Annotated in this window: 103 protein-coding genes and 2 tRNA genes (1 of these 105 cut by a window edge); 56 read left to right on the forward strand and 49 right to left on the reverse strand. The window is 62.9% G+C overall.

Translation table 11 applies throughout. From position 1 onward, the window contains the following. Both DK261_RS20695 and DK261_RS20700 read right to left on the reverse strand, forming a co-directional pair. On the reverse strand, positions 1-516 hold a 516-nt coding region (locus DK261_RS20695), incomplete at its 3' end, for a YgcG family protein (protein ID WP_110176954.1). A gap of 73 nt (positions 517-589) precedes the next feature. Beyond that, positions 590-1198: a LemA family protein gene (locus DK261_RS20700; RefSeq protein WP_009047432.1), complete on the reverse strand. Its 609-nt coding sequence runs from the start codon at positions 1196-1198 to the stop codon at positions 590-592. 253 nt (positions 1199-1451) lie between these two features. Between DK261_RS20700 and bglX the strand changes: the two genes are divergently transcribed. Continuing rightward, the gene (gene bglX / locus DK261_RS20705; protein WP_009047431.1) at positions 1452-3773 is read left to right on the forward strand and encodes a beta-glucosidase BglX; all 2322 of its coding nucleotides are present in this window, start codon (positions 1452-1454) and stop codon (positions 3771-3773) included. A gap of 355 nt (positions 3774-4128) precedes the next feature. On the opposite strand, the gene DK261_RS20710 is transcribed toward bglX, so the two are convergent. The 9 genes from DK261_RS20710 to DK261_RS20750 all read right to left on the reverse strand — a co-directional run bounded on the left by DK261_RS20710 (position 4129) and on the right by DK261_RS20750 (position 13709). Next, on the reverse strand, positions 4129-5286 hold the full coding sequence (locus DK261_RS20710; RefSeq protein ID WP_028681787.1) for a phosphatidylserine/phosphatidylglycerophosphate/cardiolipin synthase family protein: 1158 nt from the start codon (positions 5284-5286) through the stop codon (positions 4129-4131). Position 5287: 1 nt separating this feature from the next. Beyond that, on the reverse strand, positions 5288-5878 hold the full coding sequence (locus DK261_RS20715) for a YceI family protein (RefSeq protein WP_009047429.1): 591 nt from the start codon (positions 5876-5878) through the stop codon (positions 5288-5290). A gap of 225 nt (positions 5879-6103) precedes the next feature. Then, positions 6104-6874 carry an IclR family transcriptional regulator gene (locus DK261_RS20720; RefSeq protein WP_053268393.1) on the reverse strand — a complete coding sequence of 257 codons (771 nt, stop codon included), beginning with the start codon at positions 6872-6874 and terminating at the stop codon, positions 6104-6106. An 86-nt stretch (positions 6875-6960) separates the two neighbouring features. Continuing rightward, positions 6961-8418 carry an amidase gene (locus DK261_RS20725; RefSeq protein ID WP_110176251.1) on the reverse strand — a complete coding sequence of 486 codons (1458 nt, stop codon included), beginning with the start codon at positions 8416-8418 and terminating at the stop codon, positions 6961-6963. Then, complete coding sequence (locus DK261_RS20730) at positions 8418-9728, reverse strand: citrate-proton symporter (RefSeq protein ID WP_110176252.1); 1311 nt, start codon at positions 9726-9728, stop codon at positions 8418-8420. The genes DK261_RS20725 and DK261_RS20730 overlap by 1 nt, the downstream gene beginning before the upstream one ends. Positions 9729-9836: 108 nt before the next feature. Then, positions 9837-11012: a M20 aminoacylase family protein gene (locus tag DK261_RS20735; protein ID WP_041988798.1), complete on the reverse strand. Its 1176-nt coding sequence runs from the start codon at positions 11010-11012 to the stop codon at positions 9837-9839. A 213-nt stretch (positions 11013-11225) separates the two neighbouring features. Next, positions 11226-11555: a hypothetical protein gene (locus DK261_RS20740; protein ID WP_016702078.1), complete on the reverse strand. Its 330-nt coding sequence runs from the start codon at positions 11553-11555 to the stop codon at positions 11226-11228. After that, positions 11552-12649 (reverse strand): serine hydrolase, encoded by a 1098-nt coding sequence (locus tag DK261_RS20745; protein ID WP_016702077.1) that lies wholly within the window; start codon positions 12647-12649, stop codon positions 11552-11554. Before DK261_RS20745 ends, DK261_RS20740 begins: the two co-directional genes overlap by 4 nt. Positions 12650-12818: 169 nt before the next feature. Beyond that, complete coding sequence (locus DK261_RS20750; RefSeq protein ID WP_009047422.1) at positions 12819-13709, reverse strand: acyl-CoA dehydrogenase family protein; 891 nt, start codon at positions 13707-13709, stop codon at positions 12819-12821. Between the two features lie 140 nt (positions 13710-13849). On the opposite strand from DK261_RS20750, the gene olsB reads away from it, so the two are divergent. Beyond that, positions 13850-14605 carry an L-ornithine N(alpha)-acyltransferase gene (olsB, locus tag DK261_RS20755; RefSeq protein WP_009047421.1) on the forward strand — a complete coding sequence of 252 codons (756 nt, stop codon included), beginning with the start codon at positions 13850-13852 and terminating at the stop codon, positions 14603-14605. Continuing rightward, positions 14605-15399 (forward strand): lysophospholipid acyltransferase family protein, encoded by a 795-nt coding sequence (locus DK261_RS20760; RefSeq protein ID WP_009047420.1) that lies wholly within the window; start codon positions 14605-14607, stop codon positions 15397-15399. Before olsB ends, DK261_RS20760 begins: the two co-directional genes overlap by 1 nt. Positions 15400-15486: 87 nt before the next feature. Here DK261_RS20760 and DK261_RS20765 read toward each other — a convergent pair whose 3' ends face one another. After that, positions 15487-16068, reverse strand: coding sequence for an ACP phosphodiesterase (locus DK261_RS20765; RefSeq protein ID WP_028681791.1), 582 nt, complete (start codon positions 16066-16068; stop codon positions 15487-15489). Between the two features lie 153 nt (positions 16069-16221). On the opposite strand from DK261_RS20765, the gene DK261_RS20770 reads away from it, so the two are divergent. Genes DK261_RS20770 through DK261_RS20780 form a run of 3 tightly spaced genes read left to right on the forward strand, consistent with a single transcriptional unit; the run spans position 16222 to position 18794 of the window. Then, complete coding sequence (locus DK261_RS20770; RefSeq protein ID WP_009047418.1) at positions 16222-16536, forward strand: helix-turn-helix transcriptional regulator; 315 nt, start codon at positions 16222-16224, stop codon at positions 16534-16536. Between the two features lie 13 nt (positions 16537-16549). Next, positions 16550-17716: an MFS transporter gene (locus tag DK261_RS20775; protein ID WP_028681792.1), complete on the forward strand. Its 1167-nt coding sequence runs from the start codon at positions 16550-16552 to the stop codon at positions 17714-17716. A gap of 28 nt (positions 17717-17744) precedes the next feature. Next, positions 17745-18794 (forward strand): alkene reductase, encoded by a 1050-nt coding sequence (locus DK261_RS20780; RefSeq protein WP_028681793.1) that lies wholly within the window; start codon positions 17745-17747, stop codon positions 18792-18794. Between the two features lie 177 nt (positions 18795-18971). Here the strand turns inward: DK261_RS20780 and DK261_RS20785 are convergent, their stop codons facing one another. Both DK261_RS20785 and emhR read right to left on the reverse strand, forming a co-directional pair. Beyond that, positions 18972-19859 carry a DMT family transporter gene (locus DK261_RS20785; protein WP_110176253.1) on the reverse strand — a complete coding sequence of 296 codons (888 nt, stop codon included), beginning with the start codon at positions 19857-19859 and terminating at the stop codon, positions 18972-18974. Positions 19860-20021: 162 nt separating this feature from the next. Next, a complete protein-coding gene (gene emhR / locus DK261_RS20790; protein WP_009047414.1) occupies positions 20022-20654 on the reverse strand; it encodes an efflux system transcriptional repressor EmhR in 633 nt (210 codons plus the stop codon). A 264-nt stretch (positions 20655-20918) separates the two neighbouring features. Here emhR and emhA point away from each other — a divergent pair, with 264 nt between their 5' ends. The 4 genes from emhA (at position 20919) to DK261_RS20810 (ending at position 28248) form a co-directional block, all read left to right on the forward strand. Next, positions 20919-22076 carry an efflux RND transporter periplasmic adaptor subunit EmhA gene (gene emhA / locus DK261_RS20795; protein ID WP_009047413.1) on the forward strand — a complete coding sequence of 386 codons (1158 nt, stop codon included), beginning with the start codon at positions 20919-20921 and terminating at the stop codon, positions 22074-22076. Between the two features lie 3 nt (positions 22077-22079). Continuing rightward, a complete protein-coding gene (emhB, locus tag DK261_RS20800) occupies positions 22080-25226 on the forward strand; it encodes an efflux RND transporter permease subunit EmhB (RefSeq protein ID WP_028681795.1) in 3147 nt (1048 codons plus the stop codon). After that, a complete protein-coding gene (adeC, locus tag DK261_RS20805; RefSeq protein WP_009047411.1) occupies positions 25223-26683 on the forward strand; it encodes an AdeC/AdeK/OprM family multidrug efflux complex outer membrane factor in 1461 nt (486 codons plus the stop codon). The genes emhB and adeC overlap by 4 nt, the downstream gene beginning before the upstream one ends. Positions 26684-26982: 299 nt before the next feature. Continuing rightward, complete coding sequence (locus tag DK261_RS20810) at positions 26983-28248, forward strand: OprD family porin (RefSeq protein ID WP_110176254.1); 1266 nt, start codon at positions 26983-26985, stop codon at positions 28246-28248. Positions 28249-28472: 224 nt separating this feature from the next. Here DK261_RS20810 and pcaC read toward each other — a convergent pair whose 3' ends face one another. The 12 genes from pcaC to DK261_RS20870 form a co-directional block, all read right to left on the reverse strand. After that, entirely contained in the window at positions 28473-28865 is a 393-nt protein-coding gene (pcaC, locus tag DK261_RS20815) for a 4-carboxymuconolactone decarboxylase (protein ID WP_009042505.1), read from the reverse strand. Positions 28866-28876: 11 nt separating this feature from the next. Continuing rightward, positions 28877-29677, reverse strand: a complete 801-nt coding sequence (gene pcaD / locus DK261_RS20820) for a 3-oxoadipate enol-lactonase (RefSeq protein WP_110176255.1) — start codon at positions 29675-29677, stop codon at positions 28877-28879. A gap of 11 nt (positions 29678-29688) precedes the next feature. Continuing rightward, positions 29689-31053, reverse strand: a complete 1365-nt coding sequence (locus DK261_RS20825) for a 3-carboxy-cis,cis-muconate cycloisomerase (RefSeq protein ID WP_038630787.1) — start codon at positions 31051-31053, stop codon at positions 29689-29691. 47 nt (positions 31054-31100) lie between these two features. Beyond that, positions 31101-32396, reverse strand: coding sequence for an MFS family transporter (locus DK261_RS20830; RefSeq protein ID WP_009047405.1), 1296 nt, complete (start codon positions 32394-32396; stop codon positions 31101-31103). 199 nt (positions 32397-32595) lie between these two features. Beyond that, complete coding sequence (pcaG, locus tag DK261_RS20835) at positions 32596-33162, reverse strand: protocatechuate 3,4-dioxygenase subunit alpha (RefSeq protein ID WP_016702067.1); 567 nt, start codon at positions 33160-33162, stop codon at positions 32596-32598. Position 33163: 1 nt separating this feature from the next. Beyond that, on the reverse strand, positions 33164-33868 hold the full coding sequence (gene pcaH / locus DK261_RS20840; protein WP_009042500.1) for a protocatechuate 3,4-dioxygenase subunit beta: 705 nt from the start codon (positions 33866-33868) through the stop codon (positions 33164-33166). A gap of 29 nt (positions 33869-33897) precedes the next feature. Continuing rightward, positions 33898-35103 (reverse strand): 3-oxoadipyl-CoA thiolase, encoded by a 1206-nt coding sequence (gene pcaF, locus DK261_RS20845; RefSeq protein ID WP_174248214.1) that lies wholly within the window; start codon positions 35101-35103, stop codon positions 33898-33900. Further along, on the reverse strand, positions 35100-35882 hold the full coding sequence (locus DK261_RS20850; protein WP_174248213.1) for a CoA-transferase subunit beta: 783 nt from the start codon (positions 35880-35882) through the stop codon (positions 35100-35102). Before DK261_RS20850 ends, pcaF begins: the two co-directional genes overlap by 4 nt. After that, positions 35879-36736: a CoA transferase subunit A gene (locus DK261_RS20855; RefSeq protein WP_009047400.1), complete on the reverse strand. Its 858-nt coding sequence runs from the start codon at positions 36734-36736 to the stop codon at positions 35879-35881. Before DK261_RS20855 ends, DK261_RS20850 begins: the two co-directional genes overlap by 4 nt. Positions 36737-37048: 312 nt before the next feature. Then, complete coding sequence (locus DK261_RS20860) at positions 37049-38395, reverse strand: MFS transporter (RefSeq protein WP_028681800.1); 1347 nt, start codon at positions 38393-38395, stop codon at positions 37049-37051. A gap of 311 nt (positions 38396-38706) precedes the next feature. After that, a complete protein-coding gene (pcaR, locus tag DK261_RS20865; protein WP_009047398.1) occupies positions 38707-39549 on the reverse strand; it encodes a pca regulon transcriptional regulator PcaR in 843 nt (280 codons plus the stop codon). A gap of 201 nt (positions 39550-39750) precedes the next feature. Beyond that, positions 39751-40095: a hypothetical protein gene (locus DK261_RS20870; RefSeq protein ID WP_124298652.1), complete on the reverse strand. Its 345-nt coding sequence runs from the start codon at positions 40093-40095 to the stop codon at positions 39751-39753. Positions 40096-40193: 98 nt separating this feature from the next. Between DK261_RS20870 and DK261_RS20875 the strand changes: the two genes are divergently transcribed. Beyond that, entirely contained in the window at positions 40194-40394 is a 201-nt protein-coding gene (locus DK261_RS20875; protein ID WP_009047397.1) for a hypothetical protein, read from the forward strand. Positions 40395-40746: 352 nt separating this feature from the next. Beyond that, complete coding sequence (locus tag DK261_RS20880) at positions 40747-42222, forward strand: inorganic phosphate transporter (RefSeq protein WP_009047396.1); 1476 nt, start codon at positions 40747-40749, stop codon at positions 42220-42222. A 152-nt stretch (positions 42223-42374) separates the two neighbouring features. Here the strand turns inward: DK261_RS20880 and ccoM are convergent, their stop codons facing one another. The 3 genes from ccoM to DK261_RS20885 all read right to left on the reverse strand — a co-directional run bounded on the left by ccoM (position 42375) and on the right by DK261_RS20885 (position 43367). Continuing rightward, entirely contained in the window at positions 42375-42491 is a 117-nt protein-coding gene (gene ccoM / locus DK261_RS33770; protein WP_007926603.1) for a cytochrome c oxidase subunit CcoM, read from the reverse strand. A gap of 145 nt (positions 42492-42636) precedes the next feature. Beyond that, positions 42637-42795 carry a hypothetical protein gene (locus DK261_RS33220; RefSeq protein WP_177411725.1) on the reverse strand — a complete coding sequence of 53 codons (159 nt, stop codon included), beginning with the start codon at positions 42793-42795 and terminating at the stop codon, positions 42637-42639. A 230-nt stretch (positions 42796-43025) separates the two neighbouring features. After that, complete coding sequence (locus DK261_RS20885; protein WP_009047394.1) at positions 43026-43367, reverse strand: hypothetical protein; 342 nt, start codon at positions 43365-43367, stop codon at positions 43026-43028. Between the two features lie 219 nt (positions 43368-43586). On the opposite strand from DK261_RS20885, the gene rapA reads away from it, so the two are divergent. Then, entirely contained in the window at positions 43587-46433 is a 2847-nt protein-coding gene (rapA, locus tag DK261_RS20890) for an RNA polymerase-associated protein RapA (RefSeq protein ID WP_110176257.1), read from the forward strand. 161 nt (positions 46434-46594) lie between these two features. Here rapA and DK261_RS20895 read toward each other — a convergent pair whose 3' ends face one another. After that, complete coding sequence (locus DK261_RS20895) at positions 46595-47941, reverse strand: MFS transporter (RefSeq protein ID WP_110176258.1); 1347 nt, start codon at positions 47939-47941, stop codon at positions 46595-46597. Positions 47942-48280: 339 nt separating this feature from the next. Between DK261_RS20895 and DK261_RS20900 the strand changes: the two genes are divergently transcribed. Then, a complete protein-coding gene (locus tag DK261_RS20900) occupies positions 48281-48640 on the forward strand; it encodes a YkgJ family cysteine cluster protein (RefSeq protein WP_016702058.1) in 360 nt (119 codons plus the stop codon). Positions 48641-48784: 144 nt separating this feature from the next. Continuing rightward, positions 48785-51073, forward strand: coding sequence for a bifunctional diguanylate cyclase/phosphodiesterase (locus DK261_RS20905; RefSeq protein WP_110176259.1), 2289 nt, complete (start codon positions 48785-48787; stop codon positions 51071-51073). Here DK261_RS20905 and DK261_RS20910 read toward each other — a convergent pair. Further along, a complete protein-coding gene (locus tag DK261_RS20910) occupies positions 50964-51860 on the reverse strand; it encodes an NAD(P)-dependent oxidoreductase (RefSeq protein ID WP_053268380.1) in 897 nt (298 codons plus the stop codon). The genes DK261_RS20905 and DK261_RS20910 overlap by 110 nt on opposite strands. A gap of 192 nt (positions 51861-52052) precedes the next feature. On the opposite strand from DK261_RS20910, the gene DK261_RS20915 reads away from it, so the two are divergent. Beyond that, complete coding sequence (locus DK261_RS20915) at positions 52053-54236, forward strand: hypothetical protein (protein ID WP_009047389.1); 2184 nt, start codon at positions 52053-52055, stop codon at positions 54234-54236. A gap of 331 nt (positions 54237-54567) precedes the next feature. Here DK261_RS20915 and DK261_RS20920 read toward each other — a convergent pair whose 3' ends face one another. After that, complete coding sequence (locus DK261_RS20920) at positions 54568-54879, reverse strand: DUF2288 domain-containing protein (protein ID WP_110176956.1); 312 nt, start codon at positions 54877-54879, stop codon at positions 54568-54570. Between the two features lie 339 nt (positions 54880-55218). On the opposite strand from DK261_RS20920, the gene DK261_RS20925 reads away from it, so the two are divergent. The 9 genes from DK261_RS20925 to DK261_RS20965 all read left to right on the forward strand — a co-directional run bounded on the left by DK261_RS20925 (position 55219) and on the right by DK261_RS20965 (position 63035). Continuing rightward, positions 55219-56346 (forward strand): branched-chain amino acid ABC transporter substrate-binding protein, encoded by a 1128-nt coding sequence (locus DK261_RS20925; RefSeq protein WP_028681803.1) that lies wholly within the window; start codon positions 55219-55221, stop codon positions 56344-56346. 231 nt (positions 56347-56577) lie between these two features. Then, complete coding sequence (gene livH / locus DK261_RS20930) at positions 56578-57501, forward strand: high-affinity branched-chain amino acid ABC transporter permease LivH (RefSeq protein ID WP_007926616.1); 924 nt, start codon at positions 56578-56580, stop codon at positions 57499-57501. Then, on the forward strand, positions 57498-58766 hold the full coding sequence (locus DK261_RS20935) for a high-affinity branched-chain amino acid ABC transporter permease LivM (RefSeq protein WP_009047386.1): 1269 nt from the start codon (positions 57498-57500) through the stop codon (positions 58764-58766). Before livH ends, DK261_RS20935 begins: the two co-directional genes overlap by 4 nt. Continuing rightward, positions 58763-59530, forward strand: a complete 768-nt coding sequence (gene livG / locus DK261_RS20940; protein WP_009047385.1) for a high-affinity branched-chain amino acid ABC transporter ATP-binding protein LivG — start codon at positions 58763-58765, stop codon at positions 59528-59530. Before DK261_RS20935 ends, livG begins: the two co-directional genes overlap by 4 nt. Then, a complete protein-coding gene (locus tag DK261_RS20945; protein ID WP_007926621.1) occupies positions 59531-60232 on the forward strand; it encodes an ABC transporter ATP-binding protein in 702 nt (233 codons plus the stop codon). 302 nt (positions 60233-60534) lie between these two features. Continuing rightward, positions 60535-60840 carry a DUF2282 domain-containing protein gene (locus DK261_RS20950; protein ID WP_009047384.1) on the forward strand — a complete coding sequence of 102 codons (306 nt, stop codon included), beginning with the start codon at positions 60535-60537 and terminating at the stop codon, positions 60838-60840. 31 nt (positions 60841-60871) lie between these two features. Then, positions 60872-61756, forward strand: coding sequence for a DUF692 domain-containing protein (locus DK261_RS20955; protein WP_256597591.1), 885 nt, complete (start codon positions 60872-60874; stop codon positions 61754-61756). Next, on the forward strand, positions 61753-62523 hold the full coding sequence (locus tag DK261_RS20960; protein WP_110176958.1) for a DUF2063 domain-containing protein: 771 nt from the start codon (positions 61753-61755) through the stop codon (positions 62521-62523). The genes DK261_RS20955 and DK261_RS20960 overlap by 4 nt, the downstream gene beginning before the upstream one ends. Positions 62524-62525: 2 nt before the next feature. Next, positions 62526-63035 (forward strand): DoxX family protein, encoded by a 510-nt coding sequence (locus DK261_RS20965; RefSeq protein ID WP_016702052.1) that lies wholly within the window; start codon positions 62526-62528, stop codon positions 63033-63035. A 246-nt stretch (positions 63036-63281) separates the two neighbouring features. Here the strand turns inward: DK261_RS20965 and DK261_RS20970 are convergent, their stop codons facing one another. Then, positions 63282-64190: a LysR family transcriptional regulator gene (locus DK261_RS20970; RefSeq protein WP_028681807.1), complete on the reverse strand. Its 909-nt coding sequence runs from the start codon at positions 64188-64190 to the stop codon at positions 63282-63284. Positions 64191-64296: 106 nt separating this feature from the next. Between DK261_RS20970 and DK261_RS20975 the strand changes: the two genes are divergently transcribed. The 3 genes from DK261_RS20975 to DK261_RS20985 all read left to right on the forward strand — a co-directional run bounded on the left by DK261_RS20975 (position 64297) and on the right by DK261_RS20985 (position 67488). Further along, complete coding sequence (locus DK261_RS20975; protein ID WP_110176261.1) at positions 64297-64896, forward strand: short chain dehydrogenase; 600 nt, start codon at positions 64297-64299, stop codon at positions 64894-64896. A 184-nt stretch (positions 64897-65080) separates the two neighbouring features. Then, the gene (locus DK261_RS20980; RefSeq protein WP_009047378.1) at positions 65081-65764 is read left to right on the forward strand and encodes a COG3650 family protein; all 684 of its coding nucleotides are present in this window, start codon (positions 65081-65083) and stop codon (positions 65762-65764) included. Positions 65765-65874: 110 nt separating this feature from the next. Then, a complete protein-coding gene (locus tag DK261_RS20985; RefSeq protein ID WP_016702048.1) occupies positions 65875-67488 on the forward strand; it encodes an NAD(P)/FAD-dependent oxidoreductase in 1614 nt (537 codons plus the stop codon). A 148-nt stretch (positions 67489-67636) separates the two neighbouring features. Here DK261_RS20985 and DK261_RS20995 read toward each other — a convergent pair whose 3' ends face one another. Next, positions 67637-68731: a PLP-dependent cysteine synthase family protein gene (locus DK261_RS20995; protein WP_009047376.1), complete on the reverse strand. Its 1095-nt coding sequence runs from the start codon at positions 68729-68731 to the stop codon at positions 67637-67639. Positions 68732-69055: 324 nt separating this feature from the next. Between DK261_RS20995 and nhaA the strand changes: the two genes are divergently transcribed. Continuing rightward, on the forward strand, positions 69056-70243 hold the full coding sequence (gene nhaA / locus DK261_RS21000; protein ID WP_009047375.1) for a Na+/H+ antiporter NhaA: 1188 nt from the start codon (positions 69056-69058) through the stop codon (positions 70241-70243). A 79-nt stretch (positions 70244-70322) separates the two neighbouring features. Here the strand turns inward: nhaA and DK261_RS21005 are convergent, their stop codons facing one another. Beyond that, on the reverse strand, positions 70323-70787 hold the full coding sequence (locus tag DK261_RS21005; RefSeq protein ID WP_007923357.1) for a glycine zipper 2TM domain-containing protein: 465 nt from the start codon (positions 70785-70787) through the stop codon (positions 70323-70325). 173 nt (positions 70788-70960) lie between these two features. Between DK261_RS21005 and DK261_RS21010 the strand changes: the two genes are divergently transcribed. Next, on the forward strand, positions 70961-71197 hold the full coding sequence (locus tag DK261_RS21010) for a hypothetical protein (protein ID WP_110176262.1): 237 nt from the start codon (positions 70961-70963) through the stop codon (positions 71195-71197). Positions 71198-71209: 12 nt separating this feature from the next. Here DK261_RS21010 and pdxH read toward each other — a convergent pair whose 3' ends face one another. The 5 genes from pdxH to dinG form a co-directional block, all read right to left on the reverse strand. After that, entirely contained in the window at positions 71210-71857 is a 648-nt protein-coding gene (pdxH, locus tag DK261_RS21015) for a pyridoxamine 5'-phosphate oxidase (protein ID WP_038630777.1), read from the reverse strand. Between the two features lie 31 nt (positions 71858-71888). Beyond that, positions 71889-73061 carry an OmpA family protein gene (locus DK261_RS21020; RefSeq protein ID WP_016702045.1) on the reverse strand — a complete coding sequence of 391 codons (1173 nt, stop codon included), beginning with the start codon at positions 73059-73061 and terminating at the stop codon, positions 71889-71891. 140 nt (positions 73062-73201) lie between these two features. Beyond that, positions 73202-74347: an EstA family serine hydrolase gene (locus DK261_RS21025; RefSeq protein WP_028681810.1), complete on the reverse strand. Its 1146-nt coding sequence runs from the start codon at positions 74345-74347 to the stop codon at positions 73202-73204. A 217-nt stretch (positions 74348-74564) separates the two neighbouring features. Continuing rightward, entirely contained in the window at positions 74565-76991 is a 2427-nt protein-coding gene (locus tag DK261_RS21030) for a beta-galactosidase (protein ID WP_053268373.1), read from the reverse strand. Positions 76992-77084: 93 nt separating this feature from the next. Beyond that, complete coding sequence (dinG, locus tag DK261_RS21035) at positions 77085-79229, reverse strand: ATP-dependent DNA helicase DinG (RefSeq protein ID WP_016702043.1); 2145 nt, start codon at positions 79227-79229, stop codon at positions 77085-77087. A 99-nt stretch (positions 79230-79328) separates the two neighbouring features. Here dinG and DK261_RS21040 point away from each other — a divergent pair, with 99 nt between their 5' ends. Then, on the forward strand, positions 79329-79793 hold the full coding sequence (locus DK261_RS21040; RefSeq protein WP_009047368.1) for a CopD family protein: 465 nt from the start codon (positions 79329-79331) through the stop codon (positions 79791-79793). A 132-nt stretch (positions 79794-79925) separates the two neighbouring features. Here DK261_RS21040 and DK261_RS21045 read toward each other — a convergent pair whose 3' ends face one another. The 4 genes from DK261_RS21045 to DK261_RS21060 all read right to left on the reverse strand — a co-directional run bounded on the left by DK261_RS21045 (position 79926) and on the right by DK261_RS21060 (position 82588). Beyond that, positions 79926-80684: a collagen-like protein gene (locus DK261_RS21045; RefSeq protein WP_110176263.1), complete on the reverse strand. Its 759-nt coding sequence runs from the start codon at positions 80682-80684 to the stop codon at positions 79926-79928. Further along, positions 80677-80955: a DUF1145 domain-containing protein gene (locus DK261_RS21050; RefSeq protein ID WP_009047366.1), complete on the reverse strand. Its 279-nt coding sequence runs from the start codon at positions 80953-80955 to the stop codon at positions 80677-80679. The genes DK261_RS21045 and DK261_RS21050 overlap by 8 nt, the downstream gene beginning before the upstream one ends. A 118-nt stretch (positions 80956-81073) precedes the next feature. Next, entirely contained in the window at positions 81074-81793 is a 720-nt protein-coding gene (locus DK261_RS21055) for an OmpA family protein (protein ID WP_009047365.1), read from the reverse strand. A gap of 102 nt (positions 81794-81895) precedes the next feature. After that, complete coding sequence (locus DK261_RS21060; RefSeq protein WP_028681813.1) at positions 81896-82588, reverse strand: OmpA family protein; 693 nt, start codon at positions 82586-82588, stop codon at positions 81896-81898. A 195-nt stretch (positions 82589-82783) separates the two neighbouring features. Between DK261_RS21060 and DK261_RS21065 the strand changes: the two genes are divergently transcribed. The 4 genes from DK261_RS21065 (at position 82784) to DK261_RS21080 (ending at position 84526) form a co-directional block, all read left to right on the forward strand. After that, positions 82784-83281, forward strand: a complete 498-nt coding sequence (locus DK261_RS21065) for a DUF6231 family protein (protein WP_028681814.1) — start codon at positions 82784-82786, stop codon at positions 83279-83281. A 4-nt stretch (positions 83282-83285) separates the two neighbouring features. Beyond that, on the forward strand, positions 83286-83762 hold the full coding sequence (locus DK261_RS21070) for a YchJ family protein (protein ID WP_028681815.1): 477 nt from the start codon (positions 83286-83288) through the stop codon (positions 83760-83762). Positions 83763-83834: 72 nt separating this feature from the next. After that, positions 83835-84329, forward strand: a complete 495-nt coding sequence (locus DK261_RS21075) for an LEA type 2 family protein (RefSeq protein WP_009047361.1) — start codon at positions 83835-83837, stop codon at positions 84327-84329. Beyond that, on the forward strand, positions 84326-84526 hold the full coding sequence (locus DK261_RS21080; RefSeq protein WP_007923047.1) for an SEC-C metal-binding domain-containing protein: 201 nt from the start codon (positions 84326-84328) through the stop codon (positions 84524-84526). The genes DK261_RS21075 and DK261_RS21080 overlap by 4 nt, the downstream gene beginning before the upstream one ends. Before the next feature lie 119 nt (positions 84527-84645). On the opposite strand, the gene DK261_RS21085 is transcribed toward DK261_RS21080, so the two are convergent. Continuing rightward, positions 84646-85206 (reverse strand): cysteine hydrolase family protein, encoded by a 561-nt coding sequence (locus DK261_RS21085; protein WP_028681816.1) that lies wholly within the window; start codon positions 85204-85206, stop codon positions 84646-84648. 147 nt (positions 85207-85353) lie between these two features. Here DK261_RS21085 and DK261_RS21090 point away from each other — a divergent pair, with 147 nt between their 5' ends. The 7 genes from DK261_RS21090 to DK261_RS21120 all read left to right on the forward strand — a co-directional run bounded on the left by DK261_RS21090 (position 85354) and on the right by DK261_RS21120 (position 93118). Next, positions 85354-85998, forward strand: coding sequence for a glutathione binding-like protein (locus tag DK261_RS21090; RefSeq protein ID WP_110176264.1), 645 nt, complete (start codon positions 85354-85356; stop codon positions 85996-85998). Positions 85999-86183: 185 nt separating this feature from the next. Next, positions 86184-88607 carry a penicillin acylase family protein gene (locus DK261_RS21095; protein WP_110176265.1) on the forward strand — a complete coding sequence of 808 codons (2424 nt, stop codon included), beginning with the start codon at positions 86184-86186 and terminating at the stop codon, positions 88605-88607. Between the two features lie 319 nt (positions 88608-88926). Continuing rightward, positions 88927-89709, forward strand: coding sequence for a transporter substrate-binding domain-containing protein (locus DK261_RS21100; RefSeq protein WP_009047357.1), 783 nt, complete (start codon positions 88927-88929; stop codon positions 89707-89709). 56 nt (positions 89710-89765) lie between these two features. Next, on the forward strand, positions 89766-90494 hold the full coding sequence (locus tag DK261_RS21105; RefSeq protein WP_009047356.1) for an ABC transporter permease: 729 nt from the start codon (positions 89766-89768) through the stop codon (positions 90492-90494). After that, a complete protein-coding gene (locus tag DK261_RS21110) occupies positions 90491-91201 on the forward strand; it encodes an ABC transporter permease (RefSeq protein WP_009047355.1) in 711 nt (236 codons plus the stop codon). Before DK261_RS21105 ends, DK261_RS21110 begins: the two co-directional genes overlap by 4 nt. 20 nt (positions 91202-91221) lie before the next feature. Then, positions 91222-92340 (forward strand): succinylglutamate desuccinylase/aspartoacylase family protein, encoded by a 1119-nt coding sequence (locus tag DK261_RS21115; RefSeq protein WP_038630774.1) that lies wholly within the window; start codon positions 91222-91224, stop codon positions 92338-92340. A gap of 13 nt (positions 92341-92353) precedes the next feature. After that, positions 92354-93118, forward strand: a complete 765-nt coding sequence (locus DK261_RS21120) for an ABC transporter ATP-binding protein (RefSeq protein ID WP_110176266.1) — start codon at positions 92354-92356, stop codon at positions 93116-93118. A gap of 85 nt (positions 93119-93203) precedes the next feature. On the opposite strand, the gene DK261_RS21125 is transcribed toward DK261_RS21120, so the two are convergent. Together DK261_RS21125 and dcd are read right to left on the reverse strand one after the other, a co-directional pair. Continuing rightward, positions 93204-93410 carry a hypothetical protein gene (locus DK261_RS21125; protein ID WP_038630772.1) on the reverse strand — a complete coding sequence of 69 codons (207 nt, stop codon included), beginning with the start codon at positions 93408-93410 and terminating at the stop codon, positions 93204-93206. 106 nt (positions 93411-93516) lie between these two features. Further along, on the reverse strand, positions 93517-94083 hold the full coding sequence (gene dcd / locus DK261_RS21130; RefSeq protein WP_009047351.1) for a dCTP deaminase: 567 nt from the start codon (positions 94081-94083) through the stop codon (positions 93517-93519). A 352-nt stretch (positions 94084-94435) separates the two neighbouring features. Between dcd and DK261_RS21135 the strand changes: the two genes are divergently transcribed. Beyond that, positions 94436-94645, forward strand: coding sequence for a cold-shock protein (locus DK261_RS21135; protein WP_002554837.1), 210 nt, complete (start codon positions 94436-94438; stop codon positions 94643-94645). A gap of 85 nt (positions 94646-94730) precedes the next feature. Further along, the gene (locus DK261_RS21140) at positions 94731-96188 is read left to right on the forward strand and encodes a toxin-antitoxin system YwqK family antitoxin (protein WP_256597592.1); all 1458 of its coding nucleotides are present in this window, start codon (positions 94731-94733) and stop codon (positions 96186-96188) included. 102 nt (positions 96189-96290) lie between these two features. Here the strand turns inward: DK261_RS21140 and DK261_RS21145 are convergent, their stop codons facing one another. Beyond that, positions 96291-97298: a DUF481 domain-containing protein gene (locus DK261_RS21145; RefSeq protein ID WP_110176268.1), complete on the reverse strand. Its 1008-nt coding sequence runs from the start codon at positions 97296-97298 to the stop codon at positions 96291-96293. Positions 97299-97462: 164 nt separating this feature from the next. Between DK261_RS21145 and DK261_RS21150 the strand changes: the two genes are divergently transcribed. The 4 genes from DK261_RS21150 (at position 97463) to DK261_RS21165 (ending at position 102254) form a co-directional block, all read left to right on the forward strand. After that, positions 97463-97816 (forward strand): MGMT family protein, encoded by a 354-nt coding sequence (locus DK261_RS21150; protein ID WP_009047348.1) that lies wholly within the window; start codon positions 97463-97465, stop codon positions 97814-97816. 44 nt (positions 97817-97860) lie between these two features. After that, on the forward strand, positions 97861-99438 hold the full coding sequence (locus tag DK261_RS21155) for an AmpG family muropeptide MFS transporter (protein ID WP_028681821.1): 1578 nt from the start codon (positions 97861-97863) through the stop codon (positions 99436-99438). Positions 99439-99567: 129 nt separating this feature from the next. Then, positions 99568-101283: a proline--tRNA ligase gene (locus DK261_RS21160; protein ID WP_053268366.1), complete on the forward strand. Its 1716-nt coding sequence runs from the start codon at positions 99568-99570 to the stop codon at positions 101281-101283. Between the two features lie 17 nt (positions 101284-101300). Then, on the forward strand, positions 101301-102254 hold the full coding sequence (locus DK261_RS21165; protein WP_016702030.1) for a hypothetical protein: 954 nt from the start codon (positions 101301-101303) through the stop codon (positions 102252-102254). A gap of 29 nt (positions 102255-102283) precedes the next feature. Here the strand turns inward: DK261_RS21165 and dinB are convergent, their stop codons facing one another. After that, the gene (dinB, locus tag DK261_RS21170; protein ID WP_009047344.1) at positions 102284-103348 is read right to left on the reverse strand and encodes a DNA polymerase IV; all 1065 of its coding nucleotides are present in this window, start codon (positions 103346-103348) and stop codon (positions 102284-102286) included. A 299-nt stretch (positions 103349-103647) separates the two neighbouring features. Here dinB and DK261_RS21175 point away from each other — a divergent pair. The 8 genes from DK261_RS21175 to DK261_RS21210 form a co-directional block, all read left to right on the forward strand. Further along, positions 103648-103724: transfer RNA gene (locus DK261_RS21175), tRNA-Met, on the forward strand. Between the two features lie 206 nt (positions 103725-103930). Beyond that, positions 103931-104007 (forward strand) — tRNA-Met (locus tag DK261_RS21180). Between the two features lie 279 nt (positions 104008-104286). Beyond that, the gene (gene mprF, locus DK261_RS21185) at positions 104287-106935 is read left to right on the forward strand and encodes a bifunctional lysylphosphatidylglycerol flippase/synthetase MprF (protein WP_009047343.1); all 2649 of its coding nucleotides are present in this window, start codon (positions 104287-104289) and stop codon (positions 106933-106935) included. Continuing rightward, complete coding sequence (locus DK261_RS21190; protein WP_110176269.1) at positions 106935-108230, forward strand: virulence factor family protein; 1296 nt, start codon at positions 106935-106937, stop codon at positions 108228-108230. Before mprF ends, DK261_RS21190 begins: the two co-directional genes overlap by 1 nt. Positions 108231-108539: 309 nt before the next feature. Continuing rightward, a complete protein-coding gene (hsdR, locus tag DK261_RS21195; RefSeq protein WP_110176270.1) occupies positions 108540-112025 on the forward strand; it encodes a type I restriction-modification system endonuclease in 3486 nt (1161 codons plus the stop codon). Between the two features lie 70 nt (positions 112026-112095). Further along, positions 112096-112740, forward strand: coding sequence for a hypothetical protein (locus DK261_RS21200; protein WP_110176271.1), 645 nt, complete (start codon positions 112096-112098; stop codon positions 112738-112740). Then, positions 112737-113441 carry a hypothetical protein gene (locus tag DK261_RS21205; protein ID WP_110176272.1) on the forward strand — a complete coding sequence of 235 codons (705 nt, stop codon included), beginning with the start codon at positions 112737-112739 and terminating at the stop codon, positions 113439-113441. The genes DK261_RS21200 and DK261_RS21205 overlap by 4 nt, the downstream gene beginning before the upstream one ends. Beyond that, positions 113442-113821: the 5' portion of a protein phosphatase 2C domain-containing protein gene (locus tag DK261_RS21210; protein WP_110176275.1), read on the forward strand. The gene runs 304 nt beyond the window's last position; 380 of the gene's 684 nt are visible here — the first part of the coding sequence; the start codon lies at positions 113442-113444; its stop codon lies off the right edge, out of view.

Here is a 113821-nt window from a genome sequence, read left to right on the forward strand (position 1 = left end):
GCCACCGTCATAGGCGGCGCTCGGCTCGTCCAGCGGATTGCCGCCCAGCACCAGCAACATGGCCGACACGCCGTCACTGATGCCCTTGCTGAAATTGCCGGCCTTGAAGGCCGGGGTGATGACCTGATGGATGATCACCGAGCTTTGCGCGTCGGTCAGGCGGTCTTCCAGGCCGTAACCGACTTCGATGCGCAGCTTGCGATCATCGCGGGCGACGATCAACAAGGCGCCGTTGTTCTTGTCCTTCTGGCCGATGCCCCAGTAGCGCCCCAGCTGATAGCCGAAATCCTCGATGCTGGTGCCTTGCAGGTCCGGCAGGGTCACGACCACCACCTGCTCGCCGGTGGACTGCTCGTGGGAGGCCAGCTCCTGGGTCAGTTGCTGGCGCACCGCCGGCTCGATCATCTGGGCGTTGTCCACCACCCGCCCGCTCAGCGCCGGGAACTTCAGCTCGGCCTGGGCCGTTATCGCAAACACCCAGAGCAACAGCACCAGGCCAACTCTCAACACGCGCATTGGAACCTCATCCGTGGTAACGCCGGGCCGGATCCCGCGGCCGCTCGTGCGATCCGCGGGCAGCCGCTGCTGATCAGAACTTCACTTCTGGCGCTTTGTCGGCGTCGGGGCTGGTGGCCTCGAAGGTCTCGCGCACCGGCAGGTCGCTGTACATCACGCTGTGCCACAGGCGGCCGGGGAAGGTGCGGATCTCGGTGTTGTACTTCTGCACCGCGAGGATGAAATCGCGACGGGCCACGGCGATGCGGTTCTCGGTGCCTTCGAGCTGCGACTGCAGGGCCAGGAAGTTCTGGTTGGCCTTGAGGTCCGGATAACGCTCGGACACCACCATCAGGCGGCTCAAGGCACCGGTCAGCTGGTCCTGGGCCTGCTGGTACTGCTTGAGTCTTTCCGGGTTGTCCAGGGTGCTGGCATCGACCTGGATCGAGGTGGCCTTGGCCCGCGCCTCGATCACCGCGGTCAGGGTCTCCTGTTCGTGCCTGGCGTAGCCCTTGACCGTTTCCACCAGGTTGGGGATCAGGTCGGCGCGACGCTGGTACTGGTTCTGTACCTGGCCCCAGGCCGCCTTGGCCTGTTCGTCGAGGGTCGGGATGTTGTTGATCCCGCAGCCACTGAGCAGGCTGCCGAGCAGCAGCAATGCCATCATCGGCCAGCTTGAGCACAGGCTCTGTCGTACGTTCATGGTGGTGACGCTCCTTGCAACCTAGGGGATGGAACCTGTAACCCTTTGAATCGAGTGCATCGACATAATCTGCCGCCACCACTGGATTGCATCGGGCCAATCGGCTAAAAGATGCCCAGCGCGAAAAAGAGTTCAGAAGTGTGCTGCATTTATCCGAACAACAATAGTCGTTCCTTTATTAGCCGCTCTCCCAATTTTCGGCCGCTCGACGCGTACTGATCGCGTCTGTTTTAGGCCCTAGAGAACAATATTCATGAAGAAGCTGTGTTTGCTGGGCTTGCTGGTCAGCCTGGCCAGTCACCCTGCCCTGGCCGCCACCACGCCGGTAGCGGCCCAGGAAAAACCCTTTTCCGATGCGGTCCTGCAGAACAAGGACGCCTTCATCGACAACCTGCTCAAGCAGATGACCCTGGATGAAAAGATCGGCCAGTTGCGCCTGATCAGCATCGGCCCGGAAATGCCCCGCGAGATGATCCGCAAGGAAATCGCAGCCGGCCGCATCGGCGGCACCTTCAACTCCATCTCCCGCCCGGAAAACCGGCCAATGCAGGACGCGGCCATGCGCAGCCGGCTGAAGATCCCGATGTTCTTCGCCTATGACGTGATCCACGGCCACCGCACGATCTTCCCGATCCCCCTGGCCCTGGCGTCGAGCTGGGACATGGACGCCATCGGCCGCTCCGGGCGCATCGCCGCCCAGGAAGCCAGCGCCGACAGCCTGGACATCACCTTCGCGCCGATGGTCGACATCTCCCGCGACCCACGCTGGGGCCGCACCTCCGAAGGCTTCGGCGAAGACACCTACCTGGTCTCGCGCATTGCCAAGGTCATGGTCAAGGCCTACCAGGGCGACAGCCCGAAGAACGCCGACAGCATCATGGCCAGCGTCAAGCACTTCGCCCTGTACGGCGCGGTCGAAGGCGGTCGTGACTACAACGTCGTCGACATGAGCCCGGTGAAGATGTACCAGGACTACCTGCCGCCCTACCGCGCCGCGATCGACGCCGGTGCCGGCGGGGTGATGGTGGCGTTGAACTCGATCAACGGCGTGCCGGCCACCTCCAACACCTGGCTGATGAACGACCTGCTGCGCAAGGAGTGGGGCTTCAAGGGCCTGGCGGTGAGCGACCACGGCGCCATCGTCGAGCTGATGCGCCACGGTGTCGCCAAGGACGGCCGCGAAGCCGCCAAGCTGGCGATCAAGGCCGGCATCGACATGAGCATGAACGACTCGCTGTACGCCAAGGAACTGCCGGGGCTGATCAAGTCCGGCGAGGTCAGTCAGCGCGACCTGGACAATGCTGTGCGCGAAGTGCTGGCCGCCAAGTACGACATGGGCCTGTTCGCCAACCCCTACCTGCGCATCGGCAAGGCCGAGCAAGACCCGGCCGACACCAACGCCGAAAGCCGCCTGCACCGCAGCGACGCCCGCGATGTGGCGCGCCGCAGCCTGGTGCTGCTGAAGAACGCCAACGACACCCTGCCGCTGAAAAAGGCCGGCAAGATCGCCCTGGTCGGCCCGCTGGCCAAGGCGCCGATCGACATGATGGGCAGTTGGGCCGCCGCCGGCGTGCCGGCGCAATCGGTCACCCTGTTCGACGGCATGAGCAACGCCCTGGGCGACAAGGCACAACTGATCTACGCCCGTGGCTCGAACATCACCGCCGACAAGGCCGTGGTCGACTACCTGAACTTCCTCAACTTCGATGCCCCGGAAGTGGTGGACGATCCACGCCCGGCCCAGCAGTTGATCGACGAAGCGGTGAAGGCCGCGCAGCAGGCTGATGTGGTGGTGGCGGCGGTGGGCGAATCGCGGGGCATGTCCCACGAATCCTCGAGCCGTACCGACCTGCACATCCCGGCCAGCCAGCGCGAGCTGATCAAGGCCCTCAAGGCCACCGGCAAGCCACTGGTGCTGGTGTTGATGAACGGCCGGCCGCTGGCGCTGCTCGACGAGAACCAACAGGCCGACGCGATCCTGGAAACCTGGTTCAGCGGCACCGAAGGCGGCAACGCCATCGCCGACGTGCTGTTCGGCGACTACAACCCGTCCGGCAAGCTGCCGATCACCTTCCCGCGTTCGGTGGGGCAGATCCCGACCTACTACAACCACCTGACCATCGGCCGGCCGTTCACCCCGGGCAAGCCGGGCAACTACACCTCGCAGTATTTCGACGACACTACAGGTCCCCTGTTTCCGTTCGGTTATGGCCTGAGCTACACCACGTTCAGCCTGTCGGACATGGCCCTGTCGTCGACCACCCTGAACAAGAGCGGCAAGCTCGACGCCAGCGTGACCCTGAAAAACACCGGCAAGCGCGACGGCGAAACCGTGGTGCAGCTGTATATCCAGGACGTCGCCGGCTCCATCATCCGCCCGATCAAGGAGCTGAAGGGCTTCCAGAAAGTGCAGCTCAAGGCCGGCGAACAGAAGGTGATCCACTTCAGCATCAGCGAAGACGACCTGAAGTTCTACAACGCCCAGCTCAAGTACGCCGCGGAACCGGGCGAGTTCAAGGTCGAGATCGGCCTGGACTCCCGAGACGTCAAGCAACAGAGCTTCGAACTGCTGTAACACTCCCCCCGGCCTCGCTCCTATGTAGGAGCGAGGCTTGCCCGCGATAGCGATTTCCCTGACACACCGCGTTGCCCGCATCGCCAGCAAGCTTGGCTCCTACAGAAGCCAAAGCCGCGTCGCTTCTGTAGGAGCGGCCGGTCGACGCTCGATTGCCCGCGATAGCGATTCTCCTGACACACCGCGTTGCCCATATCGCCAGCAAGCTTGGCTCCTACAGAAGCACAAGCCGCGCCAGGTCGGTGTAGGAGCGAGGCTTGCCCGCGATAGCGATTTCCCTGACACGCCGCGTTGCCCGCATCGCCAGCAAGCTTGGCTCCTACAGAAGCAGAAGCCGTACCAAGCCAGGGCGGGGTCAGTCGCGGCGATTGAGCAGGTTCACCACCAGCCGGTCCACCCAGCCCCAGATCCGCTGCTTGATCCGCCGCCACAGCGGGCGGTTCTTCCAGGCTTCGAGGCTGACTTCCTGGCTCTGATCGAAGTCGGCGAGGAAGCTTGCAAGCACCGCATCGGTCAGTGGCATGTCGAGGGCTTCGAGGTTGGCCTCGAGGTTGAAACGCAGGTTCCAGTGATCGAAGTTGCACGAGCCGATGCTCACCCAATCGTCGATCAGCACCATCTTCAGGTGCAGGAAACGTGGCTGGTATTCGAAGATTTTCACCCCGGCCCGCAGCAGGCGCGGGTAATAACGATGCCCGGCATAACGCACCGACGGGTGATCGGTGCGCGGCCCGGTCAGCAGCAGGCGCACATCCACCCCGCGTCCGGCCGCGCGGCGCAGGGAGCGGCGAACCTTCCAGGTCGGCAGGAAATACGGGGTCGCCAGCCAGATCCGCCGGTGCCCGCTGTTCAGCGCGCGCACCAGCGATTGCAGAATGTCCCGGTGTTGCCGGGCGTCGGCATAGGCCACCCGGCCCATGCCCTCACCCTGGGCCGGCACGCGCGGCAGGCGTGGCAGACCGAAGTTCGACGCCGGCTTCCAGGCGGTGCGATAGCGGTTGGCGATCCACTGCCGGTCGAACAGCATCTGCCAGTCGAGCACCAGCGGGCCGCTGATTTCCACCATGACCTCATGCCAGTCGCAGCTGTCCTGCAGCGGGTTCCAGAATTCATCGGTCACGCCGGTGCCGCCGACCACCGCCAGCTCCTGATCCACCAGCAGCAACTTGCGGTGGTCGCGATACAGGTTGCGCACCCCGCGGCGCCAGCTCAGGCGATTGTAGAAACGCAGCTCGACCCCGGCGCCGGTCAAGCGCTGGCGCAGGCCCATGGTGAAGGCCAGGCTGCCGTAGTCATCGAACAGGCAACGCACCCGCACCCCGCGCTCGGCGGCCTGGGTCAGGGCCTGGACCATGGCCTCGGCGCAGGCGCCCGCCTCCACCAGGTACAGCTCCAGTTCCACCTGCTCACGGGCCCGGGCAATCGCCACCAGCATCCGCGGGAAAAAACTCGGACCGTCGATCAGCAGCTCGAAACGATTGCCTTCACGCCAGGGAAAGACCGCGCCCGCCATATCAACGCGCCGTGAAGATCAGCACCGCACCCACCGGCACCGACAGGCTGATCGCCGACAGGCCGGCCGCCTTGCGCAGGGTTTCGAGCCCCGGCACCAGGTCGAAATCGGCAGCGTTGAGCACCAGCGGCTCCAGGGTCACCACCTGGAAGCGTCGATCGTCCAGGCGCGTGGCCAGCAGTTCGGCGGTGTATTCGTGCTGTTTGCCGTGCAGGGTGACATTGACCGGCAGGCGCAGTTCGATCTGCGCGCCGGGCGCCAGGTCGTTGATCGGCCGCAGGTTGATTTGCGCGTTGATCAGGGCATCCGGATGCCGCTCGATCTCGAACAGCTCCTTGCGCATGCGCTCGTCGCGCAGCGGAATCCCGCTGTTGATCGAGTCCAGCTCGACTTCCAACTGCGCCATGCCCTTGGCGTCGACCTTGCCGTGCAGGACCAGGAAACGCTGGACTTCGGAAACATTGGCATTTTTGGTGGTGACGAAAGACAGGCGCGAGGACTCGTTGTCCAGGTACCAGTTGGCCTGGGCCGGCCAGGCCGCGCAGGCCAACAGCAAAGCGGCCAGGGCCTTGGGGAAAGAGGCATTGAACATGGAAGACTCATGGGGGTCGAGAAATCTGAGCCGAACCTTAACCGGCCCGCGTGCGCTTGCAAACAGCGACAGGGCCGTGAACGGCGAATACTCGGAGTGCATAAAGACGAAAAAGATCCCCGGTCCCCTGTAGCCGCTGCCGTAGGCCACGATGGCCTTGCAGCGGCCCCGAACAGGGCAGCCGGTGGTCCGGATACGCCGCAATGCCAGGCCGAGCGGCTGAGTCTAGATCAAGCTGCGCTCGACATCGTGGACAGTCGCCTCGAGGCTCGCCAGGTGCAAACTCAGCACCCGCTCCACCGGCGCCTGGTCCATCGGCCAGTGCAGGGCCATGCTGCCCACCAGCCGGCCCTGGTCACGAATCGGCAAGGCCACGGCGCGGATCAGGAACGGCAGCCGCACCGGGTACTCCCAATAACCCTCGGTGCGCTGGCCGAAACCCTGATGCTGGGATTGTTCGCAGGCGCGGTACTGGTCCTCCTGGGGCACCCGCTCGCGGACGGCCAGGCGCTGGACTTGCTCGTGATCCAGTTCGGCCAGGCAGGCCTTGCCCATCGCCGAATGGAACAGGCTCGAATAGTGGCCGACGATCTGGCAGTTATGCGGGTAACGCTTGCGCAGCACTGCCGGGATCGAACTTTCCATGACCTCCAGGCGCTCGCCGTCGAAACACGACAGGTCGACCACCAGCCCGGTGCGCTCGCTCAACGCCTGCAACCAGGGCGCGGCACGCTCCACCAGCTGCCGCTTGAAGCGTTGCTGCTGGTCGCCGAACAGCCGCCTGGCGCACAGCCGATAGCGCCGGTCGCTCAGGCCGCGATAGATCCAGCCCTGCTCCTGCAACGTCATGAGCATGCGCGACACCGTGGCCTTGGGCAGCGCCGTCAGGTAGTGCAGTTCCTCCAGGCCCAGGGCCTGGTGTTGGCCCAGCAGTTCGACGATCGCCAAGGCCCGTTCGACCGAACGCACACTGCCGGTTTCTACCTTGCTGGCCATATGCCGACCTCCCTGATAAGCGGATGGATGAGCGTTTTACGCAGCAAGATGCGGGCCCGATAAACCCGCACACCCCGGTTCGAGGGTTACAACGGATGACCAGGCGGCCGGCGCCTGACCCACTGCGTCAGTTGTTCGTGGGCATGACCGAGCTGCAACACCGCCCGGTCGGCCTGGGCCGGGCCGATGATCTGCATGCCCATGGGCAAGCCCGCCGCATTGAAGCCGACCGGCACGCTGAGGCTCGGCAGGCCGGCCAGGGTCGGGCCGATCACCACTTCCATCCAGCGATGGTAGGTGTCCATCTCCCGCCCTCCGACAAAGCGTGGCCATGGCACCCCTGCATCGAAAGGGAACACCTGGGCGCTGGGCAGCAGCAGGAAATCGTAACGTTCGAACAGGCGCTCCAGGGCCCGGTACCAATCGCTGCGAACCTGCGAGGCGCGGTAGACCTCCGCCGCGCTCAGGCCCAGCCCGCCCTCGACTTCCCACTGCGCCTCGGGCTTGAGCAGGTGGCGCTTCTGCGGGTCGGCATACAGCGGCCCCAGGTTGCCCTGGACCAGCCAATGCCGGTGCACCAGCCAGCACTGCCACAGCGCCGCCATGGAAAACGCCGGCTGGCAGGCTTCGACCTCGCAGCCCAGTTGGCGAAAGTCCCCCAGCGCCGCTTCGCACAGCGCCAGCACGCCGTCGTCCATGGCCAGGTAGCCGTCAAAGTCCCCCAGCCAGCCCAGGCGCGCGCCGCGAAAATCCCGTTGCAAGGGCTCGTTGAAGATCGCCGGGTCGTCCTTGAGCGACAAGGGCACCCGCGGGTCGTACCCGGCCTGGGTGCCCAGCAAGCGCGCGATATCGGCCACGCTGCGGCCCATCGGCCCCTCGGTGGCCAGTTGCTGGACGAACAGCTCCGGTGCCGGGCCGTGAGGCACCCGGCCCTGGGACGGGCGCAGGCCAAAGACATTGTTGAAGGCCGCCGGGTTGCGCAACGAGCCCATCATGTCGCTGCCATCGGCCACCGGCAGCATGCGCAGCGCCAGGGCCACTGCCGCCCCGCCACTGCTGCCGCCGGCATTCAGCCTCGGGTCGTAGGCGTTGCCGGTGGTGCCGAACACCTTGTTGTAGGTTTGCGAGCCCAGGCCGAACTCCGGCACGTTGCTCTTGCCGACGATGATCGCCCCGCTGGCCCGGACCCGCGCCACGCAGATGGCGTCGTGGGCCGGTATCTGTTCGGCGAACAGCGGCGAGCCCAGGGTGGTGCGCAGCCCGGCGGTGGCCGCCAGGTCCTTGATCGCCTGGGGCATGCCGTGCATCCAGCCCATGGACTGGCCCCGGTCCAGCTGGCGGTCGCGCTCCTCGGCCTCGGCCAGCAACACCTGGCGCTCGCGCAGGGACACCAGGGCATTGACCCGGGGGTTGCAGCGCTCGATCCGGTCCAGGTAGGCCAACATCACTTCGCGACAGGAAAACCTGCGGGCGTGGATCGCCCGGGACAGTTCGACGGCGCCCAGCTCAACGATGGGCCCAAAGTCTTGTGCTGCGATATCCATCAAGGTTTCACCCCGAAATTCAGTGCGCTCGGTTTCTTCTTTTTGGGTGCCTCATGCAGGCAATAAGTGCCCAGCAGCGTCAACACGCAGGCAAACAATACATAAAACGCCGGGGCCACCGGGGTGCCCAGCACCTTGCTGAGCCAGGTCACGATCAGCGGGGCAAAGCCGCCGAAGACCATGACCGCCACGTTGTAGGCCACCGACACCCCGGTGGAACGCACCTGCACCGGGAACTGTTCGGCCAGCGCGGTCGGCGCCGGGCCGAAGAAGCCGCCGATGGCGCTGCACAGCAGCACCTGCATCACCAGCAGCCGCTCGATCGACGGCGCCGCGGCCACCCAGACGTACAGCGGATACACCATGACAAAAAACGCCAGGGTAAAGGCCAGCAACACCGGGCGCCGCCCCAGCCGGTCCGACAGGGCGCCGGACAGCGGAATCACTACGGTCATCAGCGCCACCGCGAACATCTGCACCAGCAACACCTGGTCCAGCGGCAAGCCGAGGTTCTTGTGGGCGAAGGTCGGCATGTTCACCAGCACCACGTAGAACGACACCGTCGCGCCACAGGCCAGGCCCATGGACACCAGGATGCTGCGCCGATGCTCACGTATGACCTGCATCAGGCCCGGGCCGTTGCCGCGCACCTGCTTGCGGGCCTCGACGAAGGCTTCCGGCTCTTCCATGTACTTGCGGATCCACAGGCCCACCGGACCGATCAGCAGGCCGATCACGAACGGCAGGCGCCAGCCCCACAGATCGAGGTCCTCGGGCGAAAACAGATGGGTGACCAGCGCCACCATCGCCGCCCCGGAGAACACCGCCAGGCATTGCCCGACCAGTTGCCAGGAGCCGTACAGGCCCTTGCGATGGGCCGGCGCGCTTTCCACCAGGAAAGCCGTGGCGCTGGCGTATTCGCCGCCGGTGGCGAAGCCCTGCAGCATCCGTGCGACGACGATCATCAGCGGCGCGCCCATGCCAATGGCCGCGTAGTTGGGGGCAAAGGCGATCAGGGCGATGGACACCGTCATCAGGCGGATGATCAGCTGCATGGCGGCCTTGCGGCCTTTGCGGTCCGAATACATGCCCAGCAGAACGCCGCCCACCGGCCGCATGAAGAAGCCCACGCCGAAGGTGGCCAGGGCCATCAGCAGCGAGGCGTACTCGTCGTCGGAGGGGAAAAACTGCCGGGCGATGATGCTGGCCAGAAAGCCGTAGACGATGAAGTCGTACCACTCCAAGGCGTTGCCGATCACCGCGGCGACCACTTGCCGGGTACGCGAAACACTGGATCTCGAGGCGTGCATGAGCGCTGTCCTTCTATTCTTGTCGGGCCTCTCGGGTAACGAGTCGGGCCCTTATGGGAAGTGCCGGGCGCCACGGCGCCCGATTCAGCGGCAGAAGAAAGGGAAAACTCAGGCCGGCTCGAGCCAGCTCTCGGCCAGCGCGGCCCAATAGGCGGCGCCGGTCAGCAGGATGTCGTCGTTGAAGTCGTAGCCGGGGTTGTGGACCATCGGCCGGGACAGGCCGTTGCCGATGAACAGGTAGCTGCCGGGGCAGCGTTGCAGCATCCAGGCGAAGTCTTCGCTGCCCATCAGCTTGCGCGTGTTGCCGTCGACCGCCTGCTCGCCCAGCAGCGCCACCCCCACCTGGCGGGCGAATTCGGTCTGCTCCGGGCTGTTGACCAGTACCGGATAGGCCGGACGGTGTTCGATGCTGGCCGAGCATCCAAAGCTCTGGGCCTGGGTGTGGATGATCGCCTTGACCCGTTCGAGCATCTGCTCGCGCACTGGCGCGTTCAGCGCCCGCAGGCTCAGGCGCAGCAACGCCTGTTGCGGAATGACGTTGGCCGCCTCGCCGGCCTGCAGCGCACCGACCGTCACCACCGCCGCCTCCTGGGCATCGATGTTGCGCGCCACCACGGTTTGCAAGGCCATCACCACACTGGCCGCGGCCACCAGCGGATCGACCGTCAGGTGCGGCATCGAACCATGCCCGCCCACGCCTTCCAGGGTCACGGTGAGCAGGTCCTGGGAGGCCATCATCGGCCCTTCGCGAAAGCCCAGGTGACCGGCCGGCAGCCCCGGCATGTTGTGCATGCCGAACAGCGCATCGCAGGGAAAACGCTCCAGCAGGCCATCGGCGAGCATCGCTTCGGCACCGCCCTGGCCTTCTTCGGCCGGCTGGAAAATCAGGGTCAGGGTGCCGTCGAACTGGCGCGTGGCCGCCAGGTAGCGCGCCGCGCCAAGGAGCATGGCGGTGTGGCCATCGTGCCCGCAGGCATGCATGCACCCGCTGTGGCAGCTACTGTAGGCCACGCCGCTGTTCTCGATGATCGGCAAGGCGTCCATATCGGCACGCAGGCCCAGCCGGCGCGGGCTGCTGCCATTGCGCAGCACACCGACCACACCGGTCTTGCCGATACCGCTATGCACTTGGTAGCCCCATTCCTCCAGGGAACGGGCAACCAGCGCCGCGGTGCGGTTCTCCTCGAAGCCGAGTTCGGGGTGGGCGTGGATATCCTGGCGCACGGCGCGCAGGTCGCTGGCGACGTCGTCGAGCCAGGCAAAGATATGCGGGAAACGGGTCATGACGTATCTCCTTGGCCGGGTGTAATCCCGTTCTTTTTTTCGGAGCGTCTCACGGTGCAGCAAGGCGTGATCGCGGCGTGCCCTCAGATAACCGCGAGCCGTCGCCTGCGACAATCAAATGTGGTTCCACAGGGTGGAACCTTGTGCGGGGAGCCAGTCAGCACGGGGGCTGGCAGCCCCGGGAAAGGATTACCGATCGTTGCGTGGCGCCGTTCAGGGCTCCAGTCGACAGCCCTGGCGTTCGCTCAGCCAGACAGCGCTGTGGCTGCGTCCCAGGCCGCTGGCGCTCACCCGCTTGTGCTCGGCATCGTCGTGCAGACTTTTGAGCGGCAGGTACTGCTGCACATAACCTTCGCAGTACTCGGCAGCGTTGTGCATCACGTAGCGGCAGGAGCAGTACTCCTTGGCGCTGTAGGCGCTGAGGATGTCCGGGAAGGCCCGCAGCGCGACCCGCTCGTGCCAGCCCCAGCCGAGCAAGGCCAGCAGCGCCAGCAACAGCAGGCTGGCGAAGGGATGGCGCACAACCCACGGACGCCGGCTCATGGCTGTACCTGCCGGGCGAAAGCCGCCTGGGCCAGTTTGAGCAGCTCGTTGTGGCTATAGCTGCCGTCGCGGTCGTCGGCATAACGCACAATCACCAACCCGGCGCTGGGGATCACGTACAACGCCTGCCCCCAATGGCCCAGCGCCGCGAAGGTATCGGCCGGCGCGTCTGGCCAGGGCGATGGGGCACCACCGACGGCGCGATTGAGCCACCAGTGGCCACCGGGCACCAGCTCGTCCTGGTTCGCCTGATAACCGGCGAACGGCGTGCGACTGAATTCGACCCAGTCCCTGGGCAACAACTGACGCTCGCCCCAACGCCCGTCGCGCAGCATCAACAGGCCGACCCGCGCCAGGTCGCGGGCAGTGAGGTAGGCATAGGAGGAACCGACAAAGGTGCCGGTGGCGTCGCTTTCCCACACGGCGTGGGTAATGCCCAGGGGCTCGAACAGCGCCTGCCAGGGATAGTCGGCATAACGCTGGGCTCCCAGCATGCCTTTCAGGGCCGCCGACAGCAGGTTGCTGTCGCCGCTGGAGTAACGAAACACCTGCCCCGGCGGGCTGAAGGCCGGGTGCTCGGCGGTAAAGGTCGCCATATCGCCGTGGCCGCGGGTGTAGAGCATGGCCACCACCGAGGACTTGAGTGGCGCGTACTCGTAATCCTCCTGCCAATCCAGGCCCGAGGCCCAGTGCAGCAGGTCGGCCAGGCTGATGTCCGGATGCTGGCGCAACGCCGGAAGGAAGCGGACGGCCTTGTCCTGCAACTGGAAACGCCCTTCGCCATAGGCCACGCCCAGCACCGCGGCCAACAGGCTTTTGCTGATGGACCAGGTCAGGTGCGGGGTGTCGGCACTGGTCGGGCCGGCGTAACGCTCATAGATCAACTGGCCATCGCGGATCACCAGCAAGGCATCGCTGCGGATGCCCAGGCGGGTCGCCTCGTTGCGGGGTGCGAAGGCGTAGGCCTCCAGCGCCTCGAGGGCCGGGCCGCTGGCTGCGGGGCCCGTGCTCCATTGCGCGCCGGGCCAGTTTTCGGCCCAGGCCGGTGGGAGCATGAATAGCAGCGCGAGCAGCAGGGTCGAGCCTTTGAGCATGGCGGGAACTCGGGCAAGGGAACCCGCTGAGGGTAGACCAGGGAGATGACAGTTTTTTGCCACCCGCGGCCCTTCGGGCCTATCGCGAGCAAGCTCGCTCCTACATGAGCAGCGTCGCTTTTCTGTAGGAGCGAGCTTGCTCGCGATGGGCCGCGCAGCGGCCCCTCCTTTATAAGGCCAGCGCCTTGGCCAGGCGTTTGCTCCGCGCCCCCGCCGCCAGGTCCAGCACTGCCCGATCGCGCTTCCACAATTCAGCCCACTCCGGCGGGCCATCGGCAAAGGCTTGCTCAAGGGCCGGCTTGAGCCCGTCGAACTGGGCGAACAGCCCACCCAGCAACACATGCCCACTGCCCAGCGACGGGTTCTGCCGGCTGACTTCCGCGCAACCGGCGAGCAAGGCCAGCAATTGCAGGAGCAGGGTCTGCGGCCAGTCGTTGTCCTGGCCGACGCCATACAGCCAGGCCGTCATGGCGCTGAGTACATAGATGTCTTCCAGGGTGCGGAAGGGTTTGACGTAGGCATCCCAACCGTCGCCCGCCAGCAGTTCGCACAGGGCGTTATCCAGTTGCAGGCGGCCGTGGCTGATGTCCGGCATCAGCGGGATCGCCGGCAGCTTGTCGACCTTGACCCCAGGCTCGCCAGCGTAGACCACCGCCAGGCTCAGGCGCGGCGACTCACCTTGGGCCTCGCAGCGGGCGGCGATCAGCAGCCAGTCGGCGGCATCGCCCGCGGTGACGAAGTCCTTGCGCCCGCTCAGGTGCAGGTCCCGCAGCCGAGTCTGCATGTCAGCCGGGCGCAGGCTGCGCTGCTCGGTGGCACACAGCGCGCCCAGGCTCAGCGGCGCGCTGGGCCAGAGCATGCGCAAGGCCGCCTGGTAACCCACCAGGAAGGCCAGCCCCGGAGTGGCCATCAGCCGTCCGCCGCGCACCGCCAGCTCGAAGGGCGTCACCGGTCCCGACGCCTGTAACAACAGCTCCTGTAACAACGCGGCATAACCTTCGGCCAGGTCCGGGTGGGCGGGCAGTCGGCGACGGCTGTGCAGCAGGGCTTGCCAGGGCATAAGCGGGTCCTCAGGGGCTGTCATATAAGCATCACCAAAGCTTCATGGCGATGACACCGGGGCTACATAGCCTGACTTTGCACAACAAAGTCGATCGGCTGCAACCCAAGGCGGGTCAGTGGCCCGCACGGAGATTCACAATGACTCAGATCGCCCGCATCAGCGACACCGGCAATGAACGCCGCCTGCAAGCCGAGCGCCTGGTGGGCGCCGCGGCCCTGCAAGAAGCCCAGGCCCTGCGCTTCAACGTCTTCAGCGGCGAGTTCAACGCCAAACTGAAAGGCGCGGAGCTGGGTCTGGACATGGATGACTATGATGTCCACTGCAGCCACATCGGCGTGCGTGACTTGAGCAGCGGCCGCCTGGTCGCCACCACCCGCCTGCTCGACCACCAGGCCGCCAGCAGCCTGGGGCGTTTCTACAGCGAAGAAGAATTCAGCCTGCACGGCCTGGTCCAGCTCAAGGGCCCGATCCTGGAGATCGGCCGCACCTGCGTCGACCCGGCCTACCGCAACGGCGGCACCATCGCCGTGCTCTGGGGCGAGCTGGCCGAAGTGCTCAACCAGGGCGGCTACAGCTACCTGATGGGTTGCGCCAGCATCCCGATGCAGGACGGCGGCGTGCAGGCCCACGCGATCATGCAGCGCCTGCGCGAACGCTACCTGTGCACCGAACACCTGCGCGCCGAACCGAAGAACCCGCTGCCGAACCTCGACCTTCCGTCCAACGTCATCGCCGAGATGCCGCCGCTGCTCAAGGCCTACATGCGCCTGGGCGCGAAGATCTGCGGCGAGCCGTGCTGGGACCAGGACTTCCAGGTGGCCGACGTGTTCATCCTGCTCAAGCGCGACGAGCTGTGCCCGCGCTACGCCCGCCACTTCAAGGCGGCCGTGTGATGCGCCGGCTACGGGTCTACGGGCGCATCGCCCGCGTGCTGCTGGTGGTGGCGCTGGGCCTGAGCATGGCCTGCGTGTTCGGCGTGTTCGAGCGCCTGGGCATCGCCAATTCCATGGTCCGCCGCCAGCGCTGGTCGCGCTTTTTCATGGCGCGCCTGAGCAATGCCTTGCCCTTCGGCGTGACGGTGCACGGCGAGTTGCCCAAGCAGCCGATGCTCTGGGTCAGCAATCACGTGTCCTGGACCGACATCCCGTTGCTCGGCGCGCTGACGCCGCTGTCGTTCCTGTCCAAGGCCGAAGTGCGCACCTGGCCAGTCGCCGGCTGGCTGGCCGCCAAGGCTGGCAGCCTGTTTATCCGCCGCGGCTCGGGCGACAGCCAGTTGATCCGCAAGCAGATGACCCGCCATTTGCAGCAGACCCACCCGCTGCTGATGTTCCCCGAAGGCACCACCACCGACGGCCGCAGCCTGCGCACCTTCCACGGGCGCCTGCTGGCCAGTGCCATCGAGGCCGATGTGGCCTTGCAGCCGGTGGCCATTCGTTACCTGCGCGATGGCGATATCGATCCGCTGGCGCCCTTCGTTGGCGATGATGATTTGCTGTCGCACCTGATGCGCCTGTTCGCCAACGATCAGGGTCGGGTGGAAATCCATCTGCTCAAGCCGATTGCCTGCCAGGGCCAGGAGCGCGCCGCGTTGGCGTTCCAGGCGCAACAGGCGGTGCAGAAGGTCCTGTTTGGCGATATCGCCCAGCCAGCCGAACCACGGCGTGCCGGCGAACTGATTGCTGCCTGAACCCAGTACCTGTAGGAGCGAGCTTGCTCGCGAAAAAACCTGAGCCTTGAACCGTATTCAAGGGCCTCATCGCGAGCAAGCTCGCTCCTACACGGGATGGATGTGTTGCGCGGCGAATGCCTGCAACTGCGGGTAGAACGCCCGGAAATCCTCGCTCAACGGCTGATACAGCCGCTCCAGCTCGCCCATCGCCGCCGCCAGCTCTTCCGGGCGTGACAGGCGCCGGGCAATCCCACGCAACACCTGCTCCAGCACCTCGAACTCGCGGTAGGAACCCAGCCAGTCATGGGCGGCCATGTGCGGCGCGATCTGCGCCAGGCGCCCGGGCAATCGGGGTTCGGCCGCCAGCACCCGGTACACGTCCGAAGTGAACAGTTCCAACGGCCGGTCGGCATAGAACGCCCAGTCCCGCGCCAGGCAGTGGTCGAAAAACACGTCCAGCACAATGCCGGCGTAACGCCGGCGGGTCAGGGAAAAACGCGACAGCGATTCGCCCACCAGCGGATGGCGGTCGGTAAAGATGTCGATGCTGCGATGCAGCTGGATGGCCGCCTCGATCTCCGGGTCGAACTGGCCCTGCAGGCGCCCTTTGACGAAGTCGCCATACAAACTGCCGAGTAATTGACCGGGGCGCTGGCCGCCGAGGTGCAGATGTGCGAGATAATTCATTCGCGCAGCTTAGCACTGCGCCTCACATATCGTTATAACCCGATATACCGATTAACGCTGATCTCAGATCAAAATCATATTGGTATATCGCGAAATAGCGATTTAAAGTTCGCCTCATCGCGATATAACGTTTTACGGAAAACGAGCACCGCCATGTCCATCGACCTCGACGAAATAATAAAAGCCCTGGCGCACCCAGTACGACGAGACATCCTTATCTGGCTCAAGGACCCGAAGGTCCAGTTCCCCGATCAGACCCACAACCACGAGTACGGCATCTGCGCCGGACAGATCGACCAACGCTGCGGCCTGTCGCAGTCGACCGTCTCCGCGCACCTGGCGACCTTGCAGCGGGCGGGCCTGATCAGCAGCCAGAAAGCCGGCCAATGGCACTTTTTCAAACGCAACGAGGATGTGATCCAAGCCTTCCTCGAAGCGCTCACCCAAGAACTCAGCAGCAGACGCTGACAAGGACCCGACAATGCCCCTCTCGCTCCTCATCCTGGCCTTGAGCGCCTTCGCCATCGGCACCACCGAGTTCGTCATCATGGGCCTGCTGCCCGATGTGGCGAACGACCTGGGTGTGTCGATCCCCGGCGCCGGCTGGCTGGTGACCGGCTACGCCCTGGGCGTGGCCATCGGCGCGCCCTTCATGGCCCTGGCCACCGCCAGGCTGCCGCGCAAGGCCGCCCTGGTAGCGTTGATGGGGATTTTCATCGTCGGCAACCTGCTGTGTGCGCTGGCCAGTGACTACAACGTGCTGATGTTCGCCCGTGTGGTCACCGCCCTGTGCCATGGCGCCTTCTTTGGTATCGGTTCGGTGGTCGCGGCAGGCCTGGTGCCCGCCAACAAGCGTGCCTCCGCCGTGGCCCTGATGTTCACCGGCCTGACCCTGGCCAACGTGCTCGGCGTACCGCTGGGCACTGCCCTGGGCCAGCAGGCCGGCTGGCGTTCGACCTTCTGGGCGGTGACCGTGATCGGCGTGATTGCCCTGATCGGCCTGATCCGCTTCCTGCCGGCCAAGCGCGACGAAGAGAAGCTCGACATGCGTTCGGAACTGGTCGCCCTCAAGGGCGCCGGGATCTGGCTGTCGCTGAGCATGACCGCACTGTTCTCCGCCTCGGTATTCACCCTGTTCACCTATGTCGCCCCGCTGCTGGGCGAGGTGACCGGCGTCTCGCCCCAGGGCGTGACCTGGACCCTGGTGCTGATCGGCCTGGGCCTGACCCTGGGCAACATCGTCGGCGGCAAGATGGCCGACAAAAGCCTGTCGGGCACCCTGGTCGGCGTGCTGATCGCCATGGCCGTGACCAGCTCCGTGCTGACCTGGACCAGCGTCGCGCTGATCCCCACCGAAGTCACCCTGTTCCTCTGGGCCACCGCCTGCTTCGCCGCGGTGCCAGCCCTGCAGGTCAATGTGGTGACCTTCGGCAAGGCCGCGCCGAACCTGGTGTCCACGCTGAACATCGGCGCCTTCAACATCGGCAACGCCCTGGGCGCCTGGGTCGGCGGCAGCGTCATCGCCCACGGCTACGGCCTGGTCAACGTGCCGCTGGCGGCCGCCGCGCTGGCGATCCTGGCCCTGCTGGTGACGCTGATTACCTTTCGCCAGGGCGGCAACGCCGATCTGGCTCCTGCGACCAACTGATACGTTCATCTAAAGAAGGGTGTATTTCATGACGACTATTTTCGATCCGATCAAACTCGGCGACCTCGAGCTGGCCAACCGCATCATCATGGCGCCGCTGACCCGTTGCCGCGCCGACGAAGGTCGCGTGCCGAACGCGCTGATGGCCGAGTACTACGTACAACGCGCCTCCGCCGGCCTGATCCTCAGCGAGGCCACTTCGGTGACCCCGATGGGCGTCGGCTACCCGGACACCCCGGGCATCTGGTCCAACGACCAGGTGCGCGGCTGGAGCAACGTGACCAAGGCCGTTCACGGCGCGGGCGGCAAGATCTTCCTGCAGCTGTGGCACGTGGGCCGGGTTTCCCACCCGAGCTACCTGAACGGCGAAGCACCGGTCGCGCCAAGCGCCATCCAGCCCAAGGGCCACGTCAGCCTGGTGCGCCCGCTGGCCGACTACCCGACCCCGCGCGCCCTGGAAACCGCTGAAATCGCCGATATCGTCGACGCCTACCGGGTCGGCGCCGAGAACGCCAAGGCCGCTGGTTTCGACGGCGTGGAAATCCACGGCGCCAACGGCTACCTGCTGGATCAGTTCCTGCAAAGCTCCACCAACCAGCGCACCGACCAGTACGGCGGCTCCCTGGAAAACCGTGCCCGCCTGCTGCTGGAAGTGACCGACGCCGCCATCGAAGTCTGGGGCGCCGGCCGTGTCGGCGTACACCTGGCGCCACGGGCCGACTCCCATGACATGGGCGACGACAACCTGGCCGAAACCTTCACCTATGTCGCTCGCGAACTGGGCAAACGCGGTATCGCCTTTATCTGCTCCCGCGAGAAAGAAGGCGCCGACAGCCTCGGCCCACAACTGAAAGAAGCCTTCGGCGGCCCGTATATCGCCAACGAGCGCTTCACCAAGGACAGCGCCAACGCCTGGCTGGCCAGCGGCAAGGCCGACGCCGTGGCCTTCGGTGTGCCCTTCATCGCCAACCCGGACCTGCCGGCCCGCCTGAAGGCCGATGCACCGCTGAACGATGCGCGTCCTGAACTGTTCTACGGCAAGGGTCCGGTCGGCTATATCGACTACCCGACGCTGTAAGGCGCTTCAATTAAAAAGCCCCGGACTCGCGAGAGCCGGGGCTTTTTGCTGCCCCTCCTTTTGTAGGAGCGAAGCTTGCTCGCGATGAACCCTCGAGCAACGGGTAGTTTCAGGCATACCGCATTATCGTTGACCGACATCGCGAGCAAGCTTCGCTCCTACAAAGGCGGGGCGCGATTAGCTGCGCTTGCGCTGGCCCCAGGCCACGGCCAGGCCGCTGAAGCAGATCACCGCGATCCCGACTATGGCGAAGCTGTCCGGGGTGTGCTCGAAGATCAGGTAGCCGTACATGCCCGCGAACAGGATCTGCCCGTAGCTGAATGGCGCCAGCATCGCCGGCGCGGCATGGCGGAAGGCCTGGGTCAGCAACAGGTGGCCGAGCATGCCGCAGGTGCCGAGGCCGATCATGAACAAGGCGTGCCACAGGGTCGGTGTACTCCAGAAGAACGGCAGCGCCGCGCTCATGATCAGGCTGTTGAGAATTCCGGTGAGGAAGTTGCTGGTGGTGGGGCTGTCGACGCCGCTGAGCTTGCGGGTGAGCAACTGATAGAAGCCGAAACACAAGGCCGAGCACAGCGGCAGCAGGATCGCCGGGGTGAACAAGGCGCCGCCCGGACGAATCACGATCAAGACCCCGACGAAACCGGCCAGCACCGCCAGCCATTGGCCGCGGGTCACCCGCTCGCCCAGCAGCGGCACGGACAAGGCGGTGACCAGCAAAGGCGCGAGGAAGTTGACCGCGGTGGCCTCGGCCAGGGGGATATAACGCAGGCCGGTGGTGAAAAACAGGCTGGTGCCGATCAGGCACAAGGCGCGCAACAGTTGCAGGCCTGGCCGCTTGGTACGCACCACGGCGGAGAAACCGCTGCGCGGCACGAACACCACCAGCATCAACAGCGTGTGCACCACATACCGGGCCCAGACCACCATGACGATGGGGTAGAACCCGGACAGGTATTTGGACAGAGTGTCATGACTGGCGAACAGCAAAACCGCCAGGCAAATCAGTGCGATACCTTTTACCGGTTGCTCGGCACCCTTGTAAGCCGCGGTACTTACACTCATTCACACACCCGCAACAATTTCCCTACAAAATACGTAGCTCGCTATCTATCAAGATAAAGTCGCCACGTATATAAAGGCATCCCGGTAAGTCGTGACGAATGAAACATCAGGCTTTATAACGCGCAAACGTTGACATCTGCCGACGTAATTCCGCATTTTGTCTCAATTACGCAGGCTGGGACTCAGGCGCAGCATGTCCAATCCGGTATCGATCCAGCGCTCCGCTTCCTTATGGAGTTCGAAACTGTCCGGCGCCAACAGCCACTGATAAAGAATGCCATCAATATAGGCGTGGATGCTGATGGCCGCCCGGGCAGTATCGAGGTTCTCGGGCAGTTGTCCTCGCTTCACGGCATTGCGCAACCCCAGCTCGATATGCACGTTGCAATCCAGGCTGGCCGCGCGACGCTGGCGCCGCATGTCGCACATTTCATCGGTGATTTCGCACTTGTGAAACAAAATCTCATTAATGCGTCGGGTTTTCGGGTCCAGGGCAATTTGATGAAACAAATGAATCAGCAGCTTGCGCATGCACCCCAGCGGATCGACTTCTTCTTCGTCTTCACTGGCCCTGGCCATTTCATTCAGCGGCTCGCGCAAGGTATCGAGCATGGCCTGCACCAGATCCGCCTTGTTGCTGAAATGCCAGTAAATGGCTCCACGTGTGACACCGGCCAACGCCGCGATATCGGCCAGGGTGGTACGCGCCACACCGCGCTCGTAGAAAGCTTTTTCGGCCGCCTCGAGTATCTGTTTGCGGGTTTCTTGAGCTTCCTCTTTGGTACGACGGACCATGGCAGTAAACCTCGATCAGGATGTTTCAGCGATGCATGAAGCTCATCTGAATAAATATGGAACGGCATCTCGGGTGCCGTTTGCCCAGCCTACAATTCAACGTTTGCAACGGCTTTTGTAACCGAATGGGTACGCCGCCAAGGTATTTACAAACAACCATGAACGTAAGTATATTCCTTAGCAAGCTACTTATCCACTCAGCACCCGTTTTTTACCCTTCCACTTTTCGAGTGCGCATTTTGCGCGCCTGACCCGAGGATCTTCATGCAACTCAAGCCAGCTGTTACCGCTCTGGTCACTGCCGTCGCCCTGGCATCGCTGCTCAGCGGATGTAAAAAGGAAGAGGCGGCTCCCGCCCCACAAGCCCCTCAGGTCGGCGTAGTCACCCTGCAACCTCAAGCCTTTACCCTGACGTCCGAGCTTCCAGGGCGCACCACCGCGTTCCGGATCGCCGAGGTCCGTCCTCAGGTCAACGGCATCATTCTCAAGCGCCTGTTCAAGGAAGGCGGCGACGTCAAGGAAGGTCAGCAGCTCTATCAGATCGATCCGTCGGTCTATGAGTCGACCCTCAAGAGCGCCCAGGCCAACCTGCAATCGACCAAGTCGATCTCCGATCGCTACAAGCAGTTGGTCGACGAACAGGCCGTAAGCCGCCAGGAATACGACACCGCCGTCGCCAACCGCCTGCAATCGGAAGCCGCGCTGCAGAGCGCCCAGATCGACCTGCGCTACACCAAGGTGCTGTCGCCGATCTCCGGGCGTATCGGCCGTTCTTCGGTCACCGAAGGCGCATTGGTCAGCAACGGTCAATCCGCCGCCATGGCAACCATCCAGCAACTCGATCCGATCTACGTCGACGTCACCCAGTCGTCGGTGGAACTGCTCGAGCTGCGCCGCGAGCTGGAAAGCGGTCGCCTGCAGAAGGCCGGCGACAACGCCGCCAAGGTCAAGCTGACCCTGGAAGACGGCAGCCAGTACAAGCTCGATGGCAAGCTGGAGTTCTCCGAAGTGTCGGTCGACGAAACCACCGGCTCCGTGACCCTGCGCGCGGTATTCCCGAACCCTGAACACACCCTGCTGCCAGGCATGTTCGTGCACGCGCAACTGCAGGCCGGCGTGAATGCCGCGGCGATTCTCGCCCCGCAACAAGGCGTGACCCGCGACCTCAAGGGCACACCGACCGCCCTGGTGGTTGGCCCGGACAACAAGGTTGAACTGCGTCAGCTCAAGGCCAGCCGCACCGTCGGCAACCAGTGGCTGATCGAGGACGGCCTGAAGGCCGGTGATCGCCTGATCACCGAAGGGCTGCAATTCGTCCGACCTGGCGTCGAAGTCAAAGCCAGCGAAGCGACCAACGTTCCAGCAAAAAACCCGGCCACTGCACAGGCAACTGACAAAGCTGCAGGCGGCAAAGGGGAGTAAACCATGTCGAAATTTTTTATCGACCGTCCGATTTTCGCCTGGGTAATCGCCCTGGTGATCATGCTGGTCGGGGCTCTATCGATCCTCAAATTGCCGATCAACCAATACCCGAGCATCGCGCCTCCAGCGATCGCCATCTCCGTGACCTACCCAGGTGCTTCCGCACAGACCGTGCAGGACACCGTGGTCCAAGTCATCGAGCAGCAGCTCAACGGTATCGACAACCTGCGTTATGTGTCCTCGGAAAGTAACTCCGACGGCAGCATGACCATTACCGCGACCTTCGAGCAGGGCACCAACTCGGACACCGCGCAGGTCCAGGTACAGAACAAGCTGAACCTGGCCACCCCGCTGCTGCCGCAAGAAGTGCAGCAACAGGGTATCCGCGTGACCAAGGCGGTGAAGAACTTCCTGTTGGTGATCGGTGTGGTTTCCGAGGACGGCAGCATGTCCAAGGACGACCTCTCGAACTACATCGTGTCCAACATGCAGGACCCGATTTCGCGGACCGCGGGCGTGGGTGACTTCCAGGTGTTCGGTGCCCAGTACGCCATGCGTATCTGGCTCGACCCGGCCAAGCTGAACAACTTCAACCTGACTCCGGTTGACGTGAAGAACGCCGTGGCGGCGCAGAACGTCCAGGTGTCGTCCGGCCAGATCGGTGGCTTGCCAGCCCTGCCAGGCCAGCAACTGAACGCCACCATCATTGGCAAGACCCGCCTGCAGACTGCCGAGCAGTTCAAGGCGATCCTGCTGAAGGTCAACGCGGACGGCTCGCAAGTGCGTCTGGGCGACGTCGCCGATGTCGCCCTGGGGGGTGAAAACTACTCCGTCAGTGCCCAGTTCAACGGTGCCCCGGCTTCCGGCCTGGCCGTGAAACTGGCCAACGGCGCCAACGCCCTGGACACCGCCAAGGCCCTGCGCAAGACCATCAGCGACCTGGAGCCGTTCTTTCCGCAAGGCATGAAAGTGGTATTCCCGTACGACACCACCCCGGTGGTGACCGAGTCGATCAAGGGTGTGGTCGAGACCCTGGTCGAAGCGATCGTGCTGGTGTTCCTGGTGATGTTCCTGTTCCTGCAGAACTTCCGCGCCACCGTCATCACCACCATGACCGTTCCGGTGGTGTTGCTGGGTACCTTCGGCATCCTCGCGGCCGCCGGGTTCAGCATCAACACCCTGACCATGTTCGGCATGGTGCTGGCCATCGGCTTGCTGGTGGACGACGCCATCGTCGTGGTGGAAAACGTCGAGCGGGTAATGGCCGAGGAAGGCCTGTCACCCAAGGAAGCGACCAAGAAGTCCATGGGCCAGATCCAGGGCGCCCTGGTCGGTATTGCCCTGGTGCTGTCGGCGGTACTGCTGCCGATGGCGTTCTTCAGCGGTTCCACCGGTGTGATCTACAAGCAGTTCTCGATCACCGTGGTCTCGGCCATGGCGCTGTCGGTCCTGGTTGCCCTGATCTTCACCCCGGCCCTGTGCGCCACCATGCTCAAGGCCATTCCCCACGGCGAACACGCCGCGCCGAAACGCGGCTTCTTCGGCTGGTTCAACCGTACCTTCGACCGCAGCGTCAAAAGCTACGAGCGTGGCGTGGGCAACATCCTGCGGCACAAGGCGCCTTACCTGCTGGCCTACGCGCTGATCGTGGTCGGCATGATCTGGCTGTTCGCCCGTATCCCGACTGCGTTCCTTCCGGAAGAAGACCAGGGCGTACTGTTCGCCCAGGTACAGACCCCGGCCGGCTCCAGTTCCGAGCGGACCCAGGTGGTCGTCGACGAAATGCGCGCCTACCTGCTGGACAAGGAAAAGGACACCGTGGCCTCGGTCTTCACCGTGAACGGCTTCAACTTCGCCGGTCGTGGCCAGAGCTCGGGCATGGCGTTCATCATGCTCAAGCCGTGGGACGAACGCTCCGTGGACAACAGCGTGTTCAACCTGGCCGCCCGTGCCCAGCAGCACTTCTTCAGCTTCCGTGACGCAATGGTGTTCGCCTTCGCTCCGCCGGCGGTACTGGAGCTGGGTAACGCCACCGGTTTCGACGTGTTCCTGCAGGACCGCGCCGGTATCGGCCACGAGAAACTGATGGAAGCGCGCAACCAGTTCCTCGGCATGGCGGCGCAGAGCAAGATCCTCTCCCAGGTGCGTCCGAACGGCCTGAACGACGAGCCGCAGTACCAGCTGGAAATCGATGACGAGAAGGCCAGCGCCCTGGGCGTGACCATCTCCGACATCAACAACACCTTGTCGATTGCCCTGGGCAGTAGCTACGTCAACGACTTCATCGACCGCGGTCGGGTGAAGAAGGTGTACATCCAGGGTCAGCCTAACGCTCGCATGAGCCCCGAGGACCTGAAGAAGTGGTACGTGCGCAACAGCGCCGGGACCATGGTGCCGTTCGCCTCCTTCGCCAAGGGCACGTGGATCTACGGTTCGCCGAAACTGGCCCGTTACAACGGCGTGGAAGCGGTGGAAGTCCTGGGTGCCCCGGCGCCGGGCTACAGCACCGGTGAAGCCATGGCCGAAGTCGAAGCCATCGCCAAGAAGCTGCCGGCCGGTGTCGGTATCTCCTGGACCGGCCTGTCCTACGAGGAACGCCTGTCGGGCTCGCAAGCGCCTGCGCTGTACGCCTTGTCGCTGCTGATGGTGTTCCTGTGTCTGGCGGCGCTGTATGAAAGCTGGTCGATTCCGATCGCGGTCATGCTGGTGGTGCCGTTGGGGATCATCGGTGCGCTGATGGCGACCAGCCTGCGCGGCCTGTCCAACGACGTGTACTTCCAGGTGGGGCTGTTGGTGACCATCGGTCTGGCGGCGAAAAACGCCATTCTGATCGTCGAGTTCGCCAAGGAACTGCACGAACAGGGCCGCAGCCTGGTGGACGCGGCGATCGAAGCCTGCCGCATGCGTCTGCGTCCGATCATCATGACCTCCCTGGCCTTCGTGCTCGGTGTGGTACCGCTGGCCATCTCCACCGGCGCAGGCTCGGGTAGCCAGCATGCGATCGGTACCGGGGTGATTGGCGGTATGCTCACCGCGACTGTCCTGGCAATATTCTGGGTACCTTTGTTCTTCGTCACCGTGTCCAAGATGGGCCGCCGCAAGGCAGACGAAGCGCAAACTACTGAAACTCCTGAAGAGGCTGGCCAATGAGCAAGTCGCTACTCTCCCTCGCAATCACCGCCGCCGTGCTGAGTGGTTGCTCGCTGATACCGGATTATCAGCAGCCGCAAGCGCCGGTCGCGGCGCAATACCCGCAAGGGCCGGCCTATTCGCCTGCGGAGGCAGCCAACCAGGCAGCCGCCGAACAGGGCTGGCGGCAGTTTTTCCATGACCCTGCCCTGCAGCAGCTGATCCAGACCGCGCTGGTGAACAACCGCGACCTGCGGGTCGCGGCGCTGAACATCGACGCCTACGCCGCGCAGTACCAGATCCAGCGCGCGGACCTGTTCCCGGCGATTTCGGCCAACGGCAGCGGCAGTCGTCAACGTACCCCGGCGCGGATGTCGCAGACCGGTGAAGCGGCCATCTCCAGCCAGTACTCGGCAACCCTGGGTATCAGCGCTTACGAGCTGGACCTGTTCGGTCGCGTTCGCAGCTTGAGCGAGCAGGCCTTGCAGACCTACTTCTCCAGCGAAGAAGCCCGGCGCAGCACGCAGATCAGCCTGGTGGCCAGCGTGGCCAACGCCTACCTGACCTGGCAGGCCGACAAGGAACTGCTCAAGCTGACCCAGGACACCCTGGCGGCCTACGAGGAGAGCTACCGCCTCACCTCGCGCAGCAACGAAGTCGGCGTGGCCTCGGCCCTGGACCTGAGTCAGGCGCGGACCTCGGTGGAAAACGCCCGGGTGCAACTGGCGCGTTACACCCGCCAGGTGGCCCAGGACGAAAACAGCCTGACCCTGCTGCTGGGTACCTCGATTCCGGCCAACCTGCCGAGCGCGCAGCCGTTGTCGGCCGACCTGCTCAGCGAGTTGCCGGCCGGCCTGCCGTCGGAACTGCTGCAACGCCGTCCGGACATCCTTGCCGCCGAGCACAACCTGAAAGCCGCCAACGCCAGTATTGGCGCGGCACGCGCGGCGTTCTTCCCGAGCATCAGCCTGACCGCCAATGCCGGGACCTTGAGCCCGGACATGGGCGGCCTGTTCAAGGGTGGCTCGGGCACCTGGTCGTTCGCGCCGCAGATCAATATCCCGATCTTCAACGCCGGCAGCCTGCGCGCCAGCCTGGATTACTCGAAAATCCAGAAAGACATCAACGTGGCGCAGTACGAGAAATCCATCCAGACCGCCTTCCAGGAAGTCTCCGATGGCCTGGCCGCACGTCAGACCTACAACCAGCAGTTGCAGGCCCAGCGTGACTTCGTCAACGCCAACCAGGACTACTACCGTCTGGCCGAGCGTCGCTACCGCATCGGTGTCGACAGCAACCTGACCTTCCTCGACGCCCAGCGCTCGCTGTTCAGCGCGCAGCAAGCGTTGATCACCGACCGGCTTGCGCAGCTGACCAGCGAGGTCAACCTGTACAAGGCCCTAGGTGGCGGTTGGAACGAGCAAGGTTCGCAGAAAGCCGAAGTGAGCAAAGAGGCACCGCCACTGAAGCTGTTCTGAGTGCATGACGCTTGAAAAAAGCCCACCTTTCGGTGGGCTTTTTTATGGGCCGAAGACGGCCGCCACTTGTGTTCGTTAATCGCCCAAAACCCGCCAAGGCCAATTGAACAGGCCCGTTGATCCAACGCACCATTCCCCGCACCTACAAAAACCAATAACAACAGGTTCGTCATCATGACCCCGCGCCCTGCCCGCTCCGGCTGATTCCGTTCCATCCACCCTCCCGGTTTCAACCTTGTCTGCAACCTGACGTTGCGGCAGCGCCCTGCCTCACCCCTAACAATTAGAGAGCCCGATCCATGAAGCCATCCACTCGCACTCCCTATTCCCTGCTGCCCAGCCTGCTGGCCGTCAGCATCGCCGGCACGGCCCTGCCGGTCATGGCCGCGGAGTCCGGCTTTCTCGAAGACGCCAAGGTCAACCTGAACCTGCGCAACTTCTACATCAACCGTAACTTCACCAACCCGGGCAAGAGCCAGGGCAAGGCTGAAGAGTGGACCCAGAGCTTCATCCTCGACGCCAAGTCCGGCTTCACCCAGGGCACCGTCGGTTTCGGCATGGACGTGCTGGGGCTGTACTCGCTGAAGCTCGATGGTGGCAAGGGCACCGGCGGCACCCAACTGCTGCCCCTGGATCACGACGGGCGTCCGGCCGACCACTTCGGCCGCACGGGCGTCGCGTTCAAGGCCCGCCTGTCGCAGACCGAAGTCAAGGTCGGCGAATGGATGCCAGTGCTGCCGATCCTGCGCTCGGACGACGGTCGCTCCCTGCCCCAGACCTTCCGCGGCGGCCAGATCACCTCGAAGGAAATTGACGGCCTGACCCTCTACGGCGGCCAGTTCCGCGCCAACAGCCCGCGTGACGACAGCAGCATGAGCGACATGTCGATGACCGGCAAAGCGGCCTTCACCTCCGACCGTTTCAACTTCCAGGGCGGCGAATACAGCTTCAACGACAAGCGCACCCAGGTCGGGGTGTGGAACGCCCAGCTCAAGGACATCTACAGCCAGCAATACCTCAACCTGATCCACAGCCAGCCGCTGGGCGACTGGACCCTGGGCGCCAACATCGGCTTCTTCTACGGCAAGGAAGATGGCAGCGCCCGCGCCGGCGACCTGGACAACAAGACCTGGTCGGGCCTGTTCTCGGCCAAGTACGGCGGCCACACCTTCTATGTCGGCCTGCAGAAACTCACCGGCGACAGCGCTTGGATGCGCGTCAACGGCACCAGCGGCGGCACCCTGGCCAACGACAGCTACAACGCCAGCTACGACAACGCCCAGGAAAGATCCTGGCAACTGCGCCATGACTACAACTTCGTCGCGGTCGGCATACCCGGCCTGACCCTGATGAACCGCTACATCAAGGGCGACAACGTGCACACCGTCACCATCACCGACGGCAAGGAATGGGGACGCGAGAGCGAGCTGGCCTACACCGTGCAAAGCGGCACGCTGAAGAACCTCAACGTCAAATGGCGCAACTCGACCATGCGCCGCGACTTCAGCACCAACGAGTTCGACGAGAACCGCCTGATCATCAGCTACCCGATCAGCCTGCTGTAAACCCACTCGCTCGCCCACACCAAAAACAAGGCCAGCCCCATTCCCCGGGGCTGGCCTTGTTTTTTGCAGGAGCGAAGCTTGCTCGCGATGATCGTCAACGATGGCGCGTACTGACGGGCTGAACGCCGCACCCTCAGGTTCATCGCGAGCAAGCTCGCTCCTGCAGGGAAAACGCAGCGGCGCCGAGTTGCTCGGCGCCGCCTTTCTTTACAAGTCGCGGGTCATCAGGCGCGGGATTCCACGCCCAGCTCGTCCCACACCGACTCGGCCAGGTGGAAGGTCGCGTTGGCCGCCGGAATGCCGCAGTAGATTGCGCTCTGCATGATCACTTCCTTGATCTCGGCGCGGCTCACGCCGTTGTTGGCGGCGGCACGCAGGTGCAGCTTGAGCTCTTCGTTGCGGTTCATGCCGATCAGCATGGCGATGGTGATCAGGCTGCGGGTGTGGCGTGGCAGGCCCGGACGTGTCCAGATATCGCCCCAGGCGTGCCGGGTGATCATTTCCTGGAACTCCGAGTTGAACTCGGTCAGGGTGCTCAGGCTGCGATCGACATGGGCATCGCCCAGCACCGCGCGACGCACTTGCATGCCTTCGGCGTAACGTTGTTTCTCGTCCATCGGGGGCTTCCTCAAATGTTCTGGTCAGCCAGCAGAAATGCCACGACCCGCTCGCTGAACGCCGCGCCGGCCTGGACGTTGGACAGGTGCGCCGCATGGAACTCGGCGTATTCGGCGCCGCGCACGCGCTCCTGAATGAAATGCCCGCCGGAGGGCGGCGTGACCGCATCTTCGGTACCGGACACCACCAGGGTCGGTGCCTCGATCGCCGACAGTTGATCGCGGAAATCCGCATCGCGCACCGCCGCGCAGTTGGCGGCATAACCCTGGGGCGAGGTGGCCGCCAGCATGTCGGTGATCAGCTTGGCCTGGTCCGGGTGCGCCACGGCGAAGGCCGGGGTGAACCAGCGGGCGATCGAGGCATCGCGCAATGCGACCATGGCCGCCTGGCCATCGCGCAGCACGGTTTCGATGCGCGGGTTCCATACCGACGGATCACCGATCTTCGCCGCGGTGTTGCACACCACCAGCTTGTTCAGGCGCTCGCCGGCATTGATGCCCAGCCACTGGCCGATCAGCCCGCCCATGGACAGGCCGCAGAAATGCGCGCGCTGGATATGCAGCGCATCCAGCAGCGCCAGCACGTCACGGCCCAACTGCTCGATGCTGTAGGGGCCTTCGGTGACCAGGGATTTGCCGTGGCCACGGGTGTCGAAACGCAGCACCCGGAAGTGCTTGGTAAAGGCCGGGATCTGGATGTCCCACATGTGCAGGTCGGTACCCAGGGAGTTGGACAGGACCAGCACCGGCGCATCGACCGGGCCGTCCAGTTGGTAATGCAGTTCGCCATCGGCGAGTTGTACGAATGCCACGGCAGTCTCCTTCAGGCGTTCAAGGCTAAATGTTCGGCCACGGCGCGCTCGACCCAGGCTTGCGCCTGGCCGAGGTAATGCGCCGGGTCCAGCAGGCGATCCAGTTCTTCCGCCGACAGCTCGGCGGTCACTTGCGGCTCATCCCCCAGCACCGCGCGCAGATGCCGTTGTTCGGCCACCGCACGCTTGCAGCACTGCTCCAGCAGATGGTGTGCGGTCTCGCGGCCCAGGCGCTGGGCCAGGGCGATGCTCACGGCTTCCGCCAGCACCAGCCCCTGGGTCAGGTCGAGGTTCCTGGCCATGCGCGCGGCGTCGACTTCCAGCCCGTCGGCCACCAGCAGCGCCTGTTGCAAGGCACCGGACACCAGGCAGCAGATCTCCGGCAGGGTTTCCCATTCGGCGTGCCACAGGCCCAGGCTGCGTTCGTGCTCCTGGGGCATGGCGCTGAACATAGTCGCCAGCAGCCCGGGAACCCGGGTCGCCGCGCCGATCAATACCGCCGCGCCCACCGGGTTGCGCTTGTGCGGCATGGTCGAGGAGCCGCCCTTGCCCGGCGCCGACGGCTCGAAGACTTCCGCCGCCTCGGTCTGCATCAGCAGGCTGATGTCACGGCCGAGCTTGCCGAGGCTGCCGGCGATCAGGCCGAGCACCGAGGCGAACTCCACCAGCCGGTCGCGCTGGGTGTGCCAGGGCTGCTCCGGCAGGCTCAGTTGCAACTCCTCGGCCAGGGCCTGGGCAATGGGCAGGGCCTGCTCGCCCAGGGCCGCGAGGGTGCCCGAGGCCCCGCCGAACTGCAGCACCAGCAAGCGCGGCTTGAGCTGCGCCAGACGCTCGCGGCTGCGGGTCACGGCCCCCAGCCAGCCGGCGATCTTCATGCCGAGGGTGACCGGCGTGGCATGTTGCAGCCAGGTGCGGCCGGCCATGGGTGTGTCGGCATAACGTTGGGCCTGGGCGGCCAGGATGCCGCCGAGGCGCGCCAGGTCGTTGTCGATCAGGCTCAGCGCCTGCCGCAGTTGCAGGACCAGGCCGCTGTCCATCACATCCTGGCTGGTGGCGCCCAGGTGCACATAACGCTCGGCGCTGGCATCGGTCTTGGCGATCTGCTTGCCCAGGGCCTTGACCAGTGGGATCGCTGAGTTGCCCGCAGTGGCGATGGCCTGGCCCAGGGCGGAAAAATCATAGAGTCCGGCGCGGCAGGCCGCCTCGATCGGCGCCACCGCCGCGGCCGGAATCACTCCGACCCGAGCCTCGGCCCGGGCCAGCGCGGCCTCGAAGTCGAGCATGGCCTGGACCCGACCCTGGTCGCAGAACACCGCGCGCATATCGCGGGTGGTGAAGTAGGCATCGAACAGTTGGTTGCTCGCCGGTGTACTCATAAACAATCCTTTGGGGCATGCGCCCACGATGGGCGCACGCAGACAGGTCAAAGATCGTGGTGCAGGTACGCCGCCTGTTTAGGCAGGCGCAGGCTGAACAGGAAGGCAATCGCCATCATCGCCGTCACGTACCAGTAGAAGGTGTTTTCCATGCCCAGGGATTTCAGGCCCAGGGCCACGTATTCCGCCGAACCGCCGAACAGCGCGTTGGCCACCGCATAGGCCAGGCCTACCCCCAGCGCCCGCACTTGCGGCGGGAACATCTCGGCTTTTACCAGGCCGCTGATGGAGGTGTAGAAACTGACGATCGCCAGGGCCAGGGTGATCAGCACGAAGGCCAGGAACGGGCTGCTGATGGTTTTCAGGGTCAGCAGGATCGGCACGGTGCACAGTGTGCCCAACGCACCGAACCAGAGCATCGAGTTACGCCGGCCGATCTTGTCCGCCAGCATGCCGAACAGCGGCTGCATGCACATATAAAGGAACAGCGCGCCGGTCATGATGTAGCTGGCGGTCTTGGCGTGCATGCCGGCGGTGTTCACCAGGTATTTCTGCATATAGGTGGTGAAGGTGTAGAAAATCAGCGAGCCACCGGCGGTGTAGCCGAGCACGGTGACAAAGGCCTTCGAGTGATGCTTGAACAGCGCGGCCACGCTGCCGGCGTCCTTGTCTTCACGCATTTCCTTGCTGGTGGTTTCTTTCAGCGAGCGCCGCAGCAGCAGGGAGATCAGGGCGGCGATGGCGCCGATCACGAACGGAATGCGCCAGCCCCAGGCCTTGAGTTCCGCCTCGTCGAGAAACTGTTGCAGGATCACCACCACCAGCACCGCCAGCAGTTGCCCGCCGATCAGGGTCACGTACTGGAAGGAGGCGAAGAACCCGCGCTGGCCCTTGAGCGCGACTTCGCTCATGTAGGTCGCGGTGGTGCCGTATTCCCCGCCCACCGACAGGCCCTGGAACAGCCGCGCCATCAGCAGCAGCGCCGGCGCCCAGGCACCGATGCTGGCGTAGGTCGGCAGGAAGGCGATGACCAAGGAGCCGGCGCACATCATCAGCACCGAGATCATCATGGAATTCTTGCGCCCGTGCTTGTCGGCCACCCGGCCGAACAGCCAGCCGCCGATAGGACGCATCAGAAACCCGGCGGCGAACACGCCGGCGGTATTGAGCAGTTGCACCGTGGGGTCGTCGGAGGGGAAAAACGCCGGGGCGAAATAGATCGCGCAGAAGGCGTAGACGTAGAAGTCGAACCATTCGACCAGGTTGCCGGAGGAGGCGCCGACGATCGCGAAGATCCTCTTGCTGCGTTCCTCGGTCGTGTAGTGACTGGTTAACGTTGTCATGGCTTTTCACTCTTTGGGGACGTGGTGAGTCTAGACATACTTTGTAACAGTCCCGTTCCGCAAGACGACCTTGGGGGGTGTCGGCCTATTCGGCCTTATCGCGAGCAAGCTCGCTCCTACAGGATGTGGGTCGATCACGATGCCGTGATTCAACTGCGGTCTGTAGGAGCGAGCTTGCTCGCGCTCCCCCCAGGCACACTCAATAATCGAAAAACACGGTTTCCGCGTCGGTACCCTGCAGGATCACGTTCCAGTGGTAGTGACCCGGCGCATCCGCCTTGGCCAGCAAGGTGGCGCGACGCTCTGCGGGCACGCAGGCCAGCAGCGGATCGGCCGCGTTGGCCGGTTCGCCGTCGAAGTAGATGCGGGTCAGCAAGTGCTTGACCAGGCCCCGGGCAAACACCAGCACCACCAGGTGCGGCGCCTGGGTCGAACCCTGCAGGCCAGGCACGCTGCCCGGCTTGATGGTGGTGAAGCGGAAACGCCCTTCCCCATCCACCGGCACCCGGCCGAAGCCCTGGAAGTTCGGGTCCAGGGCCTTGTCCTGATCGTCTTCCGGGTGATCGTACTTGCCGGCCGCGTTGGCCTGCCAGATTTCCAGCATGGCGTCGTTGACGAAGTCGCCGTTGCCATCCACCACCTGGCCGCTGATCGCCACCCGCTCGCCGAGGGTCTCGGCCTGGGTCAGGTCTTCGCGGTTCAGCCAGGTCAGGCCGATGTGGTAGTAGGGGCCGACGGTGTGGGACGTGGTCGCAGTCAGCGTCATCTTATTTCTCCATCGGCGTGGCATCGCGGCCGCGCAAGACGATGTCCCAACGGTAGCCGAGGGCGTAGGACGGAATGGTTTTCTCCAGGTCGAAGCTGGCGATCAGGCGTTCCTTGGCGCTGGTGTCCGGCACGCAGTTGTAGATCGGGTCGTAGGCCAGCAGCGGGTCGCCCGGGAAATACATCTGGGTCACCAGGCGCGTGAGGATGCTCGGCCCGAACAGCGAGAAGTGGATATGCGCCGGACGCCAGGCATTGTGGTGGTTACCCCAGGGGTAGGCACCGGGCTTGATGGTCTGGAACTGGTACCAGCCATCGGCGTCGGTGACGGTGCGCCCGGTGCCGGTGAAGTTCGGGTCCAGCGGCGCATCGTGCAGGTCACGGTCGTGGTTGTAGCGGCCGGCGGCGTTGGCCTGCCAGATCTCCACCAGGATCCCCGGCACCGGCAAGCCGTTCTCGTCCAGCACCCGGCCGTGGATGATGATGCGTTCGCCCTGGGGCTCGCCGGCATGCTGCGCGGTCAGGTCGTTATCCTTGTCCTGCAGGTAATCGGCGCCGATGGTCGGGCCGGTGATTTCCGACAGCGAATGGGGCAGGAACACCAGCGGCTTGGACGGCGAGCGGGTGTTGGTGGATTTGTAGGCCGGGTGCAGGTAATCAGGCTGAGTACCTGGTTGCGGGCGCCGGTAACCGGGCTTGTCGGTCATGCTCGATCCTCGTTCTTATAAAAAGCGCGTCAGACGCGCTCGATGGCCAGTGCCAGGCCCTGGCCGACACCCACGCACATGGTCGCCAGGCCTTTCTTGCCACCGGTCTTTTCCAGGTGGTGCAGCGCCGTCAATACCAGGCGCGCGCCGCTCATGCCCAGCGGATGGCCAAGGGCGATGGCGCCGCCGTTGGGGTTGACCTGGGGCGCGTTGTCCGCCAGGCCCAGTTCGCGCAACACCGCCAGGCCCTGGCTGGCGAAGGCTTCGTTGAGTTCGATCACATCAAAATCGCTGACCGCCACGCCCAGGCGCTCGGTCAACTTGCGCACCGCCGGCACCGGGCCGATGCCCATCACCCGTGGCGCGACGCCGGCGCTGGCCATGCCCAGCACCCGGGCTCGGGCGGTCAGGCCGTGCTTTTTCACCGCCTCGGCCGACGCCAGGATCAGCGCCGCCGCCCCGTCGTTGACGCCCGAGGCGTTGCCGGCGGTGACGGTCTTGTCCGGGCCATTGACCGGCTTGAGCTTGCTCAGGGTTTCCAGCGAGGTATCGGCCCGCGGATGCTCGTCCTGCTCGACCACCGTCTCACCCTTCTTGTGGACGATGCGCACCGGGACGATTTCCTCGGCGAAGAACCCGGCGGCCTGCGCCGCGGCGGTGCGTTGCTGGCTGCGCAGGGCGAACGCGTCCTGGTCGGCGCGCGACACCTGATAATCGTCGGCGACGTTGTCAGCGGTCTGCGGCATGGCATCCACGCCGTACTGGGCCTTCATCAGCGGGTTGATGAAGCGCCAGCCGATGGTGGTGTCTTCCAGTTTCATGTTGCGCGAAAAGGCGGTGTCGGCCTTGCCCATGACAAAGGGCGCGCGGGACATCGACTCGACGCCGCCGGCGATGGCCAGCTCCATCTCGCCACTGGCGATGGCGCGGAAGGCGGTGCCGATGGCATCCATGCCCGAAGCGCACAGGCGGTTGAGAGTCACACCTGGAATGGTTTCCGGCAGCCCGGCCAGCAGCAGCGCCATGCGCGCCACGTTGCGATTGTCTTCGCCGGCCTGGTTGGCGCAGCCGAGGAACACCTCGTCCACCGCGCTCCAGTCCACCGACGGGTTGCGCTCGATCAGCGCCTTGATCGGCGCGGCGGCCAGATCGTCGGCACGCACCGTCGACAGGCCGCCACCAAAGCGGCCGATGGGGGTACGAATGGCGTCACAGATAAACACTTCGCGCATCAGGCTTCTCCCGGGGTCTGGCCATGGGCCGCGGCGGTGCGGGCTTCCAGGTCGCGCAGGGCGGTCAGTTCGATCTCGGTCGGCGCGGCGGTCTCTGCGACCTGGTCGGCGAAACGGATCGCCCAACCGGTGGCGGCGACCACCTGCTCACGGGTCACGCCCGGGTGCAGCGAGGTGACCACGAACTCATGGGTGCCGGCTTCCGGCTCCATGATGCACAGGTCGGTGATGATCCCCACCGGCCCGGCCCCTGGCAGGCCCAGGCGTTTGCGCGAGTCGCCGCCTTCGCCGTGACCGACCGAGGTGATGAAGTCGAGCTTGTCGACAAAGGAGCGCGACGACTGCTTGAGGATGATCAGCACGCTTTTGGCGGAACCTGCGATCTCCGGCGCACCGCCAGCACCTGGCAGGCGGACTTTCGGCTGGTGGTAATCGCCGACCACCGTGGTGTTGATGTTGCCGAAACGGTCGACCTGGGCGGCGCCGAGGAAACCGACGTCGATACGCCCGCCTTGCAGCCAGTAGCGGAAGATCTCGCCGGTCGGCACCACGGTGTCCGCGGTCTCGGCCAGTTCGCCGTCACCGATGGACAGCGGCAGCACGCTGGGCTTGGCGCCGATCGGGCCGGATTCGTAGATCAGCACCACGTCCGGCGACGAAGTCAGGCGCGCCAGGTTGGCGGCCTTGGACGGCAGGCCGATCCCGACAAAGCACACCGAGCCGTTCTGCAGGCGGCGGGCGGCGGCAACGGTCATCATTTCATTGGTGGTGTAAGTCATTATTTGGCCCCCGTTGCTGCGGCCAGCTTGGCCTGGAATTCGCTGAAGTCAGCGCTGCCGCGGATGTATTCGTTGATCCAGGCGGTGAAGGTTTCACGGTCGCGGGCGATCGGGTCCCAGGCCTGGTAGAAGATGTTGTCGCGCTCGGTGTAACCGTGGGCGTAGGACGGATGGGCGCCGCCCGGTACGTGACAGACCGCGCTCAGGGCCCAGGTCGGCAGCACACAGGCGTTCATCGGCGCGTTCAGGTCGTCGACGATTTCTTCCACGGTGACGATGCAGCGCTTGGCGGCCAGGGCGGCCTCCTTCTGCACGCCAAGAATGCCCCACAGCAGCACGTTGCCCTTGCGGTCGGCTTTTTGCGCGTGGATCACGGTGACGTCAGGGCGTACCGATGGCACCGCCGCCAGCACTTCACCGGTGAATGGGCAGGTCACGCTCTTGATCAACGGGTTGACCTTCGGCAGGTCGGAGCCGGCATAAGCGCGCAACACCGCGAATGGCAGGCCCGAGGCACCCGCCACGTAAGCGTTGGCCAGGTCGGCGTGGCTGTGCTCTTCGATTTCCAGGGCATGCGGCCATTGCTTCTCGACCGCGTCTCGCAGGCGATGCAGGGAACCCACGCCCGGGTTGCCGCCCCAGGAGAAAATCAGCTTGCGGGCACAACCGGCACCGATCAACTGGTCGTAGATCAGGTCAGGGGTCATCCGTACCAGGGTCAGGTCTTTTTTGCCCTGGCGAATGATTTCGTGACCCGCGGCCGTGGGGATCAGGTGGGTGAAGCCTTCGAGCGCGACGGTATCGCCGTCGTTGACGAACTGCTTCACCGCGTCGTGCAGCGAAAGGATTTCAGCCATGGAGGGATCTCCCGATTGTTATTGAGCGACTGGAAGAAAAAGGCGCGAGGGATACGCCTGAGTGACTGAAGATTAAGCCGGGGGAAAAACCCAAACAATCCGATAATCGACTGAGCGTTCGTTTATCGAACAGATTGTTGCCTGACTATCGATTGCGCCGTAGCCGCTGCCGCAGGCTGCGATCGACCCGGGCCGCGTTCGGAGAACGGTCGCGAAGACCTCAGGCTCGCTGAAGGCCTTCGGCCTTATCGCAGCCTGCGGCAGCGGCTACAGGTATTCAGCGCCCCCTTCGGGAGCGCTTTGCTCATTCGATCAGGTCGCGTCCGCATGGCTGACCATGCCCTTGATCACCACCGCCGTGGTTGCCAGCGCCGCCGGGATCACTAGCGCGGTCAGTACCTGCTCGAAGTTCCAGCCCAGCCCCAAGAGCGTGGCGCCCATCCAGGCCCCGAGGATTGCCCCGAAGCGACCGATGCCGAGCATCCACGACACGCCGGTGGCGCGGCCCTGGGTCGGATAGAAGCGCGCGGCCAGGGATGGCATCGCCGATTGCGCGCCGTTGACGCACATGCCGGCGATCAGCACCAGGGTCGCCAGCAAGGTGATGTTGCCCAGGCTTTGCCCGACCGCGTAGGCGAAGACCCCGGCCAGCAGGTAGAAGGTGCCGATGACCTTGTGCGGATTGAAGCGGTCCATGGCCCAGCCCACCGCCACGGCGCTGAGTACCCCGCCAAACTGGAACAGCGCGCCAATAAAGGCCGCCTGCTCCATGCTCGCGCCGCTGTCGCGCATCAGGGTCGGCAGCCAGCTGGTCAGCAGGTACACGATCACCAACCCCATGAAATAGGTCAGCCACAACAGCAAGGTGCCAGCGCTGTAGGTCCCGGAGAAAATCACCGCAAACACATTGCGCGCCTTCACCGTCTTCTGTTCCGGCACGCTGAAGCTCGCGGCCTGGCCGACCGTGCCCGGCTCGATGGGCGCCAGGGCCTTGCGCACCTTGTCGGTACCACGATTGCGCACCACCAGGTAACGCGCCGACTCCGGCAGCCAGGCCAGCAATACCACGGCCAGGATCAGCGGCAGGATCCCGCCGATCAGCAGCAGGCTGTGCCAGCCGAACGCCGGGATCAGCTTGGCGGAAATGAAACCGCCACCGGCCATGCCCAGGTTGAAACCACAGAACATGCTGGTCACCAGCAACGACTTGTGGCGCTCGGGGGTGTATTCGGAGAGCAGCGTGGTGGCATTCGGCATGCCGGCGCCCAGGCCCAGGCCGGTGAGGAAACGCAGCACCAGCAACTGGTCGACATTGGTGCTGTAGGCCGACGCCAGGCTGAACGCACCGAACAGCAGCACCGCCCCCACCAACACCACTTTGCGCCCGAAGCGGTCAGCCAATGGGCCGGAGCCCAGCGCCCCGAACACCATGCCGATCAGCGCCGCACTCATCACCGGGCCGAGGCTGGCACGGTCGATACCCCAATCCTGGGACAGCGCCGGCGCGATGAATCCCATGGCCGCGGTGTCGAGGCCATCGAGAAAGACAATCAGGAAACACAGGATCACCACCCGCCACTGATAGCGCGACAGCGGCTGGGCATTGATAAAGGACTGCACATCGAGGCAGTTCCCTACAGCGGATTGAGGCTGGTTCATTATTTTTATTCCACGCGAAAAACGCAGGCGAACAGGTGCCAGCCAAAGCTGGTCGGTTCAAATCGAAAAAGGGTCTTGCGGGATCAGGCCGTCGGCAGGCGAAGGCAGGATAAAGGAGCGCGGCTGGGTGCGCGGGCGATGCTCATGGGGGGTTGGCCTCTTCATTATTATGGGGTCGCCACGCGGCCATTGGAGAGGCAGAACTCCAGTGGCCGGATGACGCTGCCGCGACATTAATGAGGCAAGGGAAAGAGCGTCAATTCAGCAAGCGCGTATCTGTGCGTTTATCGAACAGCTTAAGCAGGCAGCCCTCAAGCGAACAATTGGGCGCTGAGGTCGCGACTGGCGCTGAGCAGGCCCGGCAAGAAGCGCTGCTCCAGCTCGGCGCGGCTGACGCGGCCGGCATGGGTACTGACGTTGAGCGCGGCCAGCACCTGGCCCGAAGCGTCGTACACCGGTACGGCGATGGAGCGCAGGCCTTGCTCCAGCTCCTGATCGACGATGCACCAGCCCTGCTGCCGAACCTGTTGCAGGCATTCGAGCAGCGCCTCCGGCGTGTGCAGGGTACGGCTGGTCTTGGCTTGCAGGTCGGCATGCTCGAGGTATTCGCGCAACGAAGCGTCATCCAGCGCTGCCAGCAGGATCCGGCCCATGGACGTGCAGTAGGCCGGCAGGCGCCCACCGACCGAGAGATCGACCGAGATCAGGCGCTGGGTGGTGGCCGAACGGGCGATGTACAGAATGTCGTCGCCTTCCAGGGTGGCCATGTTGCAGGCTTCGTGCAGTTGCTCGCTCATGCGGTCCAGGTAAGGCTGGGCCGACACCGCCAACGGCGTGGAAGACAGGTAGGCGTGCCCCAGCGTCAACACCTTGGGCAGCAACGAATAGGTGCGGCCGTCAGTGGTGGCGTAACCAAGCTTGATCAGGGTATGCAGGCAGCGGCGCACGGCGGCCCGGGGAATCTCCGTGCGGTGGCTGATCTGGGCAATGGTCAGATGGCGCTTGCGCTCCTGAAAGGCCTGGACCACCGCCAGGCCGCGAGCCAGAGAAGTCATGAAATCCGGATCACCCGTCAGCGCCTGAATCCGCTTGGCCGGCGAAGCGACAATCGGTGGCGCGGCGGAAGCGAAGGAATTACGCAATTGATCGTTCATTTCAGGTTCTCTGCGACGGAAGTCTGGCTTATTACAAGCCGTACTGGAGAGGATGCACAAGCCTGCACAGCCAACATTGGGCGATTATCGAACCATCGACCGATAATCGCAATCCACCGTGATTAAGTGCTTCTACGCGATGTGGCGTTTTTTCGCCGCCAATAAAACTCTCATTTCTTCCGTGTTAATCCAGGCAACTTGTCAGGCCTTGTTACAGAACTGCAGCGTCACCACTCTCATCATCCGGCTTAAAACTTTCGTGTAACAAAACCCTGATATCAAGTTGACGATTTTTAACTTATTGCCGATAGAGTTATTCATGGCCGCCGCTATAATGAGCAAAGTGATCACCGACGCTTTTCTGCGTTCGGCAGCATCATCAGGGTGCGTATCGGTAAGTGACGCTTCCTGCTGCAAGCGCTTGACGCTCATCTCAATATGCCCGGCCAATGTGCTTGCAAAAAAGTGACTGTTGCTACGACAGCTGTTCTTGTCCGGTGGCGTGGCCGCATGCAACAAGAAGCGGTTTGGCGAGCCCCATCGCAATCCTGGCTCCTTTAATCGAGCCGAGCACGAGGCGCTCGATAAACCCGATCGAGGCAATGCGTATCATCGGGATAATCTCAACTCAGTTAGGTAACACTGTGACGAAAGACGAACTGCGCGCGGAACTTGAGCGCCAGGAACAACGTTACAAGGAAGTTTACGGAGGCGAAGTCACCACCTACGCCGCCCAGCCTGAACCGGAACGCAAACCTTGGCGAAAACGCGCCAGCATTCTCGACCAGGCATTTACCCAAGAACTGCAGAAGATGGAAAAAGAGCTCAAGGCAGAACAGCCGTGACGCTCTTCGCCTGAAGCTTTCGCACTGCTCGATGCCCTTGCAGATAAATGCCGATCGCAAGGTCGGCCGGGCATCCGCCGTGCAGCCGCGAATGGCCCCAAGGGCTCAAAAACTGTCATGGAAGTGAAATTTCATACAAGCGTTTGAGACGTTTGGCTGAGTCTTGCACCCCTGACCTTGAGGATGAGCCCCAGTAAAATCAAGGGTTTGCCCATGCCTCGAAAAAAGGCATGGCCATTGGCCTGCCTCCGGCTTTTTCGTTGAAGAATGTTACCAACCAGCACCTAGTGCATCGATTACCAGGGTTTTCTGGCATAATCGCGCCCCCTTATGACCGGGTCAGAAAACCTTCATGATCGATTTATTCAGCGGACTGGATGCTTGGGTGCTTGTGAGCCTCTTGCTCGCCCTGGCTTTTGTCCTCGCCTACGAGTTCATCAACGGCTTTCATGACACCGCAAATGCGGTTGCCACTGTTATCTACACCAAAGCCATGCCGCCGCACCTGGCCGTATTCTTTTCCGGTGTATTCAATTTCCTCGGCGTGCTGCTGGGCGGCGTCGGCGTGGCCTATGCCATCGTCCATCTGCTGCCGGTCGAGCTGCTGATCAATGTCAACACCGGCCACGGTCTGGCCATGGTCTTCTCGTTGCTGGCCGCGGCCATCACCTGGAACCTGGGCACCTGGTACTTCGGTATTCCCGCTTCCAGCTCCCACACCCTGATCGGTTCGATCCTCGGCGTCGGCCTGGCCAATGCCCTGCTCAACGACATCCCGCTGGGCGATGGCGTGAACTGGCAGAAGGCGATCGACATCGGTGCTTCCCTGGTGTTCTCGCCCATGGCCGGCTTCCTGATTGCCGCCCTGGTGCTGATCGGCCTGAAGTGGTGGCGCCCGATCTCGAAGATGCACAAGACCCCGGAACAACGCCGCAAGGTCGACGACAAGAAACATCCGCCCTTCTGGAACCGCCTGGTGCTGGTGATCTCGGCCATGGCCGTGAGCTTTGTGCACGGTTCCAACGACGGCCAGAAAGGCATCGGCCTGATCATGCTGGTACTGATCGGTATCGTGCCCGCGCAGTTCGTGCTCGACCTGAACAGCACCACTTACCAGATCGAACGTACCCGCGACGCCACCCTGCACCTGAGCCAGTTCTACCAGCGCAACCAGGACTCCCTGGGCGAGTTCCTGGCCCTGGGCAAAAGCGTGAAGGACGATCTGCCAGGCAAATTCCGCTGCAACCCGCAGCAGACCGAACCGACCATCGCCGCGCTGCTGGGCACCCTCAAGGGTGTAGCCGACTATCACTCGCTGCCGGCCGAAAGCCGCATCGAAGTGCGTCGCTACCTGCTCTGCCTGGACGACACCGCGAAGAAAGTCGGCAAGCTGCCGAACCTCGCGGCCCGTGAAAAGGCTGACCTGGACAAGTTGCGCAAAGACCTGACCGCCACCACCGAATACGCGCCGTTCTGGGTGATCCTGGCCGTGGCCCTGGCCCTTGGCCTGGGGACCATGATCGGCTGGAAACGTGTGGTGCAGACCATCGGTGAGAAGATCGGCAAGCAAGGCATGACCTATGCCCAGGGCATGTCGGCGCAGATCACCGCCGCCGGCCTGATCGGCATGGCCAATATCTTCAGCCTGCCGGTATCGACCACCCACGTGCTGTCGTCGGGTGTGGCCGGGACCATGGTCGCCAACAAAAGCGGCCTGCAAAGCGGCACCGTGCGCACCATCCTGCTGGCCTGGGTACTGACCCTGCCGGCGACCGTGGCGCTGTCGGCCGGTCTGTTCTGGCTGGCCTCGAAAGCCCTCGGGACCTGATTCGCTCGGTCCGCGACAAAAAAGGTGCGCCCCTTGGGTTGCACCTTTTTTTGTGCCTGAAGGAAGTGATCGTTCCCCCACAAAACACACAGGCAAAAAAAAGGGCAACCGAAGTTGCCCAAAATGCCTTGCGTGCTCGTTACCGGAAAGACTTAAGGTTTTTTGCGTTTATGCGCATCTTTCCAGATGAAAAATCCAAACCCGGCGAAAAACAGAACCATGAGGCCGACAGTCAGCACTCCGGCGATCACCACATTATCGAAAAACATGACTGGCCTCCTGCTCTTGCCCTGTTGCGATGGGGCTAAGTTAACCAAAGAGGCGGCGGGGAAAATTGACCGGGGTCAATGGTCGCCCAAGACAGGACGACAGGGAGGGGAAATAACTGACTTACATCAACAGATCGCGCCCGGTTCAGCGCTTTTTCGGCTTTTTCGGTTTCTTCTTCGGCTTGCCCAGAGGCATTGCCTGCTCGAAGGCCTGGCGCACTTCATTCAGGCGCTTTTCCTTCAGGTCATGCAAACGCTTGGCACGTTCGGCGTTCAGGTCGATCAGGTTGTCGTCTTGGCTCATGGCGTTGGCTTGCATCATTCAGGTCAATGTCGACCACAGCCTCTATATATAGATAGCGCGGCTGCGGCCCTTGCGGGTTTGCCAATAATGCGGCGTGACGCGGCGGCTGACCAGTGATCGGCAGGTATCGAGCGCAATTAAAGGTGGAGGTCCGCCGTATTTGACCAGCATCGTGCGGATTGCGGCATGTGATTCCTTGCCTCGCCGTTGCAGGCATTCAAGAGCGGTATCTAAACCTCGACGTCGACCCACAGCCCCTGGCGTGGCGCATCCTCGATCAGCGGCACCACCGGCACAGTGTTGTCGGCATTCAGCTCGTCCCCGGGCACGGCCAGGTGCAGTTCGGGATCGTTCTCGGCCTCACGCTGGCGTTTGTGCTTTTGTTGCTGGCGCTGCTGTTCTTCGCGCAGCAGCAGCGCCGACTGTTCGGCATCGCGCTTTTGCAGGTCGATGGTGCTTTCGTTGGAACTCTGTTGCACCGGCACCACCGGCGGGATATCCGGGCGCGGCCGGATCGGATCCTGCTGGGAGGTCACGGGCACGGCACTCAAGGGCAGCATCGGGGGCAGCATATTATTGGTCTCCTGTCGGCAGGCTGTCGGCTGCTGCGGGGGCGACTTGAGCCATCGGTCGCAAACTTGTGACCCAGTCGTCACCCGATAGTGCCCCGAGCCCCGACAAATGCGCCCGATACGCTACCTTCCAGCGTAGTTGTTTTTGTTAGAGTTCTTTGGCCTGAGGGCGCCGATCCGTTAACATAGTCGGCTTTTTCAAGGCGGGAGTCAGGCAGCATGGCGCAGCAGTATCAACCGGGGCAACGCTGGATTAGTGACAGCGAAGCCGAGCTAGGTCTAGGCACCGTTCTGGCACAGGACGGCCGCTTGCTGACCGTGCTCTATCCGGCCACTGGCGACACTCGCCAGTATGCGCTACGGAATGCGCCCCTCACTCGCGTGAGGTTTTCCCCGGGTGACACCATCACCCACTTCGAAGGCTGGAAAATGACCGTGCGCGAAGTCGACGACGTCGACGGCCTGCTGGTCTACCACGGCCTCAACGGGCAGAACGAAGTCGTCACCCTGCCGGAAACCCAACTCTCGAACTTCATCCAGTTCCGTCTGGCCAGCGACCGTCTGTTCGCCGGGCAGATCGACCCGCTGGCCTGGTTCTCCCTGCGCTACCACACCCTGGAACACACCAGCCGCCAGCTGCAATCGTCGCTGTGGGGCCTGGGTGGCGTACGCGCCCAGCCGATCGCCCACCAGTTGCACATTGCCCGTGAAGTCGCCGACCGTATCGCGCCGCGGGTTCTCCTGGCGGACGAAGTGGGCCTGGGCAAGACCATCGAAGCCGGCCTGGTGATCCATCGCCAGCTGCTGTCGGGCCGCGCCAGCCGCGTGCTGATCCTGGTCCCGGAAAACCTGCAGCACCAGTGGCTGGTGGAAATGCGCCGGCGCTTCAACCTGCAGGTCGCGCTGTTCGACGAAGAACGTTTTATCGAAAGCGATGCCGCCAACCCCTTCGAGGACACCCAACTCGCCCTGGTGGCCCTGGAATGGCTGGTGGAGGACGAGAAGGCCCAGGACGCGCTGTTCGCCGCCGGCTGGGACCTGATGGTGGTCGACGAAGCCCACCACCTGGTATGGCACGAAGACCAGGTCAGCCCGGAATACGCGCTGGTGGAACAGCTGGCCGAGGTGATTCCGGGCGTCCTGCTGCTCACCGCCACCCCGGAACAACTGGGCCAGGACAGCCACTTCGCCCGTCTGCGCCTGCTCGACCCGAACCGTTTCCACGACCTGGCCGCCTTCCGCGCCGAGAGCGAAAACTATCGCCCGGTGGCCGAAGCCGTGCAGGAACTGCTGGATAAAGGACGCCTGTCGCCCGAAGCGCACAAGACCATCCACAACTTCCTCGGCAACGAAGGCGAAGCCCTGCTCGCCGCCGTCAACGAGGGCGACAGCGAGGCCAGCGCGCGCCTGGTGCGCGAGCTGCTGGACCGCCACGGCACCGGCCGCGTGCTGTTCCGCAACACCCGCGCCGCGGTGCAAGGCTTCCCCGAGCGCAAGCTGCACCCCTACCCGCTGCCGTGCCCGGACGAATACCTGGAACTGCCGCTGGGCGAACACGCCGAGCTGTACCCGGAAGTCAGCTTCCAGGCCCAGCCGGACGCCAGCGAAGAAGAGCGCTGGTGGAAATTCGACCCGCGTGTCGAGTGGCTGATCGACCAGCTGAAAATGCTCAAGCGCACCAAGGTCCTGGTGATCTGCGCCCATGCGGAAACCGCCATGGACCTGGAAGACGCCCTGCGCGTGCGTTCCGGCATCCCGGCCACGGTGTTCCACGAAGGCATGAACATCCTCGAGCGCGACCGCGCCGCCGCCTACTTCGCCGATGAAGAGTTCGGCGCCCAGGTGCTGATCTGCTCGGAAATCGGCAGTGAAGGTCGCAACTTCCAGTTCGCCCACCACCTGGTGCTGTTCGATCTGCCGTCGCACCCGGACCTGCTGGAGCAGCGGATCGGCCGTCTCGACCGGATCGGCCAGAAACACGTGATCGAACTGCATGTGCCGTACCTGGAAACCAGCCCGCAAGAGCGCCTGTTCCAGTGGTACCACGAAGCGCTGAACGCCTTCCTCAATACCTGCCCGACCGGCAACGCCCTGCAGCATCAGTTCGGCCCGCGCCTGCTGCCGCTGCTGGAAGAAGCCGACGACGGCGAGTGGCAAGCGCTGATCGACGAGGCGCGCACCGAGCGCGAACGCCTTGAGGCCGAGCTGCACACCGGTCGCGACCGTCTGTTGGAGCTCAACTCCGGCGGCGCTGGCGAAGGTGATGCGCTGGTGGAAGCGATCCTCGAGCAGGACGATCAGTTCGCCCTGCCGATCTACATGGAAACCCTGTTCGACGCCTTCGGCATCGACAGCGAAGACCATTCGGACAACGCGCTGATCCTCAAGCCAAGCGAAAAAATGCTCGACGCCAGCTTCCCCCTGGGCGACGACGAAGGCGTGACCATCACCTACGACCGCAACCAGGCGCTGTCTCGCGAAGACATGCAGTTCATCACCTGGGAACACCCGATGGTGCAAGGCGGCATGGACCTGGTGCTGTCTGGCTCCATGGGCAACACCGCCGTGGCGCTGATCAAGAACAAGGCGCTGAAACCCGGCACCGTGTTGCTGGAACTGCTGTACGTCAGTGAAGTGGTGGCACCGCGCTCGCTGCAACTGGGCCGCTACCTGCCACCGGCCGCCCTGCGCTGCCTGCTGGACGCCAACGGCAACGACCTGTCGGCGCGCGTCGCCTTCGAGACCCTCAACGACCAGCTGGAAAGCGTGCCACGGGCCAGCGCCAACAAGTTCATCCAGGCCCAGCGCGACCAGCTGACGCCGAAGATCAACGCTGGCGAAGCGAAGATTGCCCCACGTCACGCCGAGCGCGTGGCCGAGGCGCAACGTCGCCTGGCCGCCGACACCGACGAAGAACTGGCGCGCCTGACCGCGTTGCAGGCGGTCAACCCGACCGTGCGCGACAGCGAGCTGGTGGCCCTGCGCCAACAACGCGAACAAGGCCTGGCCATGCTTGAGAAAGCAGCGCTGCGCCTGGAAGCGATCCGGGTACTGGTAGCGGGCTGATTCCCCCTGCTCTCCCGGTAAATGAAAAGGCCCGCACAATGCGGGCCTTTTTTATCGGCTTCTGTAGGAGCGAGGCTTGCCCGCGATGGGGGCAACCCGTTCTATCTGGCACACCGCGTCATCGTTCATCGCGGGCAAGCCTCGCTCCTACAAAGCACTGTTCAGGCGGTCACCGCAGCCCCCGCTGGCGCGGCCGGCACCAACCCGTCCTTCATCCGCTGCGCATCGCGCACGAAGCAGCGCGAGGCCAGGAACAGGAACAGCATGGTCAGCAGCAACGCCACCGGGATCAGGTACATGGCGTCATGCAGGCCAACCGCCTTGAACGCCTCGGTCATCTGCTCAGCCCCGGCGGCGTACATCGCCGCATGGGCAAAGTGATCGGACAGCGCCCCCACCACCACCGGCCCCAGGCCACCGCCCAGCAGGTACAGGCCGGCGAAGAACAGCGCCATGGCCGTGGCGCGCAGACGGGGTTCGACCACATCCTGGATCGCCGTGTAAACGCAGGTATAGAAGTTGTAGGCGAACAGCCAGCCGACACTGAACACCGCGACGAACACCCCGATTTCGATGCGCCCGGCATGCAGGGCCCAGGCGGTGCACAGGGTCGAGATCAGCATGCTGAAGGCGGCGAACAACAACCGACCGTTGGCCACACGCTGGTGAATCTTGTCGGCGACCCAGCCGCCCAGGGTCAGCCCGAACAGGCCGGTCAACCCGACTATCACCCCGGTCGCCACCGCGGCGTCCTGCAACGGCATCAGGAAATAACGCTGCAGCATCGGCACCAGGAACGAGTTGCAGGCGTAGGTGGCGAAGTTGAAGGTCAGCCCGGCCAGCACCAGCCAGAGAAAGGTCGGGATCGCCAGCACCCGGCAGATCGGCCGGTCGACGCGTTCCTGGGAAACCTTGACGGTTTCCGCCGCACCGCGCTTGGGCTCCTTGATGAAGAACATGAACACCGCCAGCAACAGGCCCGGCACCGCGGCGATAAAGAACGGCGCGCGCCAGCTGTCGAAGGCCTTGACCATGGCGCCGATGGTGAAGAACGCCAGCAACAGGCCCAGGGGCAGGCCGAGCATGAAGATGCCCATGGCCCGGGCCCGGCGATGGGCCGGGAACAAGTCGCCGATCAGCGAGTTGGCGGCCGGCGCATAGCTGGCTTCGCCGATGCCGACGCCCATGCGCACGAGCAGGAAACTCCAGAAACTGCCCACCAGGCCGTTGACCGCGGTCAGCCCGCTCCACACCGCCAGGCCCCAGCCCATGAGTTTGCTGCGCGAGCCGGTATCGGCCATGCGCCCCAGGGGCAGGCCGGCAATGGCGTAGACGATGGTGAAGGCGGTGCCGATGATGCCGATCTGGAAGTCGCTCAGGTGCCATTCCATGCGGATCGGCTCGATGATGATGGCCGGAATGGTGCGATCGAAGAAGTTGAACAGGTTAGCCAGGAACAACAGGAACAGAATGCGCCAGGCATTCGCCGCTTGGGTCGAGTTCTGCATGGGTCGGTCTCTTTTATTGTTATTCGGCCAGACGCAACCGAGCCTGGAAGTTGCAATCTAGTCAGCCCCGCCGCGCTTGTCTGTAATGATTCGTAAGGCTGATACCAGGCAATCCGAAGCGCGGGCCGTCGACCGCGCTCGACGACCGCCCGAACAGCGCCAGCGCCCCCGCCTAAACCGCCGCAAGCCCCCGGATACCGGGGCTAAAGCCCGATTTTTCAAGGGCTTGCGCAGGGCCTGAAAAATACCTCGCGCGCCCCCTTCCCAAGGCCGTTGCGAAGCCTAGAATAGCGGCCTTGCTGCCCCCCCTCATCAACCTCCTCCCCTTTGAATACGCCCATGTCCGAAGCCAGTCCGTGTCTGAATTGCGGTGCCTGCTGTTCACACTTTCGTGTGTCTTTTTTCTGGGGTGAATGCGCCTCTTCCGGCGGTACGGTCCCCGACGATCTGGTGGCGTCCATCAGCCCCAGCCGGGTCGCCATGCTCGGCACCGATTGCAAGCCGACCCGCTGCACCGCGCTGACCGGCGAGGTCGGCAAGGAAGTCAGCTGTTCGATCTACCACCAGCGCTCCAGCACCTGCCGCGAATTCGAGGCGTCCTGGGAAAATGGCCAACAGAACGTCGATTGCGACGCCGCGCGCGCGGCATTCGGGCTCGCGCCCCTGGAGCCGGCGCTGTACTTCGAACAGAGTGCTTAGCTCGATTGGCTATGAGCTGAATTCCAAAATCATTTAAGTCAATTTGCCACCATCGTTCCCGGCCTCGACTCGGCTTCCTATACTCAGTCCCATTGGCCAGCCACCCAGGGCTGGCCCTGGATGACTCAAGAAACGGGGCATGCGATGGAATGGCTTGGTCTGCATTTTTTTACCGAGCTCCCCGAAGGCGGGCAGGTATTACTCACCTGCAACCACAACCCCGTGCTGGTGATCCTCGCCTATCTGGTGGCCTGCGCCGGCAGCTTCGCCACCCTGGACATGGCCGAACGGGTGCGCCACGTCGACCTGGCAGCGGCCCAGCAACGCTGGCGCTGGGTCGGCGCCTTCTGCCTGGCCGGCGGCATCTGGGCCATGCACTTCATCGGCATGCTGGCATTGCAGATCCCCATCGAAACCCATTACGACCTGCCGATGACCCTGCTGTCGCTGCTGATCGCGGTGATTGCATCCTGGCTGGCGATGAAGACCCTCAGCCATCCCCAGTTGCAGCTATGGCGCTACCTGCTGGCGTCAATCTGGATCGGCCTGGGCATCTGCACCATGCACTATGTCGGCATGGCGGCCATGCGCTCGCCAGCCACGGCCTACTACCAGCCCGACCTGTTCGGCCTGTCGATTGCCATCGCCATCAGCGCGAGCCTGGTCGCCCTGCTCTTGTCCCGCTACCTGAGCAACGGCAGCGGCGTGCTCCACCAGTTGCTCAAATACGCGGCCAGCCTGCTGCTGGGGGGCGGCATAGTCGCCATGCATTTCACCGGCATGTGGGCGTTGAAACTGGTGCTGCCGGCGACGGGCACACCCTCCATCGCGGTGGACGACAACCCCTTGCAACTGGGCCTGACCATCGCCGTCATCGCCCTGTTGATCATTGGCAGCAGCATCAGCGCGGCCCTGGCGGACAAGAAACTCCAGCACAAGGAACAGGACCTGCGCCGGGTCAACACCCTGCTGAGCCAACTGGACCAGGCCCGGGTGGCGCTGCAACAGGTGGCGCACTACGACGCCCTGACCAACCTGATCAATCGTCGCGGCTTCAACCAGCTGTTCGCCGAAAAGCTCATTGAAAAGACCGTGCAGGGTGGCATGCTCGCGGTGATGTTCCTCGACATCGATCACTTCAAGCGGATCAACGACAGCCTCGGCCACGATGCCGGCGACGAACTGTTGAAGGTGATTGCCGGCCATATCAAAAGCTCCACCCGCAGCCATCAAGACGTAGTGGCGCGTTTCGGCGGAGACGAGTTCTGCATCCTCATGAGCTTGAGCGACCGCGACGAAGCCCAGCACATGGCACAACGCATCATGAGCAAGATGAAGGAACCCATCGAGCTGGCAGGAAGGCGCATGGTGATGACCACCAGCATCGGCATCAGCGTCTTTCCCGACGACGGCAAGACCAGCGAAGAGCTGCTCAAGCATGCCGACCTGGCGCTCTATCAATCCAAGGGCAGCGGTCGCAACAGCCTGCATTTCTTCAGCACCAACCTGAAGACCAAGGCGAGCCTGGAACTGCAACTGGAGGAAGAACTGCGCAATGCCCTGCGCAACGAAGCCGGCTTGACCCTGTATTACCAGCCCATCTACGACCTGGGCAGCCGCAAGGTCAGCAAGCTTGAAGCGCTGGTGCGCTGGCGGCATCCGTTGCACGGGCTGCTGGCCCCGGATCGCTTCATCGGGATCGCCGAAGCCAACGGGCTGATTGCCGAACTGGACAACTGGGTCCTGCGCAAGGCCTGCGAGGACCTGGCCGCCCTGTCCCGCCACGGCTTTGCCGAGCTGAAAATCGCGGTGAACTGCTCGGCCCTGAACCTGGCCCGGGAGGAGTTGGCCGAAGAGATCGCCAACGCCCTGGGCAGCGCCGGTGTCGCGCCCCAGCGCCTGGAACTGGAAGTCACGGAAAACGCCCTGATGGGCAACATCGACAGCACCGTGGCCCTGTTGCGGCAGATCCGCAATCTCGGGGTGTCGCTGTCGATCGATGACTTCGGCACCGGTTACTCGTCCCTCGCCTACCTCAAGCGCCTGCCGCTCAACACCCTGAAGATCGACCGTTCGTTCATCCAGGACGTGCCCCAGTCGACCCAGGACAAAGAGATCGTCCAGGCGATCATCGTCATGGCCCATACCCTGCACTTGCAGGTGGTGACCGAAGGCGTCGAGAGCGTGCAGCAGTACGAGTTCCTCGCCCAATACGGCTGCGACTTCATCCAGGGTTACCTGCTCAGCCGCGCAATACCCCTGGAAGAGTTGCCCGGGGTGATCGACGAGATCGAGCAGCGCATGCGGCCTGCCGTCGCCGCGGTCAGCCCTCTGACGCCGGTTCGCGATACAGGCGGACCAGGGTCGCGGGATCCTGCTCCAGATAGCCCTGGCCGCCATGCAGGCGCATCAGTTGTGCAGCCAATCCGCTGATCGGCGTGGCCGAGCCCTGTTCACGGGAGAACTTCACCGCACCGTCCAGATCCTTGAGCAGGGTGCGTACATGCCATTTGATCGGTTCGAAGCGGCTCTCGGCCATCTGCGGGGCGAGGATCTGCAGCGGCCTGGAATCGGCGAAACCACCGGCCAGCGCCTCGGCCAGCAATGACGCATCGACCCCGGAACGCTCGGCCAGCGCCACCACTTCGGCGATCACCAGCGCATTGCAGGCGACGATCATCTGGTTGCAGGCCTTGGTCACCTGGCCGGCGCCGACACCGCCCATATGAGTCACCCGTTGCCCCAGGTTGAGCAGGACCGGGCGTACCCTTTCGATATCCGCCGCCTCGCCACCGACCATGATCGCCAGGCTGCCAGCCTCGGCACCGGGCGTGCCGCCGGACACCGGGGCATCGACCCAGCCCATGCCGGTCGTGCTCGCCAGCTGCGCGGCCATTTCCCGGGTGGCGGTCGGCTCCAGGCTGGAGAGGTCCACCAGCAACTGGCCGGCCCGGGCTCCCTGGGCAATGCCCTCGGCACCGAATACCACCTCGCGCACCACCTCGGTGTTGGCCAGGCACAGCAGCACCAGGTCCGCCGCCTCGCACAACCGGGCCGGGGTCTCGGCCAGTCGCGCGCCAGCCTCCAGCAGCGGCGCGCATTTTTCCCGGTTGCGATTCCACACCACCAGGGGATAACCCGCCGCCAGCAGACGGCGACACATGGGCAAGCCCATCAGGCCAATACCGGCAAACCCGAGGGTGGGTAACGTTGCCATCATCTTGCCTCCTTTTGATTAAAGATCACCGAAAACTGGCCGATTTATCTGAACTTAGGAAAGGATTCCCCCTAGCGGCCATCAGACTTATCCCTATCGCTGGGGCCAATATCGCACTGTAAAGTCGCGAGATCCCACTTGATGGCTCTTTGATATCTTGTCACCGAGCCGACCAGTCCAGGCACACGGCGCACAATGACTTCTAAAAACAATTCTGCCAACGCAGTATCCGAACTGACGCTGACCCCGGGCAGCCAGAGCTTTTCAGAGTCGAAGCCATTGTCCAGCTCGCGCCCACAGGCGCCCCAGCAATACCTCTACTTCACCGAAACCAACACCGACCGCATCCTCGACAACCTCGACGGCCTGCGCGACTCGGTATTCCCGCGCCCGCCGCACCTGGAAGACGAGCTCGAAGCGCGCCGCGAGCAGGAGTTCCCCTCGGTCTGCCTGATCGGCCTGGGCCGTTGCGGGTCGAACATCGCCCTGGATGTGGCGGAGCTGGTGTACAACGCCCGCAAGTTCTACCTCAACGAATTCAACAACGACGACAAGGCCTATGCCGACAAGGGCTACAGCCCCGCCCAGTGGATCCGCCACAACCTGCGCCTGGGCCAGAACAAGGCAAGCAAACCAGTGTTCCTGGTCGAGCCGCTGGTGATGCTGGGCGACCTGGACAAGGACATCGCCGGGCGCATCCGCTTCTCGCGCAAGGGCGAAAAAAGCGGCTTCATCCGCGACTACAGCAAGATGAAGATCATGGACCTCTCGGAAGTCCACGCCGGTGGCGCCGGTAACGCGCCGATCCTCGGCCAGTACCTGGCCAAGATCATCCTCAACAAGGACACCCAGCGCTTCTCCAGCCCCGACTGGAAAATGATCCACTCGTACCTGATCGACTCCTGCGGCATCAAGGCCAACCAGTCGCGCCTGTACTTCTCGATCTTCAGCGCCGGCGGCGGTACCGGTTCGGGCATGGCCTCGGAGTTCGGCCTGGCCCAGCAGTACTCGTACATGAACAAGACGTTCGACACCAAGCCGATCGACGAGCACGACAGCAAGAGCGGCCACTCCTTCGTCTTCGAGCCGATCTTCACCAGCGGTATCTGCGTACTGCCGAATATCTCCGATCACCGCAGCGAAATGTCCGAAGCGTTGCACATCAACGCCGGACGCCTGCTGTGCAAATACCTGTCGGAAGAATGGGACTTCTCCTACAACTTCGATAACGAAGACAGCAGCGAAGCCAGCGTCATGGGGCGTATCCGCCCATGGAACGCGATGATGCTGATTTCCAACGACATCATGCGTTATGCCGAAGAGAGCGATGACGGCAACATCCAGAACATCGACGTCAACGCCATGGAGAAGCACGCCAACCAGTACATCTCCCAGCAGATTTTCAACATCCTCACCGCCCAGGCGGTGACCACCGACTACGACCAGAACTACTTCCGCCGCGCCGGCATCGACATCGGCGAGACCATCCGCCTGGATGCCAACGACCTGTTCATGAGCCTGGCCGGCCCGGTGGCGATCGCCTATGCCGAGTCCGTGGTCCCGGAAACCCCGGTGCCGACCGGCGACAAGTTCAAGGTGTTCGAGAAAGAGCCGCAGCGCCTGAACATCGACGACCTGTTCTTCCGCTCCATCGACCTGCCGCACTTCAACAAGGTGACCCAGGCCATCGAGGGCATCAGCCTGCTGCCGATCGAGTCCAAGCGTTATCGCGCGGCGCTGGAGCAATACAAGGCTTCCGGTTATGACGCGGCCGCGCTGCACGACCTGCACTTCTTCAAGAACTGCTCGTCGGTGGTGTCGATCGTCTCTCTGCCGAAGGACTACAAGCTGTCGTACATGGACCTGAACCGGCTCAAGACTCACCTCAACAGCCTGTTCCCCAACACCACCCTCAAGCGTTATGCCCTGGTGATCGGCGCCTCGGCCAACCTCTCGCTGACCACCCTGATCGCCAAGAGCCCGTGCCTGTCGGACGACTTCCTGACCCTGATCGTGGCCTTTATCAAGCGTTGCTTCGCCCGCAACCCGTACCGCTTCGACGAGACCCTGGACAACTCGATCCTCGATTTCATCGTCAGCGAACAGTTCGATGAAAGCCGCATCGACGAGCTGCTCAACGAGTTCGAGAACCCGGCGAAGATCCTCGATACCAACTGGTACGCGATCAAGCCGATGTACGAGAAGAAGTACCGCGAGCTGATCAACGACAAGGACAAGTTCGTCTCGATCAACGACATCCGCCTGTCCCGCGATTGCGTGAAGAAAGCCATCAAGTACCTGCGCGAGATCTATCGCCACCGCATCGGCAAGACCAAGGTCATCTCGCTGAACAACCATACGGGCAGGACAGCGTACTAACAGCTGCCCGTTCTCTTCTGTAGGAGCAGCCGGTCGACGCTCGATTGCTCGCGATCAGCGGCATCAAGCTCAAGCGATGTCGACTGGTAGGACGCCATCGCGAGCAAGCTTCGCTCCTACAGGGGAAATGGCGTTTTACAGGGAAGTGGCGTTAATACCCGGAAACAATCAGGCCGCCCTTAGGCGGCCTTGAAAACTGTTCCCATTCCGCTTACGTCACCGTCAGCCTGAAACGGGTGGGGCCTTTCTCCACGGGCAACTTGCCATCACCGTGATCGCGGTTACTCGGCTACACACTTTCAGCCGGAAAAACCAGGCACCCTTTTGGTGCTCAACCTTCGGCCGGCGCCCTTTCCTGGACCATAATCCACGGCGAAACCACCACTGCCCACAGCAGTGGATCACGCTCCACCAGATCCAGCGCCCGCGTCGCAGACACCTTGCCCACCTTCTCGGCGGCCAGCCAGGCAGAGACTTTCTCGGCCTGGTTCTCGGCCATGGCCTCGGCTGCCTCGATCAAATCCAGGCCGGCGTCGACCCACAATAGGGCACCCTTGGCGAAGAACGGCTCCAGCTCCTTCCAGGTAATAGATGCGGTTTCACCAAGCAGCTTGGCATAGAGGGTGCTAGGTTCTTGAGTCATGGGCCTGTCCCGAAAAGAAATCGGCGCAATGATAACGTCGGTGCTCTGGCAGACAAACCCGGTTGCAATTGCGTCAACGATAGAGAAGTGCAGGAGAGCCAAGGATTGCTCGCTGAATACGGTCAAAACCCCGCCGCGATTCTGTCTTTTTCTTTCAATAAAGCGACACCCCCTGATTTTGCCCCCTGGCGCCAGCTTCCCAGGCTAACAATCGGCGCTCTACACTGTACCGGTACAGTTGCCGGGGGCATTTTCCGGGGATATCCAAGAGATATCTGACCCGGTTCTGCTGCTACGGCGCCAGGACTATAAAAATTACAACAGTAAGAGTGGAGCACTATGAATAAGGCTACTAAGCAGATTTCCAAACTGTTTGCCGCTATGGTTCTGGCCGGAGTCGCCAGCCATTCGTTCGCAGCTGACACCATCAAGATCGGCATCGCCGGCCCCAAGACCGGCCCTGTAGCCCAGTACGGCGACATGCAGTTCAGTGGCGCGAAAATGGCCATCGAACAAATCAACGCCAAGGGCGGCGTCGATGGCAAGCAGCTCCAGGCCGTCGAATACGATGATGCCTGCGATCCGAAACAAGCCGTTGCCGTAGCCAACAAAGTCGTCAACGACGGCGTCAAGTTCGTGATCGGTCACCTGTGCTCCAGCTCCACTCAACCGGCTTCGGACATCTACGAAGACGAAGGCGTGGTCATGATCACCCCCGCCGCCACCAGCCCGGACATCACCACCCGTGGTTACAAGATGGTGTTCCGCACCATCGGCCTGGACAGCGCCCAGGGCCCTGCCGCCGGCAACTACATCGCCGACCACGTGAAACCGAAAATCGTTGCCGTACTGCACGACAAGCAGCAATACGGTGAAGGCATCGCCACCGCCGTTAAACAGACCCTCGAGAAGAAAGGCACCAAGGTTGCCGTGTTCGAAGGCATCAACGCCGGCGACAAGGACTTCTCCTCGATGATCGCCAAGCTCAAGCAAGCCAACGTCGACTTCGTCTACTACGGCGGCTACCACCCGGAGCTGGGCCTGATCCTGCGCCAGGCCCAGGAAAAAGGCCTGAAGGCCAAGTTCATGGGCCCGGAAGGCGTGGGTAACGACTCCATTTCGCAGATCGCCAAGGATGCTTCCGAAGGCCTGCTGGTGACCCTGCCGAAATCCTTCGACCAGGATCCGGCCAACGTGGCCCTGGCGGATGCGTTCAAGGCCAAGAAAGAAGACCCGAGCGGTCCGTTCGTGTTCCCGTCCTACTCCGCGGTTGAAGTCATTGCCGGCGGTATCACCGCCGCCAAGAGCGAAGATCCGGCCAAAGTGGCTGAAGCCATCCACGCCGGTACCTTCAAGACCCCGACTGGCGACCTGAGCTTCGACGCCAAGGGCGACCTGAAAGACTTCAAGTTCGTGGTCTACCAGTGGCACTTCGGCAAACCTAAAACCGAAGTCTCGCCTCAATAAGGCCCTGTCTGACTGACTGCCAATAAAGCCCACGGCGTGCCGTGGGCTTTGTTTTACGAACGTATTGGGCCTGTTTTCCGTGATCCGGAAGCCCGCCCACCTGAAAATCTCAAAACCGTCATCAGCGGTTCGCTGGCAAAACCTGACCCGAAGTGGATGCAGATCCACGGGGCGCAGGCGGGAAAATGACTCCACCAGTGAAATGCGTATCAGGTTTTTAGGAGCGCTGTAATGCCTGACCTCTATCACTTTTTCCAACAGCTGGTTAACGGTCTCACCGTTGGCAGCACGTATGCCCTGATCGCCATCGGCTATACGATGGTTTACGGCATCATTGGAATGATCAACTTCGCCCACGGCGAGGTGTACATGATCGGTTCCTATGTGGCGTTCATCGCCATCGCGGGCCTGACCATGATGGGACTCGACAGTGTCCCGCTGTTGATGACCGCGGCCTTCATCGCGACCATCGTCGTTACCAGTGCCTACGGCTACAGCATCGAACGGATCGCCTACCGCCCCCTGCGCGGCAGCAACCGTCTGATCCCGCTGATCTCGGCCATCGGCATGTCGATCTTCCTGCAGAACACGGTTCTGCTGGCGCAGGACTCCAAGGACAAATCCATCCCCAACCTGATCCCGGGCAACTTCTCCATCGGGCCAGGTGGCGCACATGAAGTGCTGATCTCCTACATGCAAATCGTGGTGTTCGTGGTGACCCTGATCGCCATGCTCGGCCTGACCCTGTTCATCTCCCGTTCCCGCCTGGGCCGCGCCTGCCGTGCCTGCGCCGAGGACATCAAGATGGCCAACCTGCTGGGTATCAACACCAACAACATCATCGCCCTGACCTTCGTGATCGGTGCCGCGCTGGCGGCGATCGCGGCCGTGCTGCTTAGCATGCAATACGGCGTGATCAACCCCAACGCCGGCTTCCTGGTCGGTCTCAAGGCCTTCACCGCCGCGGTACTGGGCGGCATCGGCAGCATTCCGGGCGCCATGCTGGGCGGCCTGGTACTTGGGGTGGCGGAAGCCTTCGGTGCCGATATCTTCGGCGACCAGTACAAGGACGTCGTGGCGTTCGGCCTGCTGGTTCTGGTGTTGTTGTTCCGGCCAACCGGCCTGCTGGGCCGTCCGGAGGTTGAGAAAGTATGACTAGGAATCTTCGACAGGCGTTCTTCAGCGCCTTGCTGGTGTGGGCTGTCGCCTACCCGATACTCGGTTTGAAACTGACCATCGTCGGCATCAACCTGGAAGTCCATGGCACCAGCCCCACCACGCTGACCATCATCGCCCTGTGTTCGGTACTGATGTTCCTGCGGGTGCTGTTCGACCATCAGATCAGCGCGGCCTGGAAGTCCTCGCCCAACATGCCGGTGATCCCGGCCAAGGCCAGTAACTTCCTGACCCTGCCGACCACCCAGCGCTGGATCATCATTGCGCTGATCATCGGTGCGTTTATCTGGCCGTTCTTCGGCTCCCGCGGCGCGGTGGACATCGCCACCCTGGTGCTGATCTACGTGATGCTCGGCCTGGGCCTGAACATCGTGGTCGGCCTGGCCGGCCTGCTGGACCTGGGGTACGTCGGCTTCTACGCCGTGGGCGCCTACAGCTACGCGCTGCTGTCGCACTACTACGGGTTGAGCTTCTGGATCTGCCTGCCTATCGCCGGCCTGATGGCGGCCACCTTCGGCTTCCTGCTGGGCTTCCCGGTATTGCGCCTGCGCGGTGACTACCTGGCGATCGTGACCCTGGGCTTCGGTGAAATCATCCGCCTGTTCCTGCGCAACCTGACCGACCTCACCGGTGGTCCGAACGGTATCAGCAACATCGATAAACCGACGTTCTTCGGCCTGTCCTTCGAACGCCGGGCCGCCGAGGGCCTGCAGACCTTCCACGAGTACTTCGGCATCGAATACAACTCGATCAACAAGGTGATCTTCCTTTACCTGGTCGCGCTGTTGCTGGCGCTGTTCGCCCTGTTCGTCATCAACCGCTTGCTGCGCATGCCCCTGGGGCGTGCCTGGGAAGCCCTGCGTGAAGACGAAATCGCCTGCCGCGCACTGGGCCTGAACCCGACCGTGATCAAGCTGTCGGCCTTCACCCTGGGTGCCTGCTTCGCCGGTTTCGCCGGCAGCTTCTTCGCCGCGCGCCAGGGCCTGGTGACGCCGGAGTCCTTCACCTTCATCGAGTCCGCGACCATCCTCGCCATCGTGGTATTGGGCGGCATGGGCTCGCAATTGGGCGTGGTCCTCGCGGCCACCGTGATGATCCTGCTGCCTGAACTGATGCGTGAATTCAGCGAATACCGCATGTTGATGTTCGGCGCCATGATGGTGCTGATGATGATCTGGCGTCCTCAAGGCCTGCTGCCCATGCAACGTCCCGTCCTGCAACTGAAAGCGGAGCCGCGCAAATGAGCCGTGAGATCCTCAAAGTAACGGGCCTGAGCATGCGCTTTGGCGGCCTGCTGGCGGTCAACGGCGTAGCCCTGACCGTCAAAGAAAAACAAGTGGTGTCGATGATCGGCCCGAACGGCGCCGGCAAGACCACGGTGTTCAACTGCCTGACCGGTTTCTACCAGCCCACCGCCGGCAGCATCCTGCTGGACGGCGAGCCGATCCAGGGCCTGCCCGGCCACAAGATCGCCCTCAAGGGTGTAGTACGCACCTTCCAGAACGTGCGGCTGTTCAAGGACATGACCGCGGTCGAGAACCTGTTGATCGCCCAGCACCGTCACCTGAACACCAACTTCCTGGCCGGCCTGTTCAAGACCCCGGGGTTCCGCAAGAGCGAGCGCGAGGCCATGGAATACGCCGAGTACTGGCTGGAAAAGGTCAACCTCAAGGAGTTCGCCAACCGTCCCGCCGGCACCCTGGCCTACGGTCAGCAACGCCGCCTGGAAATCGCCCGCTGCATGATGACCCGTCCGCGGATCCTCATGCTCGACGAACCGGCCGCCGGCCTCAACCCGCGGGAAACCGAGGACCTCAAGGCGCTGATCGGCGTGCTGCGCGAAGAGCACAACGCCACGGTGCTGCTGATCGAACACGACATGAAGCTGGTCATGAGCATTTCCGACCACATCGTCGTGATCAACCAGGGCACGCCCCTGGCCGACGGCACGCCGGAACAGATCCGCGACAATCCCGAAGTGATCAAAGCCTACCTGGGGGAAGCGTAAATGCTGCAGTTCGAAAACGTTTCCACCTTCTACGGCAAGATCCAGGCGCTGCACAGCGTCAACGTCGAGATCCGCCAGGGCGAGATCGTCACCTTGATCGGCGCCAACGGCGCCGGCAAATCCACCCTGCTGATGACCCTCTGCGGTTCGCCGCAGGCCCACAGCGGCAGCATCCGTTACCTGGGTGAAGAGCTGGTGGGGCAGACCTCCGCGCAGATCATGCGCAAGAGCATTGCCGTGGTGCCGGAAGGTCGTCGGGTATTCGCCCGCCTGACCGTGGAGGAGAACCTCGCCATGGGCGGGTTCTTCACCGACAAGGGCGATTACCAGGAGCAGATGGACAAGGTCCTGGGCCTGTTCCCGCGCCTCAAGGAACGCTTCAACCAGCGCGGCGGCACCATGTCCGGCGGCGAACAGCAGATGCTCGCCATCGGCCGCGCGCTGATGAGCAAGCCCAAGCTGTTGCTGCTCGACGAACCGTCCCTGGGCCTGGCGCCGATCATCATCCAGCAGATCTTCGACATCATCGAACAGCTGCGCCGTGACGGCGTGACGGTGTTCCTGGTGGAGCAGAACGCCAACCAGGCGCTGAAGATCGCCGACCGTGCCTATGTACTGGAAAACGGCCGGGTGGTGATGCAAGGCACCGGCGAAGCCCTGCTGACCGACCCCAAGGTGCGCGAAGCCTATCTGGGCGGCTGAGCACCTGCTGCAACAAAGAACGGCCCTTTGGGGCCGTTTTTTTTCGCCTGGAAATCGCCCCTCCTGTAGCCGCTGCCGCAGGCTGCGATCGGGGCAACGCCCCGCAGAGGCTGGCCACTCGGAAGGCCAGGTACACCGCGCGGCCAGTGATTGCGCCGGCTTCGCCGTCGATCGCAGCCTGCGGCAGCGGCTACAACTGGATTTTTTTCACCTGGGCTGTAACAAACCCCATCGACCTTTCTCTAGAGGGGTAAGCAGGCACACATGCCTGCCTTCCCAAATACCTTTTCTGGAGAAACACCATGACCGCTACCACTCGCACCCTGTCCGCCGCCGCCCTGGCCCTGGCCCTCGGTTCTGCCTTGAGTATGGCCGCGCTGCCGACCACCGCCCAGGCCGCCGACGACATGGAGAAATGCTTTGGCGTCGCCATGAAAGGCAAGAACGATTGCGCCGCAGGCGCGGGCACCACCTGTGCCGGCACCGCCAAAGTCGACCACCAGGCCAACGCCTGGAAACTGGTTCCTAAAGGCACCTGCGAGAAAACCGCCAGCAGCACCTCGCCTACCGGTTTCGGCCAGCTCCAGGCCTACAAAGCCAAGTCGTAATCCACCGTCTGCCTGAGTGTCGATGATGAACATGGCCGTACCACTCCCCCTCCATCCCGCCACTCAGGCGACCGCCTCCAGCCTGCCGCAACGCGCCGGGCTGGGGCTCAAGACCGAGCATTTTCGCCAGGTCCTGAGGGAACAGCCCGATATCGGTTTCTTTGAAGTCCATGCGGAAAACTACATGGTCGCCGGTGGGCCGTTCCATCACTACCTGGGGCTGATCCGCGAGCAGTATCCGCTGTCGCTGCACGGCGTCGGCCTGTCGATCGGCGCCGAAGGTCCGCTGGACCAACAGCACCTCAAACGCCTGGCCGTGCTGATCGAGCGTTATCAACCCCAGTCCTTTTCCGAACACCTGGCCTGGTCCAGCCATGGCCCGGTGTTTCTCAATGACCTGCTGCCCCTGGCCTATGACCGCCCGACCCTGGACCGCGTCTGCGAACACATCGACCAGGTACAGAACACATTGCGCCGCCCCATGCTGCTGGAGAACCCGGCGACCTACCTGGAGTTTCGCCAGTCGAGCATGGACGAGGCCGAATTCATCCGCGAAGTGATAGGCCGTACCGGCTGCGGCCTGTTGCTGGACGTGAACAATGTCTACGTGTCGTGCATCAACCACCGGCGCGACCCGATGGCCTACATCGATGCCCTGCCATTGCACGCGGTGGGCGAGATCCACCTCGCCGGCTTTGCCGAAGACACTGACAGCCTGGGCGACCGCTTGTTGATCGACGATCACAGCGCGCCGATCGATAACGCCGTGTGGGCGCTGTACCTGCGGCTGCTGGAACGGATCGGGCCGACCGCGACCCTGATCGAGCGCGACAACCAGGTGCCGGCGTTTTCCGTGCTGCACGCCGAGGTGCGCCAGGCGGATGAGCTGCTGCAATGCGCCAGGAGGCTGCCGTGAACACGCAAGCCAGCTTCGCCAGCGCCCTGCTCGACCCCGACCAGCCCTGCCCCGCGGGCCTGTACTGCGGCAACGGCGCCGACCCGGCCAGCCGCTTCGCGGTGTACCGCAACAATGTGCAGAGTTCGCTGATCAACGCCCTGGCCGATGCCTATCCGGTGGTGGCGCAACTGGTGGGCGATGAGTTCTTCCGGGCCATGGCCGCGCTCTACGTCAGGCGCTTCCCGCCCACCAGCGCCGTGCTCAGCGACTATGGCCATGACTTCGCCGACTTCATCGGCGGTTTCCCTCCCGCCGCCAGCCTGCCTTACCTGGCGGATGTCGCGCGCCTGGAACGCCTGCGGGTCAGCGCCTATCACGCCGCCGACGCCTGCCCGGTACAACCGCAGCAGATCGCCGCGGCCATGGCCGAGCCTGCAACCCTGGGGCAATTGCGCCTGGAGCTGCACCCTTCGCTCGGCCTGCTGGAATCAGCGCACCCGGTGGTCGCCTTATGGGCCGCCCACCAGGGCGATGGCGACTGGCAGGCGATCGACTTGCAGCAAGGACAAAACGCCCTGGTACTGCGTCACGACCTGGAGGTCGAAGTGTTCGCCATCGACGCCGGAGTCGCCTGCTTCATCCACAGCCTGCGCCACTCACAGCCGCTGCAGGTCGCCGCGGCCAATGCCTTGGCGGCCGATCCGGCCTTCGAGCCGAGCCAGGCCCTGGCGCTGTTGATCGGCCGCGGCGCCATCACTCGCCTGTCCCCCCATTCCGAGGTTTGAACATGCACACCCACTGCACCAAACACCACCCGCTCAGCCACGGGGTGAACCGACTCATCCAGTTGCTGGAGCGTATTCCCCACAGCCTGATCGCCTTTATCGCGCGCTTCTCGATTGCCGCGGTGTTCTGGAAATCCGGCCAGACCAAGGTCGAGGGCCTGGCCATCGATCTGTTTTCCGGGACGTTCGAGCTCGGCATGCCGCGCCTGGCCGACTCGACCATTCCCCTGTTCCAGAGCGAGTACCGGGTACCGCTGCTCTCCCCCGAACTGGCCGCGCACCTGGCGGCATTCGCCGAGCATCTGTTCCCGCTGCTGCTCCTGGTCGGTTTCGCCACGCGCTTCTCGGCCCTGGCGCTGCTGGGCATGACCTTGACCATCCAGCTGTTCGTCTACCCCGATGCCTACCCGACCCACGGCACCTGGGCGGCGGTCCTGCTGTACCTGATGGCCCGCGGCCCCGGCAAGCTCTCCATCGATCACCTGATCGCCCGCCGCTACCAACGACCTTGACCCTCTGTCCCTGTAGGAGCGCAGCTTGCTCGCGATGAACGATAACGCGGTTTTTCAGACAGTCCGCGGTGCCGCCATCGCGAGCAAGCTTCGCTCCTACAGATCTGATCGCCCACCGCTGTAGCTGTGGCCGCTGCCGCAGGCTGCGATCGGGTCCGAAGGACGCGCAAGGTCTCAAGACCGCCGAGGCCCTTCGGGCCTTGCGCAGCCTGCGGCAGCGGCTACAAGGTCCATCGCAGCATCAAGTCAGAGGCGATCCAGCGCTTCGCCGCTGCGCTTGAACCAGCCGATCAGGTAATCGGCCAGGACCTGGGTGCGCCTGGGCAACCCGCCCTGATACGGGTGCACCAGGTACATCGGCATGCTGCGGGTCTGGTAGTCGCGCAGCAGCCCGCGCAAACGCCCATCGGCCAATTCCGCCTGCAACAGGTAGGACGGCAGTCGGGCGATCCCGGCGCCCACCAGCGCGGCCTTTTTCAGCAGGTTGTAGTGATTGCTGGCGAAGGGCCCCGACACCCGCACCCGCAACAGCTCGTGCTGCTGGTGATAGAGCCACTCCTCACGACCGCTGTAATGACTGTTGAGCAGGCAGCGATGCTCGGCCAGGTCCCTGGGCGTCTGCGGCTCGCCATATTGCTCCAGGTAGGCCGGGCTGGCGCAGGTCATCTCGTGCCAGGCCAGCAGCGGCCTGGCCACCAGCCGCTGGTCGTTGGCCACCTCCGAGCGGATCGCCAGGTCGAAGCCGTCCCGGGTCAGGTCGCGGTAGTTGTTGTTCAGCTCCAGCTCGATCTGCACCTCGGGATACTGCCGGGAAAACTCCAGCAACAGGCCCTCGAAAAAGGTCTCCCCCAGGGACACCGGCACCGTCAGCCGCACCGGCCCGGCCATGTCGTCCTTGAGCCGCGCCAGCGCCTGGCGCGCCCGCTCGACCTGGACCAGCAGCGCCTGGGCCTGGGGCAACAAGGCGGCGCCCGCCGCGGTCAGGCTCAAGCGGCGCGTGGTGCGCTGCAACAGCACGACCGAGAACTGCGCCTCCAGGGCGCTGATGCGCTTGGACAATTGCCCCTTGCTGCAACCCAATTGCTGGGCGGCCAGGGTGAAACTGCCGGCCTCGATCAGCACGGCGAACGCCGCCAGGTCATCCATCTCGCTCATGGATTGTTTCCATTTGAAAACCAAAGATTGCCTATTAGTGCGCTAATCAACAGGAAAAACCAGCACTAGACTGCAACCTCGTTCAACCCACGCGAGGAACAGCCCCATGAAAATTCTTCTGATCGGCGCCAACGGCACCATAGGTTCAGCGGTCGACAAAGAGCTGTCGCAGCGTCATGAAATCATCCGCATTGGCCGTACCAGCGGTGATTTCCAGGTGGATATCAGCGACAGCGCCTCGATCCGCGCGCTCTTCGAGCAAACCGGCACATTCGACGCGCTGATCTGCGCCGCCGGCAATGTCACCTTCGCGCCACTGGGCGAGATGAGCGAACAGCACTTCGCCCTGGGCCTGCAGGACAAGCTGATGGGCCAGGTCAACCTGCTGCTGATCGGTCGCGAGTTCGCCAACGACGGCGCCTCGTTCACCTTCACCTCCGGCATCCTCAACCGCGACCCGATCCGCAGCGGCGCCTCGGCAGCCCTGGTCAACGGCGCCATCGACGGTTTCGTCCGCGCCGCCGCCATCGAGTTGCCGCGCGGCCTGCGGGTGAACTCGGTAAGCCCGACCGTGCTGGTGGAGGCCATGGACAGTTACGCCCGGTACTTCCGTGGCTATAAGCCGGTTCCCGGCGCCGACGTGGCGCTGGCCTACGCCAAGAGCGTGGAAGGCCTGCAGACCGGCCAGACCTATATCGTCGGCTGACCCACATGGATCTTCTGTAGGAGCAGCCGGTCGACGCTCGATTGCTCGCGATAGCGGTACGCCAGTCACACCGCAGTACCTGCATCGCCGGCAAGCCTGGCTCCTACAGAGGCGCGATTGGATCCGGGGTTGTGATGAACGGTCAGGCTGCGTAACGTGGCGGCACTTGATTGGAGACCCGACGATGCGTGCCGCCCGTTCCCTTGTTTGTATTGCCCTGCTCCCCCTGTTTGCCGGTTGCCAGATGCTGTCGGTGTTCGATGGCCAGCCCCGGACGCAGTCCCAGGCCGGCCAGACCCGCATGCAGGGCACGCTGACCGCCGCCGACGGCCAGTTGCTGTTCAAGCCTTGCGTCGGCGAGCAGCGTTATGTGGTCAAGGACAACGGTGGCACCAGCATCCTCCAGGAAGCCGCCAGCCTGGCCGACCAGCAGGGCACGCTGTTCGCCGACCTGCGCGGGCACTTTTCCCCGAGCAAGGCCGGCGGCGCCGACAGTGAAGTGGCGCTGAGCCAGTTGTATCGCGTCGAACGCTCGAGCGATGCCTGCGGCGATCCCGACTTCCCGCGCCTGATCCTGCGGGCCAGTGGCAAGGCTCCGGACTGGAACGTCGATGTCAGCGCCAAGGGCATGCGCATCGAACGCGCCGGCCAGCCGGCACTGGCGCTGCCTTACCTGGAAGAGCAACTGGGCGACGGCCGCTTCAACCTCAGCAGCGAAGCCAACAACCGCCATGTCGAACTCTGGGTCGCGCCGCAGCGCTGCGTGGACAGCAAGACCGGCAGCGTGCAGCACCTGACCGCGGAATTGCGGGTCGATGGCCAGGTCCAGCGCGGTTGCGCCTATTTCGGCGGCTCGCGCAGCGACTGAGGCGACGGACAACCGTTTTAACCTCACGGGGTCCGGGCTTTGCGGCTTATAATCGCCGGTTTGTAAAACCGCCCTGACGCATTGGTGCGTCCCGCGAACCGGACCCTGTCATGTTACGAATCACCGAACTCAAGCTGCCGATCGACCATCCCGATGAAGACCTGCGCCCTGCCATCCTGCAGCGCCTGGGCATCGCCAGCGAGGACCTGCTCGACTTCACCCTGTTCAAGCGCAGCTACGACGCGCGCAAGAAGTCGTCCGAGCTGTGCTTCATCTACACCCTCGATCTGAACGTGCGTGACGAGGCCAAGCTGCTGCACAAGTTCGCCGACGACCGTAACGTCAACCCGGCGCCGGATGTCAGCTACAAGGTCGTCGGCCAGGCGCCCGCCGACCTGGCGCAGCGCCCAATCGTAGTGGGTTTCGGCCCCTGCGGGATTTTCGCCGGCCTGCTGCTGGCGCAGATGGGCTTCAAGCCGATCATCCTCGAGCGCGGCAAGGAAGTGCGCCAGCGCACCAAGGACACCTGGGGCCTGTGGCGCAAAAGCGTGCTCAACCCGGAATCCAACGTGCAGTTCGGCGAAGGCGGCGCGGGGACCTTCTCCGACGGCAAGCTGTACAGCCAGATCAAGGACCCGAAACACCACGGCCGCAAAGTCCTGCACGAGTTCGTCAAGGCCGGCGCGCCGGAAGAGATCCTCTACGTCAGCAAGCCGCACATCGGTACCTTCCGCCTGACCGGCGTGGTCGAGAACATGCGCCAGCAGATCATCGCCCTGGGCGGTGAAGTGCGCTTCGAGCAACGGGTCACCGACGTGCTGATCGAAGACGGCCAGCTGGTCGGCGTCGAGCTCAACAGCGGCGAACAGATTCACTCGAAACACGTGATCCTGGCCCTCGGCCACAGCGCCCGCGACACCTTCCGCATGCTCCACGGCCGTGGCGTGTACATGGAGGCCAAGCCGTTCTCCGTGGGTTTCCGCATCGAACACCCACAGTCACTGATCGACAGCGCGCGCCTGGGCAAGTACGCCGGTCACCCGAAGCTCGGCGCCGCCGACTACAAGCTGGTGCACCACGCGAAGAACGGCCGTTCGGTCTACAGCTTCTGCATGTGCCCGGGCGGCACCGTGGTGGCGGCGACTTCCGAGCCGAACCGCGTGGTCACCAACGGCATGAGCCAGTACTCGCGTAACGAGCGCAATGCCAACTCCGGCATCGTGGTCGGCATCACCCCGGAAGTGGATTACCCGGGCGGCCCGCTGGCCGGCATCGAGCTGCAGGAGCGCCTGGAGTCCCACGCCTTCGTGCTCGGCGGCAGCAACTACGAGGCCCCGGCGCAACTGGTCGGCGACTTTATCGCCGGCAAGCCGTCCACCGCCCTGGGTAGCGTCGAGCCGTCCTACAAGCCGGGCGTCGCCCTGGGCGACCTGGCGCTGGCCCTGCCGGACTTCGCCATCGAGGCGATCCGCGAAGCGCTGCCGGCCTTCGAGCGGCAGATCAAGGGTTACTCCCTGCATGACGCGGTACTGACCGGGATCGAGACCCGCACCTCGTCGCCGCTGCGCATTACCCGCGACGAATCGATGCAGAGCCTGAACGTGAAGGGCCTGTACCCGGCCGGTGAAGGCGCCGGTTATGCCGGCGGCATCCTGTCGGCCGGGGTCGACGGGATCCGCATCGCCGAAGCGGTGGCGCGCAACATCCTCGGCATCGAGGCGTAAAAAAGGCCTATGCCAGGGGGAGATGCCCCCCTGTAGGAGCGAGCTTGCTCGCGATGGAGGCCAACGATAACGCGGGGCATCTGAAACACCGCGTTGTCTTGATGTTTTTCGCGAGCAAGCTCGCTCCTACAAGGGCGGGCTTGCAGCCTCAGATGCCAGCGCGCAATACGCTGGCCGGCAACGCCTCGCCACGTTCCACACTCGCTGCCACCGCCTCGATCAAGGCCGTCAACTGGTAACCCTGGGCGGTCAGCCAGTCCTGATCGTAATAGGTGGTCGCATAACGCTCGCCACCGTCACACAGGATGGCGACGATCGAACCACTCTCGCCGGCCTGTTTCATCTGCTGCGCCGCCATCAGCGCGCCGATCAGGTTGGTCCCGCTGGAACCGCCCACCCGCCGCCCCAGGCGCTGCGCCAGGTAATGCATGGCCGCCAGCGACAGGGCATCCGGCACCTTGACCATCGCATCGATCACCTTGGGCAGGAACGACGCCTCGACCCGTGGCCGGCCGATCCCTTCGATACGCGAACCGCAATCCAGGCGCAGGCTGGCGTCACCGCTCTGGTAGTAATCGAAGAACACCGAACGCTCGGCGTCGGCGCAGAGTACCCGGGTGCAATGCTGGCGATAGCGCACATAACGCCCCAGGGTAGCGGTGGTGCCGCCGGTGCCCGGGCTGGAGATCAGCCATTTGGGCTCCGGGTAACGTTCGAAGCGCAGTTGCTGGAAGATCGACTCGGCGATGTTGTTGTTCGCCCGCCAGTCGGTGGCGCGCTCGGCGTAAGTGAACTGGTCCATGAAATGCCCGCCGCTCTCCCGGGCCAGGCGCTCCGATTCGGCGTAGATCTGCGTCGGGTCCTGCACCAGGTGGCTCTTGCCGCCGTAGAAGGCGATCTGCGCGATCTTTTCCTGGGACGTGGTGGCCGGCATCACCGCAATGAACGGCAAGCCCAGCAGGCGCGCGAAATAGGCTTCGGAAATCGCCGTCGAACCGCTGGACGCCTCGATCACCGGTGCCCCGGGCTTAAGCCAGCCGTTACACAGCGCATAAAGGAACAACGAACGCGCCAGGCGATGCTTGAGGCTGCCGGTGGGATGGCTGGACTCGTCCTTGAAATACAGCTCGATGCCCGGTAGCCCCGGCAGGGGCAAGGGGATCAGGTGGGTATCGGCGCTGCGCTGGAAATCGGCTTCGATGATCCGGATGGCCTCGCGGGCCCACTGACGGTTGTCGCTCATGGTGTTTTCTCGTTGGCTCGAACGCCACACAGGACGCAAAAAGATGATGTGCACCCAGCATAGGTGATCCAGGCACAAGGAAAATCAGGTGCTGCAACAGGCAAAAGTCCCCGGCCCGTCGGGCTGGGGCCGGACATGTTAAGAAACATCCCCGGTCGCTCACAGGTACAGTTTTGAATCAATTGGATACACAACTGCTAGGCTGGTTTTCCAGCGGGCCGCTGCTCTGCTACATATAACAAAAAAGAATATAACTTTTGTTTTAACAACTAACAGTACGGGTTAGGGTGTGCCACCTTTTTAGTTTTCTGATGGAGAGCGACCTTGCCTCTGCGTAGCACTTTCACGCGTTTCTTTCAGTTGGAAGCTGCCAGCGGTCTGTTATTGATTGCCGCTGCCGTGCTTGCCCTGATCATCAACAACTCACCGCTGTCCTGGCTGTACAACGGCCTGCTGGACACTCCCGTGGTCGCCCAGATCGGCGCCCTGAAAATCGCCAAGCCCCTGCTGCTGTGGATCAACGACGGCCTGATGGCCATGTTCTTCCTGCTGATCGGCCTGGAGGTCAAGCGCGAGGTCCTCGACGGCCACCTGTCCAAGCCTTCGCAGATCGTCCTGCCGGGCGCCGCCGCCATCGGCGGCATGGTCGTGCCGGCACTGATCTACTGGTTCCTCAACAAGGACAACCCGCCGGCGCTCAGCGGCTGGGCGATTCCCATGGCCACCGACATCGCCTTCGCCCTCGGCGTGCTGGCCCTGCTGGGCAAGCGGGTGCCGGTGTCGCTGAAACTGTTCCTGATGACGCTGGCGATCATCGATGACCTGGGGGCCATCATCGTCATCGCGATTTTCTACTCCGGCGCCCTGTCGACCCTGTCGCTGATGCTCGCCGCGGCCTGCCTGGTGGCGCTGGTGGCGATGAACCGTTTGGGGGTGGTCAAGCTCGGGCCGTACATGATCATCGGCCTGATCCTCTGGGTCTGCGTGCTCAAGAGTGGCGTCCACGCGACCCTGGCCGGCGTGACCCTGGCGTTCTGCATCCCGCTGCGTACCCGCAATGCCGAGCCTTCGCCGCTGCTGAGCCTGGAGCATGCGCTGCATCCGTGGGTGGCATACGGCATCCTGCCGCTGTTCGCCTTCGCCAATGCCGGCCTGTCGCTGCAGGGCATTACCGTGGAAAGCTTCACCCATTACGTGCCCATGGGCATCGCCATCGGCCTGCTGCTGGGCAAGACCGTCGGCGTGTTCGGCCTGACCTGGCTGGCGGTGAAGATGGGCCTGGCCGCCCTCCCCGGCGGCGCCAACTGGGGCCAGGTGCTGGGCGTGGCGATTCTCTGCGGGATCGGCTTCACCATGAGCCTGTTTGTCGGCTCCCTGGCCTTCGTGCCCGGCAGCAGCGAATACGCTGGCATGGACCGCATGGGCATCCTCACCGGCTCGCTCTTCGCCGCCCTGATCGGCTACGCCGTAACGGCCGCGGCCAGCCGCAAGAACCCACAATTGCCGGCATAACCACCGGCGTTGCCAGGGCTGAAAACACAAAACCCCGACCAGTTGCCTGGCCGGGGTTTTGTTTTGTCGCGGTTAACCCTTAGTGGGCAACACGGCTGGTGCCGTTGACACTCATGATGCGCACGCGCTCGCCAACGCGGAACACTTCGTTTTGTTCAACTTGTTGTACATAGGCACGCATGCTGCCGTCGTCTTCACGCACGGTGATTTCCACGCCCTGGGTACGGGTCAGGCCTTCCTCGGTGGCGGAACCGATCAGGCCGCCCGCCACCGCGCCGATGACCGCTGCCACGATGCTGCCTTTGCCGCCGCCGATGGCGCTGCCGCCAACGCCGCCGACCGCTGCACCGGCGAGGCCGCCGATCGGGGTCTTGGTGCCTTCGATTTTCACCGGACGCAGGGATTCGATGGTGCCCATGCGAACGGTCTGTACGCGACGCGCCTCGTCACGGGAGTAAGAGTCACCGGACAGGTTGGATTGGCAACCGGTGAGCAACATGGCCATCGTGGAAAAGGAAGCAACCAGCAAAACAGACTTACGCATAGGATCAACTCCAAAGGACAGATAATCATTAAACTCCGCAGCTTGACGCCTGTCACGGCATCGCCCGGATAAAATTGGTTCCATTCAGCAGCAGTACAGACTGCATGCATATAAAAACTCTTCACACGGTAGCGCTTATTTCCCGAGTTGCGCCACCGGCCAAAGGATTTTCCATGGATTACTTCATCATCGTCGTGACCACCGTTGCCGGCCTGTACTTCCATTGGTGGCTGTCTGTACGGATCAAGCGCTGGATGGACCGGGACCTGGCGCTGTCGCTGGCCGGCGGGGACGAGAAGAAAAAATCCTTCATGCTGCAACAGCTGGCGAATGCCCATCGCCAGAAAGTAAAACGCCGGGACCTGCCACAGTGGCTTGAAGCCGCCGCGGCCGGTTATCCCGGCGAATGAGCTGATTCGGGTTCAGGGGGCCAGGCGCTCACGCACCCAGTCGGCACCTTGCAGGCGGTAGTTCAGGCGATCGTGCAAACGGCTGGCACGCCCCTGCCAGAACTCGATGCGCTCCGGTAACAGGCGATAACCTCCCCAGTGCTCGGGGCAATGGGGCTGGGTATCGCTGAAGCGCTCCTCGGTGTTCTTGAGCAGAGCTTCCAATTCCTGGCGATCGGCGATCACCTGGCTCTGCGGCGATGCCCAGGCGCCCAGGCGGCTGCCCAGCGGGCGGACCTGGAAGTAGGCATCGGACTCCTCGGCGGTGACCTTGACCACCCGCCCTTCGATACGCACTTGGCGCTCCAGGGCCGGCCAGAAGAAGGTCATGGCGGCAAAAGGCCGTACGGCCAATTGCTGCCCCTTGGCGCTGTCGTAGTTGGTGAAGAAGGTGAAGCCCTGCGCATCCAGCCCCTTGAGCAGCAGGATGCGGCAATGAGGGCGCCCCTCTTCGTCAACGGTCGCCAGGGTCATGGCGTTGGCCTCGACAGGCGGCTGCTCGGTTTTCACCGCCTGTGCGAACCACTGGTGGAACAGCGTGAAGGGCTCGACCGGAGCCTGGGCTTCGGTCAGTCCGTCACGGGTGTAGTCGCGGCGCATGTCCGCCAGTCCCTGGGTCATTGCAGGTTCCTTTTGCCCGATGCCTGATGAATCAGTTCTTCGCCTGTTCGGTCGCTGCCTTGGCCGGAGCCTTGGCAGTGGTGGTTTTCTTGGCGACGGCTTTCTTCGCCACAGGCTTCTTGGCTGGGGCTTTTTTCGCCGGAGCGGCTTTCTTCGCGGCGACGGCTTTCTTCGAGGACGCAGCAGGAACGACCGACTTCACATCCTGTACGGCAACCAGTTCAGCCTCGGACGGGGTCGGCTGGTTGTACTTGCTCAGCAGGGCCAGCATGGTGCTGCGCTGGGTGACGATGATTTCCACACGACGGTTCAGCGCACGACCTTCGGCGCTGTCGTTGGCGGCGCGAGGCATGACCGAACCCATGCCACGCAGCATCAGGCGATCACGCTTCAGACCAGTGAGGCTGAAAATCGCGGCAACGGACTGCGCACGATCACGGCTCAGCTTCTGGTTGGCCGCTGCGGCACCGGTGGTGTCGGCATGGCCCAGTACCAGCACGGAAGTCTTGGCATCGGTACCCACGGCCTTGGCCACGCGGGTGAACGGGCTCAGGGTGACCGGCAGCAACATGGCCGGGCGATCCGGGTTGAACGAACCGTCGACCGGAGCGGTCACCACCAGGGTGTTCTCGCGACGCTCCAGTTGCAGGCGGCTGTCCTTGATGGCTTCACGCAGGCGCGGCTCGTAGTCGTCCAGCCAGGCCTGGGTAATTTTTGGATCCGGCATAGGGATGTCTTTCACGTCTGCCTTGGTCGGAGACGTGGGCTGCTGGTTGAAAGGCCACCACCAGTTGCCAGTCTCGGTCTTGGCGACCTTCGGCGCCGCGGTCGCGGCGTCCGTCTTGGCCTTGGCGTCGGCTAGCGGCTCTTTGACTGCGTCTTTGCTCGCGTCCTTGGAAGGGAACGGCCACCACCAGTTGGTGGTCTCGGCCTTGGCGGCCGGAGCAGCGGCGGAAGCGGTTGCGGTTTCGACCTTGGCTGCGGCAGGAGCGGTCGCGGACTTGGCGGTGGAGGTGGCGGCGGACTTGGCCGCGGAAACTTCGTTGGCAGCTGCTTTTGCTACCGGTTGCACCGCTTCCTTGCTGGCGGTCTTATCGGAACCGAAAGACCACCAGTGCCCTCCTTCTGCGTCATTTTGTGGAGTTTGTGCACAACCGGTGACAGTGAGGCAAAGAGCCAAGGCTAAAGACTTGTTCGACGACATGGGATATCCACAAAATGAGATCAAAAATTACGGTCTCTACGAACCGTACAAACAGACGCTTTGAAAGTATAAAAGCCACAGGGTTCCTTTCTGATGCCTTTACTCATGTTTAGGCAAAAAAAATCCTGACAGCAACCTTTTTACAGACAATCCGACAGAACCCTCACCAACTTCTGCGCTCTTGGATCCATCAGCACGTATGGCCCCAGGGTATTGGTGACAAAACCGAAGGCCACATCGTACTCAGGATCGGCGAAACCGATGGAGCCACCCGCTCCCGGATGACCAAACGCACGAGGGCCGAGACCGAAGGTCGCGTTGGCCACCTGCGGCTGGTCAAGCATGCAACCCAGGCCGAAACGGGTCTGGGTCAACAGGGTCTTGTCCATGCCGACGCTGTGTTCGCGGGTCAGCTCTTCGAGCATGTCCGCTTCCAGCAGGCTGCCATCGAGCAGGCCGCTGTAGAACCCGGCCAGGCTGCGGGCATTGCCATGGCCATTGGCCGCTGGCTGTTGCATGCGCCGCCATTCCGGCTTGTTGGTACTGGTCATGATCGACGGCGGGTTGGTGAACGCCCGGGTGGTCATGGCCGTGGGTTCGCGCATGGTCACTTGCAGCAGGCGCTGTGCGGCCGCGTCGCCGACATTGCCCTTGCCCCGGGCGATATGCGCCACCCGGTAAAACTCCTCGTCGGGCAGGCCAACGAAAAAGTCCAGCCCCAGCGGCCTGGCGACCCGCGCCACGATGGACTCGCCGGGACCGCGCCCGTCAGCCCGACGCAGCAACTCGCCCACCAGCCAGCCGTAGGTGATGGCCGCATAACCGTGGCCTTCGCCCGGCGTCCACCAAGGGGCTTGCGCCGCGAGGGCATCGACCATGGTTTGCCAGTCGTAGAGCGCTTCCGGCGCCAGCAGCTCACGCAAGGCCGGCAGCCCGGCCTGATGGCAGAGCAACTGACGCAGGGTGATCGCTTCCTTGCCGGCCGCGGCGAATTCAGGCCAGTACCGGGCAACCGGCGCGTCCAGCTGCAACTTGCCTTCGGCCACCAGTTGCAGGGCGGTGACCGCGGTGAAGGTCTTGGTGCAGGAAAACAGGTTGGCGATGGTATCGCAGTGCCAGGCCTCGCTGCCGTCCTTGTCGGCGGTGCCGGCCCAGAGGTCGATCACGGTTTCCCCGCCGATCTGAATGCACAACGCCGCACCGCGTTCCTGGGGATCCTCGAAGAGGGCCGCGAAGGCCTCGCGCACCGCTTCGAACTTAAGCTCGTAATGACCCTGAATCTGCACCCGTAACTCCCCGGACCATGCTCTACAAAGTGGTGCGCATTGTTCCAGCCCTTGAGGGTTTTGGGAACAGAAGCGAGCCCGGCGGCTATCCACCGGAAGAATTGTTCAGAAATCGACGGACATTGAACGCGGCGCGGGCCGGCCAGCCCCTACGAGTGAGTGTAGAGGCGGACCGGCCCACGCGGGGAAGCCGTACCCTAAAGGCCTGGCTCAGCGATCAATGGCCATTGCCCGAATGACCGCCCGCATGGCCGCCGCCCTGCCCTGCACCCTTGCCATCATGGCCCGGCTTGCCGCCGTCGGCGGCATGACCCGCGGCCTTGTCGGCCTCTGCCTTGGCCTTCCCGGCTTCCTTGCCCAACTGGTCGAGGGCTTGCAGGTTGCTCTTGCGCACACTGTCGACAAAACCCTGGAACGGCACATCGGTGATGCCCACCAGGCCGAAATGGCCGTTCTCGCCATCCAGCAGGCGACCGGTGACCGGCTGATCGAGGTACTGGAACCAGTGCACGCCGACAATCGACGGCTCGCTCAGCGCCTGCTTGAGGAACTGGGCATAGGCCGGGCCGCGATCCTCCTCCCGCACCAGCTCGGTCACGCCCCCCCAGAACGGGCCGCGATCCCTGGAACCGAAGTTGAACTCGGTGATCAGGACCGGCTTGTCCAGCGTATTCAGCCGGGCAAAGTCGTAACCGTCCTGCGGCTTGAGGGTGTACATGTTGAAGCTCAGCACATCGCAGTACTGGGCACAGGACGCCACCGCCTCGGGGGTACTGATGGCGAAGCGTCCGCCCAGCAGCAGGTGATTCGGCGCGTGCCATTTCAGCGAATCGGAAATGGTCTTGAAGTACGTGTCGGCAAAGACCTTCTGGAAGTATTTGAAGTCGGCTTCGATCTCCGGATGCTCAGGGCTAGGCAAAGGCGGCTCGAACCCCGGGTCTTCCATCAGCTCCCAGGCGGTCAGGTTGATGCCCCAGGCCTTCGACAGGCCCTCCTGGTTGCGGTACTTGTCGCGCAGTTGCTTGAGGAACGCGCGCTTGGCCGGCACGTCGGTGGTCATGCGCAATGTGCCGTAGGCCAGGGCATAACGCGCCTTGGGGTCATCGCCGGGGCCGGCCCAGGCCAGTTCGTTGTCGGCGAAGTAGCCGATCAGCCATGGATCGTCACGGTGATCGCGGGCGGCAATGGCCACGGCACGCTCGGTGGCCATGGCGAAACGCGGATCGAACGGATCGGGCATGCCGCCCCACCAGTCGGTGCCGGTGCTGATGCTTGCATAGTCGCCGACGATCGACAGTGGCAAGGTGTAGGGCACACGGTCGTTCAGGCCCAGCGCCGGCGCGCTCCAGTTGCCGATGGTGTTGAAACCCCAGGCTTGCAGGCGATCCAGGGTGTGGCTGGCCCAGCGCTTCTGGTCCAGGGCCGCGACAGGGCAAGGTGCCGCGGCTGGCGGTTCGGTGCCCTGCCCGGCCTGGGCCTCCTCGGCGTCGGCCTTGGCGGCGTCCGCCACACCGGCCTTGGTTTCGCTGCCCGGGGTGCAAGGCACACCGTAGGTGCGTTGCAGGTTGGCGCCATAGAAGTCGTACCAGCGACCGGCGTTATAGGCGCGGCCCCGGTCGGCGCCATTGCCGCCGCGGTTGTCGCCTTCGCCGTAATAACCGGCCAGCGGTTCGCCGACGTTAGGCAGTGTCGAGAACATCCATTCACGGCCGGCGATATAAGTCTGGCTGTCGTCCGCCGTGACCGCATTGACCCCCAGGGAATAGAACGGATGCCCCTGGGGCGTCACCAGATACCAGCGGCCATCGCGTTTCTCGGTACGGAAGAAGCCACTGGCCTTGAAGGCTGGCCCGTTGCTCCAGCCGCCAAAGGTGTCCAGGGAGGAACGCTCGCGCTCGGCCAGCCAGGTTTTCAGCTGCTGCTGTTCCTTGGTCGCGGCGGCCTTGAGTTGCTCGTCGCTGGCGACCTTTTCCGGCCACCTGGCCCGGGTCGACTGGCCATAGGCATCCACCAGGCCACCGTAGGCCGCCTTGACCACCGCCTCGCCGTCCTGCACGCCAAAACGCTCGAGCAGGATGCTCTGGGCGGCTTTCGGCTGATCCATCGACAAGGTCACCGACACCACCTGGCTGCGGTCCAGCTCGCCTTCGCTGCTGGCCAGCAAGACGCGCTGGCCTTCGAAGGTCATCGGCATCGGCGGGCCGGCCTTCATGCCCTGGCTCAGCGGCGAGCTGGCAACCAGCGGCACCAGCAGGGTCTGCGCCGGGCCGGCCGGCAAGTCGATGCGGCTGAGCAGGGTCTTGCCGTCATTGCTCTGGATCTTCACGTACAGGGTCAGGGCCCAGTTCATCGCGCTCTGGATCCGCAGGCTCATGGCCCCGGACTGCGACCAGTCCCAGGCGCCCGTCTGCGGGGTCAGGCGCAGGCTTGGCTGAATCGCCGGGTTGAACGTCACCCGGCGCAGCACTTCGCCCTCGGCTGTCTGCTCCGCGTTGGCTTGCGGCAGGCTGGCATCCTGTGTCGCTACCTGCACCACGTCGGCAGGCCGGACAAAGTTGAACAGCGTCTGTTGCCCTGCCGGCGCGGCAAGCAGCGGCGTAGCGAACAACAGCGCAAGGACAGCGGGTAACGAACGGCGAATCATAGGGACCTGGTGCTCCTTAACGACCGATGAACGGCCTGTGTGCAATCAGTGACATGCAATAGACAACGCGACCGGCCCACAGGCCGGCCGCGCTCAGGAAATTTCCCGGCGGAACGGCGGCAACGCATTGAGGATAGCCTTGCCATAACGCTGGGTGACCAGGCGCCGGTCCAGCAGGGTGATGGTGCCGCGGTCCTGCTCGGTACGCAGCAGGCGGCCGCAGGCCTGGACCAGCTTGAGCGAGGCGTCCGGCACCGAGATCTCCATGAACGGGTTGCCGCCCCTGGCTTCGATCCACTCGGCCAGCGCGGCCTCCACCGGATCGTCCGGCACCGAGAACGGGATCTTGGCGATCACCACGTGCTCGCAGTAGGCACCAGGCAAATCCACGCCCTCGGCGAAGCTGGCCAGGCCGAACAGCACGCTGGAATCACCGCCATCGACCCGCGCCTTGTGCTTGTTCAGGGTTTCCTGCTTCGACAGGTTGCCTTGAATGAACACCTGCTTGCGCCAGTCGCGGTCGAGGCCGTCGAACACGTCCTGCATCTGCTTGCGCGACGAGAACAGCACCAGGGTGCCCCGCGAGCCTTCCACCAGTTCCGGCAGGTCGCGGATGATCGCCGCGGTGTGGGCCGGCGCATCCCGCGGGTCGGCGCGCAGGTCGGGGACCCGCAGCACCCCGGCGTCGGCATGATGGAAGGGGCTGGGCACCACCGCTGTCACGGCCTTTTTCGGCAGCCCGGCACGCATGCGGAAGCGATCGAAGGTACCCAGGGCGGTCAGGGTGGCGGAGGTCACGAGCGCGCCATAAGCCACGTTCCACAGGTTCCGACGAAGCATCTCCGCGGCGAGGATCGGGCTGGCGTTGACCTCGATGTCGAACAGCGAGCCGCTTTCCGCCAGGGTCAGCCAGCGCGCCATCGGTGGGTTGTCTTCCGGGTCTTCGGTGGTGAAGGCGGTCCACAGCTCCCAGTTGCCCGAGGCGCGGGACAACAGGCTGCCGAACAGCGGGTACCACTCCTCGGCCTGGTTGCTGGCGATGCCGATGTTGACCTCGCCGTCCATGCCTTCCTTGAGCAGGTCGGTCAAGCGGGTGAACAGGTCGGTCAGGCGCGAGAAGCCTTTCTTCAGCTCGATGCCCATTTCCCGCATATGGTCGGGGATCAGCCCGCCGACGAAACGATGGCGCGGCCGCTCGCGGCCTTCCATGTCTTCGCCGGTCTTGAAGTCGGCCAGTTGCTCGCAGGCGGTGAACATGAACTGCTGCTGGGTCTTGATCTCCCGCGCCAGCTCCGGTACCTGTTCGATCAGCTTGCCCAGGTCGCCCGGCAGCGGGTGCTGGGCCAGCAGCTTGGTGAGGTTCTTGGCGGTCTGCTCCAGCCAGTCGGCGGTGGAACGCAGGCGGGTGTAGTGGGCGAAGTGGCCGATGGCCTTGTCCGGCAGGTGGTGGCCTTCGTCGAACACATAGAGGGTGTCGCGCGGGTCCGGCAATACGGCACCACCGCCCAGGGCCAGGTCGGCCAGGACCATGTCGTGGTTGGTGACGATCACGTCGACCTTGCCCATGCCTTCGCGGGCCTTGTAGAAGGCGCACTGGCCGAAGTTCGGGCAATGGCGGTTGGTGCACTGGCTGTGATCGGTGGTCAGGCGCGCCCAGTCAGAGTCTTCCAGGGCGGTGGGCCAGCTGTCGCGGTCGCCGTCCCATTTATTGCCGGCGAGCTTCTCGATCATGCTGGTGAACAGCTTCTGGCTGGCCTCGTCGACCTCGATCTTGAAGCCTTCTTCTTCGAACAGCTGGGCGGTGGCGGTTTGCGCGTGGCCTTCCTGCAGCAGCATGTCGAGCTTGGACAGGCACATGTAGCGACCACGGCCCTTGGCCAGGGAGAAGGTGAAGTTCAGCCCGCTGTTGCGCATCAGGTCGGGTAGATCCTTGTAGACGATCTGCTCCTGCAGGGCGACGGTGGCGGTGGCGATCACCAGGCGCTTGCCGGCGGCCTTGGCGGTCGGGATCGCCGCCAGACTGTAGGCCACGGTCTTGCCGGTACCGGTGCCGGCTTCCACGGCCACCACGGCCGGGTCGCCGGAACGCCGGCCTTCGTCGTCGGTGTCGACATCGCCCAGGACCTTGGCCACTTCAGCGATCATCAGGCGCTGGCCGTAACGCGGTTTCAGGCTCTTGGCTTCGAGAAAACGCGAGTAGGCGCCCTGGATCGTAGTTTTGAGTTCGTTGCTGATCATGATTCTTCGGGCGCGAGAAACGCTGGATAAATTTTCAGTGGTTCGGATCGGCCGCTATCATACCCCGCTAATTCATCCCGCGCAGAACGGAGTACCCGAATGACAGCCTTTGCCCTTGCCTACACCCTGCATGTCCTGGCCGCCCTGGTCTGGGTCGGTGGCATGTTTTTCGCCTGGATGGTGTTGCGTCCCGCGGCGGTGGCCGCCCTTGAGGGGCCGGCGCGGTTGAAGCTGTGGGCAGAAGTGTTCCCACGGTTTTTCGTCTGGGTCTGGGTCGCGGTGGTGCTGTTGCCGATCAGTGGTGTCGGCCTGATCCACCTGCGGTTCAGCGGCTTCGAGACCGCGCCGCGCTATGTGCAGGTGATGATGGGCCTGTATGTGGTGATGACCGCGCTGTTTATCCGGATCCAGTCGTTGCAGCTGCCAGCGCTGCGCCAGGCGGTGGCGGCCGAGGACTGGCCGGCGGGGGCCACGACCCTGGGCAATATTCGGAAATTGGTGGGGATCAATCTGATCATTGGCCTGCTGCTGGTAGCTGTGGCGGCGGCCCGGCCGATGTTCTAAAGGCGGATAGCGGGAGAAGCATCGCGGGCAAGCCTCGCTCCTACAGGGTTGTGTTGTCTGTAGGAGCGAGCGGGCGGCGATCCGACTTGCCCGCGATGGCGCTGGAATCAGCGCCGCCTATTTAAGGACTGTTTACAGGCGCTGTACCGTGACCGAACCCGCGGGGCCTGCCGGCCCTGGATGGCCTTCGGCGCCAGGACGGCCGCTCTTGCCACCGTCGGCGCGATAGACGAAGCAGCCCTTGGACTTGCCGCCAGCCCCGGGTTTGCCGCCCGCACCGGCCACACCGCCGGCCCCGCCATCGACCCAGACCTTGATCTGCTCCGCCGGGTAATCGCGCGGCAGCTCGACCCGCACCTGGGCACCCGCCGCCCCCGGCTGACCGTCACCGCCGTTGTCGCCATCGGCGCCACGCCCGGCCTGGCCCCAGGTGCACCCCGGCTCTTCGCCGTTGGCGCCATCGAGGCCGACATAACCCGGCGCGCCGATGCCGCCGCGTGCATCCACCGAGAGTTCCCCGGCCTGCAGCGAGGCGATACGCAGATTCAGGTTGCGCCCGGGTTTGGCCGCCTTCTGGTAAGTCCCCGGAGCCCCGCGGGAGGTGATCTGGCTACCAGCCTCCAGGTCGGCATGGTCGACGTTCAGCAGCAGGCTCTGTTCGGCCGGAACGATAGTGATCCGCGCTTCACGCCCCAGGCGCAACTCGCCGACCTTGACCTCGGTGACATTGGAGGGGATCAGCAAGGTGCCGTAGTCGGCCACTTCCAGGCGCTCCAGTTGCAGGCTGCTGGTGGTGTTGGGCAGGCGCATCAGGGAGTTGGTCTCGACCGTCACCACCTGGGCCTGGACCAGTGGGCTGCATAGCACGGCGAGCAGGCAGAGCTTACGCATGGCCGACCTCCGCGGGCTTCGCCGCCTTGAAGGTCTGCAGATGGAAAATGCCGGTCAGGAGAATCTGCAGGCGATCTCGCCAAGGGTGGGCGCGGCCCTTGAGGCTGCCGTTGAACAGCAGCAGCTCCATCAGGTGGGTCAGCAGCAACAGGCTGCCTGCCAGATTGATCAACAGATGAATCGGATTGATCAGCGGGATGACCAGATTGACCAGCACCAGCAACCAGAACAGCAGCGTCAACAACTTGCCCAGCCCCCAAAACACCTTCATATGCCCCCCTTTGCGAGTTTTTCTTTGCGCGCACAGTAACCACTTCGGCGAGGCATAAGCCAGAGGGCGGCGAAAATTCTCCCGCCGCTCCCTGCCAAGCCGCCCTGGCGCCTGGTGATCAACGCTGAATATGCAGCTCCACCCGACGGTTCTGCGCCCGCCCTTCTTCGGTGGCGTTGTCGGCGACCGGCTCGCTCTCGCCCTTGCCCTGGCTGGTCAGTTTGTCCGGTGCCAGGCCCTGGCTCAGGAGGAATGCGACGACGCTGCTGGCGCGGCGTTCGGACAGCTTCTGGTTGTATTCATCCGTCCCTTGGCTGTCGGTGTGGCCGACCACCTTGATGCTCTGCACGTCGGCACCCTGAAGCTTGGCCAGCAGCCCCTGCAGCTGGTTTTGCGCCTCGGGTGTCAGTTCCGTCGAGTCGAAGGCAAACAGCACATCGCCCTGATCGCTGAGGGTGATCACCTCGGATTGCGCCGCCGGCTCGGCTGCGGGTGCGGCCGGGTATTGCGGCAACGGGCAGCCACGATTGTCGACCGGGGTATTGGCCGGGGTATCCGGGCAACGGTCACGGCGGTCGAACACGCCGTCATCGTCCTTGTCGCCATCCTGGGCATAGCAGATCAAGCCACCGGTCACCAGGCCGAGCGCCGCGCCACCCGCGGCCCAGCCACCGCTTTCAATGGCGCCCAGGCCACCGCCCACCAGGCCGCCGAGCAGGCTGCAGATTGGCCACGTACGCTGGTTGAGGGGGGCAGTGCCGTCGCTGTGGGTAGCGCAGCCTGTGAGCAGGCTGCCGAGCAGTAGAACCGGCAAGGCGGCTCGCGCGAGAAGACTCATCATGAATGCTCCTGTGTCACCGGCCCATACCGGTCACACAGGAGTAAAGACCCGCATGGGCGGCTGCACAAGCCGCCCATGCCAGGCAATCACGCCAGGCAATCAGCGGTTGATTTTGATTTCCGTGCGCCGGTTCATCGCCCGGCCGTCGGCGGTTTTGTTATCCGCGACCGGTTGGCTCTCGCCGGCACCGACTACCGAAACGAAACTGCTGCGGGGTACGCCCGCGCTGATCAGGTACTCAGTCACCGAACGCGCGCGTTTTTCCGAGAGGCGCTGGTTGTAGGCATCACTGCCCACGCTGTCGGTGTGCCCGGTCACGCGCAGCTGCGCACTCGGGGCTTCCTGTTTCAGGCGCGTGGCGATGGTGTCGAGCTTGGCCTTGTCGGCGCCGGTCAGCCTGGCCGAGTCGAATTCGAAGTGCACGTCACGGATGACAATGGTCTCTTCCTTGACCACCACCACTTCCTCGACCACGGCTACAGGCTCTGGCGGGCAACCGTTGGCGTCCACCTGCACGCCTTTAGGCGTGCCAGGGCACTTGTCGCGGCTGTCCGGCACGCCATCGCCGTCTTCGTCGCCATCTCCATGCACCCAGCAATAACCGGCCGCGACGCCGGCGCCCAGCAAGGCGCCGTATCCCGCCCAGGACGAGCTTTCAATCGCGCCCAACGCAGCCCCACCGACACCCCCGACAGCAGCGCAGGTCGGCCAATCGGTTTTCTGCAAACCTGCGCAACCAGTCAACACACTGGTTAGCAGAACCAAGGGTAATGCTGTCCGAACTATGCTCATCTAGTTATCTCCTGAGGGAATCGGCTTAGAACCGATTGGGGGAGTAAAGACCTGGCTTTAAATCTCCGCCAGCATGAGGCTGGCGGGCTTTGCCCCTGGATTTGCCCAGGAACGGCTGTCATTTCAGACAAAACGGCTCTAGGCCCGCGGGTCCGGGCAGGCTAGTCTTTGCCACTCAAAGATTGAGGAACTTCGATGACCGCAGGTATTTCTTCGCGCACGCCCCAGCAGGCCCTGGCCGCCCTGCTCGACCGCTACGCCCCGCAACAGCTGCTGCTGATCGGTGCCAGCGGGTTTCCGGCCCTGGAGGCGTTTCGCCAGGCTCACCCCGAAACCGTCATCGCCCAGACCGCGCCCGGCCCGTTGCCGGCGGGACTGGCGGCGCGCCGTTTCGACCTGGCGCTGGCGGTCGACTGCCTGGAGCATCTGCCCAAGCGCGACGGCCTGAACCTGCTCGGCGGGATCCGCAATCTCAACGCCAGCCGCATCGCGGTACTGGCCGACCTGAATGCCTGCGGCTGGAAGGAGACCGACTTTTTCTCCCTGGCCCTGCAGGCCAGCGAACGTTTCCAGCGCGACGAACAGGTCCTGACCCTGTTCACCTACGATCTGCTTGAATACAAACAAGTGCCCGACTGGCTCAACTCCAGGTTCTGGGCGAATCCGGAAAACTTCGGAAAGTACTGGTGGTAATGCGATGAGTACCTCTATTTGTCCCTGCGGCAGTGGCAACCTGCTGGACGCCTGCTGCGGCCACTACCATGCCGGCCACCCCGCGCCCTGCGCCGAGGCCCTGATGCGCTCGCGCTACAGTGCCTACGTGCTGGGCCTGGTGGATTACCTGGTGGCCACCACGCTGCCGGCACAACAGAGCGGCCTGGACCGCCAGTCCATCAGCGACTGGAGCGCGCAGAGCACCTGGCTGGGCCTGGAAGTCGAAAGCTCGGAAGTCTTCGGCGGCCAGCCGGAACACGCCTTCGTCACCTTCACCGCGCGCTGGCACGACAACACTGGCGAACACAGCCATCGCGAACGCTCATCCTTCGTGCAGAACAGCGGGCACTGGTATTTCATCGACCCGACCGTGCAACTCAAGGCCGGCCGCAACGATGCCTGCCCCTGCGCCAGCGGGCAGAAATTCAAGAAGTGCTGCGCCAGCTATTTCACCAGTTGAATCCCCGCCCCTGAGCCTGTCCTCGCGTGCGCTCCGCGGTTGCTAGACTGGGAGTTCAAACGGAGTAACGCCATGGTCGTTCAGCTGCGCGCACTACGGACCTTCGGACTGCTCACGGTGCTGGCGCTTTCAGGCTGTGCCTCGTGGTTCGTCGACAACACCCTCGACCCGCAGGTGCACCTGGTCAAGGTCGAGGTGATCAAGGCGAATTTGCTGGAGCAGCGTTTGCGCCTGCACTTTCGCGTCGACAACCCCAACGATGCCGACCTGACCGTCCGCGCCCTGGAATACCGGATTCATCTCGGCGACGTGTTGCTGGCGGAGGGGGAACATGAACACTGGTTCACCATCGGCCCCAAGCACAGCGCCTACTTCCAGGTCCCCGTGCGCACCAACCTGTGGCCGCAGATACGCCAGGTGGTGAAATGGCTGAAGGAACCGCAGCAACCGATCCCCTATCGCCTGGACGGTTTGCTGGAAACCGGATTATTCATCGGCCATGACGTGCACCTGGCGCGCAAAGGCGAGATAATTCCTGCCGATTTTATTCCGGAGCAACCTCGATGACCCAGCAACCCCATGTCCATGGCCCTGACTGCAACCACGATCATGACCACCACGATCACGATCACGGCCATGTTCACGGTCCGCATTGCAACCACGCTCACCAGGAGCCGGTGCGCAACGCCTTGAAAGATGTCGGCCGCAACGACCCTTGCCCATGCGGCAGCAGCAAGAAATTCAAGAAGTGCCACGGCGCCTGATGCCGTAATGCTGTGTCTTTGTCCTGCTTCTATGTAGGAGCAAGGGGGCGCCTAGCTCTTGCTCGCGATGAGATCAACTCGATTAACCGAGTCGCCTGCATCGCGAGCAAGCTTCGCTCCTACAGATCGCGTTGCAGGATCTGTCTCGAATCGATCACCGTCGCATACTCGCCATGCAGGTTGCCCAGCGACATGGCATGCACCTCCTCGGCGCTGTGGGCCTGACCGAAAAAGTCGACCTTGTCGAAGGTGTAGCAGGCGTCTTCCACCACCCAGGTATCGAACCCCAGATTGCCGGCGGTCCGCGCCGTCGATTCCACCGAGTTGTGGGTCGCCACACCGACAATCACCAGTTGGCCGATCCCGGCCTTGCGTAAATCGGCCTCCAGGGTCGTGGCGCAGAAGGCATCCGGCACCTGCTTCTGGATCACCGCCTCAGCGCCCTGCGGCATGAATCGCTGCTGAAACTCCACCCCCGACTGCCCCGGCCAGAACACCGACTGCTCGCTGCGGGACAGGTGCTGCACATGGATCAAAGGCCGCGCCGTCTGGCGCCAGTAAGCCAGCAACTCGGCGATGCGCTCCTCGGCCTCGGGGTTGTTACGCCGCCCGAGCCTGGGGTGCAGGATGCCCTGTTGCTGATCGATCAGGATCAGCGCTGCATTGGTCTGAAGCTCCATGCTGACTTTTCTCGTGTCGGGTCATTGAATTCCACGCACTTCAACATCACCTCTCCAGACAGGCAAGCCGTCGAACGTAGACCGGACCACCGAATACCACTGTTGGCTATCCGTAACAGAATGTCCTTCGTTTACCTGGAGAGTCCCATGATCGACCTGTATTACTGGACCACCCCCAACGGCCACAAGATTTCCCTGTTCCTCGAGGAAACCGGCCTGCCCTACAGCGTGCACCCGGTCAACATTGGCCAGGGCGAGCAGTTCAAGCCCGAGTTCCTGAAGATCGCGCCGAACAACCGGATCCCCGCCATCGTCGATCATCAGCCTGCCGATGGCGGTGCGCCGCTGTCGCTGTTCGAGTCCGGGGCGATTCTGCTGTACCTGGCGGAAAAGACCGGGCAGTTCCTGCCCAAGGACCTGCGTGGACGTCAGGAAGCCTTGCAGTGGCTGTTCTGGCAGATGGGTGGCCTGGGACCGATGGCCGGGCAGAACCACCATTTCAGCCAGTTCGCCCCGGAGAAAATCCCTTACGCGATCAAACGCTACGTCGATGAAACCGCGCGCTTGTACGGGGTGCTGGACCGACGCCTGGCGGACCGCGATTTCGTCGCCGGCAGCAAATACAGCATCGCCGACATGGCGATCTATCCGTGGATCGTCTCCCACAAGTGGCAAAGCCAGAATCTGGAAGACTTCCCCAACCTGCATCGCTGGTTCAACCGCATCCTCGATCGCCCCGCGACCGCGCGCGCCTATGCCATCGCCGCCCGGATCAACCCACCCAAATCCTGAGGCCCGATAGTCCACTGCCGGCCGGCAAACAGCGGTGGCTGCTCTGTTCCGGGCAACCACCGAACGGCCGGCGCGGGCTATTTATCCGGCAACGCAGAAATACTCTCAGCCCCCGCTTGCGCGGCACTCGCCTGCTCACTAACGTAGCGCCTTTATCGACGCTACCCCCCCGCAGGAGCTTTGCCATGGCCTCGCCAGCCTTCTCACATTTTCTTCCCCGGTTCGGCGTTGCCGCGGCAGTGGCCGGCGTTCTCAGCCTGGCCGGTTGCCAGTCATGGAACACCCAGGACAGCCTGCCGCCGACCTCTGGCGTGCAACCGCTCAAGGGCCTGGCCCAGAACGTTTCGGTCCGGCGCAATGCCATGGGCATGCCGCTGATCGAAAGCAACACCTTCCACGATGCGCTGTTCGCCCTGGGTTACGTGCACGCCAGCGACCGGATCAACCAGATGGTGACCCTGCGCCTGCTGGCCCAGGGCCGGCTGGCCGAGATGTCCGGTGCCGACGTGCTGGACGTCGACCGCTACATGCGCGCGGTCAACCTGAAGAACAGTGCCGGCGAGCTGTACAAAGCCTCGTCCCCGAGGATCAAGCGCTTCTTCGAGGTCTACGCCCGCGGGGTCAACGCCTACCTGTTCCGCTACCGCGACAAGCTGCCGCCAGACCTGGCCGCCACCGGCTACAAGCCCGAATACTGGAAACCGGAAGATTCGGCGCTGATCTTTTGCCTGCTGAACTTCAGCCAGTCGGCCAACCTGCCGGAAGAAATCAACGCCCTGGTGCTGGCACAGAAAGTTGGCGCCGACAAGCTCGCCTGGCTGACCCCGAGCTACCCGGACGAAGCGCTGCCGCTGGCCGAGAGCGACAAGCTCAAGGGCCTCAACCTGAATGTCCCGGGCTTGAGCGAAATCAGTACCGCCGCCGGCAAGCTTGGCGAACTCAACCCGCTGAGCATCGCCGGCGCCAGCAACTGGGCCATCGCTCCCCAGCGCAGCCGCAGCGGCAAAAGCCTGCTGGCCGCCGACAGCCACTCGCCGGCATGGAACCTGGTGCAGATCCGCGCGCCCAAGTACCAGGCCGCGGGCGCCTCGATCGCCGGCCTGCCGATGATCGTCCAGGGTTTCAACGGCAAGGTGGCCTGGAGCATGACCTCGGTCGCCGGCGACAACCAGGACCTGTTCCTGGAAAAACTCAAGCGCCAGGGCAATGCGCTGTATTACGAAGCCAATGGCAAATGGCTGCCGGCCGTGGTGCGCAACGAAACCTACTTCGTCAAAGGCCAGCGGCCGATTCGCGAGGTGGTCTATGAAACCCGTCACGGCGCCCTGCTCAACAGCGCCAGCAACCTGAGCGGCGGCTACGGCCTGGCCCTGCAACAGCCGGACCTCAAGGACGATAAGAGCCTGGACGCGTTTTTCGACCTGTCGCGGGCGCAGAACGTGGAGCGAGCCTCCGACGCCAGCCGCGAGATCCGCGCTATCGGCCTGAACATGCTGTTCGCCGATGCCAGCCATATCGGCTGGCAGGTCACCGGCCGCTTCCCCAACCGCCGTGAAGGCGAAGGCCTGCTGCCGTCGCCGGGCTGGGAAGGCCGTTACGACTGGGACGGCTATGCCGACCCGATGCTCCACCCCTATGACCAGGACCCGGCCCAGGGCTGGCTGGGCACCGCCAACCAGCGGATCATCCCCCACGGCTATGGCATGCAGCTGTCCAACTCCTGGTACTACCCCGAGCGTGGCGAACGCCTGGCCGAGTTGGCCGGCAGCGGCAAGCACGACGGCCGCAGCATGATCGCCATGCAGTACGACCAGACCACCCCCTTCGCCGCCAAGCTGAAGAAGATGTTCGAAGCCCCCGGCATGGCGCAGCCCCTGAAGAAAGCCATCGACGCCCTGCCCGAAGCCGAGCGCAGCAAGGCCCGCGAGGCCTACAGCCGCCTGATGGCGTTCGACGGCAAACTCAGCCCGGTATCGGCCGATGCGGCGATCTATGAGCTGTTCCTGCAGGAAAGCGCCCGGCAGATCTTCCTCGACAAACTGGGTTCGGAATCCAGCCCGGCCTGGAAGGCCCTGGTGGCCAACGGCGCGCTGTCCTACTCGGCCCAGGCCGACCATTTGCTGGGCCAGGAAGACAGCCCGTTCTGGGATGACAGCCGTACCCCACAGAAAGAAGACAAGCCGGCGATCCTCGCCCGCAGCCTGGCCGCCGCCATCAGCGCCGGTGAAAGCCAGCTGGGTGGCGACCGCAGGGCCTGGCAATGGGGCAAGCTGCACAGCTACCACTGGAAGAACGCCAATGGCCAGGTCGTTCGCGGGCCGCTGCAGGCCGGTGGCGATCACAGCACCCTGAACAGCTCGCCGTACCGCTGGGGCCAGGACTTCACGGTGACCGAGGCGCCGGCGCTACGGTTGATCGTCGATTTCGGCCAGAGCGAACCGCTGAGCGTCATCAACAGCAGCGGCCAGTCGGGCAACCCGGCCAGCCCGAACTACCTGAACGGCATCGACGCCTGGCTCAAGGGCCAGTACCTGAGCTTGCCGCTGCAACCGCAGAACTTCGACCGCCTCTACGGCAAGACCCGCCTGACCCTGGCGCCAGGCAAGTAACACCGGCCAGCCCGCCCCTCTCCACAAGGGGCGGGCTTGAGCCCGGTAACGCTTCACTCCCCTCGCCGATCCGGCCCTGCCACGCTCCCGGCAGCCGCGCCCTTTCCTGCGCGAAATCGCCCACGCGCCCTATTGATGCAAGGCTTCCCACACGCTCTTTTTTGGGGCGCGGCCGACGCACGGCAGGCTCTCGCACCACCTTTTAAAACAGTTGTTCGGGACTCTGGTTCGGAAATTGCTACTTTCATTAAGTCTGACGCGTTGCAGTAACAGTACTAATGCGCCACAAGCGCTCATATTGGTTTTTAGGGATTTAATAATGAAAAAAGCATTGCTGACCCTTTCTGCACTGGCTCTCTGCATGGCCGCCGGTTCCGCGCTGGCCAAGGAATACAAGGAACTGCGCTTCGGCGTTGACCCGTCCTACGCACCTTTTGAATCCAAGGCCGCCGATGGCAGCCTGGTCGGCTTCGACATCGATCTGGGCAATGCCATCTGTGCCGAACTGAAGGTCAAGTGCAAATGGGTCGAAAGCGACTTCGACGGCATGATCCCGGGCCTCAAAGCCAATAAATTCGACGGCGTGATCTCGTCCATGACCGTCACTCCGGCCCGCGAGAAAGTCATCGACTTCTCCAACGAACTGTTCTCCGGCCCGACTTCCTTCGTGTTCAAGAAAGGTTCCGGCCTGACCGAAGACACCGCATCGCTCAAGGGCAAAACCGTCGGCTACGAGCAGGGCACTATCCAGGAAGCCTACGCCAAGGCCGTGCTGGACAAGGCCGGGGTGAAGACCCAGGCCTACCAGAACCAGGACCAGGTGTATGCCGACCTGATTTCCGGGCGCCTCGATGCGTCGATCCAGGACATGCTGCAAGCCGAACTGGGCTTCCTGAAGTCGCCACAGGGCGCCGACTACGAGGTGAGCAAACCGGTGGACAGCCCGCTGCTGCCGTCCAAGACAGCTATCGGTATCTCCAAAGGTAACAAAGAGCTCAAGGCCCTTCTGGATAAAGGTATCAAAGCGTTACACGACGATGGCACCTACGCCACCATTCAGAAAAAGCACTTTGGCGATCTGAATCTCTACAGCGGTAAATAAGGTCCTGGCGCCCATCCTCGATGGGCGCCTTTTTTATCGCCACAGGTCTCTGATTTATGTTCGAAGAACTTCTGCAAACCCTTGGGCTTTCCGCCTTCAGCCTCAAGGGGTTCGGTCCGTTGTTGCTGGAAGGCACCTGGATGACCATCAAACTCTCGGTATTGTCGCTGTTACTCAGCGTCCTGCTCGGCCTGCTCGGCGCCAGCGCCAAACTCTCGCAGCTGGGCCTGCTGCGCCTGCCCGCCCAGCTCTACACCACGCTGATCCGCGGCGTACCGGACCTGGTGCTGATGCTGCTGATTTTCTACAGCCTGCAAACCTGGCTGACCACCTTCACCAACTTCATGGAATGGGAATACATCGAGATCGACCCGTTCAGCGCCGGGGTCATCACCCTGGGCTTCATTTATGGGGCGTACTTCACCGAAACCTTCCGTGGCGCCATCCTCGCCGTGCCGCGCGGGCAGATCGAAGCCGCCACCGCCTACGGCCTCAAGCGTGGCCAGCGTTTTCGCTTCGTGGTGTTTCCGCAGATGATGCGTTTTGCCCTGCCGGGTATCGGCAATAACTGGATGGTGATGCTCAAGGCCACCGCGCTGGTGTCGATCATCGGCCTGGCCGACCTGGTCAAGGCGGCCCAGGATGCCGGCAAGAGCACCTACCAGCTGTTCTACTTCCTGGTGCTGGCGGCCTTGATCTACCTGGTCATCACCAGCGCCTCCAACATCGTCCTGCGCTGGCTCGAACGCCGTTATGCCGCGGGCTCGCGGGAGGCGGTGCGATGATCGAGCTCCTGCAGGAATACTGGAGGCCCTTCCTCTACAGCGACGGCTACAACGTCACCGGCCTGGCGATGACCATGTGGCTGCTCAGCGCCTCGATCTTCATCGGTTTCCTGGTGTCGATCCCGCTGTCCATCGCCCGGGTCTCGCCCAAGCTCTACCTACGCTGGCCGGTGCAGTTCTACACCTACCTGTTTCGCGGCACGCCGCTCTATATCCAGCTGCTGATCTGCTACACCGGGATCTACAGCATCGCCGCGGTCCGCGCCCAGCCCATGCTCGATGCGTTCTTTCGCGACGCGATGAACTGCACCATCCTCGCCTTCGCCCTGAACACCTGCGCCTACACCACGGAGATTTTCGCCGGGGCGATCCGCAGCATGGCCCATGGCGAGGTCGAGGCGGCCAAGGCCTACGGCCTCAGCGGCTGGAAACTGTACGCCTACGTGATCATGCCCTCGGCCCTGCGCCGCTCGTTGCCCTACTACAGCAACGAAGTGATCCTGATGCTGCACTCGACCACCGTGGCCTTCACCGCGACCATCCCGGATGTGCTGAAAGTCGCCCGCGACGCCAACTCGGCAACCTTCATGACCTTCGAGTCCTTCGGCATCGCCGCGCTGATCTACCTCACCGTGACCTTCGCGCTGGTCGGCCTGTTCCGTCTCGCCGAACGCCGCTGGCTGGCCTTCCTCGGGCCGACCCACTAGAACAAGGCAAATCATCATCCATGCGCCAACAGACTCATGATCTGCTCGCCCCGGTGCCGGGGACCTCGCGCCAGATCCACAGCTTTCACTTCGGCCCCGAGCGGGCCGAAGGCAAGATCTACATCCAGTCGTCGCTGCACGCCGATGAACTGCCGGGCATGCTCGTGGCCTGGCACCTCAAGGCGCGCCTGGCGGAACTGGAGGCCCAGGGCCGCCTGCGCAGCGAAATCGTCCTGGTGCCGGTGGCCAACCCGGCCGGCCTGGAACAGGTGTTGATGGACGTGCCGCTGGGCCGCTACGAGCTGGAAAGCGGGCAGAACTTCAACCGCTGGTTCCTCGACCTCGGCGAAGAAGTCGGCAACGACATCGAAGGCCAACTGGGCGACGACCCACGGCACAACCGCGAAATCATCCGCGCCAGCCTGCGCGACGCCCTGGCCCGGCAGACCGCCGGCACTCAGTTGCAGTCCCAGCGCCTGGCCTTGCAGCGCCTGGCCTGCGACGCGGACATGGTGCTGGACCTGCACTGCGATTTCGAAGCCGTAACCCATCTGTACACCACGCCAGAGGCCTGGCCGCAGGTCGATCCGCTGGCCCGCTACATCGGCTCGCAAGCCAGCCTGCTGGCCACCGACTCCGGCGGCCAGTCGTTCGACGAATGCTTCACCCTGCTCTGGTGGCAATTGCAGCAGCGTTTCGGCGAGCGCTTCGCCATTCCCCTGGGCAGCTTCTCGGTCACCGTCGAGCTGCGCGGCCAGGGCGACGTCAACCACAACCTGGCCAGCCGGGATTGCCAGGCCATACTGGATTACCTGGGCCATTTCGGCGCCATCGCCGGCGAGGCTCCGCCCCTGCCCGATCTGCCCTACCCGGCCACCCCGCTGGCCGGCGTGGAGCCGGTGGCCACGCCCGTGGGCGGCCTGCTGGTGTTCACCGCCCTGCCCGGGGAGTACCTGGAAGCCGGGCAACAGGTGGCCGAAGTCATCGACCCGATCAACGATCGCGTCACCCCCGTTCATTGCAGCTGCGCCGGCCTGCTCTACGCCCGCTCGCTGCGCCGCATGGCCACGGCCGGCATGGTGATCGCCCATGTCGCCGGCCGCGAAGCCTATCGCAGCGGCTACCTACTTTCGCCTTGAGGATGCATGCCCCATGTACAAATTGACCATTGAAGGCCTGCATAAATGCTACGGCGACAATGAAGTGCTCAAAGGTGTTTCGCTCAAGGCGAAGACCGGCGACGTGATCAGCCTGATCGGCGCCAGCGGCTCGGGTAAAAGTACCTTTCTGCGCTGCATCAACTTCCTGGAAACCCCGGACGACGGCGCCATGAGCCTGGACGGCCAGCCGATCCGCATGGTCAAGGACCGCCACGGCATGCACGTGACCGACGCCGACGAACTGCAGCGGATTCGCACGCGCCTGGCCATGGTGTTCCAGCATTTCAACCTGTGGAGCCACATGACGGTGCTGGAGAACATCACCATGGCCCCGCGCCGGGTGCTGGGCGTCAGCAAGAAGGACGCCGAGGAGCGCGCCCGGCGCTACCTGGACAAGGTCGGCCTGCTCCCCCGGGTGGCCGACCAGTACCCGGCCTTTCTCTCCGGTGGCCAGCAACAGCGGGTGGCGATTGCCCGGGCGTTGGCGATGGAGCCGGAAGTGATGCTGTTCGACGAACCCACCTCGGCCCTCGACCCGGAGCTGGTGGGCGAAGTGCTCAAGGTGATCCAGGGCCTGGCCGAGGAAGGCCGGACCATGATCATGGTCACCCATGAAATGAGTTTCGCCCGCAAGGTGTCGAGCCAGGTGCTGTTCCTGCACAAGGGCCTGGTGGAAGAGGAAGGCGCGCCGGAAGAGGTGCTGGGCAATCCGAAGAGCGAGCGCTTGCAGCAGTTCCTCAGCGGTAACCTTAAGTAAGCCAGGCGCCTCTATGGATAAAGGCCAGCCCGCCGGAACCTCGATGAGGTTCGGCGGGCTGGCCTTTTTCTGAGAGTGGCGTCAATCAGGCGACAGGAGCGGGAGGCGGCTCGTCCGGCAAGGTCGGCTCGCCTGGTTCGGTCGGCTCGGCGGGTTGCGGGGTATCCGGGTCGGGCTGACCGGGAATGCCGCCTGCCACACCGGGGTGCGCCAGCAGTGACCAGGCCAGGACGCCGACCTGATTGGGCTCAAGTCTGGCAAGTGTGGCGCTTATAAGCGGATCGATCTTCATGGGGCACTCCTGAGCTAAGCACGGTCCGCTGTGCGCAAACCGGGGCAGTCCTCTGGTTAGAGTATCTGCCCGCTGAGGAATTCCCGCTATTCGTCAGACGACGGAGTCAGGTACGCGGCAGGGTCACGCCACGCTGGCCCTGGTACTTGCCGCCACGGTCCTTGTAGGACACTTCGCACTCTTCGTCGGACTCCAGGAACAGCATCTGCGCCACGCCTTCGTTGGCGTAGATCTTCGCCGGCAAGGTGGTGGTGTTGGAGAATTCCAGGGTCACATGGCCTTCCCACTCAGGCTCGAGAGGGGTGACGTTGACGATGATGCCGCAACGGGCGTAGGTGCTTTTACCCAGGCAGATGGTCAGCACGTTGCGCGGAATGCGGAAGTACTCGACGGTGCGGGCCAGGGCGAAGGAGTTGGGTGGAATGATGCACACGTCGCTCTTGATGTCGACGAAGCTGCCGGCGTCGAAGTTTTTCGGATCGACGGTGGCCGAATTGATGTTGGTGAACACCTTGAACTCATCGGCGCAACGCACATCGTAGCCGTAGCTCGAGACACCGAAGGAAATCAGCCGATCCGAGCCTTCGCCACGCATCTGGCGCTCCACGAAAGGTTCGATCATGCCGTGCTCTTGCGCCATGCGGCGAATCCACTTGTCCGATTTGATGCTCATGGCGGGTGTCCTGAAATAGCGAGGTGGAAAAAATCTGTCCGGCATCTTACCGGGGTGCGCCTGCGGGTTCAAAGTCTGCACCGCTTTTCTCGCTGAAAGCCGCAATACTTGCGGGCTGGAGGCTATGTACGGCACCGCCAGTCACTAAAAGCGCGAATCCTTGGCAAAGAACATTGGCAGGTTCCGGAAAAAGGGTTAAGGTGGCGCCACTGTGCTGCTTGTGTCACTGAGAATCTCTACACGATGTTGAATTTCGATCCAACCATCTCCAAGAATTTTTCCTGCTCTTTGCACTCAGTCTCGGCCAGGGCTTTTCCTGAGTCGCAGTTAACTTTGTCCAAGGAGATACACCATGTCTAATCGCCAAACCGGTACCGTTAAGTGGTTCAACGATGAAAAAGGCTTCGGCTTCATCACTCCACAATCCGGTGACGACCTGTTCGTACACTTCAAAGCTATCCAATCCGACGGCTTCAAAAGCCTGAAAGAAGGCCAACAGGTTTCTTTCATCGCTACCCGCGGTCAGAAAGGCATGCAAGCTGAAGAAGTTCAAGTTATCTAACTTGTACTGAAACAGTAAAAAGCCCCGCCCTCAAAGCGGGGCTTTTTTGTGCCCGGATGTTTTTGCTTAATGGCACCCACTCTATATGATCCGCCCCCTCGGACAATCATATGGAAATAGCAGGATGCCGTTCAGACACTGGAAGTTGTTGAGCGCAGCGGTGCTCACACTCGCCCTCCCTCTAGCACTCAACGCCACACCTCGCCCCGACCATCCAACGGTCGTCGTCGGCATGGACAGCAACGCCAGCTACATTGCCAAGGACTCGAAACAACAACCCGAGTTGCGGCGCGCCGTGCTGCTGGAGCTTTCCAGCGCCCATCGTTGCGGCAGCAACGAGGTTTACCTCACGCCTGAATCCTCAGGCATCCCCACGGAGTCCTTCGGTCAGGCCCTGGAAGAAATCCAGCAGCTGATCGATGACCAGACCCCACTTTTGCTGACTCTTTCGGACTGCGACGGAAAACGAGCCTTTTTCGAAAAAGTCCGGCCCTGCACCGCCCAGGAGTGCGCTGAACTGACAGCCTCCCTGGTCGACGGCAAGCTCTACCTCGACGAACACTATGCGCCGACAGGCCAAGGCCAGGCCTCGTATTTTCTGACGATGCCGATAAGCTACGACGACCGGCAAAAGGCCTGGAACGCAAAAATCTTCTACGTCGAGTCAGGCACCCTGCGCCGGGACTATTTCGTCAGCGCCGAGGACTTCGTTTCGGGCAAGGCTGTTCACGCCTCGAAAACCTACTACCCGGACGGACAGGTCCGCCACAGCGTTGGTTATGACCTCAATGGCAAACGCCAGGGCGAGGCGCTGACCTACTCCGAGAGCGGTGTCGTGGTTAAACGCTCGAACTATCGGGACGGTCTCCTCGAGGGCTGGCAGAGCACTTATCACGACAATGGCAAAGTCGCCGACTCCTACAACTGGCGCCAGGGCAAACGCGTCGACGGCGAATACCTGGAATACGACGAGAACGGCAAGCGGGTCGGGCGCATCAGCTACCGTGCAGATCTGCCGGACGGCCCAGCTATCAGCTACTACCCGGATGGCCAGATCAAAGACAGCGGACAGTTCGTTGCCGGCAAGAAAGTCGGCCCGAGCCTGTCCTACTACCCTGACGGCACCCTGGAAAGCACAGTCGATTTCGTCGACAACCAGCCCGTGGGCTGGCAAATCCAGTACCACCCCAACGGCAAGGTAAAGCAGAAACAATTCAACGACGAACACGGCACCCAGCGCAGTTATGCCCTCTGGAACGAACAGGGCGCGCAAACCCTCCAGTGGCAATGGGATGAACAGCACCGCGAGCAGGGCGACTTCAAGGCGTGGTACGACAACGGCCAGCTCAAGGATCACAAGATCTACAAGGACGCGAAACTCGAAGGCCCTGCCGTTACCTGGTACGAAAACGGTCAGATGGAATCATCTACGGATTACCTGGATGGCAAAGAGCATGGCTGGATGCGCCTCTGGAACCAGGACGGCAGCCTGCAGAGCGAATGCCAGTACCAGACAGGCGCCCGTCAAGGCGCATGCAGTTGAGCCGGGCATGACACAGCGCTATTGAGACAGCACTTGCGCTGCCAAACAAAAAAGTCCCGCCGGTGCAAACCGCGGGACTTCTTCATTTCAGGGCCTGTGAGCTTACCAGGCGACGCCAAACCCCGCGGTGTAACGGGTCTTGTTGAGATCGCTCTCCTTGGTGCCACTGATGATGTCCCGTTCGGCCTTGAGGTTGAGCGACGCCCACTCCGTGACCTTGTAGCGCAGGCCGATTTCGGCATCCAGGGCGTAATCGGCAATATTGGACAGCGGCCTGCCCACCTCGCCATTGGTAAACAGCTCGACCCGCTTGCCAATCAGGTAACGGTTGTAGTCCCACTTCATGGCCAGGGAATAGAAGTTGTCTTTGCCGCCATCCTTGTACTCGTAGTCGGTGCGGTTGAGCAGCGAACCCAGGGAGAACGCCCCCAGTTCGTTATCCCAGAACTGGTAACCCGGGCCGGTACCCACCACACGCTGGCGGGCCAGATCCTCGACCTTGTCACGCTTGTAGTTCAGCCGCCCTTGCCAGAACCACTTATCGGTGAGGAAGCGGTCCAGCGCGTATTCGGCGCGCCAGTTGTCGGTGGTGACGACATCGTTCTGGAATTCGCGGTTGTACTCGCCTTCCGCCGTGTGTCGCCATTTGCCGTGGCGCGCCGAGGTCTTGAAGTCGATGTCGTAGTCGTCGGTGTCCTTTTCCGCCCGCTGATAGTCCAGCGCCATGTCGACATTGCCCTTCCACACCAGATCCTCGACCATTGGCTTGGGCTTCATGATCTGCTGGATGCTCGCCAGTTCGACGGTCTTCGGCGTCTCGCCATTGGCCAGGGTGACCTTGCCGTCTTCCGCCGCATGCAGGGACTTGGCCTTCTCGCCGGTGTAGGCATCCTGCTTGACCAGCAGTTCCTGATCGCTCTCCAGCGTCTTAACCTGCTTCCAGTCGATCGGGATGGCCCCGGCATACTCGGTCTGGATCAGTAACTTGCCACCATCGAACACGTTGATCTTGCCGGTCAGACGGTCACCGTTCTTCAACCAGACGGTATCGGCGAGCAAAGGCGTGGAGGTACTGAAAACGGCAAGGCACAACAGGGTTCTGGACAACATAAACAGATACAGGACTCGAGTTTGCGAAAAAAACCGGCATTATCCACATGAATAAAACCTCAGGTAGGGACTGACTCGACTATCTATAGTGAGTTCAATCCTCAACGGTTAATAACCCCTTTGTCCTACAGACGGTTTACAGGCCTGCATCAGGAAACCCGAACGTGATCGAACCGCTCGACGCCGACCAAAGCCCCGCCGAAATCCGACGCACGGCGCTCTACCTGACCCTGGCCCAAGTCCCGGAAGGCAAGGTAGTCAGCTATGGGCAACTGGCGGAAATGGCGGGCCTGGGTCGCGCCGCACGCTGGGTGGGACGAACCCTCAGCCGGTTGCCCGCCGACACCACCCTGCCCTGGCACCGTGTACTGGGCGCGGGCGGGCGCATCAGCCTGCCCGTGGGCAGTGCATCGGGCGACGAACAGCGCGCGCGACTGCGTATGGAAGGTGTCTCGATCCTGAACAATCGTGTGGATATTCGGCGCCATGGCTGGCGTCCGGTAGAGCACAGCGGTTAGAGTGCGCGCTTTGTTTCCGTAATTCTTGAGGCAGACTCCAGCCCATGCCCCGTAAAACCTGGCGCGCCGCGCTCGCCGCCTATGCCAGCCCCTCGACGCTCGTGCTGTTGCTGCTTGGTTTCGCCGCCGGCCTGCCCTACATGCTGGTGTTTTCGACACTTTCAGTCTGGTTGCGCGAAGCCGGTGTGGCCCGCGAGACCATTGGCTACGCCAGCCTGATCGGCCTGGCCTACGCCTTCAAATGGGTCTGGTCGCCCTTGCTCGACCAATGGCGCCTGCCCCTGCTGGGCAAACTCGGACGCCGTCGCTCCTGGCTGGTCCTGTCGCAATCGCTGGTGCTACTCGGGCTGATCGGCATGGGCTTCTGCGATCCGCAAAAGCACTTGTCCTGGCTGATCGCCATTGCCGTTATCGTCGCCTTCGCCTCGGCCACCCAGGACATCGCGGTGGACGCCTACCGCCTGGAAATCGCCGAAGACAGCCGCCAGGCCGCCCTGGCCGCCGCCTATATGTCCGGCTACCGCGTCGCCGCCCTGCTGGCCACCGCTGGCGCCCTGTTCTTCGCCGAAGGTTTCGGCTCCACCGGTTTCAGCTACAAGCACTCGGCCTGGACCGGCACCTATGTGCTGTTCGGCGTGCTGATGATCCCGGCCCTGCTGACCACCCTGTTCATGCGCGAACCGCCGGTGCCGCTGCGCACCCAGCTGTCGGCCGGGCGCTACAGCTTCTTGCACCAGCTGGTGTCGGTATTCGTGCTGATCGTGCTGCTGGTGTCCGTGCCGGCGATGTTCACCCAGCTGTACAACACCGACTTCGCCAGCGTGCTGTTCGAAGGTGTCAGCCTGCTGGACCTGCTGCTGGAAGACCGGGCATTCCTGCGCGCCATTCTCTACACCATCCTGACCGCGCTGTGCCTGTCGGCCATGGGTCGCCGCGGCTTAGCCCCGGTGCTGACGCCGGTCAACGACTTCATCCTGCGCTACCGCTGGCAAGCCCTGCTGCTGCTGGGCCTGATCGCCACCTACCGGATGTCGGACACAGTGATGGGCGTGATGGCCAACGTGTTCTACATCGACCAGGGCTTCACCAAGGACCAGATCGCCAGCGTCAGCAAGATTTTCGGCCTGATCATGACCCTGGTCGGCGCCGGCATGGGCGGCCTGCTGATCGTGCGCTTCGGCATCCTGCCGATCCTGTTCATCGGCGGCGCCGCCTCGGCCGCGACCAACCTGCTGTTCCTGATGCTGGCCGACATGGGCCCCAACCTGCAGATGCTGGTGGTGACCATTTCCCTGGACAACTTCAGCTCGGGCCTGGCCACCTCGGCCTTCGTCGCCTACCTGTCGAGCCTGACCAACCTGAAGTTCTCGGCGACCCAGTACGCCCTGCTCAGCTCGATCATGCTGCTGTTGCCGCGCCTGATCGGCGGTTATTCGGGGGTCATGGTGGAAAAGTTCGGCTATCACGACTTCTTCCTGATCACCGCCCTGCTCGGCGTGCCGACCCTGATCCTGATCGCCCTGCACTGGTTCCAGGAAAGCCGCCGCGCCGAACCGCCGCAAGCGCCCGAAGCCACGCCACCCGCGCCTCCACCCGCTACTGCGATCAGCGAAGAACCCTAGGAAACCCCGGGGCATACCGGCATTCATCCGGCGCCCCGACCTCCCCCGGCCGCAATCCTGTACGCCAACGGTTCTCGCCCGTACAATGCTTCGTCATTTCTAGTCTTCAGCAACCGACAACGGCCTACCATGCGCACCAGTCAATTTTTGCTCGCCACACAGAAAGAAACGCCTTCCGATGCGGTCGTAATCAGCCATCAGCTGATGCTGCGCGCCGGCATGATCCGCAAACTGGCCTCGGGCCTGTACACCTGGCTCCCGATGGGCCTGCGGGTGATGCGCAAGGTCGAAGCCATCGTTCGTGAAGAAATGAACGCCGCCGGCTCGCTTGAAGTGTTGATGCCGAGCACCCAGCCGGCTGAACTGTGGCAGGAATCCGGTCGCTGGGAGGAGTACGGCCCTGAACTGCTGCGCTTCAAGGATCGCCACGGTCGCGACTTCTGCGCCGGCCCGACCCACGAAGAAGTGATCACCGATCTGGCCCGCAACGAGCTGAGCAGCTACAAGCAGCTGCCGATCAACCTGTACCAGATCCAGACCAAATTCCGCGATGAAATCCGTCCACGCTTCGGCCTGATGCGCGGTCGCGAGTTCATCATGAAGGACGCCTACTCCTTCCACGCCGACCAGGCATCGCTGCAGATCACCTATGACCGCATGCACCAGGCCTACTGCAACGTGTTCACCCGCCTGGGCCTGAAATTCCGTCCGGTCGAAGCCGACAACGGCTCCATCGGCGGCGCCGGCTCCCACGAATTCCACGTACTGGCCGAGTCCGGCGAAGACGACATCGTTTTCAGCAACGGCTCCGACTACGCGGCGAACATCGAGAAAGCCGAAGCCGTGCCACGGGAAACCTCGCGTCTGGCGCCGAGCGAAGAACTGCGCCTGGTCGACACCCCTGACGCGAAAACCATCGCGCAGCTGGTGGAAGGCTACAACCTGCCGATCGAAAAGACCGTCAAGACCCTGGTGGTGCACGCCGAGGAAGCCGGCAAGCTGATCGCCCTGATCATCCGTGGCGACCACGAGCTGAACGAAATCAAGGCCGCCAACCAGCCTGGCGTCGCCAGCCCGCTGGTCATGGCTTCGGAAGCCGAACTGCGTGACGCCATCGGCGCCGGCGCCGGCTCCCTGGGCCCGCTGAACCTGCCGCTGCCAATCATCGTCGACCGTTCCGTGGCCCTGATGAGCGACTTCGGTATCGGCGCGAACGTCGACGACAAGCACTATTTCGGCTTCAACTGGGAACGCGACATGCCGGTCCCAACCGTGGCCGACCTGCGCAACGTCGTCTCCGGCGACCCGAGCCCGGACGGCAAGGGCACCCTGGAAATCAAGCGCGGCATCGAAGTCGGGCACATCTTCCAGCTGGGCAACAAGTACAGCAAGGCGATGAAGTGCGAAGTGCTGGGCGAGAACGGCAAGCCGGTCACCCTGGAAATGGGCTGCTACGGCATCGGCGTGTCCCGCGTGGTGGCTGCGGCCATCGAGCAGAACAACGACGAGAACGGCATCATCTGGAGCGACGCCCTGGCCCCGTTCCAGATCGCCCTGGTACCGCTGCGCTATGAAACCGAGCAGGTTCGCGAAGCCACCGACAAGCTGTACGCGCAACTCACCGCCGCCGGCTTCGAAGTGCTGCTGGACGACCGCGACAAGAAGACCAGCCCGGGCATCAAGTTCGCGGACATGGAGCTGATCGGCATTCCACACCGGATCGTGGTCAGCGACCGCGGCCTCGCCGAAGGCAACCTGGAATACAAGAGCCGTACCGAAGCCGAGGCGCAAGCGCTGCCAGTGGCTGACGTGCTGTCCTTCCTCCAAGCCCGTATCCGTCGCTGAAACCAGATAGAGAAGTCATGTTCAAGCGAAACACCTTAAGCCTCGGTGGCGCCGCCTTGTGCGGCGCCCTGTTGCTCAGCGGCTGTGCCAACCAGATGTCGCAACGCAGCGAGCACGAGGAACGTGTCGAGCGCAAATTGCTCGACCACAGCCTGCAGATCGATGTCGGTGAGCCTAAGGTGCTTGAGCTGCCGCAACGCCGGGTACGCATCCACGAGCAGAAGACCTTCGAAGTCACCGAGTTCGAAGTCACGCGCCGCTACGATCGCTACACGCCCTATCAACCCTGGCGGGAGCTCTACGAGATCCCACTGGGCGCGGTAGCCGTGGTCGCCGGTATCGGCGCCAACGTGGTCAATGTGTTTACCCTGGGCAACCTGCCGGACAGCGTCACCAAGGACTGGATCAGCTACGGCGTGGCCGGGCTCAACCCGTTCATGAACGTGCAGTCCCACGGCCGGGCGCAGCAGAACCTGGCGGGGATCGATGAAGTCCAGCGCGACAAGCGCGTGGAGTATTCGAGCCTGCCCTGGAGCGAACGTCCGGTGCAGGTCAAGGCCGGCAAGGAAACCCATGAGCTGAGCACCGACCGCAACGGCGTACTGCGCCTGAACCTGTTGGACAGCCCGTTTTCCGAGCAGGACCTGAACCACATCGGCCAGTTGCAGATCAGCGTCGCGGATGCCCAGGACGACGTGCATTCCGACTCGTCGCTGGCCATCAGCAACACCCTGCGCGGCAAGCTGCTGGAAGCGCACAACCTGATCTTCGACGACCTCGAGGATGACGAAGTGAGCCAGTGGGTGCACCGGGTCAAGCGTCTCTCCGAACTGGGTCTGGAAGAGGAAGCCAGCGAACTGGAGCAGAGCCTGATCGAGCTGACCCGCAACGATCCGGAGCTGCAAAGCGAGTTTCTCAAGTCGCTGACCAAGAACGCCGGCCGCCTGGTCGCCGATCCTGGCGCCCATTGACTTGGAACGGCTACAGGGTGTTTGGGCTTTCAGGAAAGGCTGAACAACTCCAGCTGCTCATGCCCGCCACGCAAATCCTGCAAACGCACACCAATCCCCAATAGCCGCACCGGCCTGTCCCCGCGCTTGAACGCCTGGGTCAAAAGCTGCCGATAACTCTCCAGGTCCCGCCCTGCCCCCGCCTGTTCGAGCGTGGTCTGGGTAAAATCGTGAAACTTCACTTTGACGAACGGCTTGCCCGGACGGTAGCTGCTGTCGATTCGTTCGATCCGGCCGGCCAGGGTCTGCATCAGCTCCGGGAGTTTATCCAGGCAGCTCTGCAGATCGGGCAGATCGACGTCGTAGGTGTTTTCCACACTGATGGACTGCCGACGGCTGTCGTTCTGCACCGGCCGCTCATCGATGCCCCGGGCCAGGTTCCACAGGCGCTCGCCAAAACTGCCGAACTCGCGCACCAGCGCCAGCTTGCTCCATTCGCGCAACGTCTCGCAGTTGACGATGCCCAGGCGTCCCAACTTGTCGGCGGTGACCTTGCCCACGCCATGCAGCTTGTTCACCGGCAAGGCCGAAACAAAGTCCTCGACCTGGTCCGGGGTGATCACGAACAGGCCGTTGGGTTTTTTCCAGTCGCTGGCGATCTTGGCCAGGAATTTGTTCGGCGCCACCCCGGCCGACACCGTGATATGCAGCTGATTGGAGACCCGGCGGCGAATGTCCTGGGCGATACGGGTGGCGCTGCCGGCAAAGTTGGGGCTGTCGGAGACGTCCAGGTAGGCCTCATCCAGTGATAAAGGCTCGATGAGGTCGGTGTAGTCGCGAAAGATCGTATGAATCTCTTTCGACGCCTCCCGGTAGGCCTCCATGCGCGGCTTGACGATCAGCAGGTCGGGGCACAGCGTCAGCGCATGCCGCGAGGACATGGCCGAACGCACCCCAAAGGCACGGGCTTCATAGTTGCAGGTGGCGATCACCCCGCGTCGCTCCGCCGAGCCGCCCACCGCCATCGGCCTGCCGGCCAATTGCGGGTCGTCGCGCATTTCGATGGCGGCGTAGAAGCAATCGCAGTCGATGTGGATGATTTTGCGCTGCGTCATATAAAGGCAGAGTTCATGGAAGCAAGAGGTCGATCACGAAACAGGGCGACAGTATCTCACCGAGAACTGTATATAGCACCAGTAGTTTGATTTCTCCTGCCCGGCGCCAGAAAAATCGGAAGATGAATTTATTTCCTCAATCGGCCAGAGCCCTTCAATAGAGCTGAAAGCCTTGTGCAGCATGCCCCCGAGGCTGATTCAAAGGCTGCTTTTTCAAGCTAAGCGATTGAACGAGAACAGTTTTTTTCGCCTGATCGGTTGACAGACCGGCGATCCTCTGTAGAATGCCGCCACACAGACGCGGGATGGAGCAGTCTGGTAGCTCGTCGGGCTCATAACCCGAAGGTCGTCGGTTCAAATCCGGCTCCCGCAACCAAACATCAAAAAAGGCTACTCGAAAGAGTGGCCTTTTTTGTGCGCGCCGCTTTTATCGCCATGCCTTGCGCGATGTCGCGCAAAAAACAAAACCCTTTGCACCACCGGGACTTAACCCGCCTTGCGAGTCATTCAACACTTATTTGACTCAATGGATCATTAACGGTTGACACTCCAGCATTCGTCTGTAGAATGCCGCCACACAGACGCGGGATGGAGCAGCCTGGTAGCTCGTCGGGCTCATAACCCGAAGGTCGTCGGTTCAAATCCGGCTCCCGCAACCAAACATCAAAAAAGGCTACTCGAAAGAGTGGCCTTTTTTGTATCTGTCGGAAAAATCTTTTCGCAACAATGACCTGGCAATCTCCCGTGAACCGTCAGTCACCTCCCCCACTCTTTCCAACCCGCTATGCTCATTGCCAGGCTGCCGCTTGAAAACGCTGGCCGTCCGGGCTCGCAGGGCCATGGTGAGACGCGTTAATATTTGAAACTATTTTTTCTGCAGGGATTGGTAACTTGGCTGGATACCCCCATCCTGTCGCGCACAATCCACGAGGTGATTGATGCGCGCCAACTCGTCTGACTCACAAGACACCGATACCGTTACAACGAACCAACCGGTTGCGGCCACCCGCTTGCGCTGGCTGGAACTGTTGAGCAAATATCGCCAGCCGATCGGCATGGTCGTGACCCTGCTGCTGTTCGGCATCGCCCTGATTGCCTGTCGCCACCTGCTCAGCGAGCTGGATCTGTATGCCCTGCATGACTCGATCCTCGACGTGCCTAAACCGGCCCTGCTCGGCGCACTGGCCGCGACCGTGGTCGGCTTCGTCATCCTGCTCGGCTACGAATGGTCCGCCAGCCGCTACGCCGGGGTGAACCTGCCGCCGCGCACCCTGGCCCTGGGGGGCTTCACCGCCTTTGCCATCGGCAACGCCATCGGCCTGTCGCTGCTCTCCGGTGGCTCGGTGCGTTACCGACTCTATGCCCGGCATGGCGTGGGCGCTGGCGACGTCGCCCATATGACGCTGTTCGCCAGCCTGTCCCTGGGTTGCGCCCTGCCACCGCTCGCGGCCCTGGCGACCCTGAGCAACCTGCCTGCCGCGTCCGCCGCCCTGCGCCTCTCCGAAGGCCTGCTGGCCAGCATTGCCGGCGCCGTATTGCTGCTCTGCGCGATCCTGGTCATCGGTATCTACCGGCGCCGCCTGCCCGAACAGCCATTGCCGGACAACCTGCTGGTCAAGGCCGGGCGCCGCACCCTGCGCCTGCCGGGACGCCGCCTGACGCTCCTGCAACTGCTGATCACCGCCCTCGACGTCGCCGCCGCAGCCACCGTGCTGTATCTGCTGCTGCCCGAAGCACCGCCCTTCGGCGCCTTCCTGCTGGTCTACCTGCTGGCCCTGGCGGCCGGCGTGCTCAGCCATGTACCCGGCGGCGTCGGGGTGTTCGAAGCGATTCTGCTGGCCGCCTTCGCCGACAAGCTCGGCGCGGCGCCATTGGCCGCCGCCCTGCTGCTGTACCGGTTGATCTACGTGATCCTGCCGATGCTGGTGGCCTGCGTCCTGCTGCTGATCAATGAAGCCCAGCGCCTGTTCCAGACCCGTCAATCGCTGCGGGCGGCCTCGGGCCTGGCGGCGCCGATCCTCGCGGTACTGGTGTTCCTGTCCGGCGTGGTGCTGCTGTTTTCCGGCGTGACTCCGGAAATCGACACCCGCCTGCAACACATCGGTTTTCTGATCCCGCACCGCCTGGTGGATGCCTCGCACTTCGGCGCCAGCCTGGTCGGAGTGCTTTGCCTGCTGCTGGCCCAGGGCCTGCGCCGGCGCCTGTCCGCGGCCTGGATCCTCACCACCATCCTGCTGCTGGTCGGCGCGGTGCTCTCGCTGCTCAAGGGCTTCGACTGGGAAGAAGCCAGCCTGATGACCCTGACCGCCAGCCTGCTGGCGATCTTCCGGCGCTCCTTCTACCGGCCGAGCCGCCTCACCGAACTGCCGTTCTCGCCGCTGTACCTGGTGGCCAGCGTCTGTGTGCTGGGTGCGTCGATCTGGCTGCTGCTGTTCGCCTACCAGGACGTGCCCTACAGCCATCAGCTGTGGTGGCAGTTCACCCTCGACGCCGATGCCCCGCGGGGTCTGCGTTCGCTGCTGGGGGCCGCGGTACTGCTGGTGGTGGTGTCCCTGACCTGGCTGCTGCGCACCGCGCGCCCGGTGATTCACCTGCCCAATGGCGAGGAACTGGACCGCGCGGCGAAGATCCTCATGGCCTCGTCCCAGCCCGATGGCGGCCTGTCCCTGACCGGCGACAAGGCCCTGCTGTTCCACCCCAACGACGATGCCTTCCTCATGTATGCCCGGCGCGGCCGCAGCCTGGTGGCGCTGTACGACCCGATTGGCCCGACCCAGCAACGGGCCGAGATGATCTGGCAGTTCCGCGACCTGTGCGACGTCCACCATGCGCGCCCGGTGTTCTACCAGGTGCGCGCGGAAAACCTGCCGTACTACATGGACATCGGCCTGACCGCGATCAAGCTCGGTGAAGAAGCCCGGGTCGACCTGAACCGCTTTGACCTCGAAGCCAAGGGCAAGGAGATGAAGGACCTGCGCTACACCTGGAACCGTGGCACCCGGGACGGCCTGTCGCTGGAAATCCATGAGGCCGGGCACGCGCCGATGGACGAACTGAAAGTCATTTCCGATGCCTGGCTGACCGGCAAGAATGTCCGCGAGAAAGGCTTCTCCCTGGGACGTTTCAGCGAGGACTACCTCAAGCATTTCCGTATCGCGATCATCCGTTTTGAAGGACGTCCGGTGGCCTTCGCCAACCTGCTCGAGACCTACAGCCATGACCTGGCCAGCCTCGACCTGATGCGCGCCCACCCGGAGGCTCCCAAGCTGACCATGGAATTCATGATGGTCGGCCTGATCCAGCATTATAAAAACCATGGGTATGCCCGCTTCAGTCTGGGCATGGTGCCGTTGTCGGGCCTGCAGCCCCGGCGTGGCGCGCCACTGACCCAGCGCCTTGGATCGATGGTTTTCCGTCGGGGTGAGCAGCTGTACAACTTCCAAGGGTTGCGCCGTTTCAAAGACAAATTCCAGCCTGACTGGGAACCTCGTTACATGGCCGTGCCCGCCGGACTGGATCCGCTGGTGGCACTGGCCGATACCGCCGCCCTGATTGCGGGCGGCCTGACTGGATTGGTGAAACGCTGATGATTCAACGCTCCTGGCGGTATGTATTAGCCACTCTGGTGGTGTTTGCCCTGATAGCGGGAGGCGGCTACTGGTACTGGAATCGTCCGGTGCCACAACCGACCCTGGAACACCTGGCCCAGACCGATGGCTCGACCCTGACCCGCGTCACCCCGGCCGCCCAGACCAAGGCCCGGGTCGCCGTGGCCGTCCTCGCCGACGAAGCCCTGACCGATACCCAGCTCATGGCCCTGAGCCGCGGCGGCGCGGCGCAGATCGTCCAGGTGATCCTGCCCAAGGACGACTGCAAGCTGCAGGAACAAGCCCTGCAGAACGCCCTTGGCCAACTCAAGGGGCCGGCGACCCTGGTCAGCGGCATCGGCCCTGGCGCCGCCCTGGCCTGGCGCTGGATCGCCACCCAGAACGATGACAAGGCCCAGGCCGTGTCGGTGGGCTTTACCATCAACCCGGCTCCGGGCTGCACCGACCCACTGCCCAAGACCCTGGCCCACGGCCACTGGCTGGTGGCCTGGAACGACAACCCGGATGACGAAAGCGCTGGCTTCGTGCGTGACACCCCCAATGCCAGCACCAGCATCAGCGACTACGACATTCACCTGCCCCAGGTACTGAACAACGAGCTGCGCAAGCTGCTGGTGGGTTCGGACAACGGCGGCCTGAACATCCCGGTGGTCGAAGTACCGGCCGGCCAGGCCAAGGACACCGTGACCCTGTTCCTCTCCGGTGACGGCGGCTGGCGCGACCTGGACCGCGACGTGGCCGGCGAGATGGCCAAGATCGGCTACCCGGTGGTCGGCATCGACACCCTGCGCTACTACTGGCAGCACAAGACCCCGGAACAAAGCGCCACCGACCTGACCGAACTGATGCAGCACTACCGGCAGAAATGGGGCACCAAGCGCTTCGTGCTGACCGGCTATTCGTTCGGCGCCGACGTGCTGCCGGCCATCTACAACCGCCTGCCGGAAGCCGAGCAGCAGCGGGTCGACGCCATTATCCTGCTGGCCTTCGCCCGCACCGGCAGCTTCGAGATCGAAGTCGAGGGCTGGCTGGGCAACGCAGGCAAGGAAGCCGCCACCGGCCCGGAAATGGCCAAGCTGCCAGCGGCCAAGGTGGTGTGCATCTATGGCGAGGAAGAAGTCGACGAAAGCGGCTGCACCGACAAGACCGCCGTCGGCGAGGCCATGAAGCTGCCGGGCGGCCACCACTTCGACGAGAACTACCCGGCCCTGGCTCAGCGCCTGGTCAACGTCATCGAGAAACGCCAGGGCAAGGACAAGGTCGCCGAAGAGTGATCTGAGTGCCTCCCAAGAGCCCCCGCTGCCCACCGGCAGCGGGGGCTTTTTTGCGCTTACGAAAGCAATAGACGAGCCCGATAGTCCAAGGGGATGTCGAGCAAGCACCTTCAAACGCAGTATTACGGTCAGCTACCCAGCCCCGTCGCTGCTAATGCTACTGAGAATGCCTTTCAAAGAAATGCATGTAGAAGTAAGCCCTCCTAAGTCATAGTCAAGCTTGGTCAATCTTGGGTAAGCTCGACACACTATTGCGCAAACTAAGTTCAACTAGTCGCGCTAAAGGGATGAGCATGCATAGGATTGAACATGGCCGCGAACAGTAACTTCTCCTTTCTCCAGGAACACGACCCCGTTTTCCTTCAGCTTGCGACCACAGCCGAACAGATCTTTGCCAGCGATCCCAACACCACATTGATGAAGCTGCGACAGTTAGGCGAGGCCTTGGCTCAAGACCTGGCCAGTCGTGCCGGTATTGATTTCGATGCAACCACCAAACAGTCCGACCTACTCTACAAATTAGGCCGGGATATCCAGCTGGATCAAAAAATCCGCGATCTGTTTCGAACAATTCGCGTCGAAGGCAATAAAGCCACCCACCAATTTCGTACGCAACACCGCGAGGCGATGGACGGACTCAAGGTCGCCCGCGCCCTAGCCATTTGGTACCACCAATCATTCGGTAAAAATGGCGATAAGTTCCAACCTGGTCCCTTTGTCAAACCGGATGACCCCAGCGCCCCGCTACGTGCTCTACAAAGCCAGATTGAGCAACTGAAAGCACAATTGATCGAGTCCAGCCAAAAGCTTGAAAGCAACCAACAGCTGGCTGACTTGTTAAAGCGCGAGGCTGAAGAGTACTCCGTTCTTGCAGAGCAAATGGAGGCTGAGTCTTGCCTTTATAAGAAGCAAGCCAAACAGCATGAAGCCGAACTTGAAAAGTTGCGTGCTGAACACGAGCAACGCATTAAAGCTTTGCAAATTCAGCTAATGACTCAGCCTCAAGCCTCGTCGCAGGTCATGCATCGCACCATGCAGGCCACCCACAAGTTCGACCTGAGCGAAGACCTCACCCGTATCCTCATCGATCAACAATTGGTCGACGCTGGCTGGGAAGCTGACTCCCTGGACCTGACCTACAGCAAAGGCGCCCGTCCCGAGAAAGGAAAAAATAAAGCCATTGCTGAATGGCCGACCAGCAGCCCAAAAGCCTGCGCCGACTACGTTCTTTTCGCTGGTCTGACGCCGATAGCCATCGTTGAAGCCAAGCGTAAACGCATCAATATTGCAGACCGCATTCCCCAAGCCGAGCGTTACTCGCGCGAATTCAAGTTCGCTCCAGAACACCAGCAGCCATGGCTACTCGCTGGGCATTCCACCTCTTGGAATGATGGTGAAGGTGCAAGTTTCCAAGTGCCCTTTGCCTTTGCCTGCAATGGTCGTCCTTACATCAAGCAGCTCGCCGAACATTCCGGGACCTGGTTCCGAGATCTGCGCAGCCCAGCCAACACATCCCGGTCGCTGCAAGATTTCCATACCCCCAATGACTTATTGGACCTGCTCAAACGCAGCCAGGCAGAGGCCGAAGCCAAGCTCAAAGAAGAAGGTTTTGCCTATCTTAAGTTACGCGATTATCAGGAAAAGGCGATCCATGCAGTAGAACAATCGCTGGCCAACAACCAACGTAACTGCTTACTTGCCATGGCCACCGGCACAGGTAAAACCCGCACCATCATTGGCTTGATGTATCGCTTTCTGAAGACAGAGCGCTTCAAGCGTATTCTGTTTCTGGTGGACCGCAGTGCCCTCGGCCAACAGGCTATCGATTCGTTTAACGACACCACCCTTGAGCAAAACCACACGCTCGCTCAGATCTACGACATCAAAGAGCTAGGTGATATGGCAGCCGAGGCGGAAACCCGTATTCAGGTCGCCACCGTACAAGCCATGGTCAGCCGTATTTTCCGCTCAGACACACCGCCTTCGGTCGGCGAGTTCGACTGCATCATCGTTGACGAAGCCCACCGCGGTTACACCCTCGACCAAGAGATGAGCGAAGGTGAGCTGGCTGTCCGAGATCACAATCAGTACCTCTCGCAGTACCGCCGCGTGCTGGATTATTTTGACGCCTGCAAAATCGGCCTGACTGCTACCCCGGCCAAACATACCAGCGAGATTTTCAACAAACCGGTGTTCACCTACAGCTATCGCGAAGCCGTGGCGGATGACTGGCTAATCGACCATGAACCACCGATCCGTTATGAAACCCAACTCAGCAAAAACGGCATCCGATTCGAAAAGGGAGAAAAGGTCAGCATCATCGATACCCAGACCGGCGAAGTCGATGTCGCCGAGCTAGAGGACGAACTCAACTTCAATATCGAGTCGTTCAACCGTCGGGTCATCACTCCTGCTTTTGACCAAGTGATTTGCGATGCCCTGGCCAATGAGCTGGACCCCTTCGGTGAAGAAAAAACCATGATTTTCTGTGTCAACCAAGCCCATGCCGAACGGGTGAAAAACCTTCTGAATGTGGCTTTCAAAGACGCTTATGGTGAGCAATACAACCAGGCCGCTGTGCAGATCATCACCGGTCAGAGTGACCAGGTTGAAAAACTGATTCGTAAATACAAAAACGAACCGTACCCCAGCATCGCAATTACCGTGGACCTACTCACTACTGGCATCGACGTGCCGAAAATCTGCAATCTGGTGTTTATGCGCCGGGTGCGCTCGCGCATTCTCTACGAGCAAATGAAAGGGCGCGCCACCCGACGTTGCGATGAAATTGGCAAAACGGTTTTCCGTATCTACGACCCCGTCGACCTCTACGCCAGCCTGGAAGCTGTCGACACCATGAAGCCTCTGGTGAAAAACCCGAATATTTCGCTGGAGCAATTGGTCAGCGAACTCACCAGCGATGCCAGTCACGACGCTCCCGGTAATCAGGACGACAGTAGCCACGCTCATGATGTGCTCGATGTGCTTAGCCAACGCATCATGCGCATTCTGCGCAAGGCCCACCACAAAGCTGAATCCAAGCCCTCATTGAAGAAAAAGCTTGAGGAGCTTGAGGACATTTGGGGGGTAGAACCCGCCAAACTGCACAAACACCTGCACGAATTAGGTCCCAAGCAAGCTGCCCAATTTGTTCAGCAACATAGCCAGTTGCTGACTCAACTGGATGCCGTCAGCGCCCTGCTGGGCTCGGAAAACTACCCGATTATTTCCACCCACAGTGACGAACTAATGGTGCGCGAGCAAAGCTACGGCACCTATCAGAAACCCCAGGATTACCTCGAAAGCTTCCACGATTTCGTCCACAGCCAACTCAACCAATCCGCAGCCCTGGGCGTGGTAGTCAATCGACCGAAAGACCTCACTCGCGAACAACTACGCAATGTCCGCTTGCTGCTGGATCAGCATGGGTTCAGCGAAGTCAGCCTGAAAAGCGCTTGGCGCAACCAAACCAACCAAGAAATCGCCGCCAGCATTATTGGTTACATCCGCCAAGCGGCTATCGGCGAAGCCTTGCTGCCTTTCGACCAGCGCGTGGCCAACGCTATGCAGAAAATCTATGCCCTTCAACAATGGACGCCCGTACAACGTAAATGGCTCGATCGCCTGGCCAAGCAATTGGTGCATGAGGTGATCATCGACCCACAACAGGTCAACGAGGCCTTCCAGAATGATGGCGGCATCAAGAGCTTGAATCGCCACCTCGGCGGCAACCTGGATAAGGTATTGGAAGCCTTGAACGACAACCTTTGGCCTGCAGTCAGCTCAGCCAGTTGACAGGCGTTAAGTAAAAACCTTTAAACTGTCCTCAGTCCTAGGACAAAGGACAGTTGCTAACCGAGGCCCAATGAAGAGTCAAGACGTGCTTTTGCTGATCAAACTGATCTGTCTGGAACAGCGCGAGCGTCTGCAGCGCACGCTCGACCACGAAACAGCAGAACTGATCAAGCTCAGCGATACCGATAGCACCGCCTCATGGCAAGGTTGGGAAGACCGTTCAGAGCCTGACCCGCCCGTGCATCACGACAGCTACTCCGTTCGTGCCCTGCAAACCTCACTGGGCATTAGCAAAACCGAAGTCGCCTCAGCACTCAAACGCTGTCAACAGATAGGGTTACTACGCGTAGACCCAAGCACCCAGCTGCCTCGAGTCAACAACAAGGCACTACTCGGCTTTATTGAGCATGGCTTGCGTTATGTCTTTCCGGTCAAACCCGCAGAAATGGTCCGTGGTATCCCAACCAGTTTTTCCGCCCCCGTATTGCAAGGCAGACTAATGAGTGGCGGCGACCTTATTCATGTCTGGCCAGATGCTTATGGCACGCGCAAAGGGCAGTCCATCACCCCTCTGTTCAAGACAGTACCGGGCGCAGTCAAAAAAGACGCTCTATTGTATGAGTATCTGGCGCTTATAGATGCCGTTCGCCTGGGTAATGCCCGGGAGGTCAACCTTGCGAACCAAATTCTGCGCGAGAAGATTTTGTCATCATGAGCCGCACACAAAATATTCAGATGCTAGAAGTCGTCGCCAAAGCGCTCGGCGAAGAGTTGTGCCAGGAGGTCGCGTTTGTCGGCGGTTGCACCACAGCCTTGTTGTTGACCGACGAATTCAGCCTGGAAGAGGTGCGCTACACCGATGATGTCGATTTGGTCGTACACCTGACCGGCTATGCCCAGTGGCAAAAGCTAGTAGAACAACTCAAGCAAAAAGGCTTCAAACAATCGCCGCAGGATGAAGTCATCTGCCGCCTGCGCCTGGGTGAACTGAAGGTCGACTTCATGCCCGAGGATGCAGATACCGCAAACTTGTTGGGCTGTAATAACCGCTGGTTCACCGACGGTTTAGCCAATGCACAATGGCACGAATTACCCAGTGGCTGCCGGATTCGCCTGTTCAGCCCGCCCTACTTCCTTGCCAGCAAACTTGAAGCCTACGCCGGTCGCGGTGCCCAGAACCCACTTGGCAGTCAAGACCTTGAGGACATTCTCAATCTGGTTAACGGCCGCGAAGAACTCTTGACCGAAGTGGAATCTGCTGCCCCGGAACTGCGTGCCTACCTGAGCCCAACAATGGCAGGACTGCTGGGCAACAATGACTTCGGTTACCTGGTGCAGGATGCCGCTCGTGGCGACAACGAACGCGAGCAGATCATCTGGCAGCGTCTATACCATATCGTCCAGGTAACTGCCTGAATGCGTGCAACGGTTGAATGGCATACCCAGGCAGGCACCCTCACGGCGGACAACCGTGATGCCTTCGCGCAGGCCACCACGGCGCAAGCCAGCCTCTACCTGATTGCCGATGGCAGCAGCCGTCACCCTCGCAGCGGTGAATTGGCCCAAACCCTGCTAAATGACCTGACCGTTGGTTTTAGCCATTTATCGACAACTGAACTGAATGCAGAGCCATTGGCCGAAGCGTTGTTGCGGATCGTCGCTCGAAGACATCAGACGCTACGTGACGATTTCCCCCTGGCCGCTTGCAGCTATCTGCTGCTGTGCCTGCTTCCCCATGCGGCATTCACCCTCCATGAAGGTGACTGCTGCCTGGGCACCCTTGAACATGAGGGTGA

It is taken from the genome of Pseudomonas sp. RW409 (assembly GCF_003184125.1).
GTDB classification, from domain to species: Bacteria; Pseudomonadota; Gammaproteobacteria; order Pseudomonadales; family Pseudomonadaceae; genus Aquipseudomonas; species Aquipseudomonas chlororaphis_I.

What these genes read in the sequence shown, in the direction of transcription:
- DK261_RS20700 (WP_009047432.1), bottom strand. Translation starts at nt 1,198, where the DNA reads ATGAACGTACGACAGAGCCTGTGCTCAAGCTGGCCGATGATGGCATTG.
- bglX (WP_009047431.1), top strand. Translation starts at nt 1,452, where the DNA reads ATGAAGAAGCTGTGTTTGCTGGGCTTGCTGGTCAGCCTGGCCAGTCAC.
- DK261_RS20710 (WP_028681787.1), bottom strand. Translation starts at nt 5,286, where the DNA reads ATGGCGGGCGCGGTCTTTCCCTGGCGTGAAGGCAATCGTTTCGAGCTG.
- DK261_RS20715 (WP_009047429.1), bottom strand. Translation starts at nt 5,878, where the DNA reads ATGTTCAATGCCTCTTTCCCCAAGGCCCTGGCCGCTTTGCTGTTGGCC.
- DK261_RS20720 (WP_053268393.1), bottom strand. Translation starts at nt 6,874, where the DNA reads ATGGCCAGCAAGGTAGAAACCGGCAGTGTGCGTTCGGTCGAACGGGCC.
- DK261_RS20725 (WP_110176251.1), bottom strand. Translation starts at nt 8,418, where the DNA reads ATGGATATCGCAGCACAAGACTTTGGGCCCATCGTTGAGCTGGGCGCC.
- DK261_RS20730 (WP_110176252.1), bottom strand. Translation starts at nt 9,728, where the DNA reads ATGCACGCCTCGAGATCCAGTGTTTCGCGTACCCGGCAAGTGGTCGCC.
- DK261_RS20735 (WP_041988798.1), bottom strand. Translation starts at nt 11,012, where the DNA reads ATGACCCGTTTCCCGCATATCTTTGCCTGGCTCGACGACGTCGCCAGC.
- DK261_RS20740 (WP_016702078.1), bottom strand. Translation starts at nt 11,555, where the DNA reads ATGAGCCGGCGTCCGTGGGTTGTGCGCCATCCCTTCGCCAGCCTGCTG.
- DK261_RS20745 (WP_016702077.1), bottom strand. Translation starts at nt 12,649, where the DNA reads ATGCTCAAAGGCTCGACCCTGCTGCTCGCGCTGCTATTCATGCTCCCA.
- DK261_RS20750 (WP_009047422.1), bottom strand. Translation starts at nt 13,709, where the DNA reads ATGCCCTGGCAAGCCCTGCTGCACAGCCGTCGCCGACTGCCCGCCCAC.
- olsB (WP_009047421.1), top strand. Translation starts at nt 13,850, where the DNA reads ATGACTCAGATCGCCCGCATCAGCGACACCGGCAATGAACGCCGCCTG.
- DK261_RS20760 (WP_009047420.1), top strand. Translation starts at nt 14,605, where the DNA reads ATGCGCCGGCTACGGGTCTACGGGCGCATCGCCCGCGTGCTGCTGGTG.
- DK261_RS20765 (WP_028681791.1), bottom strand. Translation starts at nt 16,068, where the DNA reads ATGAATTATCTCGCACATCTGCACCTCGGCGGCCAGCGCCCCGGTCAA.
- DK261_RS20770 (WP_009047418.1), top strand. Translation starts at nt 16,222, where the DNA reads ATGTCCATCGACCTCGACGAAATAATAAAAGCCCTGGCGCACCCAGTA.
- DK261_RS20775 (WP_028681792.1), top strand. Translation starts at nt 16,550, where the DNA reads ATGCCCCTCTCGCTCCTCATCCTGGCCTTGAGCGCCTTCGCCATCGGC.
- DK261_RS20780 (WP_028681793.1), top strand. Translation starts at nt 17,745, where the DNA reads ATGACGACTATTTTCGATCCGATCAAACTCGGCGACCTCGAGCTGGCC.
- DK261_RS20785 (WP_110176253.1), bottom strand. Translation starts at nt 19,859, where the DNA reads ATGAGTGTAAGTACCGCGGCTTACAAGGGTGCCGAGCAACCGGTAAAA.
- emhR (WP_009047414.1), bottom strand. Translation starts at nt 20,654, where the DNA reads ATGGTCCGTCGTACCAAAGAGGAAGCTCAAGAAACCCGCAAACAGATA.
- emhA (WP_009047413.1), top strand. Translation starts at nt 20,919, where the DNA reads ATGCAACTCAAGCCAGCTGTTACCGCTCTGGTCACTGCCGTCGCCCTG.
- emhB (WP_028681795.1), top strand. Translation starts at nt 22,080, where the DNA reads ATGTCGAAATTTTTTATCGACCGTCCGATTTTCGCCTGGGTAATCGCC.
- adeC (WP_009047411.1), top strand. Translation starts at nt 25,223, where the DNA reads ATGAGCAAGTCGCTACTCTCCCTCGCAATCACCGCCGCCGTGCTGAGT.
- DK261_RS20810 (WP_110176254.1), top strand. Translation starts at nt 26,983, where the DNA reads ATGAAGCCATCCACTCGCACTCCCTATTCCCTGCTGCCCAGCCTGCTG.
- pcaC (WP_009042505.1), bottom strand. Translation starts at nt 28,865, where the DNA reads ATGGACGAGAAACAACGTTACGCCGAAGGCATGCAAGTGCGTCGCGCG.
- DK261_RS20825 (WP_038630787.1), bottom strand. Translation starts at nt 31,053, where the DNA reads ATGAGTACACCGGCGAGCAACCAACTGTTCGATGCCTACTTCACCACC.
- DK261_RS20830 (WP_009047405.1), bottom strand. Translation starts at nt 32,396, where the DNA reads ATGACAACGTTAACCAGTCACTACACGACCGAGGAACGCAGCAAGAGG.
- pcaG (WP_016702067.1), bottom strand. Translation starts at nt 33,162, where the DNA reads ATGACGCTGACTGCGACCACGTCCCACACCGTCGGCCCCTACTACCAC.
- pcaH (WP_009042500.1), bottom strand. Translation starts at nt 33,868, where the DNA reads ATGACCGACAAGCCCGGTTACCGGCGCCCGCAACCAGGTACTCAGCCT.
- DK261_RS20855 (WP_009047400.1), bottom strand. Translation starts at nt 36,736, where the DNA reads ATGGCTGAAATCCTTTCGCTGCACGACGCGGTGAAGCAGTTCGTCAAC.
- DK261_RS20860 (WP_028681800.1), bottom strand. Translation starts at nt 38,395, where the DNA reads ATGAACCAGCCTCAATCCGCTGTAGGGAACTGCCTCGATGTGCAGTCC.
- pcaR (WP_009047398.1), bottom strand. Translation starts at nt 39,549, where the DNA reads ATGAACGATCAATTGCGTAATTCCTTCGCTTCCGCCGCGCCACCGATT.
- DK261_RS20880 (WP_009047396.1), top strand. Translation starts at nt 40,747, where the DNA reads ATGATCGATTTATTCAGCGGACTGGATGCTTGGGTGCTTGTGAGCCTC.
- ccoM (WP_007926603.1), bottom strand. Translation starts at nt 42,491, where the DNA reads ATGTTTTTCGATAATGTGGTGATCGCCGGAGTGCTGACTGTCGGCCTC.
- DK261_RS33220 (WP_177411725.1), bottom strand. Translation starts at nt 42,795, where the DNA reads ATGAGCCAAGACGACAACCTGATCGACCTGAACGCCGAACGTGCCAAG.
- DK261_RS20885 (WP_009047394.1), bottom strand. Translation starts at nt 43,367, where the DNA reads ATGCTGCCCCCGATGCTGCCCTTGAGTGCCGTGCCCGTGACCTCCCAG.
- rapA (WP_110176257.1), top strand. Translation starts at nt 43,587, where the DNA reads ATGGCGCAGCAGTATCAACCGGGGCAACGCTGGATTAGTGACAGCGAA.
- DK261_RS20895 (WP_110176258.1), bottom strand. Translation starts at nt 47,941, where the DNA reads ATGCAGAACTCGACCCAAGCGGCGAATGCCTGGCGCATTCTGTTCCTG.
- DK261_RS20900 (WP_016702058.1), top strand. Translation starts at nt 48,281, where the DNA reads ATGTCCGAAGCCAGTCCGTGTCTGAATTGCGGTGCCTGCTGTTCACAC.
- DK261_RS20905 (WP_110176259.1), top strand. Translation starts at nt 48,785, where the DNA reads ATGGAATGGCTTGGTCTGCATTTTTTTACCGAGCTCCCCGAAGGCGGG.
- DK261_RS20910 (WP_053268380.1), bottom strand. Translation starts at nt 51,860, where the DNA reads ATGATGGCAACGTTACCCACCCTCGGGTTTGCCGGTATTGGCCTGATG.
- DK261_RS20915 (WP_009047389.1), top strand. Translation starts at nt 52,053, where the DNA reads ATGACTTCTAAAAACAATTCTGCCAACGCAGTATCCGAACTGACGCTG.
- DK261_RS20920 (WP_110176956.1), bottom strand. Translation starts at nt 54,879, where the DNA reads ATGACTCAAGAACCTAGCACCCTCTATGCCAAGCTGCTTGGTGAAACC.
- DK261_RS20925 (WP_028681803.1), top strand. Translation starts at nt 55,219, where the DNA reads ATGAATAAGGCTACTAAGCAGATTTCCAAACTGTTTGCCGCTATGGTT.
- livH (WP_007926616.1), top strand. Translation starts at nt 56,578, where the DNA reads ATGCCTGACCTCTATCACTTTTTCCAACAGCTGGTTAACGGTCTCACC.
- DK261_RS20935 (WP_009047386.1), top strand. Translation starts at nt 57,498, where the DNA reads ATGACTAGGAATCTTCGACAGGCGTTCTTCAGCGCCTTGCTGGTGTGG.
- livG (WP_009047385.1), top strand. Translation starts at nt 58,763, where the DNA reads ATGAGCCGTGAGATCCTCAAAGTAACGGGCCTGAGCATGCGCTTTGGC.
- DK261_RS20945 (WP_007926621.1), top strand. Translation starts at nt 59,531, where the DNA reads ATGCTGCAGTTCGAAAACGTTTCCACCTTCTACGGCAAGATCCAGGCG.
- DK261_RS20950 (WP_009047384.1), top strand. Translation starts at nt 60,535, where the DNA reads ATGACCGCTACCACTCGCACCCTGTCCGCCGCCGCCCTGGCCCTGGCC.
- DK261_RS20955 (WP_256597591.1), top strand. Translation starts at nt 60,872, where the DNA reads ATGGCCGTACCACTCCCCCTCCATCCCGCCACTCAGGCGACCGCCTCC.
- DK261_RS20965 (WP_016702052.1), top strand. Translation starts at nt 62,526, where the DNA reads ATGCACACCCACTGCACCAAACACCACCCGCTCAGCCACGGGGTGAAC.
- DK261_RS20970 (WP_028681807.1), bottom strand. Translation starts at nt 64,190, where the DNA reads ATGAGCGAGATGGATGACCTGGCGGCGTTCGCCGTGCTGATCGAGGCC.
- DK261_RS20975 (WP_110176261.1), top strand. Translation starts at nt 64,297, where the DNA reads ATGAAAATTCTTCTGATCGGCGCCAACGGCACCATAGGTTCAGCGGTC.
- DK261_RS20980 (WP_009047378.1), top strand. Translation starts at nt 65,081, where the DNA reads ATGCGTGCCGCCCGTTCCCTTGTTTGTATTGCCCTGCTCCCCCTGTTT.
- DK261_RS20985 (WP_016702048.1), top strand. Translation starts at nt 65,875, where the DNA reads ATGTTACGAATCACCGAACTCAAGCTGCCGATCGACCATCCCGATGAA.
- DK261_RS20995 (WP_009047376.1), bottom strand. Translation starts at nt 68,731, where the DNA reads ATGAGCGACAACCGTCAGTGGGCCCGCGAGGCCATCCGGATCATCGAA.
- DK261_RS21005 (WP_007923357.1), bottom strand. Translation starts at nt 70,787, where the DNA reads ATGCGTAAGTCTGTTTTGCTGGTTGCTTCCTTTTCCACGATGGCCATG.
- DK261_RS21010 (WP_110176262.1), top strand. Translation starts at nt 70,961, where the DNA reads ATGGATTACTTCATCATCGTCGTGACCACCGTTGCCGGCCTGTACTTC.
- pdxH (WP_038630777.1), bottom strand. Translation starts at nt 71,857, where the DNA reads ATGACCCAGGGACTGGCGGACATGCGCCGCGACTACACCCGTGACGGA.
- DK261_RS21020 (WP_016702045.1), bottom strand. Translation starts at nt 73,061, where the DNA reads ATGTCGTCGAACAAGTCTTTAGCCTTGGCTCTTTGCCTCACTGTCACC.
- DK261_RS21030 (WP_053268373.1), bottom strand. Translation starts at nt 76,991, where the DNA reads ATGATTCGCCGTTCGTTACCCGCTGTCCTTGCGCTGTTGTTCGCTACG.
- dinG (WP_016702043.1), bottom strand. Translation starts at nt 79,229, where the DNA reads ATGATCAGCAACGAACTCAAAACTACGATCCAGGGCGCCTACTCGCGT.
- DK261_RS21040 (WP_009047368.1), top strand. Translation starts at nt 79,329, where the DNA reads ATGACAGCCTTTGCCCTTGCCTACACCCTGCATGTCCTGGCCGCCCTG.
- DK261_RS21045 (WP_110176263.1), bottom strand. Translation starts at nt 80,684, where the DNA reads ATGCGTAAGCTCTGCCTGCTCGCCGTGCTATGCAGCCCACTGGTCCAG.
- DK261_RS21050 (WP_009047366.1), bottom strand. Translation starts at nt 80,955, where the DNA reads ATGAAGGTGTTTTGGGGGCTGGGCAAGTTGTTGACGCTGCTGTTCTGG.
- DK261_RS21055 (WP_009047365.1), bottom strand. Translation starts at nt 81,793, where the DNA reads ATGAGTCTTCTCGCGCGAGCCGCCTTGCCGGTTCTACTGCTCGGCAGC.
- DK261_RS21060 (WP_028681813.1), bottom strand. Translation starts at nt 82,588, where the DNA reads ATGAGCATAGTTCGGACAGCATTACCCTTGGTTCTGCTAACCAGTGTG.
- DK261_RS21065 (WP_028681814.1), top strand. Translation starts at nt 82,784, where the DNA reads ATGACCGCAGGTATTTCTTCGCGCACGCCCCAGCAGGCCCTGGCCGCC.
- DK261_RS21070 (WP_028681815.1), top strand. Translation starts at nt 83,286, where the DNA reads ATGAGTACCTCTATTTGTCCCTGCGGCAGTGGCAACCTGCTGGACGCC.
- DK261_RS21075 (WP_009047361.1), top strand. Translation starts at nt 83,835, where the DNA reads ATGGTCGTTCAGCTGCGCGCACTACGGACCTTCGGACTGCTCACGGTG.
- DK261_RS21080 (WP_007923047.1), top strand. Translation starts at nt 84,326, where the DNA reads ATGACCCAGCAACCCCATGTCCATGGCCCTGACTGCAACCACGATCAT.
- DK261_RS21085 (WP_028681816.1), bottom strand. Translation starts at nt 85,206, where the DNA reads ATGGAGCTTCAGACCAATGCAGCGCTGATCCTGATCGATCAGCAACAG.
- DK261_RS21090 (WP_110176264.1), top strand. Translation starts at nt 85,354, where the DNA reads ATGATCGACCTGTATTACTGGACCACCCCCAACGGCCACAAGATTTCC.
- DK261_RS21095 (WP_110176265.1), top strand. Translation starts at nt 86,184, where the DNA reads ATGGCCTCGCCAGCCTTCTCACATTTTCTTCCCCGGTTCGGCGTTGCC.
- DK261_RS21100 (WP_009047357.1), top strand. Translation starts at nt 88,927, where the DNA reads ATGAAAAAAGCATTGCTGACCCTTTCTGCACTGGCTCTCTGCATGGCC.
- DK261_RS21105 (WP_009047356.1), top strand. Translation starts at nt 89,766, where the DNA reads ATGTTCGAAGAACTTCTGCAAACCCTTGGGCTTTCCGCCTTCAGCCTC.
- DK261_RS21110 (WP_009047355.1), top strand. Translation starts at nt 90,491, where the DNA reads ATGATCGAGCTCCTGCAGGAATACTGGAGGCCCTTCCTCTACAGCGAC.
- DK261_RS21115 (WP_038630774.1), top strand. Translation starts at nt 91,222, where the DNA reads ATGCGCCAACAGACTCATGATCTGCTCGCCCCGGTGCCGGGGACCTCG.
- DK261_RS21120 (WP_110176266.1), top strand. Translation starts at nt 92,354, where the DNA reads ATGTACAAATTGACCATTGAAGGCCTGCATAAATGCTACGGCGACAAT.
- DK261_RS21125 (WP_038630772.1), bottom strand. Translation starts at nt 93,410, where the DNA reads ATGAAGATCGATCCGCTTATAAGCGCCACACTTGCCAGACTTGAGCCC.
- dcd (WP_009047351.1), bottom strand. Translation starts at nt 94,083, where the DNA reads ATGAGCATCAAATCGGACAAGTGGATTCGCCGCATGGCGCAAGAGCAC.
- DK261_RS21135 (WP_002554837.1), top strand. Translation starts at nt 94,436, where the DNA reads ATGTCTAATCGCCAAACCGGTACCGTTAAGTGGTTCAACGATGAAAAA.
- DK261_RS21140 (WP_256597592.1), top strand. Translation starts at nt 94,731, where the DNA reads ATGATCCGCCCCCTCGGACAATCATATGGAAATAGCAGGATGCCGTTC.
- DK261_RS21145 (WP_110176268.1), bottom strand. Translation starts at nt 97,298, where the DNA reads ATGTTGTCCAGAACCCTGTTGTGCCTTGCCGTTTTCAGTACCTCCACG.
- DK261_RS21155 (WP_028681821.1), top strand. Translation starts at nt 97,861, where the DNA reads ATGCCCCGTAAAACCTGGCGCGCCGCGCTCGCCGCCTATGCCAGCCCC.
- DK261_RS21160 (WP_053268366.1), top strand. Translation starts at nt 99,568, where the DNA reads ATGCGCACCAGTCAATTTTTGCTCGCCACACAGAAAGAAACGCCTTCC.
- DK261_RS21165 (WP_016702030.1), top strand. Translation starts at nt 101,301, where the DNA reads ATGTTCAAGCGAAACACCTTAAGCCTCGGTGGCGCCGCCTTGTGCGGC.
- dinB (WP_009047344.1), bottom strand. Translation starts at nt 103,348, where the DNA reads ATGACGCAGCGCAAAATCATCCACATCGACTGCGATTGCTTCTACGCC.
- mprF (WP_009047343.1), top strand. Translation starts at nt 104,287, where the DNA reads ATGCGCGCCAACTCGTCTGACTCACAAGACACCGATACCGTTACAACG.
- DK261_RS21190 (WP_110176269.1), top strand. Translation starts at nt 106,935, where the DNA reads ATGATTCAACGCTCCTGGCGGTATGTATTAGCCACTCTGGTGGTGTTT.
- hsdR (WP_110176270.1), top strand. Translation starts at nt 108,540, where the DNA reads ATGGCCGCGAACAGTAACTTCTCCTTTCTCCAGGAACACGACCCCGTT.
- DK261_RS21200 (WP_110176271.1), top strand. Translation starts at nt 112,096, where the DNA reads ATGAAGAGTCAAGACGTGCTTTTGCTGATCAAACTGATCTGTCTGGAA.
- DK261_RS21205 (WP_110176272.1), top strand. Translation starts at nt 112,737, where the DNA reads ATGAGCCGCACACAAAATATTCAGATGCTAGAAGTCGTCGCCAAAGCG.